At 44.7% G+C, this 98,833-nt stretch carries 72 protein-coding genes and 1 pseudogene (1 of these 73 running past the window's edge); 36 read left to right on the forward strand and 37 right to left on the reverse strand.

Translation table 11 applies throughout. The annotated features are described in order from the left end of the window. Positions 1 to 281, forward strand: partial view of an ATP-dependent endonuclease gene (locus AB4484_RS15865; protein WP_372079168.1) — the 3' end only. The gene continues 1,462 nt to the left of window position 1, outside the view; 281 of the gene's 1,743 nt are visible here — the last part of the coding sequence; the start codon falls outside the window, past its left edge; it ends in the stop codon at positions 279 to 281. A gap of 171 nt (positions 282 to 452) precedes the next feature. Here the strand turns inward: AB4484_RS15865 and AB4484_RS15870 are convergent, their stop codons facing one another. Together AB4484_RS15870 and AB4484_RS15875 are read right to left on the reverse strand one after the other, a co-directional pair. Then, a complete protein-coding gene (locus AB4484_RS15870; protein ID WP_017059817.1) occupies positions 453 to 947 on the reverse strand; it encodes a DUF1097 domain-containing protein in 495 nt (164 codons plus the stop codon). A 204-nt stretch (positions 948 to 1,151) separates the two neighbouring features. Then, positions 1,152 to 2,057, reverse strand: a complete 906-nt coding sequence (locus tag AB4484_RS15875; RefSeq protein WP_048613690.1) for a LysR substrate-binding domain-containing protein — start codon at positions 2,055 to 2,057, stop codon at positions 1,152 to 1,154. Between the two features lie 259 nt (positions 2,058 to 2,316). On the opposite strand from AB4484_RS15875, the gene focA reads away from it, so the two are divergent. After that, positions 2,317 to 3,768 (forward strand): formate transporter FocA, encoded by a 1,452-nt coding sequence (focA, locus tag AB4484_RS15880; protein ID WP_372079170.1) that lies wholly within the window; start codon positions 2,317 to 2,319, stop codon positions 3,766 to 3,768. A 289-nt stretch (positions 3,769 to 4,057) separates the two neighbouring features. On the opposite strand, the gene AB4484_RS15885 is transcribed toward focA, so the two are convergent. The 3 genes from AB4484_RS15885 to AB4484_RS15895 form a co-directional block, all read right to left on the reverse strand. Beyond that, positions 4,058 to 4,627: a YceI family protein gene (locus AB4484_RS15885; RefSeq protein WP_017059819.1), complete on the reverse strand. Its 570-nt coding sequence runs from the start codon at positions 4,625 to 4,627 to the stop codon at positions 4,058 to 4,060. Further along, a complete protein-coding gene (locus AB4484_RS15890) occupies positions 4,624 to 5,163 on the reverse strand; it encodes a cytochrome b (protein ID WP_372079172.1) in 540 nt (179 codons plus the stop codon). The genes AB4484_RS15885 and AB4484_RS15890 overlap by 4 nt, the downstream gene beginning before the upstream one ends. Before the next feature lie 185 nt (positions 5,164 to 5,348). Further along, on the reverse strand, positions 5,349 to 5,594 hold the full coding sequence (locus AB4484_RS15895) for a DUF2164 domain-containing protein (RefSeq protein WP_017059821.1): 246 nt from the start codon (positions 5,592 to 5,594) through the stop codon (positions 5,349 to 5,351). Positions 5,595 to 5,883: 289 nt separating this feature from the next. On the opposite strand from AB4484_RS15895, the gene AB4484_RS15900 reads away from it, so the two are divergent. Further along, positions 5,884 to 6,519, forward strand: coding sequence for a hypothetical protein (locus AB4484_RS15900; protein ID WP_050620779.1), 636 nt, complete (start codon positions 5,884 to 5,886; stop codon positions 6,517 to 6,519). Between the two features lie 576 nt (positions 6,520 to 7,095). Further along, positions 7,096 to 7,833: an EAL domain-containing protein gene (locus AB4484_RS15905; RefSeq protein ID WP_372079174.1), complete on the forward strand. Its 738-nt coding sequence runs from the start codon at positions 7,096 to 7,098 to the stop codon at positions 7,831 to 7,833. 199 nt (positions 7,834 to 8,032) lie between these two features. On the opposite strand, the gene AB4484_RS15910 is transcribed toward AB4484_RS15905, so the two are convergent. Genes AB4484_RS15910 through AB4484_RS15920 form a run of 3 tightly spaced genes read right to left on the reverse strand, consistent with a single transcriptional unit; the run spans position 8,033 to position 13,232 of the window. Next, complete coding sequence (locus tag AB4484_RS15910; protein WP_248339024.1) at positions 8,033 to 11,092, reverse strand: efflux RND transporter permease subunit; 3,060 nt, start codon at positions 11,090 to 11,092, stop codon at positions 8,033 to 8,035. After that, positions 11,089 to 12,144: an efflux RND transporter periplasmic adaptor subunit gene (locus AB4484_RS15915; protein WP_248339026.1), complete on the reverse strand. Its 1,056-nt coding sequence runs from the start codon at positions 12,142 to 12,144 to the stop codon at positions 11,089 to 11,091. Before AB4484_RS15915 ends, AB4484_RS15910 begins: the two co-directional genes overlap by 4 nt. Then, positions 12,144 to 13,232 carry an efflux RND transporter periplasmic adaptor subunit gene (locus AB4484_RS15920; RefSeq protein WP_248339028.1) on the reverse strand — a complete coding sequence of 363 codons (1,089 nt, stop codon included), beginning with the start codon at positions 13,230 to 13,232 and terminating at the stop codon, positions 12,144 to 12,146. The genes AB4484_RS15915 and AB4484_RS15920 overlap by 1 nt, the downstream gene beginning before the upstream one ends. 150 nt (positions 13,233 to 13,382) lie before the next feature. Between AB4484_RS15920 and AB4484_RS15925 the strand changes: the two genes are divergently transcribed. Next, on the forward strand, positions 13,383 to 14,126 hold the full coding sequence (locus AB4484_RS15925) for a TetR/AcrR family transcriptional regulator (RefSeq protein ID WP_372079176.1): 744 nt from the start codon (positions 13,383 to 13,385) through the stop codon (positions 14,124 to 14,126). A gap of 115 nt (positions 14,127 to 14,241) precedes the next feature. Here the strand turns inward: AB4484_RS15925 and AB4484_RS15930 are convergent, their stop codons facing one another. From AB4484_RS15930 to AB4484_RS15940, 3 genes are all read right to left on the reverse strand, one after another. After that, positions 14,242 to 15,513: a DEAD/DEAH box helicase gene (locus tag AB4484_RS15930; RefSeq protein ID WP_017059829.1), complete on the reverse strand. Its 1,272-nt coding sequence runs from the start codon at positions 15,511 to 15,513 to the stop codon at positions 14,242 to 14,244. 57 nt (positions 15,514 to 15,570) lie between these two features. After that, positions 15,571 to 16,182 carry an ACP phosphodiesterase gene (locus AB4484_RS15935; protein WP_050654385.1) on the reverse strand — a complete coding sequence of 204 codons (612 nt, stop codon included), beginning with the start codon at positions 16,180 to 16,182 and terminating at the stop codon, positions 15,571 to 15,573. 204 nt (positions 16,183 to 16,386) lie between these two features. Beyond that, entirely contained in the window at positions 16,387 to 16,515 is a 129-nt protein-coding gene (locus AB4484_RS15940) for a hypothetical protein (RefSeq protein WP_017059831.1), read from the reverse strand. Between the two features lie 447 nt (positions 16,516 to 16,962). Here AB4484_RS15940 and AB4484_RS15945 point away from each other — a divergent pair, with 447 nt between their 5' ends. Continuing rightward, entirely contained in the window at positions 16,963 to 18,186 is a 1,224-nt protein-coding gene (locus AB4484_RS15945) for an aromatic amino acid transport family protein (RefSeq protein ID WP_017064640.1), read from the forward strand. A 148-nt stretch (positions 18,187 to 18,334) separates the two neighbouring features. Further along, entirely contained in the window at positions 18,335 to 19,759 is a 1,425-nt protein-coding gene (locus AB4484_RS15950) for a methyl-accepting chemotaxis protein (RefSeq protein WP_061038308.1), read from the forward strand. Between the two features lie 407 nt (positions 19,760 to 20,166). Here the strand turns inward: AB4484_RS15950 and AB4484_RS15955 are convergent, their stop codons facing one another. The 3 genes from AB4484_RS15955 to AB4484_RS15965 form a co-directional block, all read right to left on the reverse strand. After that, the gene (locus AB4484_RS15955) at positions 20,167 to 20,892 is read right to left on the reverse strand and encodes an HAD-IA family hydrolase (protein WP_048612527.1); all 726 of its coding nucleotides are present in this window, start codon (positions 20,890 to 20,892) and stop codon (positions 20,167 to 20,169) included. Between the two features lie 303 nt (positions 20,893 to 21,195). Then, a complete protein-coding gene (locus AB4484_RS15960) occupies positions 21,196 to 23,004 on the reverse strand; it encodes an HD domain-containing phosphohydrolase (protein ID WP_372079179.1) in 1,809 nt (602 codons plus the stop codon). A 60-nt stretch (positions 23,005 to 23,064) separates the two neighbouring features. After that, a complete protein-coding gene (locus tag AB4484_RS15965) occupies positions 23,065 to 23,559 on the reverse strand; it encodes a hypothetical protein (RefSeq protein WP_372079181.1) in 495 nt (164 codons plus the stop codon). Between the two features lie 248 nt (positions 23,560 to 23,807). Between AB4484_RS15965 and AB4484_RS15970 the strand changes: the two genes are divergently transcribed. From AB4484_RS15970 to AB4484_RS15985, 4 genes are all read left to right on the forward strand, one after another. Continuing rightward, positions 23,808 to 24,284 (forward strand): CreA family protein, encoded by a 477-nt coding sequence (locus AB4484_RS15970; protein WP_017059837.1) that lies wholly within the window; start codon positions 23,808 to 23,810, stop codon positions 24,282 to 24,284. A 128-nt stretch (positions 24,285 to 24,412) separates the two neighbouring features. Continuing rightward, positions 24,413 to 25,717: an inosine/guanosine kinase gene (locus AB4484_RS15975; protein ID WP_017069885.1), complete on the forward strand. Its 1,305-nt coding sequence runs from the start codon at positions 24,413 to 24,415 to the stop codon at positions 25,715 to 25,717. Between the two features lie 294 nt (positions 25,718 to 26,011). Then, on the forward strand, positions 26,012 to 27,760 hold the full coding sequence (locus AB4484_RS15980; RefSeq protein WP_372079183.1) for a formate--tetrahydrofolate ligase: 1,749 nt from the start codon (positions 26,012 to 26,014) through the stop codon (positions 27,758 to 27,760). Positions 27,761 to 27,997: 237 nt separating this feature from the next. Then, a complete protein-coding gene (locus AB4484_RS15985; protein ID WP_372079186.1) occupies positions 27,998 to 29,902 on the forward strand; it encodes a GGDEF domain-containing protein in 1,905 nt (634 codons plus the stop codon). A gap of 63 nt (positions 29,903 to 29,965) precedes the next feature. On the opposite strand, the gene AB4484_RS15990 is transcribed toward AB4484_RS15985, so the two are convergent. Then, the gene (locus AB4484_RS15990) at positions 29,966 to 30,571 is read right to left on the reverse strand and encodes a beta-phosphoglucomutase family hydrolase (RefSeq protein WP_372079279.1); all 606 of its coding nucleotides are present in this window, start codon (positions 30,569 to 30,571) and stop codon (positions 29,966 to 29,968) included. 87 nt (positions 30,572 to 30,658) lie between these two features. Between AB4484_RS15990 and arfB the strand changes: the two genes are divergently transcribed. After that, a complete protein-coding gene (gene arfB, locus AB4484_RS15995; protein WP_017059842.1) occupies positions 30,659 to 31,069 on the forward strand; it encodes an alternative ribosome rescue aminoacyl-tRNA hydrolase ArfB in 411 nt (136 codons plus the stop codon). A gap of 93 nt (positions 31,070 to 31,162) precedes the next feature. Here the strand turns inward: arfB and AB4484_RS16000 are convergent, their stop codons facing one another. Beyond that, positions 31,163 to 31,480 carry a helix-turn-helix transcriptional regulator gene (locus tag AB4484_RS16000; protein ID WP_050644849.1) on the reverse strand — a complete coding sequence of 106 codons (318 nt, stop codon included), beginning with the start codon at positions 31,478 to 31,480 and terminating at the stop codon, positions 31,163 to 31,165. Positions 31,481 to 31,681: 201 nt separating this feature from the next. Between AB4484_RS16000 and AB4484_RS16005 the strand changes: the two genes are divergently transcribed. After that, positions 31,682 to 32,008 (forward strand): hypothetical protein, encoded by a 327-nt coding sequence (locus AB4484_RS16005; RefSeq protein ID WP_372079188.1) that lies wholly within the window; start codon positions 31,682 to 31,684, stop codon positions 32,006 to 32,008. 87 nt (positions 32,009 to 32,095) lie between these two features. Here AB4484_RS16005 and AB4484_RS16010 read toward each other — a convergent pair whose 3' ends face one another. From AB4484_RS16010 to AB4484_RS16020, 3 genes are all read right to left on the reverse strand, one after another. Further along, the gene (locus AB4484_RS16010) at positions 32,096 to 33,157 is read right to left on the reverse strand and encodes a trypsin-like serine protease (protein WP_372079190.1); all 1,062 of its coding nucleotides are present in this window, start codon (positions 33,155 to 33,157) and stop codon (positions 32,096 to 32,098) included. 278 nt (positions 33,158 to 33,435) lie between these two features. Then, positions 33,436 to 34,569 (reverse strand): glycine cleavage system aminomethyltransferase GcvT, encoded by a 1,134-nt coding sequence (gene gcvT, locus AB4484_RS16015; protein WP_372079192.1) that lies wholly within the window; start codon positions 34,567 to 34,569, stop codon positions 33,436 to 33,438. A 448-nt stretch (positions 34,570 to 35,017) separates the two neighbouring features. Beyond that, positions 35,018 to 35,641, reverse strand: a complete 624-nt coding sequence (locus tag AB4484_RS16020) for a helix-turn-helix domain-containing protein (RefSeq protein ID WP_017064652.1) — start codon at positions 35,639 to 35,641, stop codon at positions 35,018 to 35,020. 441 nt (positions 35,642 to 36,082) lie between these two features. On the opposite strand from AB4484_RS16020, the gene AB4484_RS16025 reads away from it, so the two are divergent. The 3 genes from AB4484_RS16025 (at position 36,083) to gcvP (ending at position 40,777) form a co-directional block, all read left to right on the forward strand. Continuing rightward, the gene (locus AB4484_RS16025) at positions 36,083 to 37,375 is read left to right on the forward strand and encodes a serine hydroxymethyltransferase (RefSeq protein ID WP_017064653.1); all 1,293 of its coding nucleotides are present in this window, start codon (positions 36,083 to 36,085) and stop codon (positions 37,373 to 37,375) included. Between the two features lie 51 nt (positions 37,376 to 37,426). Continuing rightward, positions 37,427 to 37,807 carry a glycine cleavage system protein GcvH gene (gene gcvH / locus AB4484_RS16030; protein ID WP_017064654.1) on the forward strand — a complete coding sequence of 127 codons (381 nt, stop codon included), beginning with the start codon at positions 37,427 to 37,429 and terminating at the stop codon, positions 37,805 to 37,807. Positions 37,808 to 37,897: 90 nt separating this feature from the next. Then, positions 37,898 to 40,777, forward strand: a complete 2,880-nt coding sequence (gene gcvP / locus AB4484_RS16035) for an aminomethyl-transferring glycine dehydrogenase (RefSeq protein ID WP_048613733.1) — start codon at positions 37,898 to 37,900, stop codon at positions 40,775 to 40,777. Positions 40,778 to 41,106: 329 nt separating this feature from the next. Here gcvP and AB4484_RS16040 read toward each other — a convergent pair whose 3' ends face one another. Continuing rightward, positions 41,107 to 41,367: a hypothetical protein gene (locus tag AB4484_RS16040; protein ID WP_372079194.1), complete on the reverse strand. Its 261-nt coding sequence runs from the start codon at positions 41,365 to 41,367 to the stop codon at positions 41,107 to 41,109. A gap of 353 nt (positions 41,368 to 41,720) precedes the next feature. Between AB4484_RS16040 and AB4484_RS16045 the strand changes: the two genes are divergently transcribed. Further along, positions 41,721 to 43,103, forward strand: a complete 1,383-nt coding sequence (locus tag AB4484_RS16045) for an MATE family efflux transporter (RefSeq protein WP_372079196.1) — start codon at positions 41,721 to 41,723, stop codon at positions 43,101 to 43,103. A gap of 113 nt (positions 43,104 to 43,216) precedes the next feature. On the opposite strand, the gene AB4484_RS16050 is transcribed toward AB4484_RS16045, so the two are convergent. Both AB4484_RS16050 and AB4484_RS16055 read right to left on the reverse strand, forming a co-directional pair. Then, positions 43,217 to 43,780 carry a type II secretion system protein gene (locus tag AB4484_RS16050; protein ID WP_333009728.1) on the reverse strand — a complete coding sequence of 188 codons (564 nt, stop codon included), beginning with the start codon at positions 43,778 to 43,780 and terminating at the stop codon, positions 43,217 to 43,219. A 415-nt stretch (positions 43,781 to 44,195) separates the two neighbouring features. Then, on the reverse strand, positions 44,196 to 45,251 hold the full coding sequence (locus AB4484_RS16055) for a DUF1254 domain-containing protein (protein WP_050646387.1): 1,056 nt from the start codon (positions 45,249 to 45,251) through the stop codon (positions 44,196 to 44,198). 403 nt (positions 45,252 to 45,654) lie between these two features. Here AB4484_RS16055 and AB4484_RS16060 point away from each other — a divergent pair, with 403 nt between their 5' ends. The 7 genes from AB4484_RS16060 to AB4484_RS16090 are packed head-to-tail and all read left to right on the forward strand — an operon-like array spanning position 45,655 to position 52,196. Further along, entirely contained in the window at positions 45,655 to 46,623 is a 969-nt protein-coding gene (locus tag AB4484_RS16060) for a MoxR family ATPase (RefSeq protein ID WP_059018614.1), read from the forward strand. Positions 46,624 to 46,637: 14 nt separating this feature from the next. Beyond that, complete coding sequence (locus AB4484_RS16065; protein WP_372079198.1) at positions 46,638 to 47,570, forward strand: DUF58 domain-containing protein; 933 nt, start codon at positions 46,638 to 46,640, stop codon at positions 47,568 to 47,570. A 19-nt stretch (positions 47,571 to 47,589) separates the two neighbouring features. Then, on the forward strand, positions 47,590 to 48,129 hold the full coding sequence (locus AB4484_RS16070; RefSeq protein ID WP_050633279.1) for a DUF4381 domain-containing protein: 540 nt from the start codon (positions 47,590 to 47,592) through the stop codon (positions 48,127 to 48,129). Further along, positions 48,122 to 49,147, forward strand: coding sequence for a VWA domain-containing protein (locus AB4484_RS16075; RefSeq protein WP_372079200.1), 1,026 nt, complete (start codon positions 48,122 to 48,124; stop codon positions 49,145 to 49,147). The genes AB4484_RS16070 and AB4484_RS16075 overlap by 8 nt, the downstream gene beginning before the upstream one ends. After that, positions 49,140 to 50,120, forward strand: a complete 981-nt coding sequence (locus tag AB4484_RS16080; RefSeq protein ID WP_372079202.1) for a VWA domain-containing protein — start codon at positions 49,140 to 49,142, stop codon at positions 50,118 to 50,120. Before AB4484_RS16075 ends, AB4484_RS16080 begins: the two co-directional genes overlap by 8 nt. Beyond that, on the forward strand, positions 50,114 to 50,833 hold the full coding sequence (locus AB4484_RS16085) for a hypothetical protein (protein WP_372079204.1): 720 nt from the start codon (positions 50,114 to 50,116) through the stop codon (positions 50,831 to 50,833). Before AB4484_RS16080 ends, AB4484_RS16085 begins: the two co-directional genes overlap by 7 nt. Continuing rightward, on the forward strand, positions 50,820 to 52,196 hold the full coding sequence (locus tag AB4484_RS16090; RefSeq protein ID WP_372079206.1) for a BatD family protein: 1,377 nt from the start codon (positions 50,820 to 50,822) through the stop codon (positions 52,194 to 52,196). Before AB4484_RS16085 ends, AB4484_RS16090 begins: the two co-directional genes overlap by 14 nt. Before the next feature lie 44 nt (positions 52,197 to 52,240). Here AB4484_RS16090 and AB4484_RS16095 read toward each other — a convergent pair whose 3' ends face one another. Next, positions 52,241 to 53,191, reverse strand: coding sequence for a LysR family transcriptional regulator (locus AB4484_RS16095; protein WP_050650464.1), 951 nt, complete (start codon positions 53,189 to 53,191; stop codon positions 52,241 to 52,243). Positions 53,192 to 53,340: 149 nt separating this feature from the next. After that, positions 53,341 to 54,228, reverse strand: coding sequence for a LysR family transcriptional regulator (locus AB4484_RS16100; RefSeq protein WP_050633378.1), 888 nt, complete (start codon positions 54,226 to 54,228; stop codon positions 53,341 to 53,343). 153 nt (positions 54,229 to 54,381) lie between these two features. Here AB4484_RS16100 and AB4484_RS16105 point away from each other — a divergent pair, with 153 nt between their 5' ends. Next, positions 54,382 to 54,987, forward strand: coding sequence for a short chain dehydrogenase (locus AB4484_RS16105; RefSeq protein WP_050633274.1), 606 nt, complete (start codon positions 54,382 to 54,384; stop codon positions 54,985 to 54,987). Between the two features lie 89 nt (positions 54,988 to 55,076). On the opposite strand, the gene AB4484_RS16110 is transcribed toward AB4484_RS16105, so the two are convergent. From AB4484_RS16110 to AB4484_RS16145, 8 genes and pseudogenes are all read right to left on the reverse strand, one after another. Beyond that, a complete protein-coding gene (locus AB4484_RS16110; protein WP_050633273.1) occupies positions 55,077 to 55,703 on the reverse strand; it encodes a LysE family translocator in 627 nt (208 codons plus the stop codon). A 235-nt stretch (positions 55,704 to 55,938) separates the two neighbouring features. Then, the gene (locus AB4484_RS16115) at positions 55,939 to 56,802 is read right to left on the reverse strand and encodes a delta-class carbonic anhydrase (protein WP_372079209.1); all 864 of its coding nucleotides are present in this window, start codon (positions 56,800 to 56,802) and stop codon (positions 55,939 to 55,941) included. A 358-nt stretch (positions 56,803 to 57,160) separates the two neighbouring features. Then, positions 57,161 to 57,622, reverse strand: coding sequence for a hypothetical protein (locus AB4484_RS16120; RefSeq protein WP_372079211.1), 462 nt, complete (start codon positions 57,620 to 57,622; stop codon positions 57,161 to 57,163). A gap of 137 nt (positions 57,623 to 57,759) precedes the next feature. Further along, a complete protein-coding gene (locus tag AB4484_RS16125) occupies positions 57,760 to 58,137 on the reverse strand; it encodes a VOC family protein (protein ID WP_372079281.1) in 378 nt (125 codons plus the stop codon). Between the two features lie 124 nt (positions 58,138 to 58,261). Further along, positions 58,262 to 58,450, reverse strand: a pseudogene (locus AB4484_RS16130) (hypothetical protein); the annotation flags it as partial. A gap of 47 nt (positions 58,451 to 58,497) precedes the next feature. Beyond that, a complete protein-coding gene (trpS, locus tag AB4484_RS16135; protein ID WP_372079213.1) occupies positions 58,498 to 59,544 on the reverse strand; it encodes a tryptophan--tRNA ligase in 1,047 nt (348 codons plus the stop codon). A gap of 251 nt (positions 59,545 to 59,795) precedes the next feature. Then, positions 59,796 to 60,596 carry a hypothetical protein gene (locus AB4484_RS16140; protein WP_372079215.1) on the reverse strand — a complete coding sequence of 267 codons (801 nt, stop codon included), beginning with the start codon at positions 60,594 to 60,596 and terminating at the stop codon, positions 59,796 to 59,798. Positions 60,597 to 60,848: 252 nt separating this feature from the next. After that, a complete protein-coding gene (locus AB4484_RS16145) occupies positions 60,849 to 62,180 on the reverse strand; it encodes a D-serine ammonia-lyase (RefSeq protein WP_372079217.1) in 1,332 nt (443 codons plus the stop codon). A 255-nt stretch (positions 62,181 to 62,435) separates the two neighbouring features. Here AB4484_RS16145 and dsdC point away from each other — a divergent pair, with 255 nt between their 5' ends. Then, entirely contained in the window at positions 62,436 to 63,377 is a 942-nt protein-coding gene (gene dsdC, locus AB4484_RS16150; RefSeq protein ID WP_372079219.1) for a DNA-binding transcriptional regulator DsdC, read from the forward strand. 142 nt (positions 63,378 to 63,519) lie between these two features. Then, positions 63,520 to 64,713 carry a CynX/NimT family MFS transporter gene (locus AB4484_RS16155; RefSeq protein WP_372079221.1) on the forward strand — a complete coding sequence of 398 codons (1,194 nt, stop codon included), beginning with the start codon at positions 63,520 to 63,522 and terminating at the stop codon, positions 64,711 to 64,713. A 30-nt stretch (positions 64,714 to 64,743) separates the two neighbouring features. On the opposite strand, the gene AB4484_RS16160 is transcribed toward AB4484_RS16155, so the two are convergent. Together AB4484_RS16160 and AB4484_RS16165 are read right to left on the reverse strand one after the other, a co-directional pair. Then, a complete protein-coding gene (locus AB4484_RS16160; protein ID WP_268672289.1) occupies positions 64,744 to 65,541 on the reverse strand; it encodes a helix-turn-helix transcriptional regulator in 798 nt (265 codons plus the stop codon). A 57-nt stretch (positions 65,542 to 65,598) separates the two neighbouring features. Continuing rightward, positions 65,599 to 66,132 (reverse strand): YbhB/YbcL family Raf kinase inhibitor-like protein, encoded by a 534-nt coding sequence (locus AB4484_RS16165; RefSeq protein WP_050648620.1) that lies wholly within the window; start codon positions 66,130 to 66,132, stop codon positions 65,599 to 65,601. 243 nt (positions 66,133 to 66,375) lie between these two features. Between AB4484_RS16165 and AB4484_RS16170 the strand changes: the two genes are divergently transcribed. From AB4484_RS16170 to AB4484_RS16185, 4 genes are all read left to right on the forward strand, one after another. Continuing rightward, a complete protein-coding gene (locus AB4484_RS16170) occupies positions 66,376 to 67,785 on the forward strand; it encodes a DUF3404 domain-containing protein (protein WP_372079223.1) in 1,410 nt (469 codons plus the stop codon). Continuing rightward, complete coding sequence (locus AB4484_RS16175; RefSeq protein WP_261839932.1) at positions 67,763 to 68,410, forward strand: response regulator transcription factor; 648 nt, start codon at positions 67,763 to 67,765, stop codon at positions 68,408 to 68,410. Before AB4484_RS16170 ends, AB4484_RS16175 begins: the two co-directional genes overlap by 23 nt. Next, positions 68,410 to 69,222, forward strand: coding sequence for a DUF2861 family protein (locus tag AB4484_RS16180; protein ID WP_372079225.1), 813 nt, complete (start codon positions 68,410 to 68,412; stop codon positions 69,220 to 69,222). The genes AB4484_RS16175 and AB4484_RS16180 overlap by 1 nt, the downstream gene beginning before the upstream one ends. 103 nt (positions 69,223 to 69,325) lie before the next feature. Continuing rightward, positions 69,326 to 71,749 carry a glycoside hydrolase gene (locus AB4484_RS16185; RefSeq protein WP_372079227.1) on the forward strand — a complete coding sequence of 808 codons (2,424 nt, stop codon included), beginning with the start codon at positions 69,326 to 69,328 and terminating at the stop codon, positions 71,747 to 71,749. A gap of 68 nt (positions 71,750 to 71,817) precedes the next feature. Here the strand turns inward: AB4484_RS16185 and AB4484_RS16190 are convergent, their stop codons facing one another. Then, complete coding sequence (locus AB4484_RS16190) at positions 71,818 to 72,720, reverse strand: LysR family transcriptional regulator (RefSeq protein ID WP_372079229.1); 903 nt, start codon at positions 72,718 to 72,720, stop codon at positions 71,818 to 71,820. A gap of 128 nt (positions 72,721 to 72,848) precedes the next feature. Here AB4484_RS16190 and AB4484_RS16195 point away from each other — a divergent pair, with 128 nt between their 5' ends. The 5 genes from AB4484_RS16195 to AB4484_RS16215 all read left to right on the forward strand — a co-directional run bounded on the left by AB4484_RS16195 (position 72,849) and on the right by AB4484_RS16215 (position 78,967). Then, positions 72,849 to 73,913, forward strand: coding sequence for an HlyD family secretion protein (locus AB4484_RS16195; protein ID WP_050052859.1), 1,065 nt, complete (start codon positions 72,849 to 72,851; stop codon positions 73,911 to 73,913). A 3-nt stretch (positions 73,914 to 73,916) separates the two neighbouring features. Next, entirely contained in the window at positions 73,917 to 75,467 is a 1,551-nt protein-coding gene (locus tag AB4484_RS16200; protein ID WP_048615305.1) for a DHA2 family efflux MFS transporter permease subunit, read from the forward strand. A 276-nt stretch (positions 75,468 to 75,743) separates the two neighbouring features. After that, positions 75,744 to 77,333, forward strand: a complete 1,590-nt coding sequence (locus tag AB4484_RS16205) for a response regulator (RefSeq protein ID WP_372079231.1) — start codon at positions 75,744 to 75,746, stop codon at positions 77,331 to 77,333. After that, a complete protein-coding gene (locus AB4484_RS16210; protein ID WP_048608496.1) occupies positions 77,327 to 77,659 on the forward strand; it encodes an Hpt domain-containing protein in 333 nt (110 codons plus the stop codon). The genes AB4484_RS16205 and AB4484_RS16210 overlap by 7 nt, the downstream gene beginning before the upstream one ends. A 411-nt stretch (positions 77,660 to 78,070) precedes the next feature. Continuing rightward, positions 78,071 to 78,967 (forward strand): RNA polymerase sigma factor RpoD/SigA, encoded by an 897-nt coding sequence (locus AB4484_RS16215; RefSeq protein ID WP_048608498.1) that lies wholly within the window; start codon positions 78,071 to 78,073, stop codon positions 78,965 to 78,967. Between the two features lie 204 nt (positions 78,968 to 79,171). Here the strand turns inward: AB4484_RS16215 and AB4484_RS16220 are convergent, their stop codons facing one another. Together AB4484_RS16220 and AB4484_RS16225 are read right to left on the reverse strand one after the other, a co-directional pair. Beyond that, positions 79,172 to 79,525 (reverse strand): hypothetical protein, encoded by a 354-nt coding sequence (locus tag AB4484_RS16220; RefSeq protein ID WP_017072193.1) that lies wholly within the window; start codon positions 79,523 to 79,525, stop codon positions 79,172 to 79,174. A gap of 195 nt (positions 79,526 to 79,720) precedes the next feature. Continuing rightward, positions 79,721 to 98,833, reverse strand: a 19,113-nt coding sequence (locus AB4484_RS16225; protein ID WP_372079233.1) for a tandem-95 repeat protein, incomplete at its 5' end; no start/stop codon positions are given.

Here is a 98,833-nt window from a genome sequence, read left to right on the forward strand (position 1 = left end):
ATCAGGAAAGACATCGACTCACGGAACTGCCTGATAAAGATATCGAGCATTACCTTTATATGAATGGGTTTGAGAGCTTTTTCCGTGACATGGTTAAGATTCCATACGATCACCCTATCCCTCCGAAGAAAGTGGTTGCCAAGGTATTGAAGAAACATGCAAAACCCGACCTTGCACTCGCCATTGTTTCTCATTGCGAGAATCAAGGACAAGAATGCATACCGCTTTTATTAAGATGGACATTAAAACGCGTGATCACCATGGCGAACGGAAATACCTAAGCATAATTTGTCTTACAGATACTATCAGTTGCTCTACTGATGAAATATTTAGCTAGTCGCCTCAACCAAAAAAGGCACACCAAACGGTGTGCCTGTATAAATCGATATACAAATTAATTGGGGGTTATCTTGCAAGAGTTCACAGTGACTAACTAAGGTTAGGTTAACGAATTAAGCCTTTGCCTGTTTAGCGTGTTGTTCAACAACTTCCGAAGATTGAGTCGATTTCTCGTGAAGCCATAGCCCCGTTGCTTTCATCAAGTATCCAAATACACCACCAAGCAGTAAAGATGGTACTACAAGTTGCCAATCGCCACCTGCAGCAAACGTCGCACAGCAACCAATGAAGGTTCCTGGGATATAACCAAGCCACGCTTGTTTCGCTTGAATACACATAAAGAAAGCCACAATAGCAGTAATCATGTAGCCTAATATCTCTAACCCTGCAAAGGTTGAGCTTTCGATAATCACCATTGCCCAGAATACGCCAGTCATGTTGGTCAATAAGCTACCTGCTAGTCCTTTAACGCCGCCAGTTGGCGAAGCAAAGTAACTGGTGCAACCTAAGAAACCTGCCCATGACAATAAGCCGAAAGAGATAGCAATCCATCCCCATAGACCTGACAAAATACCTGTTGTTAATGAAATCGCGACTAATGTACTCATACTATTTCTAAAGCCTAATTACGTAATTGTCCGCAACCGGATTTAGCCTCACTTAAAATCAAGTAAGCATACTATGGGAAGATAGCCCTTATTTAGCCGATCATGATCACATTAATAATGTATGCAGTTACACATTTATCACCAGATAGAGACCGAAATCGCTTATTCAACAGATTTAGTTATTAGCCTTTTATCAAATCTACCTTACAGAACCGATGGCTTGCCTTTCATCATGCGCTTACCTTCACGCTTGATACATTCAGCAAGTGGGTTCTCTGCCATGTCAGCGCGCCAAATAAAGGACAAGGTTCTTTCCATTTCAAGCTCAGGAACATTCAACGTCACCAGTTGGCCTGACTCAACAAACTGTTCGACATCTAGATAAGGTAAACACGTTAAATATGGGCCGTTTGCAACCAAACTTCTTAAAACAGGAACGTGTTCATACTCTCGCCAAACATCGAGATCGCCAATTAAATGGTGAATAGAGCTATCAAAAACTTTGCGAGTACCCGAACCATGTTCGCGTAATACCCACTTTGCTTGTTCTAATTGTGCCAAGCTGACTCGTTCACGCTTCGCAAACGGGTGATGAGCCGATGCAACCACCGTTAAATGGTCAGTACACCACACTTCTTGGTGTACTCGGTTGTCATCACAACGACCTTCGATAACGCCCAAGTCATATTGATAATCTAATACACCATCAATGACTGCGTCGGTACTTTGCACGCCAAGCGAGATTCGCATCTCAGGAAAGTCGTTATCAATAATACTGATGAGATCCGGAACGAGGTGTTCCGCTGGAGTTTGGCTAGCACCTAATTTGAGTTCACCACTCAACAAATGCTGCTCGTAAAAACCCATCTCAATTTGCTGCGCATCTTGCAGTAAACGCTTCGCTTTTGGCCTTAACCACATGCCCCAATGAGTCAGGGCCATTTGCTTGCCCTGCCTTTCAAACAAAGGCCTGCCGAGCATTTTTTCCAACTGTGCAAGAGACATACTTGTCGCCGACTGAGTCAACGCCAATTTGTCTGCTGCCTGACTAACGCTCCCGGAGTCTGCTACTGCATCAAATACCGCGAGTTGCTTTAATGAATAACGCAAAATTCATCCTTAATGCTTTTAATTATTTGTGTCCTGATGCTCGTTTTTTATAAAGCCGATGAGCAATCAATTTCATTCTACGCGTAACCAAATCTATATCAATAAATTTGATGTGGTTTCTAAAAATTATCAATTTTACCTCTACCCCTCAACGCCCTAATCTGAAATGGCAGGACACAACGAGCCCTGCAAAACATTACTGATTAACCAAGTCATTAACACTAGGAATTACACATGACGGATTGTTCAAGGGGGGGATATGGCAACCAGCACTTCTGAAAATCATCAACTGTTCTCACCAACAGAAATGATGGCGGAAGCAGAAAAGTTTGCATTAAGCAAAGCAAATAAAACCAGCAGCATGACATTGAGTTTGGCAATCATGGCTGGCGCATTCATCGGGCTTGCTTTTCTATTCTACATCACGGTAACCACGGGCAGCGCTGATGCTGGATGGGGGTTAAGTCGCTTAGCTGGCGGTCTTGCCTTCAGTATGGGTTTAATCTTGATTGTGATTTGCGGTGGTGAGCTATTTACCAGCTCAGTGTTATCAAGCATCTCATGGGCTAACAAGCAAATCACCTTCACGAAGATGCTGTCTATCTGGGGCAAGGTGTATGTCGGCAACTTTATCGGTGCCATGTTCCTATTGGCTTTGGTAAGCGCAGCAGGCTTATATCAACTGGATGGCGGGCAATGGGGCTTAAACGCTCTAAACATTGCTCAACACAAGCTACACCACAGCCCTGTTCAAGCGTTTGCTTTGGGTGTGCTTTGTAACTTGTTGGTGTGTTTAGCGATTTGGTTAACGTTCAGCTCTGCTAACGCAATGACCAAAGCAATGATGACCGTGTTACCCGTTGCAATGTTCGTAAGCTCAGGCTTTGAACACTGTGTGGCGAATATGTTCATGGTTCCGCTAGGCATCACGATTCAAACATTCGCCCCGGAAAGCTTCTGGATGCAAATCGGTGCAACACCAGCGCAGTACGCAGACTTAAACGTCATGCAATTTGTCACAGCAAACTTAATACCAGTGACAATCGGCAACATCGTAGGTGGTTCAGTATTGGTCGGCTTAGCCAACTGGAGTATCTACCGTCGCCCACAACTTAAAGCAGCAAAAATTACCGCTATTACACAAACAACAGAAATTACGTCAGTTAAGGAAATTACTATGAACACAGCAACTACTATCAAGCAAATCATGAACACTCAACCAAATACACTGAGCGTAGAAATGCCAACATCAGTCGCGATTGATACACTTTTAGACGCGCAACTTGTTAGCGCTCCTGTTTGCGATGTTGAAGGCCGTCTAGTGGGTATCTTCTCTGTTCATGACGTAATGGTTGACCTTTGGTGCCAAGATTACATCCCAACTAAAGGCCAGAAAGTCGTAGACCTAATGAGCCGTGACGTTGTGGCAATTGATGCAAACGACAAACTAGTAGATGTTGCTGAGTTCCTATGCATCGACAAAGAGCAATTGTACCCGACGACAAGCATGGGCTTCGCTACTCGCCTGACATCTCTTTCTCTAGAAGAGCGTGCAAAAGCGATGAAAGTAAGCCAACCACATATGCTTCCAGTGTTAGAAAATGGCGTAATGGTGGGTGTATTGACTCGCATTGAAGCGATGCAAGCACTGCGTCCAATCTACGGTGACCGACTAAACGTGGTTCCTAAAGCTGAACTAGAAACAGCTTAACTAATCTTAAGTTGAACTATTAGGGATTAGTAGTTCAATTAGATAACTCAGTCATGGCAACGTTGACTGGCTAGAGGTAAATGGTGGCTTTTAACGTACTAAACGGTTTGACACAAAACAGACCTAAACACGTTGCCATTTCTCTCAATAAAAAAGGCGCAAAGTGAAAACTTTGCGCCTTTCTCTATTTCTAACTGTTGACCTATTTAGTATCGATGATGTCTCTAAAAAATGTTGATACCTGTCAGAGAGCTAGAAAGCTAGAAAGCTAGAAAGCTAGAAAGCTAGATTACTTCTTTACGCCTTCAACGTGTAGATCCATATCTACATAGCTTGAAGCGCCCATTACTGGAATGTTGAAGTCAGCAAGCTCTAGACGAGTTGTACCAACGAAACCTGCACGCTCACCGCCCCATGGGTCTTGACCAGCACCGATGAATTCAGCTTCGATAACGATAGGCTTAGTTACACCGTGAAGTTTCAGATCACCCATAACTTCAAGTTTGCCGTCACCTTTATCAACCACTTTTGTGCTGTTGAATGTCGCATCAGAGAACTTACCAGCATCGATGAAATCACCGCTACGGATATGCTTATCGCGCTCTGCGTGGTTTGAATCAAGGCTTGTAGTATCAACCGTTACGTTTACTGTAGACGCTTCAACGTTGCTTTCATCAAATGAGAAGTCACCTGAGAATGTGTTAAAACGACCTTGGATAAAGCTGTAACCTAGGTGGCTAACTTTAAAGTTAACCGAAGCATGCGCACCTTTTGTATCAATCACGTAATCAGCGGCGTTCGCAGCGAAAGGCATTGCCATTGCAAATGCTAATCCTGTAGCGATAATTGACTTTTTCATTTTGAAGCTCCTATCATTTTTCGTAGCGTATCGTCTTTGTCGATAACGTGGTGTTTTATCGCCGCTAAGGCGTGCACTGATGCCATGATGATCAGTACCCATGCAGCATAGTAGTGAATCGTTCCTGCGAGATCAGATTGGTTTGCAACAAGTTCACCCATACTTGGTACAGTAAACCAATTGAATACGTCGATCCCGCGACCATCTGATGTTGAAATCAAATAACCTGAAATAAATAAAACCGCTAAGTTAATGTACATAAAGCCGTGAGCGATCTTCGCTGCTGCAACTTCATAGCTTTTACCTTCCACTTTAGGTGACGCGGTAACTAACTTCCAAACCAAGCGGATAACGGTAACAGCAGCCAAAAGAATGCCTACCGAGCGGTGGTAGTCTGGTGCTGTTTTGTACCACTCGCTGTAGTATGAAAGATCAACCATCCACAGGCCTACACCAAACAAACCAAATATCGCGAGTGCTGAAATCCAATGCATCGCTCTAGCTAAAGGGTTGTAATTTCTAACGTTGTTGTCCATGCATCTCTTCCGAATGTTAACGAGTCGTGTAGTTTTGAAAATCGTACCCTACACTAAGTTTGTGTAACATATTATTTACCAAGCTTTACATTAGTTACATCATTTCAAATTAAACGAGTTATTCGAAATTTTTGAACAAGTTGCTTTATTGATAAATTTCTTTGTCTAACAAGCGCTTGTTGGGTTTAAATCTCAACGATTTGTTCGATCTCGTAGAGTTCATCTGAGATGTCTAACATCTTACGTTCCATCACTTTTTGAGCGTCTTCTATCCCCTTGTTGTAATACACTGCGCCAAATTTTTTGCTGATGAAATCGACCAAGAACTCCGTGTCGAACTGACCAAGCTCCACATCGAGTTCATCTTGCAGGTACTTTTGGAGCGTATGAGTAAGCTCAGACTTTTGTTTCGAATCTAATTGAATGGTCATGAATGTTTCCAAATAAAGAGTAGGTAGATCAATCGTGATTCGCTAACTAAACTATAATTTCGTTAGCTCACTGTAACTTTGCTAATCAATCGAAGTTTTCTAACTAGCTATAATTCCTCATAATTTAGTTTACAGACCAGTAGAGTGCCAGTGCTATCCATAAAATCGCTCAGTTATGGCTAATTTTGATAGAGGGATCAAGAACTCGCACTTTGACGATAGGTAATGGCACCGCAATTACCGTACTATTGCCCATCAATAAGATAGTAACCGTGTATAAGGGACTTCATTGTTATTAGATCTAGTGATTAAAAGCGTTAATCAGTTTCAAGACGATTGCCTAAAGCTCTGTGAACGCCACTACCCTACGGTGCACAATCAAGGGATCAGTGAGCACCATATAGGAAAGGCATTTGCTCGCCGAATGGAGCACACCTTCGTTAGCTTTAATCATGCAAGCAACATCAGCCCACTTGAAATGCTCTCTTCTGGCGAAACGCCTCGACACTTCCGAATATCTTCCGAAATCGGTACCGTTTGGATGATCAGTCATCATATGGTGAGCGCTGGGAAAACCTGTCGTAAAAAGTTGATGTTGGACATCCATAATTGGCAACAAGAGTATGGATTTTCCATCCAACCCAATGACGTTTTGATCATTGTCTCCGACCATTGGATTAGCCGAAGTAAAAACAGTGGCGAATTATTGCATTGGTGGATGGGTGAACTCCCAGACGAGATCACGGAATATAGTCAACAAGGTATCACGCTAAGAGAGAGTGATTCTCAATTCGCTACTGACTTAAATAATAATTTTAAAATCAGCCCTTGCTTCATTAAATTTGGACACCCTTTAAAGCGGTCAGGAAATCAACAACTGGTTCGTAAATACCTGCAACTTTACGCAGTACTTCAATGGCAGTAAGAATACGGGTCAACTTTTTTAATCAGTCTTGAAAGTAAATAGTTAGACCTTCATCCCAATATTTTATAAAACCCAACTCAAGCCCTACCCAATAATCAATCAAAGTTTATCTTTGATAAAATAATAACTTATCAGCTCATCGTTCATATTTTGAGAAGTAGATATCATTTATATGCAAACAGAGTTGTTTGTTAATAATGTAACTTTGACATTCCCCCATAACCTGAGGCTTTATCCTTACTTTTACCTGGTGTATTAGCGCTGAAAGCTTATATTGATTGGTGTTGATATGAGATAGATTACTCAGAGATTAAATTCACAATAGTCATTATTAATGGTGATTGATAAGTAATTTTAATGACTAATATCAATTATCATGCTGTTTTTTCGTTAATTATATTTATTTAAATATTGGCTCTACAAATGAGTTTTTATTAATTGACAATTTACTTACACCTGTCAATATTGTGACAGCCGCGACATGTACGTCCGCCATTGAATAAGCCCTCTTTACTAGCGACTATGATTTTATCAGACAGAAGTGAATTTATTAGCTGTATATCCGTAGATGCTGATATGCAGTTTATTGCGAAATACCAAGACCTGACGCTTAGAAGCGTCTATCAACCTATATTCGACTCTTCTATGACTCAAATAGGTGTTGAGGCTTTGGTGCGCATTTCAAATAACAAAGGTGATATTGTTCGTCCTGATCACTTCTTCCATTCCGACGAAACCTCAAGCACAGACAAAATCAATGTCGAGAGGCTGAGTCGAGCGATTCATATCCGTAACTTCGCACAATCGACAATCCGTCATTTACACCTATTTTTGAACGTTCTTCCAAACGTTGGTGAGTTGTTTGCTGCAGAAAAGGTCAGCGACAGCTTGTTAGCTAAACGCCTTCACGAGCTTAACCTTTCATGCGAACAGATAGTGATGGAGTTGGTAGAGTTGAATGCAGAAAGTGAAGAGCGTTTGAAAGATGCCGCCCTTTCGCTTGCCGATAATGGCTTTCAAATAGCGGTCGATGATTTTGGTACACAAGCATCAACCGAACAGCGCGTTCGTCATATTAACCCTCATATCATCAAGATAGATCGCTCGGTTATGTTGGACTTTGAACAAGGCGACACTCGAGAAATGGAGTTAGTACTTGATCTTGCAAACCAGATTGGCGCAAAGACAGTGATTGAAGGTATAGAAACCCAACAACAACTCGAAACGATGCAGGGTTTAGGCTTCAATATGTATCAAGGCTACCACTTAGCCATGCCAAAGCCGATTGAATTAGACATACGGCTAGCAATTTAGAACTGCCCTCTATTCTCTATTCTACAGGAAGCCGCTTTACCATTGGTTAGCGGCTTTTTAATACCTACCTATTTCTTAACGCAACGCTCGCTGACGCTATAGTCTCTTAGCACGATCTTGTATCGCCAAGTCACACCCATAAAAAAGCCCAGTCGAATTTGACTGGGCTGGCTTAAAAGAATCTGTTTTATATCAATCCCTAATAACCCGCAGTGGACGGTTTGATTCTATATAAAATAGCGAACATCACTGGTACTACTATTAGCGTTAGTACGGTAGCAAAGCCTAAGCCTGCCATGATGGTAATCGCCATCGAGCCGAAAAATGCATCGAATACCAAGGGAATCATGCCCAAGATAGTCGTTAGTGCTGCCATAGATACCGGTCGCACACGACTGATCGCGCTGTCTACAACCGCTAGGTATGGGTCTTTACCTGTTGAGAGTTCGGTGTTGATCTGGTCAAGCAGGACGATTCCGTTTTTCAAAATCATGCCGCTTAAGCTCAGTAGGCCAAGGAACGCCGTGAAGCTAAATGGCATATTGGTACCTAACAGACCAATCGAAACACCAATGATAGAAAGTGGTACCGTAAACCAAATCACAAGTGGCTTACGAAGCGAGTTAAACAAAAGCATGGTGATGATAAACATCAACAAGTAACCCATTGGCAGTGAACCAAATAGAGATTCTTGTGCATCTTTAGAACTCTCGTACTCACCGCCCCAACTAATGTTGTAACCTGCTGGTAAATCGAGTGCTTCAACCTTTGGTTTTACGCGAGAAAACAAGCTAGCTGGTGTTTCATCACCCAATACATCGTGATCTGCTAGAACCGTTAACGTACGCTTTCTGTCACGACGTTGAATCAACGGCTCAGACCATTGAAGTTCAACTCCATCGATCACTTGTTCTACAGGAATGTAGGTTTGCAGTGATGGGCTCCAGATCTTCACATTGTTTAGTGATTCAAAATCAAAACGCTCTTCTTCAGGCAGGCGTGCCACGATAGGTAACATATGCGTACCATCACGCAGTAAGCCGATGTTGTAGCCACCAAACGCCATCTGTAACGTCTCGGACAGATCTGTCTTTGAAATACCAAGACGACGAGCCTTTGATTCGTTAAACAGTGGCACGAGCTCTTTGGTACGTTCACGCCAGTCGTGACGAACATTTCGAGAGCCTGGGTCCGCTAACAAGATATCTTCTACTTCAACCGCAATACTGCGCAAGATTTGTGGGTCGGCACCACTAATACGAGCCTCGATTTTTGAAGCTGGTGACGGGCCAAACTCAATCAGTTTAAATTGGAACGTCGGTTGTTCAAATTTATTGGCCAAGTCCTTGTCTAGCCCTTCTAGGACTTTAAACATGGTGTCACGGTCAGTCGTTCTAACTTGTAGCTGACTGTAGGCTTCGTAACTTTTCTCTGGTTGATATGTCAGCGCAAAACGTTGCATACCCTGCCCAACCGTTGTTGTCACAAACTCCACGTCATCTTGCTGGCGAATGTAGCTTTCGACTTTTTCTGTCTGCTTGATCGTTTCACGAACATCAGTGCCTTCCGGCATCCACATGTCGACATAGAACATTGGCGTATTTGATGGCGGGAAGAACTGCTGCTTCACCATACCAAAACCGACGACAGAAACTGCTAATAGCGCGACCATACTTACTACAGTAAGCCATCTAAATCGAAGCGCTACTTTCAGGCACGCACCAAATACAACGAACAAGATGCCTTTGTAAGGGTCTACGTTTTCATCAACCTTGTCTTCTTCTTTAAGCAGCATCTCAGCAAGGAATGGCGTTAGTGTTAGTGCTGTTACCCAACTCAAAAACAGTGAGAAACACAGTACCCAGAACAGCGAACCCATGAACTCGCCTGTCGCATCTTTCGACAAGCCGATAGGCGCAAAGGCTGTGATAGCAATAATGGTTGCACCCAATAGTGGCCATTGCGTTTGTGTCACGATGTCTTTTGCTGCTTGAAGCTTAGTCTTTCCTTTCTTCAAGCCAACCAGAATACCTTCAACGACAACAATCGCGTTGTCCACCAGCATACCGAGTGCGATGATCAAGGCACCTAGCGAGATACGGTGCAGTTCGACATCGTTGTAGTCCATCAAGATGAACGTACCGAACACCGTCAGTAGCAATACTAAACCAATGATCAAACCACTGCGTAAGCCCATCGCGAACAGAAGTACGATGATAACAATTGCGACCGCTTCCACTAGGCTGATCAAGAAATCAGCAACAGACTTGTCCACTTCTTGTGCTTGGTTGTAGAAGTAATTCAACTCAACACCGGCTGGCTTAATGCTTTCTAAGCGATCAAGTTCTGCATCAAGCGCATTACCAATTTCCACCACGTTTACGCCCGATGAGAACGCAATACCTAGGTTGATGGCTGGTTTGCCGTTGTAAGTTAATACATTACCTGGTTTTTCTTGGATTCCGCGGGTGACCTCAGCGACATCTTTCAAGCGAATTAGGTTACCCGTATCGCGACCATGAATGATTAAGTTTTCTAGCTCTTCAACTGTACTTAGCGTGCCGTTCGGTTTGATCGTTAGGCTTTGACCATTGAGCATTACCTCACCAGCCGATACCACACTGTTTTGCTGTGCGAGCAATGATGTCACTGTCGACATGTCTAGGTTTAACGCCGCTAAACGCTCAAGTGACATCTCAACGAACAATTGCTCTTGTTGGTCGCCTGCGATACTAACCTTGCCTACGCCTTCAACCAGTTCGATTTCACGTGTGAGATAATCAGCATACTGTTTGAGTTCGACGTAATCGTATCCATCACCCGTCAACATGATCATCACGCCAAACACATCACCAAAATCATCGATGATCTGAACAGAGTTAACACCACTCGGTAGCGTTGGCTGTAGGTCATTGATCTTACGACGCATTTCATCCCAGATTTGAGGTAGCTCATCCGGACCATAGTCCATCTTCATGCTCACCATAATTTGAGACATGCCATTCGACGAGGTTGAGGTAATCTTGTCGATATAAGGCAGCTGTCGTATCTCTTTTTCAAGTGGATACGTCAACTCCTCTTCAACTTCCATTGACGTTGCGCCAGGGTAAGTTGAAATAATCATTGCATCTTTAATGGTAAAAGCTGGGTCTTCTAAACGCGATAGGTTGCCAAAAGACGACACACCGCCAATGGCTAAAATGACTAGAAACAGCCAGCTGATTACTTTGTTTTTAATTGAATATTCTGCGATGTTCATTCTGCTTTTCCTGACAATTGGATTCCGTCACGGAGTTTTCTTAGATTCGAGTTTACGAGTCGATCACCTTGCTCAACGCCATGAGCGATTAATGCGCCTTGGCCACTGATCTTGTCGACTTCTACTTCGCTTTTGAATGCTTGTCCGTCTTCCATTTTCCACACATAGAACTGATTCGCTTGAGAGCCAGCTTCTAGCGTTGTCATTGGTAATTGGTAGCCTTGAACATCGCTCAGGCCCGCTTTCGCCATATCTACATTGACCGTAACGCTTGTGCCCGGCAGAATTTCACTTTCAGGCTGCTGCATCTGCATCCAAAATTCGTAAGTACGGGATTGTGGGTGCAGTTCACTGGTGTGTTCTAGATACGTCAGTGGATATTGGCCTGTGTGACCGCCAAAGGTCGCCTCAGGACGATAGCTATTTGAACGCATGTCTGGGCTAATTGACGCCAAGATCGAATCTGATACTTGAATTCGCACATACACTTTGTCGTTCTGGTACACACTCAGTAGTGTTTCTCCAGGCGTCGTGTTTTCGAATCGTTGCTTATCGACAGTTGAAACTGTTCCTGAGAACGGCGCTAAAAGCTCTGTGTAACTTAGCTTGCGTTTCGCCGCCGCCAAATTCGCCGATGCGAGCTTGTAGTTAGCCGTCAGTTGGTCGTGTTCTGATTGCGATAACATTTCGCTGCCAAACATCTCAGTACCACGGGCCAACTGTTTGCTCGCCAGTTTGAATTGAGATTGAGCGTCAGTCAGATCTTGGACGTACGTTGCGTTATCTAAGGTGGCTAATAACTGCCCTTTTTCGACATTGTCGCCCGCTTCTACTAATACTTGTTGAATCTCGCCTGCTAGCTTAAATGCCAAGGGAGTCAATTCAGCTGGCATTACCTGTCCATTAAAGCTTCTGAACTGATTAGTCAGCGGTGCGCCAACTTCAAAGGTAGAAACCAACAAAGGCGGTTGTTCACGGTGTACAGCTTCATTATTACAGGCTTGAAGTAACAGAGCCGACGCGACAACAACTGATAATTTTGAAAAGTTCATTAAATACCGCCCTCACGAAGCCAAGCTTTTACTTGTTGTCCGTCTGATAACACATCCACACCCGCTTCAACGATAAGGTCGCCAGACGACAATCCATCGATAACCTTGCCTTGCTCATCAAGAAGGACTTGTACTTTAGAAATCAATTGAGAGTCAGGGTTATAGCGCCATAATTCACCATGGCCTGCTTCTTTGTTTAACCAAGCTGAATCCACAATACCAATGCCGTAGTCAGATTTACTTTTCTGAACTTCAACTTGCGCTGTCATGCCAGAAAGTAGATTGATGCCTTCTTGCTTTTCGATAGACACAACCGCTTGGTAGCTGTTGGTGTCTTCATCTGGTTGCGTTGAGATTTCTTTAAAGCGAGTCGGGATACGAATACCGCGGTGGCTGTCCATCACAACCCACATGTTTGAGCTCGTTAGGTCTTGAATAGAACGGTCTTCAAGCTTTGATACTGGAATTGAAAACGTCACATCCATTTCACTGTGATTCAAGATATTCAGTACAGGCTGCTTTTCTGCGATCAATTGATATTGCTTTCCAAACACCATCGATACCACGCCATCGAATGGAGCAACTAAGGTGGTGTAGCCAAGGTTTGTTTTTGCTTGGTCCAACTCAACTTCAGCGGCAGTAAAGGTGTTCACGGCTTGGTCGTAGTAATCGGTACTGACCAGTTTTTTCGCATACAACTCAGAAGCTTGTTTGTATTGGCTGTTCGCCAGATCAAATTTAGCTTGGGCTGCGTCAACGGCAATACGGTAATCCGTCGCGTCTAATACGGCTAACACCTGACCTTTCTTCACTTCTTGTCCCATACGAACATCGAAGGTTTCTATATCACCACCTACTTGGAAAGAAAGTGCTGCACGGTCAGTTGCATCAACCTTTGCAATGAAGCTATCGAGATCAATATCAGTCTGTTGCGGGATTTCGAACAGCTTGACTGGCTTGATTACCTGCTCATTTTCCTCTGACTGAACTTTGTCACATCCAGTTAGAGAGCCTGCGAGCAATAGTGCTGCAATAACAGCTCCCATGCGCTTGCTCGATATGGCATTGATAGACAAATTGGACTGCATGATGTCTCTCCATTTAATTATTATGATTTATTACACAGGTGGGCAGTATATTTAATATTAAATAATTCTCAAGCTTTACTTTCCACTTGTGCAGTATTTTTTATTTCAGTAAAAACAGTGTAGAATGTGGTAATCAGGTAATTATGTGAAATGAAGATGACCGAAAAGAAGCAAGGTAGAAGAAGTGCAAAAGACGCCGAAGAGACGCGTTTTTTGATCATGAGCGTTGCCGCAGACATGTTCTGTGACTTTGGCTACGATCGTGTATCACTGCGAAACATCAGTGAAAAGGCAGGCGTATCACATAGCCTTATCCGCCACCACTTTGGTAGCAAAGAAAAGATTTGGCATGCAATAAGTGATTGTTTACACGATTATTTTCAGTCTTACATCAGTAAGATTATGGAAGAGCTACCAAAAGATGTTGCGCCAAATATCGCTATCTACCTGTTTAGTATGCGTCTGTTCACCAACATGATTCACTCACGTAGGCCAATGCAGCTTATTTCTGACTCTGTTCGCCAAGAAGACAACCTTGTCGATTACTTCATCGACAATGTCGGCGATGTTGAAAAAGAGATTAACGGCCTTGCCGCTGAGTACAATGCAGCTAACCCAGACAAAATGATCAACATTTACGAAGTTAAATGGCAAATGATCATGTATGCAAACGGCGCTGTATGCCTCACTCCCTTCATGGAAAGCACTTGGAATGAAGGTGATATGGTCACCTCTCCTGAAGATGCCCTACTTAAGCATTGGCAGCTTTTCAACACGCAGATGGTTAGCAAGTTCAATATTGGTGAAGAGTGGGTTCTAAATCCAACCTCGATTGAAGAGCTGATTTATGAAGTGCCATGTGAATGGAAGTGTAACCAGGAACATAAAGCTTAATCGGCTTCATACCCATTAAGAGCTTATAAGATACAAAAACGCGCCGTTACAGAAGTCACTGTAACGGCGCGTTTTTATATGTATAGATCTTTAAACTGGAGCTTTGTCCAGCTTGTTAACGACGGGCTTTACCGCGATTTTGATGAATCTTAAGCTTTGCTTTCATCTTACGTTTTTCTGATGAACGGCTTTTGCTGCGACCACCACGATCGGGCGCTAGATCTTTTTCAAGGCTTGGTTCAAAGCCCTCTAGCCACTCTTGAGGCAAGCGCGTATCAAGTAATCGCTCAATGTCACCCAGTAGGTACGCTTCGTCCTGACTCATCAAAGAGATCGCTAAACCGCTGTTGCCTGCACGGCCAGTACGTCCGATGCGGTGAACGTAATCTTCTGCTTTGAATGGCATGTCATAATTCACAACTTGTTCTAGCTGCTGAATATCGATACCACGGGCTGCCACGTCGGTTGCGATCAACGCGCGAACTTTGCCTGACTTGAAATCGTCTAGGGCTTTTTGACGCGCACCTTGGCTCTTATCGCCATTGATTGATGCCGCTTTAATGCCGTCTAACTTAAGTTCTTTAACGAGAGCATCAGTGCCCTGCTTAGTCTTAGTGAACACCAACACTTGTTGCCAGTTTTTTGAGCCAATCAAATACGCTAATAATTCACTTTTACGCGACTTATCTACCGGGTAAACCATCTGTGTTACGGTTTCAGCGGTGCTGTTTTTTGGCGTAACTTGAATTTCACTCGGCTTCTGCATCATACGGTGTGCAATCGCTTTGATTTTGTTATCAAACGTTGCAGAGAAGAACAGGGTTTGACGCACTTCGTTCATGCGAGAAAGAATACGTTTGATGTCAGGCATGAAACCCATATCTAACATACGGTCAGCTTCATCCAGTACCAGTACTTCCGTTTGGCTCAACATGATGTTTCTAGTGAACATGTGATCAATAAGGCGACCAGGCGTCGCGACAAGAATATCTGCGCCACCGCGTAGGTTATCAGTTTGCACCTTCATGCTAACGCCGCCGTAAGCCACCACGACTTTAATGTCGGTGCCCTTTGCGTAGCTAGTTAAGTTATCGAAGACCTGTTGTGCCAATTCACGAGTTGGTACTAATACAAGCGCACGAACGAGCTTAGGATTCGGAATAACGTTGTCTTTTGTCTCGATTAATCTTTGAATAATCGGTAAACCAAACGCGGCCGTTTTACCTGTACCCGTTTGAGCACCAGCCAGTACATCTTTGCCTTCTAATACCAATGGAATCGCTTGTTCTTGAACACTGGTAGGAGCCGTAAAATTAAGCTCTGATAGCGTGGCAAGAAGATGCTCAGATAATCCTAGTTGGTTAAAAGATTTTGTAGATTCAGACATAGTATGATGCTCAAAGATTAAATAGGCGCGGATTGTAGCAAACCTGCATTACGCTGTTTACCTTTCCTTTTGATTTTTCTTCATTTGAAGCGCATTAAACTGCTTCGCTTCTTCTAAAACGTTGGGATAAAGCTTATTAAAGTGACACTGCAACGTATCGTAGTGACGTTCGAGGTCATCGTAACATGCCTCGAGCATACCGAGCTTGGGCCTTCTCATCGCCATTCGCTGCAATACCACCTCTATAGACGACATGTCTTGATAGCTCTCTAACCATCGATGCTCAGCCATTTTCTGATGAACCATAACGAAATTTTCTGGCCAGTGCGGCTCTTGATGTTCAAAGATCTGCTCATGGCTATCTAAACAAAAACGCTCTAATGTCTGCTGTGAAAACTGAGCCCAATGATTGGCTAAGCAGTGATCCCAAAATACATCGAGTGCGATAGGCGCAAAGCGTCGTGTTTGGTCTGAGAAAAGTGATTTTGCAGAACGAGATACATCATGACGATCAGTATAGCTATCAACAAATCGATGAAGCCTAATGCCGTCAGAAAGGGAGTCAGAATAGTGTTTATTAGGGTCGCCTTTAACAAAATCACCCAACAGGTTACCTGCTAAGTTGCTGTTACAGTGCTTGGCGATGTGGAGGTGTGCGAGAAAGTTCATTGAACCTCATTAAAGTATCGAGAACTAAGTAACATGGTAAACGTACTCGTTTATCTTCGCGAACTTTAATGAGGATAGTTTTGGTATGACGTGTGAGCGAATAAGGTTTGCTCAGTTTAGAATTGTTTGCTTTGAGAAGCTTTAGCTAAGAAAACTTTTAGCTTTAAACGTTTCAGTTGAAACTCAATTAAAGATCTTAAAAGCTTAGTTCGAAGACTTGAAAAGCTCTTCTGCTAACTGTTTCACTGTCTGTTCATAGTCAGACAAATCAATGCCAATTTCCATAGCATCTAACAACTCTAGACTTTCGTCATTATAAGATTGGTCACTCATTGTGCCCCCTCTATTCCTTGATGTGGACATGATGTCCTATTAACTAGTGCACCATCTTGGACTTATATTATGTCACTTTGATGAACGCACTCTACTCTACCCATTCCATATTCATAGCTTAAAGCTACTCGCGATCATTAACGCTTTTTTACGCTAAAGGGGTATACGCGAACGACATATGTACTGCCACCTTACACCAAGTACAACAAATTACTCTACAAATTTTGAAGCCGATCATGGTCAAACGTTTGCTTTGGTCATTTCAATGCTGTCACGCCCTCTTGGTGTAAATATAAATTTACAGTGGATATTTTTAATTACAACAGGCATTGCATTTGGAATTAAACTCAATCAGAATACTTCAAAATCGAGATATTCTTTGGGTTTATGCGCTTAAGCTAGAAGAATTACAATGAAAACACACCCTAACGTAAAGAATTATATACAATGAATAAATCAAAGGTTTTTGGTAGTACTTTGATCATTGCAGGCACAACCATTGGTGCTGGCATGCTCGCTCTTCCACTTGCTTCTGCAGGTATTGGCTTTTCAACTTCACTTTTCTTGATGCTGGGTTTATGGGCGTTAATGGCTTTTACTGCGCTATTGATGGTAGAGCTTCACCAATTCGCAGAATCTGACGCTACCCTACACACGTTAGCTCATACCATTTTAGGGACAAAAGGAAAGTGGATTGCGAGCTTCGCGGTGATGTTTCTTTTCTACGCTCTGTGTGCGGCATACATAGCTGGCGGCGGTGCGCAATTTAACCAACGAATTTCGGATATCGCGGGTATCGAACTCAATGCTCAAATCACCACGCTTCTATTTACCCTATTAGTTGCTGGCGTTGTGACGATTGGTACACACAGTGTTGATAAAGTTAACCGCGTTTTGTTTGGCTTGAAGCTTATCGCGATGGTTTTGGTACTCAGCTTCCTAGCGCCAAACATTACCTCTCAATACTTAATGAGCATGCCTTTACAGCAAGGCCTGATTGTGGCGGCGATTCCAGTTGTGTTTACCTCTTTTGGTTTCCACGGCAGCATCCCATCAATCGTTCGATACCTAGATGGTGACGTGCGTTCTTTACGTAAGGTAATGATTATTGGCTCTGCACTGCCTCTGGTTATCTACGTTTTCTGGCAAAGTGTTACTTTGGGCGTGATTAGCCAAGAGCAATTATTGTCTGATACAAGTTTGGGCGCCCTATTAGTCTCACTATCGCAAACGGTTCATCAATCCAACCTAAGCGTGATCGTCGGTGTGTTTGCGGACCTTGCATTGCTGACATCTTTTATTGGTGTGAGCTTGGGCTTATTTGAATTCATGGGCGACTCACTGAGCAAGAAACTAGGTAACGCAAAACGTGTTAAGACAGCTGCTATTACCTTCTTACCGCCACTGGGTTTTGCCTTATTTTACCCACAAGGCTTCATCATGGCTTTAGGCTACGCAGCCATTGCACTTTCAGTGCTCGCGATTTTGTTACCAACAGTGATGGTCTACAAGGTTCGTTACACTGATTTCTCTGTCAAACCTCAATCAGCGGAAGCCAGTTACCAAGTGTTAGGCGGTAGCAAAGCGTTGTTTTTAGCAGGTAGCGTTGGCGTATTTATCATTGCCATTCAAGTTCTTATTTCAGTAGGGTTACTGCCTTCTTTGGGCTAATAAACCTATACAGAACTAATTTACTTGATTCAGTTCTCATAAATAACATGTCACTATCATTAATTTTCACAATTAGTCGATTGAGGTCACGTTTTTATTGAGGTCGGTTATTTAGAGTCCACGGTAAAGGATTTACCGTGGAGTTTTTATGAAAGAAGTACAATTTCGAACGATAGACAAACTGTTTATCAAGATGTCGATCAACGACAAGTTTTGGGTCATTTTCTTAATCTTTTTTGCCGCTCTGGCAAGCCTAGCTGGACTGAACTACGTCAACAAAATGGAACACATTGACGTAACGGCAAAACAGCAGGTCGAGTATCAACTGCAAGGCATTTTATCAGCATCAGATTCCCCTGCTTCTGTTCGCTCTGTTAGCCAGCAAACTCGCGCTCAACAAACCACTATTTCAAACAATGGTTCGGTGACTGCCACAGCACTCGCACAAGATGGCAACTACTACTCACTTACCATTTCAACTAACGATATACAGAATCAAAAGCAGCAAGCACTTTACACTTTATTACTGAGCTTTTTGTGGTGTGTGCCTTTTGGTCTTTTCTGTTACTGGGTAGCGACTTTCCTAGGCGGCGCACTTTGGGTTCTTTATTCAACGACTCAAAAGATTGGTGATGGTGACTTAACATCACGCCTTGGCTTCCACCCTGGCCGTGACGAGTTCGGCACGATTGGTTGTGCGCTTGACCGTTCAATGGACACGCTTAGTGAGTTAGTCAACAACGTAAACCACAGTGCAGCAACGCTAAGTGAAACGTCGGCTTCTTTCGAAACAGAGATGAAGCGCAGCGAAACACAAATCATGAGCCAAAACGCCTCTCTAGACTCTGTAGCGACAGCAATGGATCAGATGACAGCTTCGGCAAATGAAGTCTCTAACATCTCTGCACGCTCAACTGAACAAACTGAACAAGACGCGCAGCAAATCAACGATAGCCACGCGAAGGTTCAACAGGCAATCTCGGAAATCACCACCCTTTCTTCTTTGATTGAGCAAACCTCATCTTCTGTTACTAGCTTGAATGTGAATACGAGCCAAATTAACGAGGTCATCACGACGATCAATGCTATTTCAGAGCAAACTAACTTACTTGCTTTGAATGCCGCGATTGAAGCCGCTCGTGCGGGCGAACAAGGCCGTGGTTTCGCTGTTGTTGCTGATGAAGTAAGAACACTTGCAAGCCGCACTCAGTCGGCTACAGTAGAAATCCAAGCGATGATTGAACGCTTACAGCAAGAGAGCCAAAATATCGCGAAGATCACCGAACAGACGGTTGACCAAGCGCAAACTAGTAGCCAGTTGATTTCAAACATTGGTCACGACGTAAACTCGATTGCAGATTCAGCTCAAGCACTAATGGACATGAGTATCCAAATCGCAACATCAGCCGATGAGCAAAGTAATGTTGCCAATACGATTGCAGCAGAACTTAATGATATTCGCAGCCAATCCGATGTGATTAAAGACGTGGCTCAGAATTCGTCAAATGGCGTATCTAGGCTAACAGAAGCGTCGGTTTCTCTGTCTCAAACGTTGGCACGCTACCGCACTTAAGACTCAACTGGCGAACTAGCGGCGTGAATTGAAAACAAAATTAATGAGGACTCGTAAAGGGTCCTTTTTTTGGTTTTTGTTTAATAACATTACAAGAGGCATGGTCAATAACGATGACATTATCAATTACCATGAAGCAAGTCGCAAAGGAGAGATTAAGAAGTGTCAGAACTGTCTAATATTCGAGCTTAGGAGTAATCTAATTGAACGGGTCTTTTTTCGCTTACCCTCTTGCTGCAGGTGACACATAATGAATAAAACAGAAACACCAAACACCGACGACATTACATGCCCTTTATGCCAACACGACGAGTATCTGCTTTCAGAAAGTGGAGAGAAGTTTACTTGTGCATCTTGCGGTTTCCATACCAAACAATTTAGTAAGGTAGTCAGCCTCCAACTAAGCTCTACCCCACCAAAGCTGCAGAATTCGATATACCACCATTTGAGCAGTGCTTGCCATTAATCCAAACTGAAATTTCTTCTAAACTGTAGATATCCTGAGCCGCGAGTTCTGCTGAGTCGGCTTCGGGATCTACGATTGCTTCATCAATACTCGGGCGTAATCGAAACGATTGGATACCCGCGCGAACACCAGCCTCAATCCCTTTCAACGTATCATCCACGTAGATGCACTCATTCGGTAGAAAGCCCATGTTCATGGCCGTGTACATGATTAGATCAGGCTCTGGCTTCCAACTATTAGCATCAAAAGCCGAGAACACTTTGCCTTTGAAGTCGTCAAGCATGCCTGTCATCGCCAATGAAGATTCAACTCTAGATTTCGGTGCATTGGAAGCGATACAAAACTCGATGTCTTGTTGTTTGAGAAATTCAATAAGTTCGATAGCGCCGTCCATCGGTTTTAAATGACGCTGGAACAGTGCTTCTAATTCAGTGCGGTATAACGGCTCAAGTGTATCAATCGAGATAGATAGCCCAAGACGTTCTTGTGTATCCATTAAGATGTCGGCTAGCTTCCCGCCTTGAAAGTGCGCATAACAGTCGTTGACGTTTAACTCTGCCCCAAAGCCAGTGAAAACGTTCACCAAAGCTTGGCAGCACAGCTTTTCACTATCGATAAGTGTTCCGTCACAATCGAAAATCACACATTTAGTCTGCTCTAACCGCATAGGTATCTCACTCAGATTGAATCCAAGTTTTATCCTATAGTGTTCTTTCAATGCGCGAGATGATTGAGGTAACAGTTTGCAGATACAGGCTTATTTCTCTTCGCGAAATATGGGGTTGATCACTTTATCGCTCGGCATAAGCAACAGTTTTCATCAAATTAGCCCAGATTCTACGAAATCAAATACTGCGAGGTTTACATAAGCGACTTAATTTCAGGGGAAAATATAAATCACTACTTTCTAGCCGGATCGCGATGAATAGATAAAAAACAAGACTTATAGACTACTCAGATAAAGCAACGGTTAGCTAACAACTGACTCTTCTAGTACTTTAGCTTCAAGCGAAGGTGAAGACGCATATTCCACAGTTTCAGTATCGGGATACGAATCTCGGATAGCGACAAACTCGGGTAAGTGTTTCAGTAGCAATTTAGTCAGCTGAGGATCAAACTGGTAGCCACACTCTCGCTCAAACAAATCGACTACCATCTCTAATGGCCACGGTTCTTTGTAGCAACGCGCACTAAGCAGCGCATCAAATACATCGGCTACGGCGGTGATACGAGCAAACAGGTGTATTTCATCACCCACTTTGCCATTCGGGTATCCAGCACCATCCCAACGCTCGTGATGTTCGTTAGCAATGATTGCTGCGAGGTTGGTAATATCACCCGCTCCGCTCTTTAGTAAGTTATAGCCAGCCGTAGTATGAAGCTTCATCACCTCCCACTCTTGGTCGGTTAATTTCCCAGGTTTGTCCAAGATTGATTCAGGGACTGAAATCTTACCCACATCGTGCATTGGGCTGATGATCTCAATCATCTCGACTTCACGATGGCTCAAGCCACGATACTTCGCTAGCAATGCAGACAACTTGGCTACACGCTTAACGTGATTACCTGTTTCGCCAGAGCGGGTTTCAATCGCTTCACCGAGAACATGAATCATATCCTTTTGGATATTCAAGGTCTGTTTCTGAAGCTTTAAGATTCGTTTGTTCTTATTCGCCAACTCTTTCTTTTGGCGCAGAGTAACGAATTGCATCAAGATGATCAGGCTCAAACCCGCAATCACCATCGACAGCCCTAATAACAACTGGAAGTTTTTACGAATAAAGGATGAAGGCTCATTAATGAAAACCGCTTCGTCAGGTAACGCGTTTGCACTAATCCCGTATCGCTTCATTGCAGGGTAATTGAATACAAAACGTTTGTTGTCTCCGGGAGTTAACGGTGTCGTAAAACCCAGAGGAAGGTATTTATCCAACGCATCGACAGCCTCTTCACCCATGCTTTGTGAGTGATTAACGTAGCCACCGAGTACATCACCCGAAATATAGAACTGCCACAAAGCAAACACCGGAGCAGCACTCGCTTTTGACAACGTATCCGCAATCTCTTGGTAAGTGTGGTAAACCCCTTGCTTCAACTCGGTGTTGTAATGACTGAGTAATACCGCATCGTCCGCAGAGATCCCTTCCAAAAATTGGCTTGTATGTTCAAGCGACAAATCGCGAATTTCTACGAGATTGATATTTGGAAACTCAGCCATCATTCTGTTCATTTCTTTATGAATCAGCTCAGACGTGACACTGTAATCATTTACAAAATAGAGATTCTTTAGATTAGGTCTTAATTTGGAGATCAGCTTAATATTAACGTCTATCTGATCGTTCTCATAAAGCACGGTTGCTCTGTCAGACACCGCATACATGTCGGTACTGAAATCATTGATGCCAGCAGCAACGACAGGTGTGGAGCGATCAATCAAATTAGGCAGAGATTCCAGGAAATTGGCCGCGTTATCGTCCGTCGCAATGACGCCATCAAACTTATAACCTGCATATTTCGCACGTAAGTAGTTCGCGAGAGAGGCGTAGTACTCTGGGCTGTGGACACGCTTTGAATCCAAATACTCGATTGAGAGTTTAACTTCGGTTTGAGATTGGTTGAACGCACTGTCTATCCCTTTTTGGAAGTCAGCAGTCCATTGGTAAGAAGGTTCGTATGAGTGTAAAACTAGGATGCGCTTTATATCCCAGTCGTTAGCAACGCTGAGTGAAGAATAAGCGCTAACACACAATACAGCGATTGATATCAATAGCTTGTACATACAATACCCTTTAAATAAGACGGGGTATTGTACTTAGATTAACGCTTTGTCAAAGAATCTTTAGTTCTCGATCCACACTTTATCGCAAGAAGCATGATCTTGTGCCCAAAAATCGTATAACTGCTTAGCAAAGTTGTTGATACTTTGGCCACTTCCAGCAACGACATCCGAGATCAATAGGGAACCATCTGCTTCTGTGACGATAGCGCTCGCCACAACTTCACCATTTTGAGTACCAATATATAAGACATGATCGTCAGAAAGCATAATTTGGCTCAAGAACTCAAGCATGTGTGCCCTTTCCGTTTCATCTTGGTAAACGCTTGCTTGGTTAAGTGAAAATAGCACGGTCAATTTATGGAAATCGACTTTATGCAGTTCATCAATTTGGGAAGGAGTTTGATCTTGTGCTAGGAGTTGGTATGTCTTGGATGGAAGTTTGCTTTGATAAAGTTCACGACCGAGGAGGCTCTCTTTTGCGGGGTAAGCAATATCGAGCTGACTAAATAGCCATTGGTTTTTCTTGTGTGCAATTTCAGGTATTTCGTTATTCATTCTTTTAGTACCTACGGTTAGTATCCCCAAATATCGCAGTTATTTGGAAGACATACGGTCGGCTGAGGTGCCGAGCTACAAGCAGAGAGCATACAGAGCATGACCAAGGCCAACAAGTACTTTAAATGCTTCATATTTTTCATTATCCAACAACATCCTTTAAGAACTTAGCGAAAAGCTCTACACTCGTATTCAAGCTTTCAATATCCTTATAGTAAACAGAACTATATAAATAAAAAGGACTTCTTATGAAAAAAGCCTTAATAGCAGCAGGTATCGTGACAATGTTAGCAGGCTGTTCGGACAACGAGGTTGGCGACGTCTCACTGGGTTTCTTCACAATGAAGGATATCAAGATGTCTTCATTAGATGACGATAAGATCGCAGGTGTGACCTGTCATATCGCATCAATCGAAGCAAACCTTAGCCTTTCTGATCCAAGTGATAGCTCTATCTCTTGTCGTCAAACAGGTGAAATTACACCAGAAATGATTGCTCAAATAGACAAGAGTAAGTCTGGCGAAGTGGTATTCAAGCAATCGAAAAGTATCTTCTTTAAAACAATGAAGGTTCGTCGTATCTACGATGCAGAGAATCAGTCGCTGCTTTACTTGTCTTACACCACCAAAGAAACGGAAGGCAGTTTCAAACATAGCCTTTCAACCGTTCCGCTTTGGGGTACAGAGGCTTACGTAGACCCAGCAACACTTGTTCCAGCTGAATAGCCTTAAGCACAAGTAAGCCGAATCACCTGTACAGACATTGTGCAGGTGATTCAAAATGTAATAAAAATGAAAGAAACAGAAACAAAATGTGATATCATGCGGCAAAATTTTTTCACTGTATTTTTCATATGAAGTTTCCTGGACAGCGTAAATCTAAGCACTACTTTCCAACTCACGCACGTGATCCGTTGGTCAACCAAATTCAACAAACGCCTAAGCTTCACCGCGCAACGATTGTCGGTGTTGGGCAAACGATTGTTGATATCGAAGCCCGTGTTGACAACGAGTTCTTAGAAAAATACGAGCTGAGTAAAGGTCACTCACTGGTATTGGAAGAAAGTAAAGCAGATGCGCTGTATGAAGAGTTAGTTGAGCGCGGTTTGATCACGCATCAATACCCTGGCGATACTATCGGCAACACACTGCACAACTATTCCGTACTTGCAGACAGCAAATCTGTTCTGCTTGGCGTAATGTCTAAGAAGATTGAAGTTGGCTCATTTGGTTATCGTTACCTTTGCCGCACTTCTTCTCGTATGAATCTAAACCACCTTCAAACTGTTGATGGTCCAATTGGTCGTTGTTACACGCTGATTTCTGAAGATGGCGAACGTACGTTTGCAATCAACGAAGGCCATATGAACCAACTTCTTCCAGAAAGCATTCCTGAAAAAGTGTTCGAGAAAGCTTCTGCATTGGTTGTGTCGTCATACCTAATGCGTGGCAAACCTGAAGATCCGATGCCAAAAGCGGTACAAAAAGCGATTGAATACGCGAAAGCGCACAATGTGCCAGTTGTACTAACGCTTGGTACTAAGTATGTGATCGAAGGTAACGCTGAATGGTGGCAAGAATACCTGAAAGAAAACGTAACCATCGTCGCGATGAACGAAGACGAAGGTGAAGCGCTAACGGGTGAAAAAGATCCTCTATTGGCTGCTAACAAAGCACTTGAGTGGGTTGACCTAGTTCTATGTACTGCAGGCCCTATTGGTCTATACATGGCAGGTTACACTGACGAACCAGCGAAACGCGAAACCACACTGCCATTGTTACCGGGTAACATCCCTGAGTTCAATAAATACGAATTCAGCCGTGCGATGCGCAAGCAAGACTGTAAAGACCCAGTAAAAGTGTACTCTCACATTGGCCCTTACCTAGGTGGCCCACTTGAGATTAAGAATACCAATGGCGCTGGCGATGGTGCACTTTCAGCACTACTTCACGACATGGCAGCAAACAGCTACCACCACGTGAATGTACCAAACTCAGAGAAACACGAGCACACTTGTCTAACTTACTCTTCACTGTCTCAAATTTGTAAATACGCAAACCGTGTAAGCTACGAAGTGTTGACTCAGCACTCTCCTCGCCTTTCTCGTGCACTACCTGAACGCGAAGATAGCTTAGAAGAAACATACTGGGATCGTTAATCGACCATATTAGGCAGTTACCTCTTAAAGGTTAACGCCAAGTGAGATTACCCATTCCTTAAAGGGCTGCTATATGCAGCCCTTTTTGTATACAACGCCAATATAACTGCAACTCAAGGTAATCAGATCGAATATTTTGCTCGTTTAAGATTTGATCTCGCGCAATGACTCTTTAGATCTGTTATCTTCCAGCACATAATTCGTGTGGTTTGCCTTTACTTGGCAAATTTATACAGTACTATCGCCACGCAAACGTTTACGTACCACCTTTCGGTTCTGATATAAGGATCAAATATGCTGTCTGATATTGATATTTGTCGCTCTACTCCCCTTAAAAACATCAGTGAGGTTGCCAAGCAAGCTGGCCTGCACCACAACGAACATCAGCCATTAGGGCAATTCAAATCAAAAGTGTCTCTCACATCACTTGAACGCCTCGCCAACCAACAAGATGGTAAATTAGTCGTAGTCACGGCGATCACACCGACACCTCTTGGTGAAGGCAAAACCGTTACTACTATCGGATTAGCACAAGGCCTCGCAAAGATTAACCAATCTGCCATGGCTTGCATTCGTCAGCCTTCAATGGGCCCGGTATTTGGTGTAAAAGGCGGCGCAGCGGGCGGTGGTTACTCTCAAGTCGCCCCTATGGAACAATTAAACCTGCATCTGACAGGCGATATTCATGCTGTTACGGCCGCTCACAACCTCGCCTCTGCCGCCATTGATGCGCGTTTGTATCATGAACAGCGTGAAGGGTTAGTAGCCTTTGAAGCGCGCTCAGGCTTAAAAGCACTGGATATCGACCCAAGCAGAATTGTTTGGCGACGTGTACTTGACCACAATGATCGCGCATTACGCATGATCACGGTTGGCAAGAACGAAGCAGACAAAACTATTAATGGCTTTGAACGCGAAGATGGATTTGATATCTCAGCCGCTTCAGAGTTGATGGCTATCCTTGCTCTAGCCAATGACCTTCAAGATTTGAGAAAGCGAATCGGACGAGTGGTACTCGCTTACAACAAACAAGGCTTGCCGTTAACCGCAGATGACTTCAACGTCGCAGGCGCAATGACCGTAACAATGAAGGATTCTATTGAACCAACATTGATGCAAACCTTTGAAGGCGTTCCGACCCTAATTCACGCCGGGCCTTTCGCGAACATTGCACATGGTAACTCTTCAATTATTGCCGATAAAATAGCGTTAAAACTGAGTGACTTTGTCGTGACCGAAGGTGGTTTCGGCTCAGACATGGGCTTTGAGAAAGCGTGCAACATAAAAGCGAAAGCGTCGAACAAAAAGCCCGATTGCGCTGTGGTTGTCGCAACCTTACGTGGATTAAAAGCCAACTCTGGTTTATACGATTTGAGACCGGGGACTCCATTACCTGATTCAATTTTTAATGATGACCAAGACGCGCTAATTGCAGGCTTTGAGAACCTTAAATGGCACATCAACAACGTTAAGCAATACCAAGTGCCTACAGTTGTTGCGATTAACCGATTCCCACAAGACTCAGCTCAAGAGCTCGATGCTTTGAAACAGATGATCACCGACTTCGACTCAAGCGTTAGCGTTGAAGTAAGCGAAGCATTTGGTCAAGGTGGCGAAGGGGCGACTCAATTGGCTCACGCCGTGGTAAAAGCTTGCCAAAAACAGAGTGAATTTAAGCCTTTGTATCACTCAGAGCAAAGCCTAGAAGAAAAGCTAATGGCAGTTGCTGAAGTTGGTTATGGCGCGGCAAGTATTTCGCTATCTCCACTGGCTAAAAAACAACTGGCTGAATTCAAACTGCATGGCTATAGCGACCTATCGGTTTGTTTGGCAAAAACACCGCTATCGATCTCAACAGAAGCACACATTAAAGGTGCACCCACTCAATTTGACGTGCCTGTTAGAGAACTAAAATTGTGTGCTGGTGCTGGCTTTATTTACGCGTTGTGCGGCAATGTGATGACCATGCCAGGCTTGCCTGACAAACCGGCGTTCATGTCGTTAGATATTGATAGTAATGGAAATATCGTCGGCCTAAGCTAGATGCTCTTAGCTAGATAAATGGCAATTAATCGCGATTAATTTGGCTCAATTTTCAGAGCGGTGTTCTATATTGAGCAATCATTCCCTAACGAAGTGATTGCTCAATAATCAAGCCTAAGTGCAAAAAGTTGCACTAAAATCGTAGTTATATGCGAATCTTGTTTTAACTTCTGGGTAAAGATCACATTAAAAACCTTATAAAATATATAGTATTGCGCTGATTCTTTGAGGACAGTGATGAATACAAGTATAAAAAAACTAGTCAGCCAATTTCTATGTACCATCTTTGCCCTAGGACTAGTCCCTGCCCTCTACATAAACTCTGAATTCGACAGGGTTGAAGCTCAGCACACGCTAAATATCAAACAGTCCAGCCAGAACCAGATCGAATACAGCTTTCACGAACTCGCTGTTATTGTTGAGCAAATCTCTAACTCTGTTCCTTCAATAGCCGACTCTCAAACACTACTCCGAGCGATTCAAGAACCTTCTATTATCCATAAAGAAACCCTGCAAGACCTTTGGGTGATGTTAGCTCGTGGCCAAAAATACTATTCTCAGCTTCGTTATCTCGATCTAGCTGGAAACGAAGTGTTCCGCGTTAACTACAAAGACGGTAAAGCAACTGTCGTCCCAGAGAACGAACTGCAAAACAAATCCTCTCGAGATTACTACAAGATGCTACAGAAGTTAGAGATTGGCGATGTCAGCTCTAGAGGCATTGACTTAGAAATGGAAAACGGAGAAATCATCCACCCATTAACGCCGGCGCTTCGCATTATGACGCCAGTCGCTGAAGGGAATCGAATTATTGGTTACTTCATTGCGAATCTAAACATGCTTGAGATTTACAAGCGTCTTCATTACCAAATCGGAGACTCAGCTGCAGTCCCGGTCATTCTAAACAAAACTGGCCATGTCATCATGGGCCCCGACCCGGCTGAATCATTTGGACATGTTTTAGAGTCACGTTCAGACAAGACATACGCAAATCTATATCCGGCGCTTTGGAAAGACATTCAATCCAACTCTTCGTCTAGCTATTTCGATGGTAAGAACTGGTATTTCCACTCTGACATCAGCCCAAAGATAAAGCAGTTTGCAGGCCCTATTTACATGGTTCTTCACATTGAAAATCAGCATTTCAGCAGTCAATACCGACAAGAAAAACAAGCGATTGTCGTTCAGATCATCACCCTATCTTTCTTGATTTCGATGATCTCCGCTGGCTTCGTATTGTGGAACAGCAACCACAAGAAGAACAGTATCGAGAGCCAACTTGCTAAGGCTGCGATGAATGGTATGTCTGCCTTGGTGATTACCGACAGAAACAACCGAATCATCAAGGTAAACCAAGAGTTCACCCGTGTTAGTGGCTACGAGTTAGAAGACGTAAAAGGCCGCCAACCGTCCATGTTTGCTTCTGGTCGCTACAACGAAGAGTTCTACATCAAGATGTGGAGCATCATCAAACAGAAAGGCATGTGGGAAGGCGAAGTGGTTAATCGTCGTAAAGACGGGTCTTTGATTACGGAAATACTGCGAATCCAAACCATCAAAGATTCGAAAGACGTGATTCAGTTTTATGTCGCTTCATTTGTGGATATCAGTAAACACAAAGAGCTAGAAAACAAACTGAGAAACCTGAGCGAAAAAGATGCCTTAGCTGGGTGTTGGAACCGCCGTAAGTTCGATCTTGAGCTACGAGATGAGTGCTCTCGTGTGAATCGGTACCCTACTCGCGAACAGTCTTGCTTAGCGATTTTGGACATAGACCACTTCAAACGCATCAACGACAGATTTGGTCATGATTATGGTGATAGAGTCATTCAAACCGTTGCTCAGGTATTACAACGAGAGTGCCGAGAAACTGATTTTGTGGCTCGTATTGGTGGTGAAGAATTTGGCGTTATTCTGCCTCATACCACAACTGAAGAAGCCGAATATGTGCTTAACAGATTGAGAATCGCAGTCAGTATTGAGCTCGACAACGTGGTGACGGTCAGTGGCGGAATCACCAACCTGACTAACGACCCTGCTCTTAACTACAAGTGCGCCGATCTAGCACTCTACGAAGCCAAGGCAGCCGGTCGAAACAGTGTGTGCCTGTTCCTAGACAGCGAAATGAGCGAAATTGCCTAACAGAAAATCAGTATTGTTCCGCTAGGCTATCAGTTTGGCGGTTTAACAACCCAATCCTTTCAATCAGCTTGGCGCTGGATAGAACTGTAACTTGATCCCTTCTACCACCAGAATACAATCCATGTTCGCAGCATGAGCAGCCTGCTTACCTAGGTTGGTATCTTCAAACACAACACACTGCTTTGGCTGTAAACCCATACCAAAACAGGCATCTAAGAAAGTATCCGGATTTGGTTTGTGATTCTTCACATCTGTTGCTGTCACTAGGATATCGAGCTTACTCAAGATGTCTGTCTTATCCAGTAACTGTTCGGCACTTTTACGTTGACTGCCCGTTCCTACCGCAATCTTCTTATTACCCAGATGCTCTAACAGCAGAGAGTGGGTACAAGGGATAACGTCTCCTTTGTCTTCAATAGCCGCAAACGACGCCATCTTAAACGTAGAGACCGCTTGTGGATCGAGCGATAAACCGTATTTGCTGTTCACTTCACCGGCTATCTTATAACTCGGCATACCACCTAAGCTATGCAGCCAAGACGCTTCAAAATGAAAGCCAAACTCTTCAGCCGTTTGCTGCCACGCCTTTACATGTGCAGGCATTGTATCGATCAACGTACCGTCCATATCAAAGATTAGTCCTTCATATGCCGTTAAATCTATTTTCATCACTACTACCACTCTTTAATAAAGTTACTGATACCATAACCAATATTCAGTATCATGGCGCCATATTACCGTTCAAAATGGATGTTTATGTTACAAATATCTAACTCTGTTTCGATTCAAGACTGGGAACTCCAGTTAACAGCGATCAGAGCACAAGGAGCCGGCGGTCAGAACGTCAATAAAGTATCAAGCGCGATACATTTACGTTTTGATATCAAGCACTCTACCCTACCTGACTTCTATAAAGAAAAGCTTCTCGCACACAAAGATAGCCGTATCACTAAAGATGGCGTGATTATCATTAAGGCACAGCAATATAGAACGCAGGAACAAAACCGAGATGACGCTTTAGTGCGTTTGAAAGAACTTATCTTGGAAGCAACAAAAGTTCAAAAAGTGAGACGAGCGACTAAGCCAACACGTGGTTCTCAGAAAAGACGTTTAGAAAGCAAGAAACAAAGAAGCACCACCAAACAGCTGCGTGGAAGAGTGAGCTGATGGCTTCACGCGCTCATAGAACACATCACCCTAGAAATATCTGTCAATTTAACTAACGAATAGATCCATTACACTGTTTATTTGAAAGAGAGACTACTGATTCTTTTTGACCGACAAAATCAGCTTGATCAACAACAGGCGCTCTTCGCTGGTCAGCAGGCGACTGACTGCTGCTACATCTTCCGCAGTCGCTTGTGATGCACCAACAATATCAAGTACCACATCCAAATCCGTCACTTTTAAGGTTCTGGTGATTGAACGATACTGAGACATCTTGATGTCCGCTTCGCCGCGTTCAATCCGTTGATAGGTTTTTAAACTCATTCCTGCACTCGAGGCTAACTTTTCTTGAGACAAGTTGGCTTGTTTCCTACGCTCAATCAGCGCCATTATTATGGGTTCTTGTGACATAAGCTCATCCTCAAAAGACAGTTATGTCCTAAATTCAGCAAGAAGCAGACCATATTGACTTGTGATGGTTTACATAAGCCATCAAAGGCATATTATTCGCTTGATAAAAACCGTTACGTTTCATAAACCTTCACACTGATATCAGTTGTGAACGTACAGGCTAGGTAACTTGAGTATTCAAGTGTTGGGAAATTAGAAAAATTGCAAATTGCGAACAAGAAAGACGTCATATTGGAAATTGCGAATCGTTATAAAGTGGCATTTCCTTGCATTAAGCACGCATTAGAAACGGACAATACCCGCTCAGAAATTATTGCAGTGCAGCATAGGTTACTGACTTACAAAGAAGTGCTGTTGCACGGCAGTATGTTGGAAGAGAAAGAATTGAAGCAGGCCTTTTCTGCTCTGAACCAAAATGAAAAAGGTGTCGTACAAGGCGGTATTCAAAGTATTAACGACGCAGTAAAAGAGATGGATAAGATTGTCGAAAGATACAGCCGTAAAACGGTAATCGAGCTGAGTAACTAGTTCGACAAACAACTAACCAACTGTAAATCTGTAAAAGTCGACGCTATCGTTAGATAAAGCGTCGACTTGTTCAAACATTTTGAAGTTCTAACGTTTAACTGCTTTTCTAACACCAGCAATCAACATCAGCATACCTAGCAAACCAAATGAAACACTACCTCCGCTGCTGCCAGAGCCAGATGAAGTTCGCGCATTCACATAAGCTGTTCGCTTAGCGTCAGTAGAAACAAATTTAGCGGTTTCAGTTCCAGCAATTACGCTATCAATCCAGGCTTTATAGTCAAGGATTTCAGTAAATACAGATGTTACCGTAGAGTTTCCACCACATGTGTCTGGCCCAAAGCTAGTGATACCAACCTGTCTATAGTCAGTGCCATCTTTCCAATAGACTGGACCACCAGAGTCACCTTGACAAGTACCACTATAAAGACCGGTGAATACGCTATAGTCACCATTAAAACAAATTTGATTATCAGTTAATGCCGAGCCATCAATAAAAGCAGTTGCACAAGTCGCATTGTCTACATAATTAAGTGATGCTTTTTGCAATAAGGTCGTACTGTCAAAACCTGAACGTGTATCGCCATGGCCAACAGCAACGAAGTCATTAACACCAATTCGATAATCATCGTTTGAAGGACGCTTAACAACATCATTGATTGAGTCGACATTCAGTGCGCTTTCTAACTTAAGTATAGCAACGTCATTGCGTAATAGGTTGCTCAACGCATTTGAATAATCACTGCGATAGTAAACTTCGGATACACGTGCTTTTTGAATGTTACCGTTAGGAAATTGAGACGAATCTTCAAGTTGAGGGACAACAGTAGTAAACAATTGACCTTCTTCGTTACCGTAAATACAGTGTGCTGCGGTTAGAATGTGGGTCGGGTCTAAAATGGTTGCGCCGCAATAAGGGCCTGTTGAGTAAACACCATCATAATCAATACGATCAATGAACAAACTCGCCATTGAAGGGAATTCCGTCACTGAAGCATCACTACCATTCACAATATAAGGTGTTACGTTCGCGTCAGGAGAAGTTTCGACCGAGTTTTCTGTCGCCATAACACTTGATGTATAGATTAATGGCGCTAAAAGCCCAACGACGGCCTTACGAACTGGACTCATTGTATGGTTAACATTCATAGATAACTCCTTGTAACCCCTACTACTTATTTACAAAAATGATGAATCGCCACCATAACACGTCACAACCAACAGTATAGTAAGTATTTGTAACGATATGGCCACATCTCTCATTTTATAGACGCATTCTAAGCAACCGTTATTAATGGTAGCCCTAAACCTAATACGCCTCCAAAAACATACGCTTTCAAAAACAAAAAAGCCTACCGTCGGACTTCTCTATACAGGGAATCAAACAATAGGCTTTCATTTAGCTTAGTGGTTTCTCTTAAAAGAGATTAGCCACGGTAGTAACGCTGAGGTACGAATGGCATTTTTTCTACTGTCATAGGTAGCTTCTTGCCACGAACTTCAGCGAATACTTCGGTGCCAATAACCGCTAGGTCAGTGCGAACGTAAGCCATAGAAACAGGCTTGCCCGCGTTAGGGCCCGCTGTACCACTTGTTACCACACCAACCTTGTTACCTTCAGCGTCAAACAATTCAGCGCCTTCACGCACTGGTGCTTTAGTTTGACCAACAAGACCAACACGCTTGCGTTGAACGTCTTTAGTCGCGATTTGCTCAAGGATGATATCAGCGCCAGGGAAACCGCCTGCACGTTCACCGTCAGTACGACGCACTTTTTGGATACCCCATAAAAGGCTAGCTTCTACCGGCGTTGTTGTTGTATCTAGATCGTGACCGTACAGACATAGACCACACTCAAGACGAAGTGAGTCACGAGCACCCAGGCCAATCCACTCAACTTCAGCTTCTGAAGTCAGCTTACGTGCTAGTGCTTCAGCGTGATCGTTCGGTATTGAGATCTCGTAGCCATCTTCACCCGTGTAGCCACTGCGGCTCACGATGCATTCAACGCCATCGATATCGACTTTTTGAACATCCATGAACAGCATGTCTGCAACGCTTGGTTGGAAACGAGCAAGAACTTCAGACGCTTTAGGACCTTGAAGTGCCAATAGAGCGCGGTCATCAATCACTTCCATCTCTACGTCAGCTGGAAGGTGCGCAGTAAGGTGGTCGATATCTTGTGTTTTACAAGCCGCGTTCACAACAACAAATAGGTGATCGCCTAGGTTTGCAACCATAAGGTCATCCATGATGCCGCCCTGCTCATTAGTAAAGAACGCGTAACGCTGTTTACCAGAAGGAAGGTCGATAATATCTACAGGAACCAAAGATTCTAAGACAGCAGCTGCGTTCGCACCATGTAGACGAAGTTGCCCCATGTGAGAAACATCAAAAAGACCGGCAGCGTCACGAGTGTGCAAGTGCTCTTTCTTTACACCTAGTGGGTACTGAACTGGCATATCGTAGCCAGCGAAAGGAACCATCTTTGCGCCTTCTTCAACGTGAAGTGCATGCAGTGGTGTTTTTAGTAGGTCTTGATTAGCGTGTTCTTGAGTCATTTTATTCTCCATGAAGCGTTGCAGGCTGTCCAAAATCGAGTCTGCCGCTTATATCTCTATTTAGAGTCGCCTCTAACGATACGGATTAACGTTAGAAACAGTAGATAGTAAAAAGTGATGTCTTTTATATAGGCTTATATTGTTAGCTTTATAAATCTGAATAGCTGTACAAACCTCATACAACTCACTTTCTAAGAATTCACTTCAGTAAACTTCAATCAACATGAGTAAACCGTGTTCACTATAATAAACAAGCCTGAGTGAGTTTTACACCCTTAACAAGATTAAAACAGCTCAAAATGTGACATTTAACAATTTAAAAACAATTTATAGGTGCATACAAAAACGCGATATTGATGATTTTCACATCAATATCGCGTCTGTTAACTAACGTTCGAAACAAAAGCAAACGTTTGCATTCACTATAAGAAATTCTAAGTTTGTTAACTTATTTTGCAGTCACCCACAAAATGAGTGCATCTTCTGTGCTGGTCGAAATCAGCATATGGCCCATATTGGCATCGTAATACATGCTATCGCCTTCGCTCATTGGCACAGGTTCGTAGAATTCTGAGTAGAACATCACATCGCCAGAGATGATCATTAAGAACTCTTCACCGTCATGACGCACCCAATCGTTATACTCTTCAAAAGTACGTGCTCTCACGCGGCTCTTAAACGGCATCATCTTCTTATTAGAAAGCTCAGTCGCAAGCAGCTCATGTTCATAAGTCGGTGTTGGGTGTGGTTTACCTTGGCCTGCCTTGGTTAAGTCTCGACGTCCTGTTGCCACTTTTTTTCTTGGTGGCTCAAAGAGTTGCGGCATATCTATTTGCAAACCCATCGCCAATTTTTGCATTGCTTGAAACGTTGGTGAGATCTGTTCGTTCTCGATTTTGCTGAGCGTAGAACGCGCCAAGCCAGTTCTTTGGCTTGCTTCTTCTAGCGTGATCCCAAGCTTGCCGCGGATATCTTTAATACGCTGGCCAAGCCTAAGTGGTTCGATATTCTGGTCTAACGTTTCCTTCGCCAACGTTAAAGATGGGTACTCATCATAAATGTCTTCTGACATAGGTCCCTCATTAATTTCTTGCTTCCTGTCTATTAATTTCATTGTTGCATGAAGCGCTTTGTTGATTAAAGAGCACACAGAGAAATAAAGCGTGCTCCCCGTAGCAAAACAAGAAAAGTTGTTTCCTATTGGAAATTTTTGTTGAAAATTGATTTTATCGGAGCTATGTTATCGACTTGTTAGATGAAGAGATGCTACTTCAGCTTGCAGCAAATGATAGATTTAACATTTGTAAGAGCTGTTTTTTACCCGAACTTTTTGGGAAACAATTCGTGCTGCATTGACCCTACAACGATCGCTTAGACGCTGTAAGAGTATATTTATAACGCAATTCACGTTTATCTATACCTATATAGCGCAAACGATACCGATGCAGAAATCAACGTAAGACCTAATGGACTATAAAAACAATCACCATTAGCTTAATGAAAGGTCTCGACAATGAACGCTTACCAAAACCATAGCTTAGACAGTTTTTTCTCTACGAACCTATCTGCGACTGACGACGCAGTATTTGCTGGAATCCAAGCAGAGAACACTCGTCAAAACGAACAAATCGAACTTATTGCTTCTGAGAACATCGTTTCTAAAGCAGTAATGCAAGCTCAAGGCACTTGCCTAACCAACAAATACGCAGAAGGCTACCCAGGCCGTCGCTACTACGGTGGTTGTGAGCACGTAGATACAGTTGAAGCTATCGCGATTGAACGCGCTAAACAGCTGTTCAAATGCGAATACGTAAACGTACAGCCTCACTCAGGTGCTCAAGCAAATGGCGCAGTTAAACTTGCCCTACTTCAACCTGGCGACACTATCCTAGGTATGTCTCTAGACGCTGGTGGCCACCTTACACACGGGGCGCGCCCTGCAATGTCTGGTAAGTGGTTCAACGCAGTTCAATATGGCGTAGACCGCGACACTCTTGAAATCGATTACGAAGCGGTTCGCGCTTTAGCAATCGAAAGCCAACCTAAAATGATTATTGCTGGTGGTAGTGCTATCCCACGCGTTATTGATTTCGCTAAGTTCCGCGAAATCGCTGACGAAGTTGGCGCTATCCTAATGGTCGATATGGCACACATCGCGGGTCTTATCGCGACAGGTGCTCACCCTAGCCCACTACCACACGCACACGTTGTGACTACAACAACGCACAAAACACTTCGTGGCCCACGCGGCGGCATGATTCTTACTAACCACGAAGACATCAACAAAAAGATCAACTCTGCAGTGTTCCCTGGCCTTCAAGGCGGCCCACTAATGCACGTTATCGCGGCTAAAGCAGTGGCGTTTGGCGAAGCACTTGGCCCAGAATTTAATACTTATATTGATTCAGTGATCGACAACGCAAAAGTTCTTGCTGAAGTGTTGCAAACTCGCGGTTGTGACATTGTGACTGGCGGAACAGACACGCACCTAATGCTGGTTGACCTTCGTCCTAAGGGCTTGAAAGGTAACGTAACTGAAGAAGCATTAGAGCGTGCAGGGATCACATGTAACAAAAATGGCATACCATTCGACTCAGAGAAGCCTATGATTACTTCTGGCATTCGTTTAGGTACGCCAGCTGGAACCAGTCGTGGTTTTGGCACTGAAGAATTCAAACTTATCGGTGAATGGATCGGTGATGTTCTTGACGGCTTAGTTGAAAGCCCTGAAGGCAACGCTGAAGTTGAGCAACGTGTTCGCAAGCAAGTTAAAGAGCTTTGCAAACGCTTCCCTCTTTACCGTTAAACCGTTTTTAAGATTTAAATTAAAACCTCATAAATTTTTGGAGAATAAGCAATGGACAATACACTAAAGTTTGCAGACAGCCACGAGTGGGTAAAAGACAACGGTGACGGTACTGTGACTATCGGTATTTCTGAGCACGCTCAAGAGATGCTAGGTGACGTTGTGTTTGTTGACCTGCCTGACACTGATGACGAAATTGAAGCTGGCGAAAGCTTCTCTCTAGTTGAATCAGTGAAAGCTGCTTCTGATATCTACGCACCAATCTCTGGCGAAATCGTAGAAATCAACGAAGAATTAGAAGATAGCCCAGAGCTAATCAACGAAGAACCTTATGAAGGTGGTTGGATTGTTAAAGTGAAGATGTCTGATGCGTCTGAACTAAACAACCTTAAAGATGCGGAAGAATACCTAAGCTCTATCGAAGAAGACTAATAGGTAACCTCATTACGATAAAGCTGCTCTTTTGGAGCAGCTTAATTTTAGGGGCTAGCTCACGGCTCCAGAGAGAAAGTAGAACATATCATGACTGAATTACTTCAAAGCCAATTACTGAAAGACTTGGGTACGCAAAACGAGTTTGTTGCTCGTCATAACGGCCCTAATAAAGCAGACCAGCAAAAAATGCTTGAAGCGATCAACGCGACTAGCTTAGAAGCACTGATCGACGAAACGGTTCCTGCACAAATCCGTCTTGAAAAACCAATGACACTTGCTGCGCCACTGAGCGAAATGGACATGCTGACCTCTCTTAAAGAGATCGCTAACCTAAACCAAGTGAAACGTACTTTCATTGGCCAAGGCTACTACAACACATTCACTCCAAACGTTATTCTACGTAACGTTTTAGAGAACCCAGGCTGGTACACAGCTTACACACCATACCAACCAGAGATTTCTCAAGGTCGTCTTGAAGCTCTACTGAATTACCAACAAATGGTAATGGACTTAACCGGCATGGAAATCGCGAACGCGTCTCTTCTTGATGAAGCGACAGCGGCTGGCGAAGCAATGACACTGTGTAAGCGTGCTGGTAAAAGTAAGAGCAAAGTATTCTTCGTTGCTGACGATGTTCACCCTCAAACACTAGAAGTTGTTAAAACTCGTGCTGAATACATCGGTTTTGAAGTAATGGTTGGTGCTCTTGAAACACTTCCAGAGCAAGACGTATTTGGTGCGTTGGTTCAATACCCTGGTACAACAGGTGAAGTTCGCGACCTAACAGACATCATTGCGAAAGCTCAAGCAAACAAGACTCTTGTAACGGTTGCAACTGACCTACTTGCTTCTGCTCTACTTAAGCCAGCGGGCGAAATGGGCGCAGACGTAGTAATCGGCAGCGCGCAGCGTTTCGGTGTTCCTATGGGTTACGGTGGTCCACACGCTGCATTCATGGGTACTCGTGAAAAGCATAAGCGTACAATGCCAGGTCGTGTAATCGGTGTTTCAATCGATACTCACGGTAACCAAGCACTACGTATGGCAATGCAAACTCGTGAGCAACACATCCGCCGCGAGAAAGCGACATCGAACATCTGTACAGCTCAAGCACTTCTAGCAAATATGGCGTCTTTCTACGCGGTTTACCACGGTGCAGAAGGCCTTCGTACTATTGCTCGTCGTACACACCACATGACAGCTATCCTAGCGGCCGGCCTGACTAAAGCGGGTTACGAGCTAACGAATAACAGCTTCTTTGATACCATCACGCTGAACACAGAAGACAAGACAGATGCACTGTACGCAAAAGCGCAAGCAGCAGACATCAACCTTCGTCGACTTGTTGGCAAAATTGGTATCAGCTTAGATGAAACAACTACAGTCGACGACGTGAATGCCCTATTCGCTATCTTCGACGTTAAAGAAGACGTTCAAGCGCTATCTTCTAACATTGCATCAAATGAGTTTGCAGCAATTCCAGAAAACTGCCGTCGTGAATCAGAGTTCCTAACTCACCCAGTATTCAACACGCACCACAGCGAAACGCAAATGATGCGTTACCTAAAACAGCTTGAGAACAAAGACTTCTCACTAACGCACGGCATGATCCCACTGGGCAGCTGTACAATGAAGCTGAACGCTGCTGCTGAGATGATTCCAGTAACATGGCCTGAGTTTGGTTCTATTCACCCATTCGCACCTCTAGAGCAAGCGGCGGGTTACACAGCATTAGCAAAAGATCTTAAAGAGAAGCTATGCGAAATCACTGGTTACGACGATTTCTCACTACAGCCTAACTCTGGTGCATCTGGCGAATACGCTGGTCTAATCGCGATTCAACGTTACCACGCAAGCCGCGGTGAAGCTCACCGTAACGTTTGTCTGATCCCAAGCTCTGCGCACGGTACTAACCCTGCAACAGCATCAATGGTTTCTATGAAGGTAGTGGTTGTTAAGTGTGATGAAGATGGCAACATCGACATGACAGACCTAGCAGCGAAAATCGAGAAGCACAAAGAAAACCTATCAAGCATCATGATCACTTACCCTTCTACGCACGGCGTATACGAAGAGCAAGTGAAAGAAGTGTGTGAACAAGTACACGCAGCGGGCGGTCAGGTTTACCTAGACGGCGCGAACATGAACGCTCAAGTAGGACTAACTTCACCTGGCTTCATCGGTTCAGACGTATCTCACTTGAACCTACACAAAACATTCTGTATCCCACACGGTGGTGGCGGTCCGGGTATGGGTCCTATCGGTGTTAAATCGCACCTAGCACCTTTCCTACCAGGTCACATCGAAAACGGTGTACAAGGTTCTGACTACGCGGTATCAGCTGCAGATCTAGGTAGTGCTTCAATTCTACCTATCTCTTGGGCTTACATCGCGATGATGGGCGAACCTGGCCTAACAGACGCAACGAAAGTAGCGATTCTGAACGCGAACTACGTGATGGAGAAACTACGTCCTCACTACCCTGTTCTTTACCGTGGCACTAACGGCCGCGTAGCGCACGAATGTATTATCGATATTCGCCCGCTAAAAGAAGACACAGGCATCAGCGAAGAAGATATTGCTAAGCGTCTAATGGACTTCGGTTTCCACGCGCCTACTATGTCTTTCCCAGTAGCTGGCACACTAATGGTAGAGCCAACTGAATCAGAAGACTTAGAAGAGCTAGACCGTTTCTGTGAAGCGATGATCGCAATCCGTCACGAAATGGCAGCAGTAAAAGCGGGTGAATGGCCACTAGACAACAACCCTCTAGTGAACGCACCGCATACACAAGTTGACCTTTCAGGCGCAGAATGGGATCGCCCTTACTCTCGCGAACTGGCTTGCTTCCCATCGAAAGCAACGAAGAACTCGAAGTACTGGCCAACAGTTAACCGTGTAGACAACGTATACGGCGACCGTAACCTAATCTGTTCTTGCCCAAGCATCGATAACTACGAAGACTAGTTTTTGTAGATTTTAAATAAACAAAAGGCGAACCAAATGGTTCGCCTTTTTGTTGTCTGAAATTCGAGTTAAACAAATGCATTGACCTTACCGTAAGGGAAAGGTTTATGGTGAAATGAAATTCACGCTCGATTAGGAAATGATTATGGGATGTTGTAACAAAGCGCCAAAAGGTGGTGCCCCTCTTGGCTTACTTCTAAAAGTCACGCTTGGGATTGGTCTTTTTGTATTTCTGCTGGCTTTGTGGCAGTAGAAAGCTCTCTAAACCCAATCAAACAGAATATGGTACATAGTGTTCAAATTAACTATGCGCGTCGCCGTTCTGCTGGCTATCTCTCAAGCTCAATTTTATTTCGTATGTAAGTTGGGATAGCGAGCTTGTCGTCTAGACTTTCAAATTTTGACTCGGTATTAGCGCCAACAATCTCGTTAAGCTCATCAAAGCTAACTCCGATGACTCTCGATGCCGTCATAAGACCATTAATAAATGACTTCTTTTCACGCTTTTTCTCGACTTCACTCACTGGTATTTCGCAATAGTCACAATATTCTTGAGTGAGTAATGCCAACAACTCAACTTTCGATTCCATATCTATACCTTTAATAGAAATATATCGCCCTATTATCAGACAGTTAAAGAATAAATTCTAGGTAATAGATATAAGCGTAATTTGTGATACCCATTTGAAAATTTAATACGTAAATATCGAAATTTATCATCCGGTTTAATTTCTATTAAAATCATCCACTTACAGATATTAAACTAGTATTTTAACCATAAGAACCTATCCCTATCTCAGAGTTAGTTAAACTCTATAAATCCAATGCTTGACCCTATACGGTAAGGTGTTTATATTGTCGCCCGCCCAACGGGGCACATCCTAAAATACACACCGGCCATCCTGCCATCATTCGTGTATTTATATTGGTGTTGTGAACTTCCATGCTAACGAAACTTCGTCCTTTTACTCGTGAATCGGGTGCGCTTATGCATCTTTCGATTCCAATCATTTTGACTCAAATAGCTACCCAAGCGATGGGGTTTGTCGATACGACAATGGCAGGCCAAGTAAGCCCTGCCGATCTCGCCGCTATCGCACTTGGCACCAGCCTTTGGATCCCAGTGTTACTGCTACTGCGTGGCGTGATTATGGCGCTAACGCCTGTTGTCGCTTACCACCGTGGCGCACGTGACTTTCAAAGTATCTCTGTTGAATTCTTCCAGATGGTTTGGCTCGCATTAATTGCTAGCGTTCTGCTTATCGCTTACTTAGTGAGTGCGAAACCGATCCTAGATTGGATTGGGGTTGCCGCTGAAATCATCCCTATCGGCAGTGACTATGCGTTTGCCCTCGCCTTTGGTGTACCGGGTATTGCCCTGTTCTACACCTTGAACGGTTTCTGTGAAGGTATGAACAACACCAAAGTACCAATGATCATTTCTGTGGTTGGTTTATTGGTGAACATTCCGGTCAACTACGTGCTTATCTACGGTAAGTTCGGCTTCCCTGAAATGGGCGCAGTGGGTTGTGGTTGGGCGACAAGCTTGGTGTACTGGTTAATGTCGGGAATGCTGTATTCCTACATTAAAGGTCATCACCATTACAAGACCATCATCAACTTTTCAGATGCGAAGCCAAAAGCAAAAGAGATGCTTCACCTTCTAAGATTAGGTTTACCTATCGGGATGAACATTGCAGTGTGTGGCAGCATCTTTGCGGTAATCGCACTGATGATTGGTCGTATTGGTGCTGAGAACGTAGCAGCAGCGCAAATTGCACTTAACATTTCCAGCCTAACTTACGTGATTCCTATGAGTATTTCATTTGGTATTACGATTCGTGTTGGACACGCTCTTGGCGAAAAGGACGAACTAGGCGCGATTGAACGTAGCAAAGTCGGTATCTTGGTTGCAGCATTGATTTCATTGCTTTCGGTTGCGATGTTCCTGCTATTCCCAGAGTGGATCATTAGGCTTTACACCACTGACCCTGCGATAAGCGCAACGGCAGCGGTATTGTTGACCTTTACTGCTATGTACCAATTCAGTGATGCATTGCAAACGTCTGCTAACGGCGCACTGCGTGGCTATAAAGATACTAAGATACCAATGATCTTAGCTATCGCTTCATACTGGGGCTTAGCATTACCACTGGGCATGGTATTGGGCCTAACAGACCACATTGTGCCTGCAATGGGTGAAGAAGGCTTTTGGATTGGTATTCTGACGGGATTAAGCGTATCAGCTGCATTGATGTTGCTTCGCTTGCGATACGTAATTAAGAAGCGTGACTTGCCACCAGCAGATGTTGCAATAGAAAGCTAAGATAGACCAATAAGCCAATACAAAAAAGCGCGTTATTGCCATTTGGTAATAACGCGCTTTTTTATTGAATTAGAATAAGCTTTAATCTAAATAGAATCGTTTAGCTGCTCTGGTTAACATTCGTCGTTCACTACACGAACGGTACATTCGCAACCACCAGCAGGACATTCATTTCCGGTAACTCGCCCACCAAAAGAATCATAGATAACATAACACCCAGCAGGCAAAGCATCGTCAATTAGATTGTTGCTATCAAGGTCTGCTTCACTAAATGAATGAGTGTACCCAACGACAGTGTGTCGGTTTCCAACAGCCGATGTTAAATTATCATCTTCAGATAGTGTCAGAAAATCAATCATATCAAGTTCGTCACCTTTGTCCCCTTCACTTTCAGGGCAAAGCGTCCCCCAATCTACTTCAACGCGACCGATACCGAAATCGATAACATAGTCACCTTGGTCATCTGGATTTTCCGCACTAGGATCAAGCCCTGCGATAATAGCTTTAGAAGTCACTTGCGTGATCACGCCTTTCATCGCACCCGCAACACCTTCAAGTACCGCTTCTCTCGCAGATTCCTGAATACCAAGGAATCTTGGAGCAGCCGTGACCGCTAATACTCCGAGTATCACGATCACGATGATTAATTCCATTAAAGTAAATCCGTTTTTCTTCATGACATCCGCATCTTTTGATAACTTAAATATTCGATAACCCAATGAATTACCTATAACTATACACCTCAAATAGGACTCATAACACTCCACGGCTACCGGTTTTTATAACGCTGGTATGTGGTATTTGTTCTCTTTAGAGCCTGCAAAGATAACTGGAAGCGTTGTCACATAAGGTGTCAGCGGGTTTAAATTCGAACAAATACGTGGGGAAACTGAAAGTATCGATGGAAGAAGGTTTAATTGATTTATTTGAACTGAGGCACGCTGCGTATAACCAAAGTTAGACCATTTTTTGACTCGGTCTTTGTGTTTCTCCACTTAAGAAAGCAAGAAATGAAATAGAACCCATAAAAAAACGCGCTACTACCACGGGTAATAGCGCGTATCTATCAATCGTTATGCGACTATCGCAACATTAGTTCACTGCTTTCACGTAAGGAAGCACTCGGAATCCATCACGTACTTTTTGGCTTGGAATGTAATGACGGAAAGCTAAGTTAAACACACCAGAATCGTTCTCTGTTTTGATGTTGTTGACTGCATCATCACCACAACCAAAGCTTACAGTGTAAGTGCCGTCTGCATTTTTCTCAGCCGTGTTTGAGCTAACGTTCGCCACTTCACCAAACATGAAACCTTGCTTGTTGTAGACAGTTACCGACCAAAACGCTTGGTTTTTAGGGTCATCAAAGGTTGCCTGATGACAAGTGTCTGCTGGGAAGTTACCAGAGACTTCGTAGATATTGTCATCTAACTGCGCGCCACCCCAACCGATAGCCGCACCCACTGCGTACTTCTCTTTGGTAAACATCTCTTTTGAAGCATCTTCAGGGCTGGTAAACATACCAAACGTCGCCTGAGCACCATCGCGTTTTAGTAGTTTTGGCATTTCCATCTTAAGGTTTTTCTCGACCTCATCGAATGATTTCTCATCCACTTGCATTGCCATGAATTCGCCGTCTGCTTTTGCATCAATGCTCATCTGATCTTGGATTTTATGAACTTCATCTTTGGTGAACGTCGCATCAGTACGAACGATGACATACACGTGGTCGCCACTGTGAGTAGAAAGATCAAACGTACCAGAACCGTATTGCATTGGCTGAATGCGGTGGTCTTCTGTAATCACTTCCATCGACATGTATTTGCCTTCTGGAATCTCAGGTAGCGTAATCGTCGCGCCTTGCGAAACGTTAATCACAGCCATTGAGTAGTAAGTGTCTCGGTTCATTCGAACCACAGGCTGTTTATCGGTTGGCGTTAGTTCGCGTTTGTGTAGGAATTTATTAACGCCAACAAGCTCTTGGTTTTTCAAATATTGGCGTGACGTTTCGTACACCGCGTAATTGTCGACGGTAGTCACTTCACCATCGGCATTGAAGAACTCTGTCAGAGTTGAAACTTCTTCGGCTGCGTAAGAAGAAAGAGAAACTGCGCTTAAACCTAAAACTACTAATGCTAATTTTTTCATTGTTGACCTCTAATAAAATCGATAACGCTAAATCAATACATAGTCCATTTGTTTTTGTTCGAACAGTTAGTTCGTTAACCGCTCAACTTGTGAACAATGTTATCAAGGCAGCATAAATTAACAAATGACATCGCCGTATAAGAGATATGCAGCAAAGTAATGTTACTTATCAACCTTTATACTTGATTAAAATACAAACAATACAGTAGCCTATTTATAGACCATGCAATTCAGTATTTCCAAGGTGAGTCTTTAACAAAGATATGTTGATCGCGTATGTCGAAATTATTTTCGACTACCCTTAGCAAAGGTGATTTAAATAGTTGCTTTAACTAACAATATTTATCTTTTCGCCATCTGGTGACCTGAATCTCACTTGATTAATTAGTCAATAGGTAAGCAAATGAACCCAACGTTAGACTCTATAAACCAACTAAAGCAGCAGATGGAATCCTCGGTAATTGGCCAGCAGCATATGGTCGACACATTACTGGTTGCGCTACTTACAAATGGTAATGTTCTGTTAGAAGGATTACCCGGAACAGCAAAGACTCGTTCTATCAAATCATTGGCTTCTGCTCTAGAAGTTGACCTTGGTCGTGTTCAATTTACGCCGGATCTTCTTCCTTCGGACGTAACGGGCACAGAGGTGTATCAAGACGTAGATGGCAAACCGACGCTTACCTTCCAACCGGGCCCAGTTTTCAACAACCTATTACTGGCCGATGAGATCAACCGATCTCCAGCAAAGGTACAAGCTGCATTGCTGGAAGCAATGGAAGAGCGACAAATCACTGTTGCTGGTAAGACTTACAAACTGCCTGACCTATTCATGGTTTTAGCGACACAAAACCCGGTTGAACAAGAAGGGACCTACCCGTTGCCAGAAGCGCAAATGGACAGGTTTATCATGAAAATAAATCTCGATTATCCAGATGCGGATGCCGAAGAACAGATCATTAAGATGGTTCGCAGTGAGGAAAAACCAAGTGCAGCGAAGCCTGCTCCTATTGATCCTCAATGTATTTTTGATGCTCGTGATCAACTGCGCGACATTCATTGTAGCGACGCGGTTCTTAAGTACATTGTCGCGATTGTGGTGGCAACACGACAACCAGAGTTGTACCCAGAGTCACCCCTTTCACAATGGATTGGTGTTGGCTCAAGCCCGCGTGCAACCATCGCGTTAGACAAGTGTTCACGAGCGATGGCATGGCTAAACGGTAAGGACTTTGTTGACCCTGATGATGTTCGTAAAGTGGTTCATGGGGTTCTGCGTCACCGCCTGATTCTGTCTTACGATGCACTTGCTGAGGGCGTCAGTTCAGACCGAGTTATCGATGAGATTTTGTCTCAAGTTGCAGTAGCGTAATGCGAGAGGTCACCATGGAGACGAAACCAACACTTGATCCTGATATCTATATCAATCTAAAGGCATTGCGATTGTTGAAATACAAGGCGCATGGCTTTGACTTTCTGCCTAATCAGCCAATCAACAGTGCGTTAACGGGTCGTCATGTATCTAAGCTACGTGGACGTGGATTGAATTTTGAAGAGATGCGTCACTACCAAATTGGTGACGATATTCGCACCATGGATTGGAAAGTGACCAATAGAACGGGCAAGCCACACGTCAAAATATTCTCTGAAGAGCGCGAGCGTAACGTTTACGTCATGGTCGATCAGCGCACGAGTATGTTCTTTGGCAGCACAGGTCGAATGAAATCTGTAGTTGCTGCAGAAATCGCTGCTTTGATCGCTTGGAAAGTCATAGACAGTACCGATCGTGTGGGCGCCATTATTTATAACGACAGCACTGCTCTGCCTATTTCACCGCAACGCAGCGCAAATCACGTACTCAAAATACTCAATGAAATTGCGAGTAAGAATCAGCAGCTCAAAGCGGGAAAGGCGCAAGACACACAATCCAATTCGTTCGCCAAATTGTTTCATCAGGCGCAGAGGTTGGTTAAGCATGATGGGTTAGTGATCTTGATTACCGATGGCTACGGCTATAACGAGCGTAGCGAAGAGCAAATCAAGGCTTTGTGTCAGCACAACGATGTGGTGTTGTGTCATGTTACCGACCCACTGGAGCATGATTTAGCCACGCTGAATAAGATGGTACTCAGCGATGGGCAATTGCAATTATTCGTATCAGGCCAAGAAGCACAGTTACGCGATGCGTTTGCCAAAGACGTGGTTCAAGCCATAGATAATTTCACGGCAGTGGCGAAGAAATATCGAATCCCTGTATTGCCATTCAACACCGTCGATCCAACCGATGTTCAGCTTAGAAAAGCACTCGGCGCGAGTTAAATAACTGAGAATGCAGACTATGACGACTAACACTGGGCTTGAGCCTTTACAGCCAGAGAACGTGAATCCATTGATGGCCTCTTTGTCTGAGCCTTCTTTGCCAGAAAGTATCTCGTGGCTACCGAATGCACCAGGCTGGTACTGGCTGCTCTTGTTGCTGTTTTGCTTCGCTTTATATCGTGTCTATTTAGTTATTCAAAAGTACCTAGCAAACACATACCGACGCGCTGCCTTGGTAGAACTCGAGCAACTCTCTTTAGAGGCTCAATCCGGTGACATTTCATCATTTCAAAAGCTACCACAACTGCTACGAAGAACCGCATTGTACGCCTTTCCTCGTGCAGAGGTCGCCCCTTTAACTGGTACAGATTGGGAAAAATGGTTAGACGACCATTGCACTAATCGCCAATTTTCAACCGAGTTCTCTACATTAGAACTTTCAGGCGTACTTGCTCAACTCGCCTACTCTTCAGCAGCGACATTAACGGAAGAAAAACGAAACGCCATCATGGAGAACGTTGCACTTTGGATAAAGCATCACGAGGTGTCACATGATTGAATTTGAATACCCGATAGCGTTTGCACTGCTCTGCTTACCCTTTGCCGTGTATTGGTTATTGCCTGTTTACAAAGAGTCAAAAAGCGCGATTCAAGTGCCCTTTTTCGATCGCCTGATTGCCGTGTCTTCACAGGAGCCCTCTGAAACCGCGGTCAAGATGAGCCGCCGTAAAGTGCAATGGCTATTGGTCATTATCAGCTATCTTGCTCTTATCGTTGCGATTGCCAAACCGATGTGGGTAGGCGAACCAATTGAACAAAAGAAATCCGCTCGTGAAATTATGGTCGCACTTGATCTGTCAGGCTCGATGTCAGAAGAGGACTTTGCCGATAAACAAGGTAACAAACACGACCGTTTAACGATTGCAAAGCAGGTGTTGCGCGAGTTCGCGGCCCAGCGAGAACATGACCGATTAGGGTTAATATTGTTTGCCGATTCAGCTTATGTTCAAGCACCATTTACTGAAGATATTAACGTTTGGCAATCGCTGCTCGAAGACGTTGAGCTTGGCTACGCCGGATTTCAAACCGCTTTTGGTGATGCGATTGGCTTATCAATTGCCATATTCGAACAAGAACAGAGCCGCCAACGAGTGATGATTCTGCTAACCGATGGTGATGACACAAGCTCGAAAATGCCTCCTGTCAAAGCCGCCGAAATCGCCGCCAAATATGGCGTTAAGATTTACACCATTGCAATTGGTGACCCGAGTACCAAAGGTCGCTACAAGATGGATCTTCCAACATTGGAGAAGGTATCAGCCGCAACTGGCGGGCAGATGTTTCATGCCATGGACCGAAAGCAACTCGAACAAGCTTACGCAACGATAGATGAACTAGAACAGCAAGAGTTCGAACTTTTATCTCACCGTCCAAAACACAGCTTGCACCACTATGCATTTGGCGTGTGTCTGGTGAGCAACCTATTCGCTGCCTTAATCGTGTTTGGTGCAAATCTGCGTCGTAAAAAAGAAATAAAGCGCGTTATTCGCCGCAGAGAGGAGCTAACCAATGACTGATTTCAATACATGGTTTGGTGGCGATATCACCCAGTTTCATTTCATGCGCCCATTATGGTTGTTAGCACTGGTCCCGTTCGTGTTGTTTTATCGCGCACTCGTTCAACAAGACGATTTAGTCGCACAGTGGCAGCCTGTGATGTCTAAAAACATGGTGGAACATCTGTCTCTCAACCAAAATCGAGCGCGTATGGTTTCTCCTAATCGATTGTTTTTGGTGTTTGCGGTTCTCGCTACGCTCATTATGGCGGGTCCAACGTGGCAGCAACAACCTTCACCATTTTTCGAAGACAATTCCGAGCTGGTGATCGCCTTGGATGTCTCTGATTCAATGAATAAAACCGACATTCAGCCGTCACGATTAGAGCGTGCTAAACAGAAGATCAATCAGCTTGTTGAAATGCGCGGCGATGCAAAAACTGGTTTAGTCATATACGGCGGCAGTGCGCATGTCGCTATGCCTGTCACCAAAGACAAAGAGTTAACGCGATACTTCCTTGATGTATTGGATGGAAGCTTGTTGCCAGATAACGAGAGCAAACCGGCTTCGGTGTTAAAGCCAACGCTCGAGCTAATCTCACAAGCAAAAGCACCATCAACGGTTTTGATATTGACGGACAAGACCAATGACCAAGCGATAGAAGAATTCACTAAAGCGTTTGAACAACAGCAACACCAAGTGATCGTTTGGGCGATGGGTGAAAACCCACAAAGTGGCGGAAATGGCACGGCAGGTTTAACAGAAACTCAACTCGCTTCACTGTCACAACTGGCGCAAGCCGGTCATGGAAACATGGTTTCATTCACCCACGACGCTAGCGATGTAGACGCGGTTTATCAAGGCATTCAAAACAACCTGTTTGCGGTCAGCGATAACGCCCTACCTTGGTTAGACGCGGGCTATTGGTTGCTGTTCTTGTTGCTGCCTATCCAATTGATGTGGTTTAGAAAAGGGTGGACGCTACAGTGGTAAATAATAAACAGGTAGTGAATCATGAGTTCGGTAATCTGACGAAGCCAACCTCTTCGACTCCGAACCAATCCAGTCGTTTAGCTTGGTTATCCAAACTTAAGTCAAGGCACTTGTTGCTTGTGCTTATCGCAGGAAATCTGATTTGGGGAATTGCCGATAAGCACTCATTTTTTGATTTTTGGCTATCCAACGATCAACACGCTTATGTCGAGTTCAAGCAAGGCAACTACGCGCAAAGTGCCGCTCTGTTCGATGATCCAACATGGAAAGCCTATAGCCGTTATTTGTCAGGTGATTTCCTTGGCGCGATTGACCAATTAAGCACACAAGCTAGTGAACAAGGTGGCGAACCGGCAGCGCTGACTGATTTCGCTAAGTTAATCGTCGCGAACAGCTACGCTCATACAGCTCAATTTGATAAAGCTACTGCGCTTTACAACGAACTGTTGAGCAACGAAACGTATTCAGAACAAGCGACCAACAACCTAGCCGTTGTGGAAGCTGCGATAGAGAAGATTAAGAACACACCACCGACAAAACAAGATTCAGAAAAAGTCATTGATGATAGGAAATTGGTCGACGACGAACCAAAAGAAGGGAGTCAGAAAGCGCTCGTGATCTCTGACCAAGTCTGGCTAAAACAGGTCAGACAAAATCCATCTAAGTTTCTAAGACAAAAATTTCAGCAGGAATACAGCAATGAACAAAACTAAATCGACAATCCGAGCATTCGACCTTCTGAAATGTTGGTTTGCTGTCTTATCCGCGATGGTGCTTTTAATTTCAATGCCAGCAAGTGCTATTAACCTAGACCAGCTTGTCAGTGACGGTGAATTGAAGCTTTATGTTGAAATTAAAGCTCAAGATGTCGCTGTGAAACAACAAGTCGCACTCGACGTTGAAGTATTGAGTACCCGCCCCTTTCAAGAAGAGTTGGTATTACCTTACTTAGATATACCCAACACAGTCGTAAAGAAAGATGAGCAGAAAGTCGCTCGTTCAGCACGTACAATTGAAGGCATTAAGTGGTTTACACAAAAAGCACGCTACTATTTGTACCCAATGCAAGCTGGCGAGTTTACTGTTCCTGAATTGAGCATCCCCGTTAGTGTAGAGCTGACCAGCGACAACGTTGTTGAAGGTGCGATTCAATCTCAACCCATTAACTTTACATCCAAAATGCCCGTGAGCAACATTGATACAGACGCGTTGATTGTTAGCCCAAATGCTGAGCTTTCAATATCAACCGATCGTCCGTTTACCGACGAATTCGAAGTTGGCCACGCTGTCACTGCAACGTATACATTAAGCGTGGCAAACTCACACATGATGTTGCTGCCGGAGATCAACATCCCAGAAATTTCCGGTGTTGAGTTGTATCGCAAGCCAGCAATCAAAGAAAACGTGTTTAATCGCCTGAATAAAAGCAACACCGCGACACTCAAACAACAGGTAACGTTAATTCTTCAAGAACAAGGGAAAGTCGTCTTACCAAAACAGACCATGACGTGGTGGAACACAAAAACCAATCAGCTGGAATCGTTAACTGTAGAGCAGCAAACGCTTCAAGTCGGTGACGCAAAGTTATTAGACTCGCTAAGTAACACTCTAGGATCGAGCGATCGGGCTCAGACCTTATCGAATTGGTTGAGTCAATATTGGCATTACTTGATCATCGCTGGAGTATTCCTTGCTGCGATTGCTCGCCTGATCGGAAAGCATTTTATTGATTTAAAGCGTTATTTTGTAGCACGCCAGCAATTGAATACCAAAAAGCTGAGTATTCAATTTTGTCGACACGTTGAAGAAAAGCAATACAGCAAAGCAGTGCAAACTATTTATGAGATTACGGGGCGAAAAACCTTTGTGAAAGACACGCTTCAACTACCTCTAGATTCTGAATCAAACGACATTTGGAAGAAGCTATTGAAGCTTGGCTACGCAAAAAATACTGAAGGGCCAGTTTCAGCTTCCCTCTCAGTTTCACTAGCAGAAGCCAAAACACTGTTAAAAGCCATAAATGACTTGCCCAAAACCCGAAGAGCACCGTTTAGGTTTAACTGGAATCTGAACTAAGCGGTCAATATAACTAGGCTGCGGTGTTAGCAAAGACGTTGGGGTCAACTTTCACAAACAACGTCTTCAATAACGGACACGACTAAGTTCTTGAACCATTGATGTGCTGGGCTGGTAACGGTTCTTTTATGCTCAATCAAAAACAGCTCGAACATTAACTCGGGAACATTATCTAGAGAGAATATAGGCACTATCTTGTCGCCTATTCCCTCTAGTTCCGTCAACTTGTGGGTCGCAACCAAAATTGTATTCGAACTCTGCATCACTTCCACCAGCGTAAGCAGCTGTCCGCTTTTAAATGCAATATCTCTCTGCATTCCATTCTTAACTAAGTAAGTGTCTACAGGGTGTTGCAGCCCGTAGTTCGAGCGAATATCGAGCGTGAGGTCTACAAAACGAGATTCGAGGCACTGCTCAAGCGTGACATTTTTAGCTTTCGCTAAAGGGTGATTTTCTGAAACATAAAATACCGGATAGATCTGGCCAAGACTCACGTATGGGAATTCGATTGGATTGCTCGGGGCTTCGATGTGAATAGTAAAATCCACATCTCGTGATAACAGTTGGCTAGTAGGCGTTTTTGCAATCGGATATTCGATAAGACTCGCGTTCGGAGCATCGTGCATGAACCGTTCAGCAAGGGGCACAGAAAGCATCCGACTCATCAATGGCGGTACAGAAACAACAAAGGTTTGAACACATTCAGCAGGATCAAACGCAGATTTCGTTACTAGGCTTCGCATAGCCAATAGCAACTCTTCTAAAGGTGCTTGCAGTTCTAGCGCTTTTTGCGTGGGCACTAAGCCATTCGACTCTCGATAGAACAGTGGATCATCAAACAACTCTCGCAAACGACTTAACGTACGACTCATCGCAGGCTGAGAAAGATACAAGGTGTTGGCAGCTCGCGTTACGTTCCTCTCTTTGATTAAAACACTTAACGACACCAATAAGTTTAGGTCCAACCGAGAAAGCTGTTGTTCGATAGTCATCATAAGACATGCATCCGAGTAATATCACTCGTTAAATAATTGCACCATTGTGACTAACAAACAAGTAGTGATGATAACTGGCTAAACGTTTCGTTCAATAATGCGAGCTATTCAGTCGATACGCCCTACTTTACTGTCATTTTTAATACCCGTTATTCCTCAATCTTGAGCAAGGATGTGACCCATTTTTGTAGCGGGTCTTCGTTATATCTCGGGTGCCAAGCAGCCACCACATCAAAGCTTTCTGGGGAGTGCTCCATTGGGATCGTCACCAAATTGAACCCTTCAATAGCTCTGGATGGTAAGAACGCAATAGAATCTGTGGTGTTTAAATACATGGGTACAATGGAGAAACACGGTGCGGAGACCACGACATTGCGCTTTAACCCAAACTGACCGAACCATTCATCAATCGACCCTTTAAAGTTTGGACGCGATGGTGATGCAATAATAGTGGGATAAGTCGCCACTTCCTCTAATGAAGGTGTGGTTTGTGCTATTGAAGCATGAGGTGATGCAACACACACATGATGCTCCTCAAACAACTTAATGACTTTGTAGCTATCAGGAATATAGTCAGGGAACGCGATAGCTAAATTGACCTTCCCGCTTTCCATTAGCTCATGCAAATTATCAATTTCAAAATCACGCACAATCAGCTTTAAGTTCGGTGCTTGTTCCCTTAACTGCGCGATTAAACTTGGTAAAATGATCTGCTGTGCGTAGTCTGTTGCCGCAATAACGAATGCCCCTTTGGCTTTTTGTGGTACGAAATTTGTTTTAGATAACAACAAATTGAAGTCGATCAGCAAACGATCGACACCGACAGATAACTCTTGTGCGAAGGTGGTCGGAACAAAGCCGTTGGTTTTTCTCACAAACAACCTATCGTCAAACACTTCTCGCAGTTTCTTCAAATGCTCACTGACAGCTTGCTGAGTCATCCCCAATTGATTCGCAGCTTTGGACGCGTTCTCTTCACGGATTAAAGCTTGGAAAACTCTAAGCTGCTTAATGTCTAATCGGTCTAGTTTGCTCACACGCACTCGCTTCGGTGTAGTTGGATTCCATGTCAGTGTAACACTCAACAAAAAAAACCAGTAACACTCACAATTAGACTTTGTTTCTACTTGTTTAGAGGTTTGGTTAAAGTTCTTCCATCGAAACGAAACATATACAGATCGGAGAACAACATGAAAACAATCATTCTAATTGGCGCACGTGGCAAGATGGGTCAAGCAGCATTAATGGGACTAGGCAACCATAACGTTATCACTGCGGGTCGCTCTGGCGATGTCGACCACATCGTAGATATCACTGACCCGCAATCAATTGAGGCACTTTACAAAAAAGTCGGACACTTTGATGCAGTTGTTAACACCGTTGGCTTGTGTGAATACAACACCTTTGCGGATATGGCTGAAGATCAATGGATGACCACGGTAATGAGCAAAATGATGGGACAAATCAACCTTGTTCGCATCGGCCAAAAGTACATTGCTGATGGCGGTTCATTTACTCTAATTAGCGGTATCTTGAATGTTAAACCTATTCCTTTTGCGATTGCTGATGCTACCACTAGCGGCGCAATTGATACCTTCGTTAAGACTGTCGCTTATGAAATGCCAAGAAACACACGTATCAATGTCATTAACCCGACTGTTCTTGCTGAAGCGTGGGATGTTTACGGTGAAATGATGCCAGGTTTTGAACCTGTACCAAGCAAACTTGTTGGCAAAGCGTTTGAGCGCTCGGTCGATGGCTTTCTTACTGGTGAAGTGATTTTCGTAGACGCGTAATGCACGAACATTAGCTACTATCCTGCAACTAAAAAGGCGAACCCATCGGTTCGCCTTTCTGTTTAAATAATCGTATTTATCGATTCGATTTATCGATTTATCGCCAAATATGAGCCAGCTGCAATCATTATTCCACCAGCACTTTGGTTTAACCTTTTATGTGCGCGTGGCGTTTTCAGCAAACTTGCCATTCTGCCCGCGCCTACCGCGATAAGCATTAAACCGGACATCAGAGCAACAGATGCTAGCGCAGAAACCAAGACAATATCTTGTGAGCGCAGAACAGTCAGATCAATGAAAGTCGGCAAGAACGAAATATAAAACAGAATCACTTTAGGGTTCGATGCTGAAATCAAAAAGCCTTGCGCGAAACTCGCGAGTTCGGATTTCTGACTCTGTTTGGCCGCAAGTTCCGCAGAGCCTTGCACTTCAGGTAGGCTCTTAAACATCTTGTAGCCCAAGTAAATCAAATAAGCTGCACCGACGTAGCGAATCACCTCAAACGCAATCGACCAATTCTCGGCAATCGTTGCTAGACCAAAACAGGCAAGCGCAAGGTAAATAAGATCACTGCATATCATACCTAACGAAAGCGTGACGCACTTTCGCCACCCTTGAACCATAGCACGAGCTAAAATGGCAAATACGCCAGGCCCCGGAGTAATACCAAATATAAACATGGCAATAAAGAATGTAATCGCACTTTCTAATGACATTGGACTGTCCTTTTCTATAACCCAACATAATTGATCATGAACGTATCATGGAGCTTCGATTCTGGTAAAGAACGTTTTTGACTAAGTTCGATTTACACAACTCATGTTTTGAATAAGTGTCGCACGTAATTTACCCACCAGACTTAATTAAACCTAGAACCTAAGTGCTTTTCGTTAGGGCATAAAAAAGGCGAACCTATTGGCTCGCCTTGATCATTTTATTGGTCAGAATCGTTTAGTCGTTACGAATAGGTGATAATAGCTCAGGGTTAACCACCAAGTTTCTCACACCGTGGGCGTGGTCTTCGTTAAAGTCATTGCCTTCACACCAGCTCCCCACTGTCGCGATGTTTACTTTCGCTACTTGTGGACGAACGCTCCATGTTACTTGGAAAGGTGAACCTTGCTCATTATAACCAGGACCCGTTGTAGAGCCTGCGTATTGAATCGCTGAGCCCGTATCTTGTGGGATGTTTGGCGCTTGGTGTAAGCCGTTCACTTTTGAATGTTTAGCGAGCGCTTCAAAGTCGAGTGCTTTGTCATCATTCACTAAGACTAAAACTTGGGTTTCTACACGCAGTTGCGGGTTGGTAATTGCGTCGTTAAAACAAGCACCCAGTGTTTCACCCGGTTCAACTTGCGCCGTTGAATAAACATAGTGAACTTCAATGGTGTCGCCCGAATGCAAAGAACCATGATCGCTCGGACAAACCTTACCCTCAAATGGTTTCAGCTCAGCTGAACTCAACTTACCTGTGTATTTAAAACCACTCTGGAAGCCCTTCCCATCACCATTGCCAGCGTATTGAGTAAACTCGCCGCCTTTGTGCTCAGCGTTCTTATGGAAGTGAATATTACATAAGTTCATTGCTGTTGAATCAGGGGCATCCGAAAACAGCCTGGTATTTGTTCCTTTCAATGAACCCAAATCTCGTGGGGCTTGCGGGCCAAAACCTTGCCCTTGGGTGTTTTCAGAAAGCTTCGCTCTTTGCTCTGCGATAACACCATCTGATACAGACTCATGGCTCGTGTCTGATGCATTTGCATGAGCTGACAACATCACCATCGCGACACTTAAAAACACACTCTTATTCTTCATTTTTCTTCCCTAGAATATTGATAACTAAACCTAACCGCACTTAACAGCAAACATCTTACTATGCTCGTAAGTGAATATAAGATTTGTCTTTGTAAGATTAGATTTCATTGCTTACTTTGGGATGAGTATTAGAACCCTTGATGCATATAACAAGTCAAACAGGGTAAATTCGGCGAGTCCCTTCCAGAACTAATAATTTCCTATTTTCGTTAACCGTCGCCTGACTCAAACGCTCAGATGAGTAAACACGATTCTTAGTTAGAACGGTGGCCAGATTTAGAAGATCAAAAAAGGCGAACCACTTGGCTCGCCTTCACGTCTCATTCTATCTATTAGGTTGGCGTTCTTGGTTAACGGTTTAACCATTTCCGGTGGCAAATATCCCAAACGTCATGACGTTCAATGCATCTGTCACGCCCTCTAGTGATTTAATCACGGTCTTAGTCGGTTTGTTATGACGAATAAAATAGCTTCCGATGCCTTTTTCACTGCCACTCTTAGCATCGCTTTCCGTTGTTTCTGTCGCTGCTATTTGAGAAGGCTGCACTGATTCTGGCTTTGCACTAGCGTGAGCTATCGTGTCTTTATTTGAATCAAGGTTAGTGAGTGGTTGATGATTAACGATTGAATCATGGGAAGAATCAACGCTGGTCTCAGCATTTGTATCCTTTGAAGTCTCGAGATCACTCTCTCCCTCTACGCTTTTCGACATAGCGTCTTCGTTGCTCAATGTCTTGTCGTCTAGCTGATGATTACTCGTTGACGAACAAGCTGTTAAGAAAAACAGACCAACGATGAATATGAGTAAGTTTCTCATCATAATGATAAAGCGCGAATTAATAAAACATTGTTCGATTGTATTTTATTTGGCTGACGACATCCAGTGATAAGCGAAGTAAACACGAAAAGTCGCGTTCTTGAAGAGTAAACAAATGCGTACGGGTTTAGAGCTAAAGCCTAATAATTCGAGAGCTCAATCAGGTTACCATCAGGATCTCGAATATAAACAGAGACAATTTTTCCTGTTGCACCTGTTCGTGGTACGGGTCCCTCTTCTATCACAACACCTTTCGCTTGGATATGTTCGACAACTTCAGCAATTGGTGTATTGGTAACAAAGCAGAGGTCTGCACTTCCGACCTGAACACGCCTTGCCTTTGGCTCGAACTCGCTACCACTGAGGTGTAAATTGATCTTCTGCGTCCCAAATGACAACGCCAGCCTGCCCTCTCCAAATTCGATAGGCTTCATTCCAAGCACCCGTTGGTAAAAGTCGACCGTAACTTGTAAATCACTCACGGTTAATACCAAATGATCCAGCTGACTGATTTCCATCATTACCTTCCTGTAACTAAGAGTGATAAGGGCTTATTGGCGGTTACTAGGCATAGCTAGGTGAATAATGCCATTCGACAACCCACATAACTCATAACAGACATGTAGGTTGGAATGACTTAACTTAGCCTTCGCGCTTACTGAGCGTGTAGGAAACTAAACTATCATCACCTACCTTGAACACCCAAACATTCTCGCCATCTACAAATTGAAATTGATTGGTTGATTCAGTCGGCTTTAATTTACCAATAAATTCAGACAATACTGGCCCGTTGATAATAAAGCTTCCTTCTGAAATATTCGCATCCAGATCGCCCTTTCACTCTCCCGTAGTTTGGCCCGTCATAGATGCAACCAGTGCTAGATAATATTCAGACCAAAGACGTCTTTTACATCGAACAATACCTTTTGCGTTCTTTCTCTAGAGACTTGGGTGCCATTGCGTAAAATTTCGATGAGTTGCGCTTTATCATCCAATAACTCAGATCTTCTTTCACGAATAGGACGAAGCATCTCCTGTAAACACTCTTCCAACACTCTCTTAGTTTGTCCATCGCCTAGCCCACCTGTTTGGTAATGCTCTTTTAGTTGACTGACATAGTTAGCGTCTGTGTGAAAAGCATCAAGATAAGTGAACACGATATTGCCTTCTACCTTGCCTGGGTCTTCAATTCGTAGATGATTTGGATCGGTATACATGGATTTGACTGCAGCTCTGATCTCTTTCTCTGTCGCACCAAGATTAATCGCGTTACCCATCGATTTAGACATTTTACTTTTACCATCGGTACTAGGGAGGCGAGATGCATTGCTGAGAAGCGGTCTGCATTCATTCAAGATTGGTTTGCCAGCGAGCGAATTAACCTTTCTTGCAATCTCATTGGTTTGTTCTAACATCGGCAGTTGATCATCACCGACAGGCACTAAAGTCGCGTTGAAAGCGGTGATGTCTGCCGCCTGTGAGATGGGATAAGTGAGGAAGCCTGCTGGAATTGAACGTCCAAACTCTTTGTTCTGAATTTCGCTTTTGACTGTTGGATTACGTTCCAAGCGAGCGATAGAAACAAGATTGCTGTAAAACATGGTGAGCTCAGCTAACACCGGCAACTGTGATTGCAGACAAATCGTGGTCTTGGTCGGGTCGATACCCACCGCAAGATAATCAGCGACCACATTAAGAATATTGGACGAAACCTTCGAAGGATTATGGGCATTGTCGGTAAGCCCTTGCATGTCGGCAACCAATATCGTTTGGTCGTGAATATGCTGCAAAGAGACTCTTTGTTTAAGTGAACCGACATAATGACCCAAATGCAAAGGCCCTGTTGCTCTATCGCCAGTGAGAATAATCTCAGGCTTGTTGGTATGGCTGTTGCTGTCGATATGGCTGTTTGAGTTGGTATTCATGGTGTATCTCCAAGTTAGAAAGGCTACTGGAGATAAAAAGAGGCGACATTTTTGATGACATTCTTAGCTACCGTCCAGCAGCTAAAGAATGTGAGTATTCCGTGCTGCTCTGTTAAGAGCACCACCAAAAGAAAATTGAAGTTGAAGCAGAATTAAATTTCATGGTTAAAACCTATCAACAATACAGACGAGCGACAACTGTTATTTACGCGCACCAAGAAAATAGGTTTTAAGATTAACAGGTTATAGGCTTAATCTTTACTGGAACACAGTTCAGTGATTCGGTCACACATAGCTTGGTTGACTGTGAAGTGGGTGTTGAGGAATGCTAGTTGAGCAAGTGCCGATTCAGCAGTGCGCTCGTAGCCTTGGGTAAAGGTTGGTAGCAATTGGGCAAACTTAGGAAAGCGTGCTTCTAGCCTTCTATCCGACATAAATTCATCAACGAATTCAGGCTCAGACTGTTCAGTGTGATCCACAAGATCGATCAAACGATCCAGAGCGTAAGATTGAACGAACCGACTGCCCGACAGCTTTTCGCCTCGCTTATAACGAGACATACCCACGTAAAGATTGGTTAGTGCCTCACCAATGATCCACTCTTGGGAGCTTGCGTGTGCCTCGCCTTTTGCTGGTGGAGCACAACACTGCGTATCAAATTCAGTTTGCTGCCAAACAATGCGCCCTTCAGCAAATGGGATATGCGCTAACTCGTGGGGTTCAAACACCGCAAACTCACAAAAGACTCCGTCAGCGTACAGAACTTTATAGCCATCGACGGTATTTCTCACTGCGTAGTCGATTGGGTGAATATCAGATAGCCAATGCAAACTATCTAAGAAATACTGCTTGTGCCCTGTTTGCACTATCGCGAAAAAATCGACATCTGAATACTGATCAAGTCGTTCTGTTTCGATACCTACTGAGCCCAATCCCAGCAAAGCATGAGCCTTACCCGATGCATCCAAAGACTCTCCGATAGCATCTAAACGCTGGAGTAATTTTTCTGGTGTGTTTATGTGTCTTGTCTGTATCACTTTATCCGTTTGCATTGCTCAATCCCTATCAAGTTGAATGCCACTCAACCTAACTGATAGTTAGAACATCTAAGAAGCTTAATTTATAAAATGTGTGTTTTGGATAACGATCTGCGCAAGTTATTGTTTGAATTACGGTGGGATTTAGAGGTGAGAAAGAGTGTGTTTAAGCTATAAACAACACTCTTCTATCATGACTTATTTTTTGACAGCTTGTATTTGTAACAACTGATATTTACAAACAATTAGACGATAAAAGCTTTAGGGTTAAACCGATGACTTCGCTAAGTAATCAGCCATTTCTTGTGGTGGCACCATGCCGCCGCCTGTCGCCCACACAAGGTGTGTTGCATTCGCTAGCGTCGACTCATCAATCTGTAGGCGAGCAAGGTACTCACTATTTTGCTCAACATGAATCGCACCCGGCATGCCCGCTAGCGCTGAAGGCTCAAGTTGAATGCCCTCTGCTTGATTCAGCTCACCTAGCAATTGGTACATGCGTTCATCGGTTAATGTGTAATAACCATCAAGCAAACGCTCCATCGCGCGACCGACAAAGCCAGATGCTCGACCCACCGCCAAACCATCCGCAGCTGTCAGGTTGTCGATACCAAGATCTTGCACCGCAATCTCATCATGCAATCCCGTATGAACACCAAGCAACATACAAGGTGAATGAGTCGGTTCAGCAAAAATACAATGGACATGATCACCAAAGGCCATCTTCAAGCCAAATGCGACACCACCGGGACCACCACCTACCCCGCATGGCAAGTAAACAAATAACGGGTGTTCTTTATCTACTGAAATGTGTTGTTGCTCAAATTGCTGTTTGAGCCTTTGCCCTGCCACCGAATAACCAAGGAACAGGGTTTGCGAGTTTTCATCATCAATGAAAAAGCATCGTGGATCTTGCTCTGCTTCTTTACGTCCTTGCTCCACCGCAACGCCATAATCTTGTTCATATTCAACAACGTTGACGCCATGCTCTCGAAGTTTGCTTTTCTTCCAAGTTCTCGCATCTGCCGACATATGAACAGAGACAGTAAAGCCTAATTTGGCACTCATGATACCGATTGACATGCCTAGATTACCTGTGGAGCCTACCGCAATGCTGTATTGTTGGAAGAAGTCACGAAACTCAGGTTCGAGCAACTTACTGTAGTCATCGCTCTCACACAGTAACCCGGCTTCAATCGCAAGCTTCTCGGCATGCGTTAGTACTTCATAAATACCACCGCGAGCTTTGATTGAACCTGAAATTGGCAAATGGCTGTCTTTCTTCATCATCAAACGCCCTTTTATAGGCTGCTGATAATGCGCTTCCAATATTGATTTCATAGATGGAATATCAACAAGCTCAGACTCGATGATGCCATTGGTCGCTTGAGTTTCCGGAAACGCCTTAGCTAGATAAGGAGCAAACCTTTGTAGCCTCATGCTTGCATCGTGAATATCTTGTTCGCCTAATCCCACATAGGGTAAACCTTGCTCCAAAGTCGTGATGTTTGGGTTAAACCAAGTCACTTCATCGAGTGCCGCTAATCGTTGAAGCAGTGGGAAATCTGAGATGAGCTTGTCGATATTCAATACAGTCATGGGTGACCTTTTCTGGCTAAGCGCGTACTGCGCAGATTCAATCATTAGTAAACCTATTTAAACGGGATTTTGGTGTTTGTTCAACCGACGAAAAATCACACTTGCATGAACTGAATTCATCTATTAATTAAAATTTAGGAAATTAACGCAACCAAAGTAACTTATGATTAACTATGAGTCATAGATAGAGCTATGATATGACATTGACGATGTGTATCGAAATCCTCTTGCTTGAATCAAGGTGCCCTTAACGAAATGTATACCGAAGACAGCCTGTACTCTAAAAATCAACGCTTAAACAGCCACCAGCTGTCAAAACTGCACACGTTTGAAGTGGCAGCTCGACATGGTTCTTTTTCGCTTGCAGCCCAAGAGCTATCGATGACACCAAGTGCGGTTTCTCATCGTATCAACAAGCTCGAAAGAGAGATGGATATACAGCTGTTTGAACGTGCGCACCGCAGAATCACACTGACAAGCGAAGGCAAACGCATCTATGCCGCATTGAGCCGCACCTTGAATGATCTAAACCAAGAGATTTTAGATGTTAAGAACGAAGAAATATCGGGCACACTCACGATCTATTCACGACCGACATTTGCACAGAGTTGGCTAGTACCTCGGATAGCGAACTTCAAACAACGTTACCCATCAATCACATTGAAACTGCTCACTGGCAATGAAAATATCAGCTTTCAAGGACACGGTATCGATATTGCTATCTATTTCGATGATCTTTTTCCCGATAAACTTTTCTGCCAAGCATTCATGCACGAGAGCATGACTCCGGTTTGTACCGCTCAATACGCTGAGTTACACGGGCTTAATCAACAGCCAGAGAGCCTCAATCGAGCAACGTTACTGCACGACAACCAAGCATGGAACTACGACTCAAACCGCAATGAATGGGAAGTGTGGGCACAAGCGAACCAACTCGGTACTGTACAGTCCAATTCAAATATAGAATTTGACCGTTCAGATCTCGCAATCCTAGCAGCCATAAACAATGCCGGTATTGCGATTGGGCGATATAGCGTCGTATCGAAATATCTTGAAGACAATACGCTTATCGCGCCATTTAACGAACCACCCGTGACGTGCAAACAGCAGTACTATTTCGCGACGCCTTCAGAGCACCAATCACCAAAAGTTAAAATGTTTATTGAATGGGCTTTTGAGCAAAGAGATCAGATGTAGGTGCGTATCTTCGGGTCTTGCGGCTTATGTGGAATATGTGAATTCTTGGCTCAACCAGCTCTTTTTAGCAGCGGTAATTGTTTATACATTCAATGATCTGTAGGCTAGCCTGTCTTCTCATAAGCAAACAGTAGAACAACCTATGAGCGCCTCTCTTCGTAATAGCATTTTCGTCCTGTTAGGGATTCTATTCCTAGCACTTAACCTTCGTGGGCCTTTTACGAGCTTGGCTCCTGTGCTTTCTCAGGTTATGGAAGGCCTCAACCTTACGTCGTCGGCTGCTGGCTTCTTAACAGCTTTGCCACTGTTAACTTTTGCCTTATTTTCACCATTAGTCACCAAGATATCTCAACGAATTGGTCTAGAGCCTAGCCTACTATTAGGCTTAGTTCTGATCACGACCGGGATTACACTGCGCTCTGCTGGGTTAATCCCTACCTTGTATATCGGCACGGTGATGATCGGGCTCGGTATCGCAATTGGTAATGTGTTGTTACCCGTTGTAGTGAAAATTAGCTTCCCGACACGCATCGCTACTGTGACTTCTTTGTACATCTTTACGATGGGCATCGGCTCGACGTTAGGCTCAAGTTTGATGGTGCCATTTTCAGAGATCACCTTGTTCACTATGACAGGTTGGCAATTAGCGCTGTTAATGAACTTGGTATTTCCAATATTAGCTTTGATGATCTGGTTGCCTAAAATCAGAAAACGCTCATCTTCGGCCAGCAATAACAAGCAACAAGACAAACCTCTGCCGATGAAGAAGATGATTAGAAGCAGCGTAGCGTGGCAAGTAACGCTAGCGCTTGGGCTTAACTCATTTACCTTCTACTCTTTGGCTGGCTGGTTGCCACAGATATTGAACGATCTTGGCTACAGCGAAATCGACGCGGGCTACATCTACGGTTTCCTGCAATTTTCGACGATGGTTCCGGGGTTGCTGTTACTGCCATTCTTAGCCAAAAGTGACAATCAACAATGGCTCATCACTCTGTGTGCATCGAGTGTGTTTGTTGGATTGATTGGCCTGTTGTATTTACCTGAGTTTGCGATCTTTTGGGTGGGACTGTTTGGATTAGCCAACTGCTCGACGTTTATTATCGCGCTCTCTTTTGTTGGCTTGCGTACTTCGAATAGCAGCCAAGCCGCATCATTGTCGGGTATGGCTCAGGGAATCGGTTATGCGTTGGCAGCCACTGGTCCAACGCTGGTGGGTAAGCTTCATGCTCAGACAGATTCTTGGAGTGTGCCGATTCTGCTGATCGCATCTGTTGCCTTTGCGTGTACGATTTTCGCGGCACTCGCAGCACGAGATAAAAAAGTGAGCGTTTAAGCCAAACAGAATGATTATGGCGTCGCGACTTTATTTGCTCGCGACTCTATGGCTGACGACGGTTTTGATGTATTCACTTGGCGACAAACCAAATTTGCCTTTAAAGCGCTGACTAAAACGCCCTTCCGATTGGTAACCGCAAGACTGAGCCAACATCGCAACATTCTGCTGTCCGTTTTGCATCAGATAAAGCGCGTGACTCAAACGAACTTCAGCCAACACCTCTCGATATTGCATACCTTCCAGTTTCAATTTACGGATAAGCGTGGCTCGGCTCATCGCAAAACGCTCCGCCACCGACTCTAATGGATGCTTCTCGTCTGGTGAATGTGAAAGATAATGGCTAAGCTTTTGGCTAAACGAGACGTTGGCACTGGCAAACAGTCGATGCAACACCCCTTTTTCGGCCAATTGCTGGTACAAGCCCTGCAACCAATACTGTTGAGTCTCTTTGCTCATGCTCTGTGTATCAAACGAGAACAGAGCATTGAGTGAGTCTTGTAAGTTTCGATCCGCTTTTACTGTAGGCAGTCCCAGATCATTCGAGCGTTCCTCACTTAAATCAAGCATCGCCTGAGAAGGTTGGAATTGGAAGCTGAATACTCGCGACAAGAAACGCCCTTTGTGGGGCATGTTCTCAAAACTTAGTGAAGCTGATGCCTCACACAACAGCAGCTCAGAATGTGAGAGCTCTGCCGCTGAATCTTTCCAAAACAGGCGCTTACTGCCTGTAATGATCTGAATGATACTAGGGGATAGAATCCTCACATTACGCAGCTTTTGTAACTGCTCTGCACGAAAGATCGTCACTTGATATTGATGATTCATCTCATCCCCTTGTTTACTTATTATGTACGTGTATAAGCTTTTAACGTACACAAGCTATTAACGTGTATAAGTTGCGGTCAGTTTCGCTTTGTCTAAAGCCATACTGTTCAACGTGAACCCAACCACTGCTGATGGCGTATTTTCGTCGAGGTTAAGTTTGTCCGTTGGTAATGCCCAAACCGTGAACTGGTAACGGTGCATGCCATCTTTTTCTGGAGGACAAACACCACCGTAGCCAACTGTACCGTAATCAATGCGACCTTCTTTGCCACCGACTTTAGAGATGTCGACACCGCGAGGTAGCTCGTTCACAGTTGCAGGGATATCAAACGCAACCCAATGCCAGAAGCCACTTTCAGTCGGTGCATCTGGATCATAAGCTGTGATAGCAAAACTTTTGGTGCCTGCTGGTGCATCTTTCCACATTAATTGTGGTGATAGGTTATCGCCGTCACAACCCCAACTTGAGTATTCAAAAGTCTTCGCCATTGGGTGACCTTCTTGAATATCGTTGCTGGTTAATTCGAACGCCTGAGCAGAGCCTGCAGCCAAAATACTGATTGCCAATACTGATTTGATGATGAGTTTCATAATGGTTCCTCTTATTAGGTATGAGCCCAGTATAGTCCCCTCAATCCGCCCAATAATGACAGTAAGTACACAATTATCTAGTTTATTTCAAACAAATGATACTTACTGTATTTGTACTTTATTATTTAAAAGCATGACCCACACGACAATTTGTTGTTAAAAGAACACTTGTTGACATTCAGGTTACAAATCGCGCCCAAAACTCTTTAGACTCGCCCCACGACTTTTAACGAGAATGATTGGATGCGCAGGTTTACATTGGCTCTTTGCTTGATCTTTTGGCTCCCAACTCTAGCCAATGCCCAAAGTTTGCAAGATAAGTGGCAAACCCTGTATCAACTGAGCTGGCAATCATCTCCAATCTTAGTATCTCAACAAGAGTTGGCTCAATATCCGAAAGTTCTGCTCCATGAACGTAGCCGCTATCCTAATTTCAACCAATTCAGTTGGGACGACATCGTAGCGTTAGCGTCAATACAAGATCACTGCCAAGCGATTGAAAGCAATAACCCTTCATTACATGACGCCATCGAGTTCGAGCTCGCTCTGTGTCAGCAACAAGCATTGGATTCTATTTGGTTTGCAGCACACTCCAAAAGACACCCTGCCGGTGGTAGCTTTGCTGATCGTTATTTAGCAGCTTACCCAGACGTAAGCGAGCAAATACGCCCGTTTTTGAGCATTACCACCCCACAGCACCCTTTATATACCAAGCTAGAAACGCTAAACGCTCAAGGCAGAGAAGCGCTGCTCAATGGATACCGCGCTTGGCAACAAGATGATGTGCTTTGGTTAAGTGGCGAACAAGGCTGGAAAGCCATTCCCTTAGATGTTTGGCAACCTATCGCAGAGCAACAAGAGGTATCTTTGGCAGCTGAAACCTGTACTTTTCGTTACAGCAACGTGTGCTTAAGCGAGCCTAGCAATGACAACCTGATCATGAAAACCTTGATATTTTCATTGCTGTTAACGTTGCTTTCCGGCCTCGCTAGAGTCTTATACCTAAGAACAAAACAACGAAAAGAGAGGCAGTTCGTTTTACAGCTTCTTACTCATGAACTGCGCACGCCCATTACTAGCCTAGGTCTAACCGTCGAGATGTTCAGAAATCGCTACGATGACTTTTCTGATGAAACTCAAAGTGCGGTTTGGCGTTTAATCTCTGACTATCAAAGGCTCTCTCAACTCACCGAAAACAGCAAAGTGTACCTAAGTTCGGATCAGTCAGAGCCTTTGTTAAAGCAAAACGCATCATTAGAAGAGTGGCTTGATCATGTATGTGAAAAGCACAATATTTCTTATCAATGTGAAGCGCGTGAAGTTGAACTGAACCTTCCCTATTACTGGCTAACCATCTGCTTGGATAATCTAATCAAGAATGCCAAACAACACGGTAAAGGTAAGGTGTTGGTAAAGGTCGAACTCGGAGACAAGCTGACGATTGAGGTACAAGACGAGGGGCACTTCCCTTCGCCGATACAACGACTCATGTCTCGTGTCACGCCAAGTGAAACGCGCAAACTGGATAACATGGGCATTGGCTTGACTATTGTCGAGCACTTGATGAAGCAAGCGAATGGCCGCCTCATTATTCTTCGTAACCCAACCCGATGTATTTTGGAAATTGCTTATGAACACCCTACTGCTGATTGAAGACGACCAACTGCTTGGACAAGGCCTCGTCAGCTTCTTTGAATCCAATGGTTACCAATGCCTTTGGGCGAAGGATTCAGAGAGTGCCAGTAAGCAATGGTTTCGAGCCGATCTTGTGATACTGGATCGACAGCTTGAAGATGGTGATAGCTTGCAACACCTTCCAAACTGGTTGCTCCTCAAAGCACTACCGGTGATTGTGTTAACCGCTAAAGTAGAAGTACAACAACGTGTTGAAGGTTTAATGGCGGGTGCCAAAGATTACGTGACTAAGCCATTTTCTAACGACGAATTACTTGCTCGAGTCATTACCCAGCTTCGTCCGTTAGGTGTGAGCCTCTTAAATTATGCAAATATCCAGATCAACTTGTCGGAACGGATCGCTTACCTGGATGAAAGCCCAGTAACACTAAAGCCTAAAGAGTTTCAGCTATTGGTACTGTTTGTTCAGAACCAAAGTCGTGTGTTTCACCGAGATGAGTTACTCAACAAAATTTGGGGGTATCAGGCCTTTCCTAGTACCCGAACTATTGATAATCACATACTGCGCTTACGCCAGAAGCTGCCCACATTGAATATAGAAACACATCGCGGCGTTGGTTACCGCTTGGCCGGGGAATCATAATGAAAGTTACTTCGTTAGCCGCACTGCTCTGCACCTTGCCGTTCGCAAGTCATGCGGCATGGTTTACTGACACGCCATTGCAGCACACCTATCAATCACTGCTTGATGAGCAGCCTCAAGTTGCGTGGCAAGAGCTGCAAATCGCACTCGATCAACAAACACTCGATAGTGAGCTTTGGCTGCCAGTCAAACAAGAGATATTAAGCCAGACTCAATGTGGAACCTCACTAAAACAAAGTGCTGAGCCGAAACACCACATTCAAGTCAGCTTCATTCGACGCTATGGCCTGTCGTCGCAAGGTTATCAAATCAAAGTCTCTGCCGAACAGCTCAACAAAGGCTTACAAACCCAAACTCTTTCATTGGTATCGCCTAAAGGTAAAGTCCTTCTCGATGGGCAACTCACTTTCAACAATGAGTATCAAGAGATTGAAACCAATGAAATGTTCATCAAACCCGAATCAGGTGTTTATCAACTAAAGATAGGTTCAAACCACTACCCTATTATTGTCGCTTTAAATGACAGTAATCGATGGCTGACGCTCGAAAGTAAACTCAGCGAACCACATATCGTGCTATCGCCTCCAAAAGTGATCGACAACTGCCCTGACGCTAATGTGAGTTGGCAATGGTTTGATGAAAACTACAACCTGCTGGGTTACAAAGTGCCAATCAAAACAGCGCAAGCACCCGTACCCACAGAAAGTCCACTTGGAACCAAAGCCAAGCACTTAAGTGCCTCGGTTGAAATGTTTGAATACCAAGGCGCTATTGAAGTCCAATATGTGCAACGCGTCGCCATGCCTTTCTAACGGAATACAGCTAAAGCTAAACAGAAAATAGAGACATATAGGTGACAAAGCACTAGCGCTACTTAGGTGTAATAACCGTACTTACCCTTTACGGAATCTAAATATGCTCAGCGTACGTCACCCACTCAATCTTTCTACTTGTGCCATTGTGGCTCTAACAACAGCTTGTCTGTTTTCATCCAACGCACAAACGAGTCAAATAACGCTCACCAGTAATAGCAGCGTTAGCGGCAGCAGTATTCGCGACAACTCTAACGCCACTAGCAGCAATACCGTCTCTATATCATCGAATACTCTAGAGATAGATTGGAACGGCTTAAGCGTTAACACCGCTGCTCTCACCGTTGATAGCCAACCACAGAAAGCGACCAATCTGGTTATTGGCTTTTCCGATAAAGCTGACTCAGCAAAAATCGCAACTTGGACCTTAATACCCAGTGGGATAAACGTTGAGGCAGAACTAAATCAAGCCCAGCTCACTTTTCAGTTCAGCTTGCCTTCGAATATACAGGTGAAACGAAATGAACCCATTGAATTGGCGTGGTTTGATCTTGCCGAACAACAAACTCAGACACTATTTCTTCCTTTTAGTGAAGGCATGCGCGTGCCTACTGACAACAAGCTTTGGGCAAGTTATCTCGTCGGCAACCATTCTGGAAGCAACACTACTCAAGACTTAAAGATGCCTTTTTGGACAGTGCAGCAAAACAATCATTTCATTAGCTATCAGATGGTTAATGCAACCAACAATCAACTGCTCTTTTCAGATGCATCCTCTGATACTTCCTCTAATTCAAAGACCAAAATTGATATGAAGGCATCACACCAATTTACGATGCTCAATCAATCACAGCCTTTTATTGTTCGTATCACCCTTGGAGACTCGTGGTTAGATGGAGCGAAACACTATCGCGATTGGCGCATCGAAAACGGCCTTTCTGAAACACTGGTTGCTAAACAAAAGCGTAATCCGGATGTGAGTAAGCTAATCGGCGCAAGCCACATTTACCTATTTGGCAAAGACCCATTGAGCATCCAAGACGTAAGCAACTGGTGGGGATTGAAAACATGGTATCTAGAGAGGTCTAAACTCAGCATTTCTGCGGAAGCGAAAAGAGAGCTGTCGTCACTATCCAAGGGAAAAGATTGGTTCAGTCAGTACCACAAACAACTATTATTGGACTCTATTAGCCAGTCGTTGCTGGTGTTATATCCTGTTGGTAATCCGACACTCGAAGACAACACGATTAAAGCGCAATACAAAGCAGCACAGGATAAGAAGAACTGGTTGCTAAAGCACGCTTCCCCGTACCTAAACTCGTCAGACACTTGGGGACAAGCGTTGTCTTCAGACATGCTCACCAACCTAAATAAGGCAGGCTTAAACAAACTGTGGCTCGGATTCGATAATTGGATGCCAGCATTCTATCAACCTAACGCCGTGGCTATGGCAAAACAGTCCGGATATCTAGTCGGTACTTACGATTCCTACAACACAGCCATTCCTGCGAAGCTCAATGACAACTGGCTAACCGCTCAATTACCAGAGTCGATGCGTCAGAGTTGTGCCATTGAAATGGCAGATGGCAGCCTAAAAAAAGGGTTTCGAGGTAACGGATTCTATCTAAATCCGAACTGCCATTTAGAATACGTAAAACAGCGTGCTCAAGACATTATGAGATTCGGCAACTTCAACAGCTTGTTCTTAGATGTTGATGCAACCGCCATGGCACGTGAAGATTACAGCGGCTCTATAGACAATCATATCAAGAGTCATAGCTACAGCAATGGAAATGGCAATACAAACGAGTCGGACATGCTTTCTGCCTTCAACAATCGAATGCAGTGGTTAAGCGAGCAACCATCGTTAGTATTAGGCTCCGAAGACGGCAATAGCCTAACAACAAAAGGCATCGCGTTTGCACACGGCTTAGAAACGGTTGGTTTTGGTTGGACAGATAAAGACATGAAAGAGAACCACCAGTCTCCCTATTACTTAGGTCGTTGGTACCCAGACCACAAGCCCGACTTCTTCTTTAAGCCGGCCGAGGTTAAAGAACCCTATAAGTCGCTACTGTTTTCGCCTCAATATCGAATGCCACTTTACCAAGCCGTTTTCCATGATGAAGTAATCAATACACACCATTGGCATTCAGACAGCCTCAAGTTCACTAATGTACGAGCAAATCGAGACTTAACCGCCATGCTGTACAACACACCCCCGATGGTTCACTTGACCAGAGATGAAGCTTTATCAGGTTCAAGCCCGAGAATCAAAGCACTCAAACACTATCAAGACGGCTTTGAACCGATGCACGAACAGTTATGGGATAAACAGTTAGTCGATTTCGAATGGTTAGATAAAAACGGCGATGTTCAACAAACTGAGTTCAGTGACGGGAGTAAGATCATTGCCAACTTCTCTAACAAGGCATTTCGCCACAACGGTATCGATATTGCTGCCCTATCGGTCAAAGCTATATTAGCGAGTGGACAAGTTATCGACTGGCTGCCCAATCATAGTTAGCTTCGATACGGTTTAGACAATAACGAATAATAGGAAGCCTAAGCACTTAACCGCTAAGGTTTACCCCGTTACTTGTGCTTCCTATTTTGAAAAGCAGTCAGTAGATAGTCGATAAAGACCTTTTTACGTTTCGGCATCAACTGCCTGTCTGCATACACTAGGCTTACTGAAACTTCCGGCATCTCATATTCAGGTAACAAACGAATCAACTTGCCTGTCTTGAAGTGTTCCCGACAAATGAATTCAGGAAGCACCGCCAAGCCGAGCCCATCTACACACGCTGTTAGGCATGCCGTGATGGTATTCACCCGCAACTGACACGGCAGATCGATCAAAATCGACTCTCCGCCTTCTAATTGTAAATGCCACTTGGGTAAACGCGCCGCCTTGTTCACGACCTCAATCATTCTGAATGGCGGTTTAAGATCATTGGGCGAAGAGATTTCATCGAACTGTTCTAAATACTCAGGGCTGGCTGCCAATACACGCTTTGATGTTGTCAGGTAGCGAGAAACCAAGCTCGAGTCCACTAGCTCACCAATTTGTGCGTAAAGATCGATCCCCTCCCCAATGATGTCGACTTCTCGATTCGACAGTTCTAAGTTCAAAGTCACGTTTGGGTGCTCTTTTAGGAAGCTGTGGATGTATTTCGCTAATACTTGATGCCCCAATTCGACAGGCAACACAACATTCAACTGCCCTCGGATCAAATCCTGATTGGCAGAAACCTCTAACTCAGCTTGGTTCATGATCTCTTGCATCTGCATGCTCGAGTGATAAAAGCGCTCACCCTCTGGCGTTAAAACTAAACTTCGTGTCGAACGAGTGATCAACCTCACACCAAGATGCTGTTCCAGCTCGTCTAGCTTTCGGCTGACGGTCGACTTGGTCATGTTCAATGCTTCAGCTGCGTGCGTGAAACTCCCACAATCAACAACTTGTGTAAAAACAGTCACAGCATTTAAGTCCATCGTACTTCTCCCAAAGCGCCATTAGTTAGATTTTTGCAACAGTGTTTCCCTTTTTTCCTATCTTATCAATCAATCGAATTCATTTACAATTCGTTACATCTAAATAAAAACAAAATGAGAAATAAAAAATGACAGAGAACAACAACGCTTCGCAAACAGTAAGCACAAAAAAACGTAAAAAAGCTCCGCTTATTGCTACTGCGATCATGCTGTCATTGGGTTTAGCCGGCGCTGGATACTGGTACGGCTATGGCCAGTACTTTGAATCTACCGACAATGCCTACCTACAAGGCGATATCACGAATATTAGCCCTAAGGTGTCTGGCTATATTGTTAAGTCTTACGTGAGTGATAACCAATCGGTTAAAGAAGGTGATTTGCTGGTTCAAATCGATGACCGTGATTACCAGTCAGCACTTGCTCAAGCAAACGCCCATTTAAGCGTTGTGCAATCAGACGTCAAAAATCTAGTGGCACAACAAACGTTACAACGTAGCAAAATTAATCAAGCAGAGAGCCGCGTTGATTCTGCACAAGCTGAATACGAACGCGCGATTCAACAAGTGGTACGTTCTCGTAGCTTACTAAAACGTAACTACGCGTCTCAAGATGAAGTCGACAGCATGGTTGCACAACAAAAAGTGACTCAGGCAGATTTAGAAGAAGCAAAAGCAAACCTCGTTGCAACCAATGACCAACTAACCGTTATCGCTAGCGAGATTGAGCAAGCAAATGCATCCGTGACCGAAGCTCAAGCCCAAAGAGATCAAGCACAACTTAACCTGGATTACACCCAAGTTTACGCGCCAGCAGATGGCGTGATTGGTAAACGCAGCGTACGTGAAGGCTTGTTGATTCAAGCAGGTGCACCACTTATGAGCTTGGTACCAAACAACCAAGTGTGGATTGAAGCCAACTTCAAAGAGACACAGCTAAGTGGTATTCACAAAGGTCAGACGGTTGAGGTAGAGCTGGATGCGTTCCCGGGGCAGCCGCTTGAAGGTGTGGTAGACAGCTTCTCCCCTGCGACTGGCGCTAAGTTTGCGCTCTTACCACCAGAAAACGCGACCGGAAACTTCACTAAAATCGTTCAACGTGTACCGGTGAAAATTACGATTCCAGATCAGCAAGAGTTGAAAGGTCGACTGCTTCCTGGTTTGTCTGTGGTAGCGACCATCGATAAACGAGGCTAGACCATGAGTAACGCTGGTGTTGTCACCCAAACTAATGATGGTGACGAGGTTTCGAGACGCCATTGGATCGCCCTATTTGGCGGCTTAATCGGCGCGTTTATGGCGATCTTGGATATTCAGATCACCAACTCGTCTCTCAAAGATATTCAAGGTGCGCTATCAGCCACCTTGGATGAAAGCTCGTGGATTTCTACGTCTTACCTAGTCGCAGAGATGATCGCTATCCCACTCAGTGGTTGGCTTTCTAAAGCGCTCGGTAAACGCCGTTATATCACGTGGACGACGGCCATTTTCACCATTTCATCTTTGTTGTGTTCGTTCTCTTGGAACATGACCTCGATGATTGTATTCCGCGCGATGCAAGGCTTCAGTGGTGGTGCTTTGATCCCGCTTGCTTTCTCGCTAGTGATTCAGTTATTGCCGGTCAACAAGCGCGCTGTGGGTATGGCACTGTTTGGTGTAACCGCGACCTTTGCTCCATCGATCGGCCCTACCTTTGGTGGCTGGCTGACGGAGAATTTCTCGTGGCACTATATTTTCTACATCAATATTCCGCCTGCTTTGCTTGTGATCACCATGATCAGATATGGCTTGGACGATGAAAAGCTCGACCTTGGCACGCTTAAAAAAGCAGACTGGTTTGGTATCGCCACCATGGCATTAGGGCTAGGTTGTTTGGAAGTGGTACTAGAAGAAGGTAACCGTGAAGAGTGGTTCAGTTCGAGCTTTATTGTTGGCTTGAGTATCGTCTCTGCTGTGAGTTTGGTTTACTTCGTGATAAACGAACTTCAACACAAGAAGCCATTGGTTAACCTGCGGCTATTGCGGGATGGGCAGTTTGCGATGTCCTGTATCGCCTATTTGATTCTAGGGATGGCATTGCTTGGTTCTATCTATGTTCTGCCGATGTATCTCACTCAAATTCAGCAATATAATGCGATGGAAATTGGTGAAGTGTTAATGTGGATGGGTTTCCCACAGCTTCTGATATTCCCAATTGTGCCTAAGCTAACACAGATCATTAAGCCTAAGTACTTGGTTACCTTTGGCTTCGCGATGTTCGGATTAAGTTGTTACGTAAATACACACATGACAATCGACTTTGGCGGGCAACAACTGATTTTATCCATGGTTCTGCGTGCTATTGGTAGTCCGTTTATCATGGTTCCGCTGTCTTTGGTTGCCATGAAAAACATCAGTAAAATGGATACACCAGATGCATCAACGTTAACCAACGTGATGCGAAACTTAGGTGGTGCTTTCAGCATCGCGATTATCGCTACGCTATTGGATAACAAAACCCGTGAGCACTTGGCACACATCAAGGAATCGTTACCTTCCGTGAGTCAACTTGGTTGGCAGACGCTTCAGCAACAACAAGCGTTTTTCATTCAGTCAGGAAGTGATGCGGCAACTGCAATGCAACAAGCGCAAGCAAGCTTGCTCGGCACAATGCAACGTGACGCTGCCATCATGGCTTACAACGATGTGTTCTTAATGATGACGGCGTTCTTGGCCCTAGCCGCGGTGTTGATTCTAAACATGCGTGATTAGCGCTGGAGTTTCGGTAAATAAAGCTTCAAGCAAAGAACAACATTTCGAATAAAAACTCGAATAATAAAACAGAGAGGTGAGCTTATCGGTTTGCCTCTTTTTTATTTCTAAAACACGTATAACCCTACAAAAATCAGGTAAAAGTAACCTGCGTTTGAAGGATTTCATAAATGTTTTAATTACCAATAGTTTATTGAGTGTTTGTATGTGATATAGGCACCTTGACAATGTGCAACTTGACACCTAGATTAAAAATAACATTTGGTATTGAGGAAAATGGATTTGACCTTACCACCTGACCTACGAGTTTTAATTGTCGACGACTCCAAGAGTGCAACTATTCTTATAAAGCAGCAACTCTCGAGCTTGGGCATTTCACATGATTGCATCTTTATTGCGACCGACTATCGACAAGCCATTAAAGCGGTCGAGACGCACTCTTTTCATGTACTCCTCATTGACTACCACTTAGAACAGTCTTTTACTGGCTTTGAGCTGTTGGGTATTCTGTATCGAAATCGCCTGATAGACCATACTGTGGCAACAATCTTGCTCTCTGGGGATATGCGTCAGGAAACAGTATTAACCGCCCTTTCAGGTGAAGCACACCACTTCGTTTCTAAACCGATTAATACTCAAACGTTGGGTAAAAAGATCCAAAGTGCCGTGTCCGTTTCGAAGAAGCTCACCCAACTGAATGATTTATATCCAATTGCCAGTCAAGAGAGATTAGCTCAAGCTTTGGCGATCTCCCCTAATGGTACTAGCGTCCAGTTCGAAGCGACATTGATTGAACATTTAATTGCAGGTAAGAAATGGCAGTTACTCACTAGCGTCATTAACAACTCGAAAACCAACATGCACCCAACCAAATTGGTGGCTGAGGCGCTCATTCTCGACAGCTTAGGCAAGCCCAATTTAGCCATAGATAAGCTCCACAATTTTCTGATAGCGCAGCCACTCTCATTAAGCGTGATTGACTGCTTAAGCTGTATCTATGAAAAACACAAAATGCTGCTGCCTGCTCTTAAATTGGCGATTCGTGCATTTGAGATGACACCGAGTATCAGCCATCGTGCAATCAGGGCCATCGACTTAGCTGAGAACGCAGATAACACACATATGATCATAAAGTTAGGTGAAATGTATGCTACCCACATTTCAGCTGCTGACATTGATGTCATCCATTCCATTGGTGCGCACTTTAATTCGTTAAAAGCAACATATCAGCGCGAGACACAACTAAAGTACAAACGTATTTTGCTTGAGCACGCCAACCAATTCACCGAGTTGGTAAACCTGAAACTTCCGGTAAAACAACAGCAGCAAGTTTTAGCCAGCCTTGCCCTATTTCAGAGCAGCATATTGCTCATCGAAAATAGCCCTCAGGTTGCCCACAAAAAAGTGATTAGAGCTTCGACGCTGTTAGCGAATAATTTCCACAGCCAACCGACTTACTTGCTCGCTCAACTATTACCACTGCTCGTCCACTTTGGTGAGTACTCTCTTTATCACTTAGCAGTGGAATGTCTAAAATCTCGGGGAGAAGCAGTAAGCCACAAACTTGAGTCCAAGAATGTCGACCCTTCAACGTGTATAAACATTGAAAACTTTGGGTCGATCCAGGAATTAAAGGACTACATTCACAGTTACCCATATTCAGTTGCCGCCAAACTTGACTATATATATGCCGTCCATAAAGCTCATATAGATGAGAAACTTAGCGACGACTATTTAGAAGAAATCTTACAATTAGAACTTCCTCCAAAATGGAACCAATGGATTAGTGATTCATCACGGTATGGTTTTTCCACTAAGCCGCCTAGCCCATTTTCAACATGCAGCCGACAGGAGTCCACATGCTAGACTTTGATGCTTTAAACGCCTATTTAGACAACGACAGAGAAGTCATTTACGCCGTTTTGTCTACATATCAAGAAGACCATGGCAATTCGCTACAAGAGATCGAAGAGTTGGTTCAACAAAAAGATTGGGGCAAGCTTCATTTTACCGTGCACACCTTAAAAGGCATCTTAGCCAGTTTTGGGGAAGAAACGGCGACTGTTGCATTAGAAAGAGTTGAACAAAACACACTCAATAAGCTTGCGCCGCAAGCTGATGATCTTTCCGTTATCTACAGCGAAATGAAGATCATTAATCAACAAATTGATGAGGTTCTTAGCACTTATTAGTCGATAGAATTAAGACGTGCGTGGCGATACTTAATAGCCGATACAGCTAAAAGAGTTGAGGTACTTGGAAACATTGAACCTCAACTCTTACCATTTTTTCATCATATCCCCTCTCAATTATAGATCTAACCCACACCTATAAATTCACGGCATTTATCTAGGCAAAGCAATGCATAACACATGCTTTATAAACCAGCCATCTTGATGTTTTAAATGAAAAACCAACACACTGGATGAGATGCAAAATAGTTAAATATTTGTAGATCTTTTTGTGACATAAACATACGAAATTGCATTTTATTTATTGGTAAAGAAGAAACTGTTATCTACACTCTAATGAAACCAAGCGTTAATCACTTGGTGGCATAATAATAAAATAAAACGTTCAGTCGGCTAGATAAGGACAAGGAAATGAACAACGATAGTTTTGCTGCGTTTCAGGGGCTCACGGATGAAACACCCATTACCGAATCATTTTCTACCAGTGCAGACCCTTATGCTCATTATCTGAAAGATATTGTTGGCATTGATCTGCTGTCGCGTGAAGATGAAGTGTATTACGCAAAATTGAATCGCGCGGGTGATAAAAAAGCGCGTGATGTTATGATCGAATCAAACCTGCGCCTTGTTGTGAAAATCGCAAAGAGTTACCTAAAACGTAAAGGCAATAATTTCACCCTGCTCGACCTGATCGAGGAAGGCAACATTGGCTTGATTAAGGCCATCGACAAATACGATCCAGAACCAGGTTATCGTTTTTCAACCTATGCTGTGTGGTGGATCCGTGAAAACATTGAAGCCGCACTCATGAACACGGGTCGAACCGTTCGATTGCCAGCCCACGTGTGCAAAGAAATAAACAGCCTCGCCTCAAAAAAGCTCGATGTAAGCAAAAAAATGAGTAAAGAGGTTTCAATTTCTGAGTTATCAGACAGTTCAGGTGTTAAGGCCGAACGCGTCGATCAACTGGTGGCGTTAAGTGGGTTTATTGACGTGACGACAACGGTTGGAACTAGGCATGCGCCTATGGTGCTTGATCAATGCGAAAGTGAATATATCCCCGACCCTCAACAAGATTGTGAAGATCAATCCTTTACCCAAGCTCTAGAACAAATCATCCATACACTTCCTCCAAAATTACAAAAGGTGTTAATCCACCGTTTTGGTTTCTTTGATAACAACGTGAAAACGCTGTCTGAGGTTGGACAAATGTTGGATGTAAACGTTTCTAACGAGCGTGTTAGACAAATGCAGAAAGAAGCAGTCGAGAGAATTCAAAAACGACTCAAATTTGATGGTTGGGTGTAAGTCGTAACCCAGTTGAAAATAGCGTTAAGCCAAACAGCAGCGTAATTAAAAAAACAACGGAAGTAAAACAAAGAACCTTAAGGGTGAGCCTCCAAGCTTGCCCTTTTTGTTTGCCTGATTCGCCAGAAAAACAAAAAGATCTTAAGCACACAAACCCAAAGTCGCTAATGGCGAATGGCGAAGGAAAATTGCCACAGCATTAACTTACCTTAGAGAAGTGACTCGCTCACTGCGCAAAATGAGATAATTGATATAAGTGGTTTCAAGACAATCTTGTTCCCACACTGATAAAATCCGTTTGGCCGCAAAATAATAATCTTTGTTTCTCAACAACATCCCAACGGTGCGGCTAAGCTTTTCAAATCGAACGTGATCGCTCGCAGAGATGTAGTCATCTTCACTTTCAATAATGGGTGCTAAACCATCAGCAAACCAATTATTCAATATTTCTCGCATCTCCAATTCGGACTCAGGCACATCCACACTCGACAACTCACGATGTTGAGGTGGTGGCACTATGTACTTCGACGCTTGCGGTGAACTGACATAACGATACATGCCCTCACTCCTTTTTAACTCTCTCTATAATAACTAAGAACATTCTTGTGGATTCTCAAGTTTTTTGAAGCCAAAGAATGAATCTCAGCGACAAATAAGAAAGCCATGCAAAGGTCACTCTACATGGCTTTGCTCAGGGCAACTTTACGCTGCCCTATCTATTTGTCGGTTTAGACTAAAACTAAGCTCTCTCGATTAAATCGAGCTTTGGTCGAAGTCGTTGCCTTGATCAGTTCCAGTTTGAGAATCTGAATCGAAGCTTCCAGAGTCGTCCGTGAAGTCAACACCTTGGTCTTGACCTCCCGCACTTGTCCAGTCGCTGCCACCAGATTCCATACCCGCCATGTCCGGTTGCTGCTCTTGCGTAGAACCTTGCATGGTGTATTGGTCATCGACTTCAACTTCAACAGAACCGCTAGCTCCGTCTATTGAGCTACCCAATTCGTCGTAACCTTGGAATTGGATCTCGCTAGTACCTTCGTAACCTTCTGGAAGTTCAACAGATACAGGCTGCTCTAAGTTGCCACTGATTGTGAAGCTACCATCACCGTTATCCAGTGCGTTGCTCACAGTAGCGCCTTCAGGTAAGCCAGACATATCAGCGTAATCAACCGATTCGTTACCACTCACCTCATCAGGAATCGAGATAGAGATGGTATCGCCCGGTGCCGCTGTTACATCTGCTGTACTGTCATCAGTTTCAGCATCTTGAGCTTGGTCATCAGCTTGTTGAGCCACTTCCACTTGTTGCTCTTCTGTTGCTTGAGCAGCTTGGACTTGTGGTTCATCACTTTGTACTGAATCATCTTCAACTTGGATACTTAAGCTGTGACTTGATACTTCACCGCCGTCGTTAACTTCAACATTCATCGCTAAATTGCCATCGAAGTCTTCGTTCGGCCAGTAAGTCCACTCACCTTCACCTGATTGGGCAAAGAAGCCAGCATCGTTCGCGTCTGCAACATCAACAACTTGTGCAGAATCACTCACGCCCAACTCATCCACCAGCTGTGCATCCGTGATAGTTAGTGAACCATCATCAGCTAAGGCATAACCTTCGCTCGCCGCTGCTTCATCGCCACTTTGGATATCCACATTGAAGAAGCTTTCGATGCGATTTTCGCCATCGGTCGCTATAAACCCAACTTGAACATCGCCGGTGTAGTCTTCAGCAGGAGTGAATTGATAGTTACCTTGGTTATCGCTCTCAATTACGCCCTGACCTTCCATCAAGCTTACTGACTCAATGCTCAAGCTGTCGCCTTCTGCATCGCTCAGGTTCGCTAACATGTCTTCATCAGTGAACGACAAGGTAGCATCCGCTGCGATTTCCGTCGTCGTGATGCTGTTAACTTCTGGTGCTGCATTCTCTTGTGAGTCGCCTTCTTTCACGACTACGCCAGTTTGCTCATCATGAAGCACGCCATCTTTATCAACTACGTAAGCAATGTCTGCTTCGCCAGTGAAACCTGGTGCTGGTGTGAACGTCCAAGTGCCATCGCCATTATCGACAATCTCACCTTGGCTGCGGTCGGCAAGATGAACCAGTTTCACTTCATCGTCGCTGTCAGCATCCACATTCTCAGCTAAACCGATTAGGTCATCAGCAGTTAGGATGATGGAATCACCCGCCACAGTTTCGAAGTCACCTGAATCGATGCCATCTTCAAACGCTTCTGGCTCATCTCCGTAATCAACTGTTGTTGCACTTACGGTTACGAAGAACTCACCATGGAAGTCTTCAGGAGGCGTCATTTGAATGTTTGAGATATCCCAGTCGAACAGGTCGATGTACTGACCCGGCTCAGTGATCATCACGGTATTCACACCATCGGTTACCTCGAATCCAACAGGGAAACCTGTCATCACTAGGTTACTTAGCGTTTCTGAATCATCGACTAGACCAACATTCAGTCCTAAGTGACCGGTTTCATCTTCACCGAACACTAATGGTCCGTCATGGTCAGTTGAAATAACCGCGCCATCTGCGACAGGACGTACGTACACAGGAACATCGAGAACCGTTTCAAACTCACCGTCACTCACGACCACTTGTAGGTCAGAAACGCCCGCAAAGTCGCCCGTTGGTGTGAATGTCCAAGTTCCATCACCGTTGTCCGTTACTTCACCACCATCTTCACCGTCTGCGGTAATAATGCGTGAAACAACTAGGTCAGCGGTATCAATGTCACCGAACAAGTTCATCAAGTCGCCAGCATCGAAGGTGAACGCACCATCTTCATTTGTGGTCATCATTGCGTTGCCGACGTTAAACGGTGCGTCGTTAACAGGAATGACATCCACATTCAGCGAGCCATCAACCACTTCTTCCCCGTCAGTTGCTTGATAACCGAGTTCTACTAAGCCATTGAAGTCTTGAGTAGTCACTAAGTGATACATGCCGTCTGGTTGCTGAGTTAAGGTCGCATTCGCTGGAGCTCGAACTGTGATGCTCTCGATGCTGATCTCATCGCCATCAAGGTCTGTGACTTGATCCGCGATGTAAGCTGGGTCAATCACCATGACCACATCTTCTTCGCCCTGCATCTCAATCATTGGCGCTTCAGGTGCATCATTGACTGGCGTGACATCGATGTTACCGTCGACTGAAATTGTCTCTTGGCCATCACTAACGTTAAACGTCATTGGCACATCGCCATTGAAGTTTTCGTTTGGCGTAAATGACCAAGTACCATCTTCGTTGTCTAGCAACTCACCCAAGCTAGGGTCTATTTGTAGACCAGAAGCCGACAGCTCGTCTGCGGTGTTATCAATGTCGGTAGCTTGAGCTAACAACATGTCTTGTGTGATAAGAATGGTGCTGTCTTCGGCTGTGGTTAGTTTCACATCCTCAGATTCAGGTCCATCGTTCACAGCCAGAACTTCGATTCCTGCCGTTGTTGTTGCAGTTGCACCGTCATCATCGGTCACGACCACATCTAGGCTGATATCACCGTTAAAGTTCTCACTCGGCGTGAAGGTCACAGAACCATCATCGTTTTGAACCAATGCGCCGTCAGAGCCTGAGTAAGTCACACTTTCAAGCGACACCTCACCATCCACGTCTGAACTGTTCGCAATCAACTGCTCAGGGCTAATGGTAATAGTGCCATCTTCGTTCATTTGGTAAGACGTTGAACCCGCCACTGGTGCATCATTCACATCCGTTACGGTCACATCAATATTGGCATCGACTGTCTCAGTGCCATCAAACACTGTGAAGCCAAGGTTTACATCGCCATTGAAGTTCTCGTTTGGAGCAAAGCTGTAAGTGCCATCACCGTTGTCAGTGAACACACCCTCTGCGCCCGTGTAAGACACATCCGTGATAGACAAGTCATCGCCGTCAATGTCTGCAGCACCTGCTAATAGGTCTGCATCAGTGAAGATTAGCGTTCCATCTTCCTCAACGGTAAAGTTTTGGTCTTCTGCTGTTGGTAGGTCATTGACTGGGTTAACCGTTAGGTCGACGCCAGCTTGAACAGTTTCAAGGCCATCTGACACATCGAAGCTCAAATCAATGTCACCGTTGAAATCAGCATCCGGCATGATAGTAAATGAACCATCTTCGTTTGCTGTTACGGTTGCATTGTCACCCGCGGATAGGTTGCTTGCGGTCAGTGCATCACCATCAACATCCGATGCGTTCGCCAACAACTGCTCTTGAGATAGCGTAATTGAACCATCTTCATCAACCGAGTAAGCCACGTTTCCGGCCACTGGTGCGTCGTTAACTGCAATAACTTCAATACCAGCGGTAGTTTGAGCGGTAGCACCGTCGTCATCAATAACCGTCACATCAAGGTTGATGTCGCCGTTAAAGTTTTCGTTTGGTGCGAACGTTACCGAACCATCTTCATTTTGAACCAAGATACCGTCTGCACCTGAGTAGCTCACGCTATCAAGCGACACTTCACCGTCCACATCGGAGCTATTAGCAATCAACTGCTCAGGGCTCAATGTGATGGTGCCATCTTCGTTCATTTGGTAAGACGTTGCGCCCGCCACTGGTGCGTCGTTAACGTCTGTTACCGTTACGTCAATGTTTGCATCAACCGCCTCTGTACCGTCAGATACTGAGAAGTCTAGACTTACGTCACCGTTGAAGTTCTCGTTCGGAGCAAAGGTGTAAGTGCCATCGCCATTGTCGGTGAACACACCCTCTGCGCCAGTGTAAGACACATCGGCAACTGAAAGCTCATCACCATCAATATCAGAAGCACCCGCTAACAGTTGCTCATCAGTAAAGGTAAGCGAACCGTCTTCTTCAATGGTGTAAGCGACATCTTCTACAACTGCGATGTCATTTACTGGATTCACAGTAAGGTCGGCCGTTGCAACAACCGTTTCAGTACCATCAGAAAGGTCGAAGCTTAGGTCAATATCGCCATTGAAGTCGGCATCCGGAGTAATGGTAAATGAACCATCATCGTTCGCCGTCACGGTAGCGTTATCACCTGCGGTTAGGTTGGCAGCGGTAAGATCATCACCATCCACATCCGATGCTTGAGCAAGCAGTTGCTCTTGGCTTAGCGTGATTGAACCATCTTCATCCACTGAGTAAGCCAAGTCACCCGATACTGGTGCATCGTTGACTGCGATAACATCAATACCCGCCGTCGTTTGAGCGGTTGCACCGTCTTCATCTGCAACGGTGACATCTAGGCTGACATTGCCGTTAAAGTTTTCATTTGGTGCGAAGCGGTAAGTACCATCACCATTGTCAGTGAAGATACCGTCTGCGCCTGAGTAGGAAACGTCGCTAACGGATACATCACCTTCAATATCTGAGCTGTTCGCAAGAAGCTGCGCCTCATTGATGGTAATCACGTTATCTTCGTCAACGCTGTAAGTCGTTGAACCTGCAACTGGCAAGTCATTAACAGCAATGACGTCGATACCTGCAGTTGTTTCAGCGGTTGCGCCATCTTCATCCATAACAGAGACATCAAGACTGATGTCACCGTTAAAGTTTTCGTTTGGAGCAAAGGTGTAAGTACCATCACCATTATCAGTGAATACACCACCAGTGCCGCTGTAGCTTACATCGCTAACAAACACTTCCCCTTCAACATCCGAGCTATTCGCTAGAAGCTGTGCATCGCTTAGGGTGATACTGCCGTCTTCTTCAACGCTGTAAGTTGTAGAACCCGCTACCGGTACGTCATTGATTGGAACCACTTGAACATCAATATTCGCCGATACAACATCAGTACCATCACTCACATCGTAAGTTAGGTCGACATTACCATTGAAGTTCTCGTTTGGCGCAAAGGTGTAAGTACCATCGCCATTATCCGTGAACACACCGTCAGTGCCTTCGTAGTTAACCGACTCGACAGAAAGGTCATCGCCGTCAATATCGGTTGCACCAGCCAATAGCTGTTCATCGGTAAAGGTTAGCGAGCCATCTTCATTAATGGTGTAGTCGTGGTCGTAGATTACAGACAGGTCGTTCACTGCTGTTACGGTCACGTCTAGTTCCGCAGGAGTAACCCCACCGTTACCATCGTCTACGTTGTAGCTAATCGAGAATTCACCGTTGAAGTTATCTTCCGGTGTAATGGTGTAAGTACCGTCACCATTGTCAGTGATAAGAGCGTTCTCAATTGAAACATCTCCAACACTTGGTTCGTTTCCGCCCGTATCACCAGAGTCATCACCTTCATCGCCGGTTAGCAATTCAGAGATATCAATGCCGTTTTCATTCGCAAGCGCTTCTTCTGCCGTTGGCAAATCGAACGCATTTTGAGTGCCGACATCTTGGCTTGGAACAATAATGCCATTCACGATATCAAATACATGCCAGTGATCACCTGATGGGTTATCAGATAAATCTGGGCTGAAGGTTTCAACCAATGTATCGCCTACAAACACCTGAACTTGTACATCTTCAACACCATCTACATCCCAACTTCTGTTGGTGTAGTTGTGTACTGAATAGTGCATGTCAGCATCTTGGTAGTTTGGAATGGTAATGGTTTCAGGACCATGGCCATTTACATCATCAACATCTTGTTGAACAACGTTACCTTCACCAAGATCATGGCTCATGTCGCGGTAGTAAATATGGTCTAGCTCATTGCCATTCTCTGTATCGTATAGCCATAAGTGGTTGTCCATATCTCGAGGACTTTCACCCCAAGTCACCACGATACGCATATCTGTTTCTTCAAGTACTTCAGATATCGCGGTTACGCCACCATTCACATCTTCGCCCGCAGGGACAAGGAAGCTGTTAGTAATAGAACCTTCTTGCTCAATGGTAACCGTGCCTTGGTCAACGACTGAACCTGTAACAGAGTAGTTACCTGAATCATCCGTTACTGTGGTGTAGCTATTGCCAGCACTGTCGGTCAAGGTGACTTCCGCACCAGACACTGGATTACTGGTTTCAGCATCTAACACAGTACCGGTTACGGTTGTTTCATCGCCCTGCTCTCCGATAATTGCGGTCATGTCATCGTCTTCGATGTCAGTCGCGAATTGTAGGAGCTCTTCTTGAGTAATGGTGTATGAACCATCTTCTTCAATGGTTATCGCCACATCAGCAGAAACAATTGGCGCGTCGTTAACTGGGTCAACGGTTAAGCCTAAGTTAGCGGCAATTGGTGTGTCGCCATCGCTGATGCTGTAGGCAACGTCGATGTAGCCATTGAAGTTTTCGCTTGGAGTGATTGAGAACGTGCCATCGCCATTATCGACAATCGTTGCATCGTCACCCACTAAGGTTAAGTCGGAAGCGACAAGGTCATCGCCCTCAATATCAGCGGCATTCGCAAGTAGCTGTTCCTGCGTGATAGTGATGACATTATCTTCATCAACGTTCGCGTAAACATCGGATGTCGTTGGCAAGTCATTGACTGGGTTTACCGTCAGATCGGCGTTCGCCACAATTGACTCAGTGCCGTCTGAAATATCAAAGCTTAGGTCGATATCGCCATTGAAGTTCGCATCTGGCGTTACCGTAAAGGTGCCATCGCCATTATCAACAACAGTTGCATTATCGCCTGCGCTTAGGTTGCTTGCGGTCAGGTCATCGCCATCCACATCAGAGGCTTGAGATAGCAACTGCTCTTGAGTCAGAGTAATCGAACCATCTTCATCAATGCTGTATGCCAAGTCACCCGATACTGGTGGATCGTTAATTGGAAGAACATCAATACTTGCGTCGGTGGCTACTGTCGCACCGTCTTCATCTGTCACCACGACATCGAGGCTAACATCGCCATCGAAGTTTGCGTTCGGTGCAAAGCTGAATGTGCCGTTACCGTTGTCAGTAAAGATACCGTCAGCGCCTGTGTAAGTAACGCTATCAATCGCCACTTCGCCTTCAATATCCGAAGAGTTCGCCAACAGTTGCTCTGCACTGATGGTGATAACTTCATCTTCGTTGACTGAGTAACTGGTTGAGCCTGCGATTGGCGGATCGTTCACCTCAAGTACGGTGATTCCCGCTGTGGTCGCTTCTGTTGCCCCTTCTTCATCGGTAACAACAACCGCTAAACTCACATCACCATTGAAGTTCTCGTTTGGCGAGAAGGTGTAAGTACCGTCACCGTTGTCTTCGAACACACCATCACTGCCAGTGTAAGTCACGCTATCAATCGCAACCTCACCTTCAATATCTGAAGAGTTGGCTAATAGCTGTTCGTTACTGATCGTGATTGAGTTGTCTTCATGCACAGTGTAAGACGTACTACCCGCCACTGGTGGATCGTTCTCAGGCGTCACGCTCACATCAATGTTGGCTTGAACCGTATCCGTGCCATCTGACACATCAAAGCTGAAGTTCACATCACCATTGAAGTTCTCGTTTGGTGCAAAGCTATAGCTTCCGTCACCATTGTCGGTAAGCACACCATCAGCACCCGTGTATGTCACACCTTCGACTGTTAGGTCATCACCTTCAACATCCGTTGCACCCGTTAACAGGTCAGCGTCAGTGAAGTTAAGAACCCCATCTTCACCAATAGTGAATGCTTGATCTTGCAACTCTGGCGCATCATTGACAGGTGTTACCGTCAAGTCTAGGCCAGCAGCAACCATGTCTTCTCCATCGGTGACATCGTAACTAAATTCGATATTACCGTTGAAGTTTTCACTTGGTGTAATGGTGAAACTGCCATCGTCGTTCATTTGAACGGTCGCATTTTCATCATTGGTGGTTAGGTTGATTGCTGATAGATCATCACCATCAATGTCAACAGCGTGTTCTAGCAACTGCTCTTGAGTTAGCGTGATGCTGTTGTCTTCGGCTGTAACGGCACTGATATCACCATCAACTTCTGGAGCATCATTCGCTGGCGATATATGAATCGTCACATCTTGTGTTGCCGTTGCGGTGGTGCCCGTATCAACATCAGTCGATGTCGCATTAACGGTTAGTACCACATCACCATTGAAGTCACCTGAAGGGATAAACTCTAGCCCTTCTAGCTCGCCAGGTTGCAATGACCAAGTGCCATCACCGTTATCGGCACCTGCAGAAAGTGAGCTACCTTCTGGCACATCTTCAATCAAGATAGCGAGGTTTTCTGAGCCATCGGTATCGGTTAGCGCGGCATCAATATCAAGTGGTACAGGTGTATCTTCAGTACCAATGATTTGGTAATCCGCGTCAGACACTGTGATTTCGATGTTATCGATACCAAACGACTCGTCAATCACGCTTTGATTCAGAGTTGAACCGAAGCCTAATTCAAGTTGGCCGTCTTCAACGGGTACCGTTAGGTTGATTTGGTGTGCTTGGTCGTTCCAACCACTGAAACCTTCACCTTGCGATACGCCGTGAACCACTTCACCGACTTCATTGCCCGCTGAATCGTACAACGTTGTCGTGCCATCTTCAGTACGGAACGCTGAGTTATCTAACGAGGTAAGCTCTTCGCCACCGACAAAGATTTGGAACGACTCACCATCCCATGAGTCAATTTCGTAGAAGTTGAACGAGATATTAACTTCGCTCACATCACTTGGAATATCGTAAGTTTTGCTTACGGCCTCCTCGCCACCAGTGCCACCAATACGACCTAGCATGTCACCAGATTCGAAGCCTTGTGAGCTTTCAGTACCGGTATTCCAACCGTTTGAGCCAGACTCGAAGTTGTCTGAAGCAATCACTAGGTCAGAAGCAATCGACAGCTCTGGCATATCAACCACAGATTGAACATCAATTGTCGCTTCTGCTGGTACTGTCGCTGTACCGTCATTCACGTCGAACGTCACATTCACATTGCCGTCGAAGTTTTCATTCGGTGCGAATGTATAAGTACCGTCGCCGTTATCAACCAAAGTACCGCTATCTGAAGCCACATTTTCAACCGATAAGTTATCGCCATCAATGTCGCCTGCATTTTGCAGTAGTTGCTCTTCAGTGAAGGTAAAGCTGGTGTCTTCTTGAGTCACAAATTGTGGCTCACCAACTGTTGGCAAGTCATTAACTGGGTTAACCGTTAGGTCGGCCGTTGCTTGAAGCGTCGCATCACCATCGGTAATGTCGAAGTTCAAATCAATGTCGCCATTGAAGTTAGCATCTGGCGTGATAGTGAAACTACCATCATCGTTTGCAGTAACTGTCGCATCACCACCAACGGTCAGGTTAGCTGCTGTTAAGTCATCGCCATCCACGTCACTCGCTTGAGCAAGTAATTGCTCTTGGCTCAGGGTAATTGAACCATCTTCGTCCACGCTGTACGCCAAGTCGCCCGATACCGGAGCATCATTAACAGGCAGAACATCAATGCTTGCGTTGGTCGCTACAGTTGCGCCTTCTTCATCAGTAACGACAACATCAAGGCTTACATCGCCATCGAAGTTAGCGTTAGGTGCGAAGCTGAATGTTCCGTCACCATTGTCGGTAAAGATACCGTCTGAACCTGTATAGTTAACGCTATCAATCGCCACTTCACCTTCGATATCAGAAGCGTTCGCCAACAGTTGCTCTGAACTGATGGTGATAACTTCGTCCTCGTTGACTGAGTAGCTCGTTGAGCCTGCGATTGGTGGATCGTTCACCTCAAGTACAGTAATACCCGCGGTGGTCGCTTCAGTCGCGCCCTCTTCATCAGTTACGACAACATCAAGGCTAACTTCGCCGTTGAAGTTTTCGTTTGGTGAGAAGGTGTAAGTACCGTCACCGTTGTCTTCAAAGACACCGTCAGCGCCAGTGTAAGTCACGCTGTCAACGGCCACATCACCTTCAATGTCTGAAGAGTTAGCAAGTAACTGTTCGTCACTGATGGTAATTGAGTTGTCTTCATGAACGGTGTAAGACGTGCTACCTGCAACCGGTGGATCGTTCTCTGGTGTCACGCTGACATCAATGTTGGCTTGAACCGTATCCGTGCCATCTGACACATCAAAACTGAAGTTCACATCACCATTGAAGTTTTCGTTTGGCGCAAAGCTGTAGCTTCCGTCGCCATTATCAGTAAGAACACCATCCGCACCTGTGTAAGTAACGCCTTCAACCGATAGGTCATCCCCATCAATGTCGGTCGCACCTGTCAGCAAGTCTTCATCAGTGAAGTTCAAGATGCCGTCTTCGCCGATGCTGAACGTTTGATCTTGTGGTTGTGGAAGGTCATTAACTGGATTAACGGTTAGGTCAGCCGTTGCAACCAGCGTATCTGTACCGTCGCTAATGTCGAACGTTAGGTCAATGTCACCATTGAAGTTCGCATCTGGCGTAATGGTAAAGCTGCCGTCATCGTTAGCAACAACCGTCGCGTCTCCATCAACAATCAAGTTAGAAGCAGTAAGGTCGTCGCCATCTACATCACTCGCTTGAGAAAGAAGCTGCTCCTGGCTCAAGGTAATCGAACCGTCTTCCTCAACACTGTATGCCAGGTCGCCTGATACTGGTACATCGTTGATTGGTAATACATCAACCGTAATAAACGTATCAACTTGAGCGCCGTCTTCATCTTGAATGGTCACATCCAACTGCACTTGGCCGTTGAAGTTTTCATTCGGTGCGAAGCTACATGTACCGTCACCATTGATTGAGAAGATGCCGTCTGGACCGTCGTAGTTGATCTCAACAAGCTCAACATCACCTTCAATATCAGATGCGTTCAGCAGAACTTGAGACTCACTGAAAGTCAGTACTGAATCTTCATCGATGGTGTATGACGTTGGGCCAGCAACTGGCGGATCGTTCACTTCTAGAACCGTAATGCCCGCAGTAGTCGATACGGCTGCATCGTCTTCATCCACAACAACCACATCAAGGCTAACTTCGCCATTGAAGTTCTCGTTTGGAGAGAAGGTATATGTGCCGTCACCGTTGATTTCCAGAACACCGTCGCTACCACTGTAAGTCACGCTATCAATCGCGACTTCGCCTTCGATATCCGAAGAGTTCGCTAGCAATTGTTCGTTACTGATCGTAATAGAATTGTCTTCATGAACCGTATAAGACGTGCTACCCGCAACCGGTGGATCATTCTCTGGCGTCACGCTCACATCAATGTTAGCGGTTACCGTATCGGTACCATCTGATACATTAAACGAGAAGTTCACATCGCCATTGAAGTTTTCATTTGGTGCGAAGCTGTATGTGCCATCGCCATTATCAGTTAGGACACCGTCTGTTCCAGTGTACGTTACACCTTCAACACTTAAGTCGTCTCCCTCAATGTCCGTCGCACCTGTTAATAGGTCTTGGTCATTAAAAGTTAACACGCCATCTTCGCCGACTGTGAATGTCTGGTCTTGTGCTTCTGGACCGTCGTTCACAGGTGAAACCGTTAGCTCTAGGTTGGTAGAGACAACATCATCACCATCAGACACATCAAACGTAAAGCTAACATCGCCATTGAAATCAGCATCTGGCGTTAATGTGTACGTACCATCACCGTTATCGGTAATCGTAACGCTCTCATCATCGGTTGCTAAATTCAGAGCCGTCAGCTGATCGCCATCTAAATCACGCGCATTAGCCAATAAGTCTTCTTGCGTAATGATGATCGAACCATCTTCTTCAACCGTTGCAGAAACCGGAAGTGCTTCAGGTGCGTGCTCAATGTGCGCGCCTGTCGCGTTAATGTAGATGGTTTGAGATACCGTTTCAGAATCATCATTGGATAGCTCTGTTGCGGTTGCGGTTACATGAACTTCAAGCTGTTCGTTGAAGTCTTCAGGTAGCTGGATTTGTAGTGCATTTTCGATAGCCGTTGTTGGTAAGTTCACCGTACCATCAGGGCCAACCGTCACTTCACCGCTGTAGATTTGGCTGTTCACTTCACCGACATCGATTGTGAAGTTGAAATCTGTGTAGTCAGCATCACCGCCGCCATACAAATCTTCAAAGCCGTAAACCAGCTCGCCGTCTTCATTAACCGTCGTGCGAGTATGTTCGATACCATCTTGGTTTAGCTGAGAGCTTGAACCACCATGGAAGATCGCGTCACCATTCTGGCCTTGAATCACGGTCTCGGTTCCATCTGCCGCAACAAAGACAAGTTGAGGATCAACCGTATCCATGTTCGCAGGCGAACCATCCTCAGCACGGAACTCGTACTGACCGTCTTGCATCGCATCAAAGTCGTTGTGCTGATGTCCGTTTGGAATTAAGAACAGGTTAAAGCTTTCGCCTTCCGCAACTTGGAAGCTGAACTGTTCTTGCCCAGGAACAAGGTCACCACCACCATCGACTTGTGAGGCATTCTCGTAGACGATTTCAACGCCCGTGATGTTGCCGTCTTCGTCAACTTTGTAGTAACCCGCTGTGTTTTCGTAACCAGCCGTCTCACCCTCAAATGTGACTGTGATTTCAGTATCGTTGTAACTGGTGATACCGTTGTCTTGGTTATTGATTACCCCTTCGTTGTCGTAGGTAATCACTGAGCCTTCAGGCACACCATCGACCGTTACCGTCAGTGTTTCTGATAGATCTTGGTCTACTAGCGCAGCCGCAATATTAAGCTCAACAATGCCGCCTGGCTCAACCAGAATTGCTTCATCATCAACGTTGACACCATCGCCATCCGTGATAACTAAGTCAGGCGCATCAGCTACGGCTTCAATGTGAACATTGATGTCTTGTTCAACTTCATCCGTACCGTCTGTCACCGTAAAGCTGAACTGCAGGTCACCACTGAAGTGCTCTTCAGGAACGAAGCTGAACGTGCCGTCACCATTGTCGGTGACTGTGCCTTCATCGCCAGAGTAATTGATGCTAGTAACGCTTAGGTCATCGCCATCAATATCAATCGCACCACTCAAAAGATCTTCTTGAGTGAACAGGATGCTGCCATCCTCTTCAATGTGGTACAGGCCTGGAGCAACAATTGGAATGTCATTCACCGGATTAACGGTCAATGTCATGTCATTCGACGTGCTCAGCTCACCGTCGCTCACCTCATAAGTGAATGCAATATCACCGTTGAAGTTTTCAGAAGGAGTCACTGTGTACGTGCCATCACCGTTGTCGACAATGCTTGCGTTCGGATCATTGGTTTCAAGCGAAGAAGCAAATAGCTCATCGCCATCTTGGTCGCTCGCGTTCTCCAGTAGCATTTCTTGTGTAACGAGGATTGAACCATCTTCGTCGACATCAGCCACCATTGGCGTCGCTTCTGGCGCATCATTGACGAACTCAACTTTTAGGTCGATGTTTGCGGCAACCACATCCGTGCCATCGCTCACATCAAACGCTAAGTCAACATTACCGAAGAAGCCTTGCTCTGGTGTTAATGTGTATGTTCCGTCGCCATTGTCTGTGACTTCTACCGTGTCGCTTGCACTCGTCACATTCACAACTGACAGTTCATCACCTTCAACGTCTGTCGCTTGTGCCAGTAACTCAGCTTCGGTAATAGTAATCGCTTGACCATCTTCCGTAGTGAAAGACATGTCAGGCACGTCTGGCGCATCATTGATTGGATTTACGGTTAGGTTGAGGTCAGCGGCAACAGTTTCGATTGCGTCAGTGACATCGTAAGTAAATTCAATCTCACCAAAGAAATCTGCACTTGGTGTAATCGTGAAGCTACCGTCTGGATTTTCGACAACAACCGCATTTGGATCGTTGGTCGCAAAGTTAACCGCTTCAAGGTTATCGCCATCTACATCGGTTGCATTCGCTAACAGATCCTCTTGAGTGATAGTGATTGAACCATCTTCATCAACAGCGGCTTCAATTGGACCACTCACCTCAGGGCCTTCATTGACAATTTCAACGTCGACTCTTGCTGTACTTGGTGCGCTTGCTTGCCCGTCACTGATATCGAAAGTCAGATTCACTTCACCGTAGAAGTCTTCTGCCGGTTCGAAGGTAAAGGTATTATCACCGTTATCCGTTAAGGTACCTTGCGTTTGGTCTGCAAGTAATAGGTTTTCAACATGAAGAATGTCGCCATCAACATCGGTCGCGCCAGACAATAGGTCTTTCGCTTCGATGATCATGGAGCCGTTTTCAAGCATTTGGGTGTGCAATGGCTCACCCGGAACCGGCACATCATTGACCGGTACAACCGTTAGGTCTAGATGCGTTGCAACTTCATCAGTACCATCAAACACCTTGTAGTCGATGTCGATTTCGCCATTGAAGTTTTCATTCGGCATGAAGGTAAACGTACCATCACCGTTATCAACTAGCTCACCGTTGTCACCACCGTAAGTGATGTCAGAAATAGACAGCGTATCGCCTTCCACATCTGTGGTGTTCGCTAGCAAGTCATCCGCACTAAACGTGATGCCTTCATCTTCGTCTGTCGATAGAACAATCGGGCCAGAAACGATTGGCGCATCGTTCACGGATTCGAAGTTGATGTTGATGATGTTGCTGTCTGTCAGCTCACCATCCGTAACTTGGTAACCGAGTTCGATTTCACCATGGAAGTTTTCATCCGGTGTTACCGTCCAAGTACCATCACCATTATCGGTGAGTGTTGCATGCTCTGAGTTTTCACCCACTAGCTCGAGATTCTGAATATCGAGGTCGTCGCCATCAATATCAGATGCTTGCGCCAGTAGTTGTTCTTCGGTAATCACAACCGAAGCAAACTGTGCAGAACCATCGGTATCGACAGTAATATTCGGAAGTTCAGCCGTTAGCTCGATTTCGTTGTCACCCGCATGGATATTCAACTCAACCGTTTCGGTGATCTCTGAACCATCAACACCAATCGATGTAAACACGGCTTCATCATGACAAGTTTGTGACACTGTCATGTTTTGAACCACGTAAGTACCATTACCTTGCACGGTACCAAGTTCAAAGTAAGACACCGGCTCATTTACCGTAAGCGTATAGTCCGTCTCGTAATTGCTACGGTCTTCTTTGTGGTAAGTCATCGAATCGATTAACTCACCATCATCGTTGAACGCGCGAATTTCTACTTCAGTAAAGTGACGAGACTCTTCCATGAACCAGCCACCCAAACCATCAAGGTGGAAGCTGATTTCATTGATGTCTTGACCTTCAACCGAAACGGTCAGTTTCTCATCACCACTTAGGCCTTGACGGTCTGTATCACCAATACCGTGACCAATGTGGGTGTTACCATTCCAAGCACCAAGAGGATCATCGTTACTTTGAACAGTTACCGTTAAGTCGCCATCCGAGAACTCACGAGTATAAGGGTCGACTTCTGTACCCCAATCGTCCACGCTCGCGTTATCGTCAAACGTACCGATTTGCGTGGTGTGTGTACCGTTAGCCAATGCGTCATCATTTGGAATAAAGCGTACTTCTGTGTCGGCAGGAACTTCTTGTCCTACTTCCAGCACCACCCATTCGTCATTCACATTCGCTTCAATGATGCCGTTTTCTGGCGCTTGGTCTAAACGTAGTGCTGGCTCTTCACGAAGTGTTACACCAACTGTTTGGTCTTCTTGGGCTTGGATGAAGATTTCATCGCCCGCTTCCGGCGCATCGTTGACAGGATTAACCGTCAAGTCGAGTGTCGTCAGAACTTCATTCTCACCATCACTGATGTTGTATGTGAAGTCCAACTCGCCATTGAAGTTTTCTGTGTGCGTAATGGTGAATGAACCATCGTCATTAGCAACAATTGTCGCATCTGGATCGTTGGTTTGTAGGTTAGATGCCGTTAGATCATCACCTTCAACGTCCGTTGCGTTCGCTAGCAACTGCTCTTGAGTAATGGTAATTGCGTTATCTTCATCGACTTCAGCCTGAATGCCCGAAGTTTCAGGTCCATCATTCACAGCAATAACATCGATGCCAGCGGTTGTGGTTGCGGTTGCACCGTCTTCGTCAACGACAACAACGTCTAGTGAAATATCACCATCGAAGTTTTCATTTGGCGTAAAGGTGTAAGTACCATTGCCATTATCAACAAAAGAGCCGTCATCACCGGAGTAAGTTACTCCAGACAATGATACATCGCCTTCTACATCGGAAGAGTTTGCCAATAGTTGCTCATCACTGATCGTGATTTGGCCATCTTCTTGAACTGTGTAAGATGTCGAGCCCGCAACCGGTGGATCATTCTCAGGCGTTACGCTGACATCAATAACAGCTGATGTTGAATCAGTACCGTCAGAGACATCGAACGAGAATTGAACATCACCATTGAAGTTCTCGTTTGGAGCAAAGCTGTATGTGCCGTCGCCATTATCGCTAAGAACACCATCTGCACCTGTGTAGAGCACGTTTTCAATCGACAGGTCGTCACCATCAATATCTGACGCGCCAGCAAGCAGGTCAGCATCAGTGAAGAGTAACGTACCGTCTTCTTCAATCGTGAACTGTTGATCTTGCGCTTGTGGCAAGTCATTAACCGGATTCACGGTAATGTCTAGGCCAACTTGAACTGAACCACCATCGTTATCGATGATATCGAAGTTCAGGTCTAGGTCACCGTTGTAGTCAGCGTTAGGCGTAATGGTGTAGCTGCCATCATCATTGTGTTGGATGGTCGCATTTTCATCAGTAGATAGATTGATAGCTTCTAAGTTGTCGCTATCAATATCACCTGCTCTTGCTAGCAATTGCTCTTGGCTTAGCGTGATGGAGCTATCTTCATTGATGGTGTAAGCCAAATCACCCGATACTGGCGCATCATTGATTGGCAATACATCAACGTTAATGTGTGTTTCAACCGTTGCGCCATCTTCATCTTGAATGGTCACACCCAGTTGAACCTGACCATTGAAGTTTTCGTTGGGTGCAAAGCTGCATGTACCATCGCCATTTACAGTGAAGATACCGTCAGAGCCATCGTAGTTAATGCCAACGAGTTCTACATCGCCTTCGACATCCGAAGCATTCACAAGAATCTGAGATTCACTGAACGTCAGAACCGAATCTTCGTCAATGGTGTATGACGTTGGACCCGCAACCGGTGGATCATTCACTTCTAGAACGGTAATGCCAGCGGTAGTTTCATCAATCGAACCGTCTTCATCGGCAACAATAACGTCAAGGCTGATATCGCCACTGAAGTTTTCATTAGGAAGGAAGGTGTAACTGCCGTCACCATTATCTTGGAACACACCATCTGTGCCGCTGTAAGTTACGCTGTCAACAGACACTGCACCTTCAACGTCAGAAGAGTTTGCTAGCAACTGTTCATCAGAAATTGTGATGGCATTGTCTTCATTGACCATGTATGAGGTTGAACCCGCAACTGGCGGATCGTTCTCAGGCGTCACACTCACATCAATGTTAGCGCTGACCGTTTCTGTGCCATCAGACACATCGAAACTGAAGTTCACATCGCCATTGAAGTTTTCATTTGGCGCGAAGCTGTATGAGCCCTGACCTAAGTCAGTCAGTACGCCATCAGTGCCTTCATAAGTGATGCTTTCAACCGTTAGGTTGTCACCTTCAATGTCTGTAGCACCTGTTAGCAGATCCGCGTCTGTGAACAGCAAAGTACCGTCTTCTGCAATACTGAACTGTTGATCTTGAGGGACTGGTAGGTCATTAACTGGGTTAACGGTTAGGTCTGCAGAAGCTTGAACAGTATTAGTGCCATCTGAGATATCGAAGCTGATATCGATGTCGCCATTGAAGTTATCATCTGGCGTGATGGTGAAGCTGCCGTCATCATTAGCTACTACCGTCGCATCTCCACCAACCGTAAGGTCGCTAGCTGTCAGGTCATCGCCCTCTACGTCAGACGCTTGCGATAGCAACTGCTCTTGGCTTAGGCGAATCGAGCCGTCTTCGTCAATTGAGTACGCTAGGTCACCCGATACAGGTGCATCATCAACTGCAGTTACGCTGACGTCGATGTTTGCTGACACCGTATCGGTACCGTCAGACACATCGAAACCGAAGTTTACGTCGCCATTGAAGTTCTCATTTGGTGCGAAGGTGTAAGTACCATTACCGTTATCAGTAAGGATACCGTCGCCACCGTCGTGGGTCACACCTTCAACCGTTAGGTTGTCACCTTCAATGTCCGTTGCGCCTGTTAACAGGTCGGCATCAGTAAAGATAAGTGTGCCATCTTCTTCAACGCTGAACTGTTGATCTTGAGGTACTGGCAGGTCGTTAACTGGGTTAACCGTTAGGTCAGCTGATGCTTGAACCGTATTGGTGCCATCTGAGATATCGAAGCTGATATCGATGTCACCGTTAAAATTCTCATCTGGCGTGATGGTGAAACTGCCATCATCGTTAGCTACAACTGTCGCATCACCGTCAACCGTTAGGTCGCTAGCAGTCAGGTCATCGCCTTCCACATCAGACGCTTGCGATAGAAGCTGCTCTTGGCTTAAACGGATAGAGCCGTCTTCGTCAATTGAGTATGCGAGGTCGCCCGATACTGGCGCATCATCAACCGCTGTTACGCTCACATCGATGTTCGCTGATACCGTATCGGTGCCATCTGATACATCGAAGCCGAAGTTTACATCGCCATTGAAGTTTTCATTTGGTGCGAAGGTGTAAGTCCCGTTGCCGTTGTCGGTAAGAATACCGTCGCCGCCATCGTAGGTCACACCTTCAACCGTCAGGTTGTCGCCTTCAATGTCAGTAGCACCGGTTAACAGATCTGCATCGGTGAAAATGAGCGTGCCGTCTTCTTCAACACTGAACTGTTGATCTTGAGGCACTGGTAGGTCATTTACTGGGTTAACGGTTAGGTCAGCCGAAGCTTGAACGGTATTGGTGCCATCTGAGATATCGAAGCTGATATCGATGTCACCGTTGAAGTTCTCATCTGGCGTAATCGTGAAACTGCCGTCATCGTTTTGAGTAACGGTTGCATCACCGTCGACCGTTAAGCCGCTGGCTGTTAGGTCATCGCCTTCAACATCTGATGCTTGTGATAGCAACTGCTCTTGGCTTAGACGAATCGAACCATCTTCGTCGATTGAGTACGC

Source organism: Vibrio sp. 10N.261.46.A3, assembly GCF_041472995.1.
In the GTDB taxonomy this organism is placed as follows: domain Bacteria; phylum Pseudomonadota; class Gammaproteobacteria; order Enterobacterales; family Vibrionaceae; genus Vibrio; species Vibrio coralliirubri.

Excerpts from the sequence above, each read along its gene's own strand:
- AB4484_RS15870 (WP_017059817.1), bottom strand. The coding sequence starts at position 947 with ATGAGTACATTAGTCGCGATTTCATTAACAACAGGTATTTTGTCAGGT.
- focA (WP_372079170.1), top strand. The coding sequence starts at position 2,317 with ATGGCAACCAGCACTTCTGAAAATCATCAACTGTTCTCACCAACAGAA.
- AB4484_RS15885 (WP_017059819.1), bottom strand. The coding sequence starts at position 4,627 with ATGAAAAAGTCAATTATCGCTACAGGATTAGCATTTGCAATGGCAATG.
- AB4484_RS15890 (WP_372079172.1), bottom strand. The coding sequence starts at position 5,163 with ATGGACAACAACGTTAGAAATTACAACCCTTTAGCTAGAGCGATGCAT.
- AB4484_RS15895 (WP_017059821.1), bottom strand. The coding sequence starts at position 5,594 with ATGACCATTCAATTAGATTCGAAACAAAAGTCTGAGCTTACTCATACG.
- AB4484_RS15905 (WP_372079174.1), top strand. The coding sequence starts at position 7,096 with ATGCAGTTTATTGCGAAATACCAAGACCTGACGCTTAGAAGCGTCTAT.
- AB4484_RS15910 (WP_248339024.1), bottom strand. The coding sequence starts at position 11,092 with ATGAACATCGCAGAATATTCAATTAAAAACAAAGTAATCAGCTGGCTG.
- AB4484_RS15915 (WP_248339026.1), bottom strand. The coding sequence starts at position 12,144 with ATGAACTTTTCAAAATTATCAGTTGTTGTCGCGTCGGCTCTGTTACTT.
- AB4484_RS15920 (WP_248339028.1), bottom strand. The coding sequence starts at position 13,232 with ATGCAGTCCAATTTGTCTATCAATGCCATATCGAGCAAGCGCATGGGA.
- AB4484_RS15925 (WP_372079176.1), top strand. The coding sequence starts at position 13,383 with ATGAAGATGACCGAAAAGAAGCAAGGTAGAAGAAGTGCAAAAGACGCC.
- AB4484_RS15930 (WP_017059829.1), bottom strand. The coding sequence starts at position 15,513 with ATGTCTGAATCTACAAAATCTTTTAACCAACTAGGATTATCTGAGCAT.
- AB4484_RS15935 (WP_050654385.1), bottom strand. The coding sequence starts at position 16,182 with ATGAACTTTCTCGCACACCTCCACATCGCCAAGCACTGTAACAGCAAC.
- AB4484_RS15940 (WP_017059831.1), bottom strand. The coding sequence starts at position 16,515 with ATGAGTGACCAATCTTATAATGACGAAAGTCTAGAGTTGTTAGATGCT.
- AB4484_RS15945 (WP_017064640.1), top strand. The coding sequence starts at position 16,963 with ATGAATAAATCAAAGGTTTTTGGTAGTACTTTGATCATTGCAGGCACA.
- AB4484_RS15950 (WP_061038308.1), top strand. The coding sequence starts at position 18,335 with ATGAAAGAAGTACAATTTCGAACGATAGACAAACTGTTTATCAAGATG.
- AB4484_RS15955 (WP_048612527.1), bottom strand. The coding sequence starts at position 20,892 with ATGCGGTTAGAGCAGACTAAATGTGTGATTTTCGATTGTGACGGAACA.
- AB4484_RS15960 (WP_372079179.1), bottom strand. The coding sequence starts at position 23,004 with ATGTACAAGCTATTGATATCAATCGCTGTATTGTGTGTTAGCGCTTAT.
- AB4484_RS15965 (WP_372079181.1), bottom strand. The coding sequence starts at position 23,559 with ATGAATAACGAAATACCTGAAATTGCACACAAGAAAAACCAATGGCTA.
- AB4484_RS15970 (WP_017059837.1), top strand. The coding sequence starts at position 23,808 with ATGAAAAAAGCCTTAATAGCAGCAGGTATCGTGACAATGTTAGCAGGC.
- AB4484_RS15975 (WP_017069885.1), top strand. The coding sequence starts at position 24,413 with ATGAAGTTTCCTGGACAGCGTAAATCTAAGCACTACTTTCCAACTCAC.
- AB4484_RS15980 (WP_372079183.1), top strand. The coding sequence starts at position 26,012 with ATGCTGTCTGATATTGATATTTGTCGCTCTACTCCCCTTAAAAACATC.
- AB4484_RS15985 (WP_372079186.1), top strand. The coding sequence starts at position 27,998 with ATGAATACAAGTATAAAAAAACTAGTCAGCCAATTTCTATGTACCATC.
- AB4484_RS15990 (WP_372079279.1), bottom strand. The coding sequence starts at position 30,571 with ATGAAAATAGATTTAACGGCATATGAAGGACTAATCTTTGATATGGAC.
- arfB (WP_017059842.1), top strand. The coding sequence starts at position 30,659 with ATGTTACAAATATCTAACTCTGTTTCGATTCAAGACTGGGAACTCCAG.
- AB4484_RS16000 (WP_050644849.1), bottom strand. The coding sequence starts at position 31,480 with ATGTCACAAGAACCCATAATAATGGCGCTGATTGAGCGTAGGAAACAA.
- AB4484_RS16010 (WP_372079190.1), bottom strand. The coding sequence starts at position 33,157 with ATGAATGTTAACCATACAATGAGTCCAGTTCGTAAGGCCGTCGTTGGG.
- gcvT (WP_372079192.1), bottom strand. The coding sequence starts at position 34,569 with ATGACTCAAGAACACGCTAATCAAGACCTACTAAAAACACCACTGCAT.
- AB4484_RS16020 (WP_017064652.1), bottom strand. The coding sequence starts at position 35,641 with ATGTCAGAAGACATTTATGATGAGTACCCATCTTTAACGTTGGCGAAG.
- AB4484_RS16025 (WP_017064653.1), top strand. The coding sequence starts at position 36,083 with ATGAACGCTTACCAAAACCATAGCTTAGACAGTTTTTTCTCTACGAAC.
- gcvH (WP_017064654.1), top strand. The coding sequence starts at position 37,427 with ATGGACAATACACTAAAGTTTGCAGACAGCCACGAGTGGGTAAAAGAC.
- gcvP (WP_048613733.1), top strand. The coding sequence starts at position 37,898 with ATGACTGAATTACTTCAAAGCCAATTACTGAAAGACTTGGGTACGCAA.
- AB4484_RS16040 (WP_372079194.1), bottom strand. The coding sequence starts at position 41,367 with ATGGAATCGAAAGTTGAGTTGTTGGCATTACTCACTCAAGAATATTGT.
- AB4484_RS16045 (WP_372079196.1), top strand. The coding sequence starts at position 41,721 with ATGCTAACGAAACTTCGTCCTTTTACTCGTGAATCGGGTGCGCTTATG.
- AB4484_RS16050 (WP_333009728.1), bottom strand. The coding sequence starts at position 43,780 with ATGAAGAAAAACGGATTTACTTTAATGGAATTAATCATCGTGATCGTG.
- AB4484_RS16055 (WP_050646387.1), bottom strand. The coding sequence starts at position 45,251 with ATGAAAAAATTAGCATTAGTAGTTTTAGGTTTAAGCGCAGTTTCTCTT.
- AB4484_RS16060 (WP_059018614.1), top strand. The coding sequence starts at position 45,655 with ATGAACCCAACGTTAGACTCTATAAACCAACTAAAGCAGCAGATGGAA.
- AB4484_RS16065 (WP_372079198.1), top strand. The coding sequence starts at position 46,638 with ATGGAGACGAAACCAACACTTGATCCTGATATCTATATCAATCTAAAG.
- AB4484_RS16070 (WP_050633279.1), top strand. The coding sequence starts at position 47,590 with ATGACGACTAACACTGGGCTTGAGCCTTTACAGCCAGAGAACGTGAAT.
- AB4484_RS16075 (WP_372079200.1), top strand. The coding sequence starts at position 48,122 with ATGATTGAATTTGAATACCCGATAGCGTTTGCACTGCTCTGCTTACCC.
- AB4484_RS16080 (WP_372079202.1), top strand. The coding sequence starts at position 49,140 with ATGACTGATTTCAATACATGGTTTGGTGGCGATATCACCCAGTTTCAT.
- AB4484_RS16090 (WP_372079206.1), top strand. The coding sequence starts at position 50,820 with ATGAACAAAACTAAATCGACAATCCGAGCATTCGACCTTCTGAAATGT.
- AB4484_RS16095 (WP_050650464.1), bottom strand. The coding sequence starts at position 53,191 with ATGATGACTATCGAACAACAGCTTTCTCGGTTGGACCTAAACTTATTG.
- AB4484_RS16105 (WP_050633274.1), top strand. The coding sequence starts at position 54,382 with ATGAAAACAATCATTCTAATTGGCGCACGTGGCAAGATGGGTCAAGCA.
- AB4484_RS16110 (WP_050633273.1), bottom strand. The coding sequence starts at position 55,703 with ATGTCATTAGAAAGTGCGATTACATTCTTTATTGCCATGTTTATATTT.
- AB4484_RS16115 (WP_372079209.1), bottom strand. The coding sequence starts at position 56,802 with ATGAAGAATAAGAGTGTGTTTTTAAGTGTCGCGATGGTGATGTTGTCA.
- AB4484_RS16120 (WP_372079211.1), bottom strand. The coding sequence starts at position 57,622 with ATGATGAGAAACTTACTCATATTCATCGTTGGTCTGTTTTTCTTAACA.
- AB4484_RS16125 (WP_372079281.1), bottom strand. The coding sequence starts at position 58,137 with ATGGAAATCAGTCAGCTGGATCATTTGGTATTAACCGTGAGTGATTTA.
- trpS (WP_372079213.1), bottom strand. The coding sequence starts at position 59,544 with ATGAATACCAACTCAAACAGCCATATCGACAGCAACAGCCATACCAAC.
- AB4484_RS16140 (WP_372079215.1), bottom strand. The coding sequence starts at position 60,596 with ATGCAAACGGATAAAGTGATACAGACAAGACACATAAACACACCAGAA.
- AB4484_RS16145 (WP_372079217.1), bottom strand. The coding sequence starts at position 62,180 with ATGACTGTATTGAATATCGACAAGCTCATCTCAGATTTCCCACTGCTT.
- dsdC (WP_372079219.1), top strand. The coding sequence starts at position 62,436 with ATGTATACCGAAGACAGCCTGTACTCTAAAAATCAACGCTTAAACAGC.
- AB4484_RS16155 (WP_372079221.1), top strand. The coding sequence starts at position 63,520 with ATGAGCGCCTCTCTTCGTAATAGCATTTTCGTCCTGTTAGGGATTCTA.
- AB4484_RS16160 (WP_268672289.1), bottom strand. The coding sequence starts at position 65,541 with ATGAATCATCAATATCAAGTGACGATCTTTCGTGCAGAGCAGTTACAA.
- AB4484_RS16165 (WP_050648620.1), bottom strand. The coding sequence starts at position 66,132 with ATGAAACTCATCATCAAATCAGTATTGGCAATCAGTATTTTGGCTGCA.
- AB4484_RS16170 (WP_372079223.1), top strand. The coding sequence starts at position 66,376 with ATGCGCAGGTTTACATTGGCTCTTTGCTTGATCTTTTGGCTCCCAACT.
- AB4484_RS16175 (WP_261839932.1), top strand. The coding sequence starts at position 67,763 with ATGAACACCCTACTGCTGATTGAAGACGACCAACTGCTTGGACAAGGC.
- AB4484_RS16180 (WP_372079225.1), top strand. The coding sequence starts at position 68,410 with ATGAAAGTTACTTCGTTAGCCGCACTGCTCTGCACCTTGCCGTTCGCA.
- AB4484_RS16185 (WP_372079227.1), top strand. The coding sequence starts at position 69,326 with ATGCTCAGCGTACGTCACCCACTCAATCTTTCTACTTGTGCCATTGTG.
- AB4484_RS16190 (WP_372079229.1), bottom strand. The coding sequence starts at position 72,720 with ATGGACTTAAATGCTGTGACTGTTTTTACACAAGTTGTTGATTGTGGG.
- AB4484_RS16195 (WP_050052859.1), top strand. The coding sequence starts at position 72,849 with ATGACAGAGAACAACAACGCTTCGCAAACAGTAAGCACAAAAAAACGT.
- AB4484_RS16200 (WP_048615305.1), top strand. The coding sequence starts at position 73,917 with ATGAGTAACGCTGGTGTTGTCACCCAAACTAATGATGGTGACGAGGTT.
- AB4484_RS16205 (WP_372079231.1), top strand. The coding sequence starts at position 75,744 with ATGGATTTGACCTTACCACCTGACCTACGAGTTTTAATTGTCGACGAC.
- AB4484_RS16210 (WP_048608496.1), top strand. The coding sequence starts at position 77,327 with ATGCTAGACTTTGATGCTTTAAACGCCTATTTAGACAACGACAGAGAA.
- AB4484_RS16215 (WP_048608498.1), top strand. The coding sequence starts at position 78,071 with ATGAACAACGATAGTTTTGCTGCGTTTCAGGGGCTCACGGATGAAACA.
- AB4484_RS16220 (WP_017072193.1), bottom strand. The coding sequence starts at position 79,525 with ATGTATCGTTATGTCAGTTCACCGCAAGCGTCGAAGTACATAGTGCCA.